General features: G+C 57.0%; 102 protein-coding genes, 3 tRNA genes and 1 pseudogene (1 of these 106 cut by a window edge). 40 read left to right on the top strand and 66 right to left on the bottom strand.

Annotated elements, in window-relative coordinates; translation table 11 throughout:
• The 12 genes from QZ869_RS17395 to QZ869_RS17450 form a co-directional block, all read right to left on the bottom strand.
• Positions 1-1,013: the 5' portion of an ABC transporter ATP-binding protein gene (locus QZ869_RS17395; RefSeq protein WP_296037805.1), read on the bottom strand. The gene continues 70 nt to the left of window position 1, outside the view; the window shows 1,013 of its 1,083 coding nt (coding positions 1-1,013); it begins with the start codon at positions 1,011-1,013; its stop codon lies beyond the left edge, outside the window.
• 5 nt (positions 1,014-1,018) lie between these two features.
• The gene (locus QZ869_RS17400) at positions 1,019-1,849 is read right to left on the bottom strand and encodes a carbohydrate ABC transporter permease (RefSeq protein WP_062426774.1); all 831 of its coding nucleotides are present in this window, start codon (positions 1,847-1,849) and stop codon (positions 1,019-1,021) included.
• Between the two features lie 3 nt (positions 1,850-1,852).
• Positions 1,853-2,755: a carbohydrate ABC transporter permease gene (locus QZ869_RS17405; RefSeq protein WP_296037871.1), complete on the bottom strand. Its 903-nt coding sequence runs from the start codon at positions 2,753-2,755 to the stop codon at positions 1,853-1,855.
• Between the two features lie 240 nt (positions 2,756-2,995).
• Positions 2,996-4,255 (bottom strand): sugar ABC transporter substrate-binding protein, encoded by a 1,260-nt coding sequence (locus QZ869_RS17410; protein WP_296106223.1) that lies wholly within the window; start codon positions 4,253-4,255, stop codon positions 2,996-2,998.
• 33 nt (positions 4,256-4,288) lie between these two features.
• Positions 4,289-5,464, bottom strand: a complete 1,176-nt coding sequence (locus tag QZ869_RS17415) for a PLP-dependent transferase (protein WP_296106225.1) — start codon at positions 5,462-5,464, stop codon at positions 4,289-4,291.
• Positions 5,461-6,153, bottom strand: coding sequence for a FadR/GntR family transcriptional regulator (locus QZ869_RS17420; RefSeq protein WP_296098618.1), 693 nt, complete (start codon positions 6,151-6,153; stop codon positions 5,461-5,463). Before QZ869_RS17420 ends, QZ869_RS17415 begins: the two co-directional genes overlap by 4 nt.
• Positions 6,154-6,472: 319 nt before the next feature.
• Positions 6,473-8,440 carry an EAL domain-containing protein gene (locus QZ869_RS17425; RefSeq protein WP_296106226.1) on the bottom strand — a complete coding sequence of 656 codons (1,968 nt, stop codon included), beginning with the start codon at positions 8,438-8,440 and terminating at the stop codon, positions 6,473-6,475.
• Positions 8,441-8,585: 145 nt separating this feature from the next.
• A complete protein-coding gene (gene xth, locus QZ869_RS17430) occupies positions 8,586-9,359 on the bottom strand; it encodes an exodeoxyribonuclease III (protein WP_296106228.1) in 774 nt (257 codons plus the stop codon).
• A 158-nt stretch (positions 9,360-9,517) separates the two neighbouring features.
• Positions 9,518-9,775, bottom strand: a complete 258-nt coding sequence (locus tag QZ869_RS17435) for a hypothetical protein (protein ID WP_296037789.1) — start codon at positions 9,773-9,775, stop codon at positions 9,518-9,520.
• 213 nt (positions 9,776-9,988) lie between these two features.
• Entirely contained in the window at positions 9,989-10,393 is a 405-nt protein-coding gene (locus QZ869_RS17440; protein ID WP_296106229.1) for a gamma-glutamylcyclotransferase family protein, read from the bottom strand.
• Positions 10,394-10,487: 94 nt separating this feature from the next.
• Positions 10,488-12,329 (bottom strand): ABC transporter ATP-binding protein, encoded by a 1,842-nt coding sequence (locus tag QZ869_RS17445; protein ID WP_296106583.1) that lies wholly within the window; start codon positions 12,327-12,329, stop codon positions 10,488-10,490.
• Between the two features lie 69 nt (positions 12,330-12,398).
• Complete coding sequence (locus QZ869_RS17450) at positions 12,399-13,595, bottom strand: aminotransferase class V-fold PLP-dependent enzyme (RefSeq protein ID WP_296106230.1); 1,197 nt, start codon at positions 13,593-13,595, stop codon at positions 12,399-12,401.
• 110 nt (positions 13,596-13,705) lie between these two features.
• On the opposite strand from QZ869_RS17450, the gene QZ869_RS17455 reads away from it, so the two are divergent.
• Complete coding sequence (locus QZ869_RS17455) at positions 13,706-14,524, top strand: IclR family transcriptional regulator (RefSeq protein WP_296106232.1); 819 nt, start codon at positions 13,706-13,708, stop codon at positions 14,522-14,524.
• Between the two features lie 15 nt (positions 14,525-14,539).
• On the opposite strand, the gene QZ869_RS17460 is transcribed toward QZ869_RS17455, so the two are convergent.
• The 5 genes from QZ869_RS17460 to QZ869_RS17480 all read right to left on the bottom strand — a co-directional run bounded on the left by QZ869_RS17460 (position 14,540) and on the right by QZ869_RS17480 (position 19,795).
• On the bottom strand, positions 14,540-15,037 hold the full coding sequence (locus QZ869_RS17460) for a RidA family protein (RefSeq protein ID WP_296106234.1): 498 nt from the start codon (positions 15,035-15,037) through the stop codon (positions 14,540-14,542).
• Between the two features lie 47 nt (positions 15,038-15,084).
• On the bottom strand, positions 15,085-16,287 hold the full coding sequence (locus tag QZ869_RS17465; RefSeq protein WP_296083969.1) for an amidohydrolase/deacetylase family metallohydrolase: 1,203 nt from the start codon (positions 16,285-16,287) through the stop codon (positions 15,085-15,087).
• A 1-nt stretch (position 16,288) separates the two neighbouring features.
• Positions 16,289-17,167 carry an ABC transporter permease gene (locus QZ869_RS17470; protein ID WP_296106236.1) on the bottom strand — a complete coding sequence of 293 codons (879 nt, stop codon included), beginning with the start codon at positions 17,165-17,167 and terminating at the stop codon, positions 16,289-16,291.
• A gap of 15 nt (positions 17,168-17,182) precedes the next feature.
• Positions 17,183-18,124, bottom strand: a complete 942-nt coding sequence (locus QZ869_RS17475) for an ABC transporter permease (RefSeq protein ID WP_296014110.1) — start codon at positions 18,122-18,124, stop codon at positions 17,183-17,185.
• Positions 18,125-18,265: 141 nt separating this feature from the next.
• Positions 18,266-19,795: an ABC transporter substrate-binding protein gene (locus QZ869_RS17480; protein WP_296106238.1), complete on the bottom strand. Its 1,530-nt coding sequence runs from the start codon at positions 19,793-19,795 to the stop codon at positions 18,266-18,268.
• 170 nt (positions 19,796-19,965) lie between these two features.
• Here QZ869_RS17480 and QZ869_RS17485 point away from each other — a divergent pair, with 170 nt between their 5' ends.
• A complete protein-coding gene (locus QZ869_RS17485; protein WP_296083974.1) occupies positions 19,966-20,583 on the top strand; it encodes a hypothetical protein in 618 nt (205 codons plus the stop codon).
• A 7-nt stretch (positions 20,584-20,590) separates the two neighbouring features.
• Here QZ869_RS17485 and QZ869_RS17490 read toward each other — a convergent pair whose 3' ends face one another.
• Positions 20,591-21,313, bottom strand: a complete 723-nt coding sequence (locus QZ869_RS17490) for a L,D-transpeptidase (RefSeq protein WP_296106239.1) — start codon at positions 21,311-21,313, stop codon at positions 20,591-20,593.
• 123 nt (positions 21,314-21,436) lie between these two features.
• Complete coding sequence (gene recQ / locus QZ869_RS17495; RefSeq protein ID WP_296106242.1) at positions 21,437-23,296, bottom strand: DNA helicase RecQ; 1,860 nt, start codon at positions 23,294-23,296, stop codon at positions 21,437-21,439.
• A gap of 189 nt (positions 23,297-23,485) precedes the next feature.
• Between recQ and QZ869_RS17500 the strand changes: the two genes are divergently transcribed.
• The 11 genes from QZ869_RS17500 (at position 23,486) to QZ869_RS17550 (ending at position 35,929) form a co-directional block, all read left to right on the top strand.
• A complete protein-coding gene (locus QZ869_RS17500; protein WP_296084028.1) occupies positions 23,486-24,550 on the top strand; it encodes a catalase family protein in 1,065 nt (354 codons plus the stop codon).
• 69 nt (positions 24,551-24,619) lie between these two features.
• Entirely contained in the window at positions 24,620-26,896 is a 2,277-nt protein-coding gene (locus QZ869_RS17505) for an FdhF/YdeP family oxidoreductase (RefSeq protein ID WP_296106245.1), read from the top strand.
• Between the two features lie 360 nt (positions 26,897-27,256).
• Positions 27,257-27,490, top strand: a complete 234-nt coding sequence (locus QZ869_RS17510; protein WP_296022180.1) for an acylphosphatase — start codon at positions 27,257-27,259, stop codon at positions 27,488-27,490.
• Between the two features lie 174 nt (positions 27,491-27,664).
• Positions 27,665-28,318, top strand: coding sequence for a Rieske (2Fe-2S) protein (locus QZ869_RS17515; protein WP_296106247.1), 654 nt, complete (start codon positions 27,665-27,667; stop codon positions 28,316-28,318).
• Positions 28,315-29,160 (top strand): aromatic ring-hydroxylating dioxygenase subunit alpha, encoded by an 846-nt coding sequence (locus QZ869_RS17520; protein WP_296106249.1) that lies wholly within the window; start codon positions 28,315-28,317, stop codon positions 29,158-29,160. Before QZ869_RS17515 ends, QZ869_RS17520 begins: the two co-directional genes overlap by 4 nt.
• Positions 29,157-29,831: a glutathione S-transferase family protein gene (locus tag QZ869_RS17525; RefSeq protein WP_296106250.1), complete on the top strand. Its 675-nt coding sequence runs from the start codon at positions 29,157-29,159 to the stop codon at positions 29,829-29,831. The genes QZ869_RS17520 and QZ869_RS17525 overlap by 4 nt, the downstream gene beginning before the upstream one ends.
• Before the next feature lie 5 nt (positions 29,832-29,836).
• Positions 29,837-31,216, top strand: coding sequence for an amidohydrolase (locus QZ869_RS17530; RefSeq protein ID WP_296106253.1), 1,380 nt, complete (start codon positions 29,837-29,839; stop codon positions 31,214-31,216).
• Between the two features lie 32 nt (positions 31,217-31,248).
• The gene (locus tag QZ869_RS17535; RefSeq protein ID WP_296106585.1) at positions 31,249-32,346 is read left to right on the top strand and encodes a BMP family ABC transporter substrate-binding protein; all 1,098 of its coding nucleotides are present in this window, start codon (positions 31,249-31,251) and stop codon (positions 32,344-32,346) included.
• Between the two features lie 6 nt (positions 32,347-32,352).
• A complete protein-coding gene (locus QZ869_RS17540; RefSeq protein ID WP_296106255.1) occupies positions 32,353-33,939 on the top strand; it encodes an ABC transporter ATP-binding protein in 1,587 nt (528 codons plus the stop codon).
• Entirely contained in the window at positions 33,936-35,021 is a 1,086-nt protein-coding gene (locus QZ869_RS17545) for an ABC transporter permease (RefSeq protein ID WP_296106257.1), read from the top strand. The genes QZ869_RS17540 and QZ869_RS17545 overlap by 4 nt, the downstream gene beginning before the upstream one ends.
• Complete coding sequence (locus tag QZ869_RS17550) at positions 35,018-35,929, top strand: ABC transporter permease (RefSeq protein WP_296022096.1); 912 nt, start codon at positions 35,018-35,020, stop codon at positions 35,927-35,929. Before QZ869_RS17545 ends, QZ869_RS17550 begins: the two co-directional genes overlap by 4 nt.
• 44 nt (positions 35,930-35,973) lie before the next feature.
• Here QZ869_RS17550 and QZ869_RS17555 read toward each other — a convergent pair whose 3' ends face one another.
• The 12 genes from QZ869_RS17555 to QZ869_RS17610 form a co-directional block, all read right to left on the bottom strand.
• Positions 35,974-37,206 carry a Xaa-Pro peptidase family protein gene (locus QZ869_RS17555; RefSeq protein ID WP_296106259.1) on the bottom strand — a complete coding sequence of 411 codons (1,233 nt, stop codon included), beginning with the start codon at positions 37,204-37,206 and terminating at the stop codon, positions 35,974-35,976.
• Between the two features lie 95 nt (positions 37,207-37,301).
• Positions 37,302-39,128, bottom strand: a complete 1,827-nt coding sequence (locus QZ869_RS17560) for an ABC transporter ATP-binding protein (protein WP_296098463.1) — start codon at positions 39,126-39,128, stop codon at positions 37,302-37,304.
• 3 nt (positions 39,129-39,131) lie between these two features.
• Positions 39,132-40,916 (bottom strand): gamma-glutamyltransferase family protein, encoded by a 1,785-nt coding sequence (locus QZ869_RS17565; protein ID WP_296106261.1) that lies wholly within the window; start codon positions 40,914-40,916, stop codon positions 39,132-39,134.
• A gap of 22 nt (positions 40,917-40,938) precedes the next feature.
• On the bottom strand, positions 40,939-41,811 hold the full coding sequence (locus QZ869_RS17570; protein WP_296106263.1) for an ABC transporter permease: 873 nt from the start codon (positions 41,809-41,811) through the stop codon (positions 40,939-40,941).
• Positions 41,808-42,755, bottom strand: coding sequence for an ABC transporter permease (locus tag QZ869_RS17575; protein WP_296022085.1), 948 nt, complete (start codon positions 42,753-42,755; stop codon positions 41,808-41,810). Before QZ869_RS17575 ends, QZ869_RS17570 begins: the two co-directional genes overlap by 4 nt.
• Positions 42,756-42,836: 81 nt before the next feature.
• A complete protein-coding gene (locus QZ869_RS17580) occupies positions 42,837-44,348 on the bottom strand; it encodes an ABC transporter substrate-binding protein (protein ID WP_296022084.1) in 1,512 nt (503 codons plus the stop codon).
• 64 nt (positions 44,349-44,412) lie between these two features.
• Positions 44,413-45,150, bottom strand: coding sequence for a FadR/GntR family transcriptional regulator (locus QZ869_RS17585; RefSeq protein ID WP_296098451.1), 738 nt, complete (start codon positions 45,148-45,150; stop codon positions 44,413-44,415).
• A 203-nt stretch (positions 45,151-45,353) separates the two neighbouring features.
• Positions 45,354-46,163 carry an inositol monophosphatase family protein gene (locus QZ869_RS17590; protein WP_296084006.1) on the bottom strand — a complete coding sequence of 270 codons (810 nt, stop codon included), beginning with the start codon at positions 46,161-46,163 and terminating at the stop codon, positions 45,354-45,356.
• Between the two features lie 30 nt (positions 46,164-46,193).
• Positions 46,194-47,255, bottom strand: coding sequence for an ABC transporter ATP-binding protein (locus QZ869_RS17595; RefSeq protein ID WP_296106265.1), 1,062 nt, complete (start codon positions 47,253-47,255; stop codon positions 46,194-46,196).
• A complete protein-coding gene (locus QZ869_RS17600; protein WP_296106266.1) occupies positions 47,252-49,483 on the bottom strand; it encodes an iron ABC transporter permease in 2,232 nt (743 codons plus the stop codon). The genes QZ869_RS17595 and QZ869_RS17600 overlap by 4 nt, the downstream gene beginning before the upstream one ends.
• Before the next feature lie 93 nt (positions 49,484-49,576).
• On the bottom strand, positions 49,577-50,602 hold the full coding sequence (locus tag QZ869_RS17605; RefSeq protein ID WP_296106269.1) for an ABC transporter substrate-binding protein: 1,026 nt from the start codon (positions 50,600-50,602) through the stop codon (positions 49,577-49,579).
• Positions 50,603-50,705: 103 nt separating this feature from the next.
• Positions 50,706-51,734: an ABC transporter substrate-binding protein gene (locus QZ869_RS17610; protein ID WP_296084014.1), complete on the bottom strand. Its 1,029-nt coding sequence runs from the start codon at positions 51,732-51,734 to the stop codon at positions 50,706-50,708.
• A 216-nt stretch (positions 51,735-51,950) separates the two neighbouring features.
• Between QZ869_RS17610 and QZ869_RS17615 the strand changes: the two genes are divergently transcribed.
• The 3 genes from QZ869_RS17615 to QZ869_RS17625 all read left to right on the top strand — a co-directional run bounded on the left by QZ869_RS17615 (position 51,951) and on the right by QZ869_RS17625 (position 56,955).
• Entirely contained in the window at positions 51,951-52,697 is a 747-nt protein-coding gene (locus QZ869_RS17615; protein WP_296084017.1) for a response regulator transcription factor, read from the top strand.
• Positions 52,694-54,802 carry an ATP-binding protein gene (locus QZ869_RS17620; protein WP_296106272.1) on the top strand — a complete coding sequence of 703 codons (2,109 nt, stop codon included), beginning with the start codon at positions 52,694-52,696 and terminating at the stop codon, positions 54,800-54,802. The genes QZ869_RS17615 and QZ869_RS17620 overlap by 4 nt, the downstream gene beginning before the upstream one ends.
• Before the next feature lie 152 nt (positions 54,803-54,954).
• Complete coding sequence (locus QZ869_RS17625; RefSeq protein ID WP_296106274.1) at positions 54,955-56,955, top strand: hypothetical protein; 2,001 nt, start codon at positions 54,955-54,957, stop codon at positions 56,953-56,955.
• A gap of 119 nt (positions 56,956-57,074) precedes the next feature.
• Here QZ869_RS17625 and QZ869_RS17630 read toward each other — a convergent pair whose 3' ends face one another.
• The 3 genes from QZ869_RS17630 to QZ869_RS17640 form a co-directional block, all read right to left on the bottom strand.
• A complete protein-coding gene (locus QZ869_RS17630) occupies positions 57,075-58,349 on the bottom strand; it encodes a diguanylate cyclase (RefSeq protein WP_296106276.1) in 1,275 nt (424 codons plus the stop codon).
• A gap of 159 nt (positions 58,350-58,508) precedes the next feature.
• Entirely contained in the window at positions 58,509-59,624 is a 1,116-nt protein-coding gene (locus QZ869_RS17635) for a GTP-binding protein (protein WP_296106278.1), read from the bottom strand.
• A 116-nt stretch (positions 59,625-59,740) separates the two neighbouring features.
• Entirely contained in the window at positions 59,741-60,775 is a 1,035-nt protein-coding gene (locus QZ869_RS17640) for a D-alanyl-D-alanine carboxypeptidase family protein (protein WP_296106588.1), read from the bottom strand.
• Between the two features lie 242 nt (positions 60,776-61,017).
• Here QZ869_RS17640 and QZ869_RS17645 point away from each other — a divergent pair, with 242 nt between their 5' ends.
• Complete coding sequence (locus QZ869_RS17645) at positions 61,018-62,181, top strand: M20 aminoacylase family protein (protein WP_296106280.1); 1,164 nt, start codon at positions 61,018-61,020, stop codon at positions 62,179-62,181.
• Positions 62,182-62,825: 644 nt separating this feature from the next.
• Here the strand turns inward: QZ869_RS17645 and QZ869_RS17650 are convergent.
• From QZ869_RS17650 to QZ869_RS17670, 5 genes are all read right to left on the bottom strand, one after another.
• Positions 62,826-64,451: a GMC family oxidoreductase gene (locus QZ869_RS17650; RefSeq protein ID WP_296106282.1), complete on the bottom strand. Its 1,626-nt coding sequence runs from the start codon at positions 64,449-64,451 to the stop codon at positions 62,826-62,828.
• A 456-nt stretch (positions 64,452-64,907) separates the two neighbouring features.
• Complete coding sequence (locus QZ869_RS17655; protein ID WP_296106284.1) at positions 64,908-65,654, bottom strand: potassium channel family protein; 747 nt, start codon at positions 65,652-65,654, stop codon at positions 64,908-64,910.
• 254 nt (positions 65,655-65,908) lie between these two features.
• Positions 65,909-67,117 carry an ABC transporter permease gene (locus QZ869_RS17660; protein WP_296022050.1) on the bottom strand — a complete coding sequence of 403 codons (1,209 nt, stop codon included), beginning with the start codon at positions 67,115-67,117 and terminating at the stop codon, positions 65,909-65,911.
• The gene (locus tag QZ869_RS17665) at positions 67,107-67,829 is read right to left on the bottom strand and encodes an ABC transporter ATP-binding protein (protein ID WP_296106285.1); all 723 of its coding nucleotides are present in this window, start codon (positions 67,827-67,829) and stop codon (positions 67,107-67,109) included. The genes QZ869_RS17660 and QZ869_RS17665 overlap by 11 nt, the downstream gene beginning before the upstream one ends.
• A gap of 14 nt (positions 67,830-67,843) precedes the next feature.
• The gene (locus QZ869_RS17670; protein ID WP_296106286.1) at positions 67,844-69,142 is read right to left on the bottom strand and encodes an efflux RND transporter periplasmic adaptor subunit; all 1,299 of its coding nucleotides are present in this window, start codon (positions 69,140-69,142) and stop codon (positions 67,844-67,846) included.
• Between the two features lie 263 nt (positions 69,143-69,405).
• Between QZ869_RS17670 and QZ869_RS17675 the strand changes: the two genes are divergently transcribed.
• Positions 69,406-69,482 (top strand) — tRNA-Pro (locus QZ869_RS17675).
• 234 nt (positions 69,483-69,716) lie between these two features.
• Here QZ869_RS17675 and QZ869_RS17680 read toward each other — a convergent pair.
• Entirely contained in the window at positions 69,717-69,860 is a 144-nt protein-coding gene (locus QZ869_RS17680) for a hypothetical protein (RefSeq protein WP_296036837.1), read from the bottom strand.
• Between the two features lie 323 nt (positions 69,861-70,183).
• Between QZ869_RS17680 and QZ869_RS17685 the strand changes: the two genes are divergently transcribed.
• The 5 genes and pseudogenes from QZ869_RS17685 (at position 70,184) to QZ869_RS17715 (ending at position 73,177) form a co-directional block, all read left to right on the top strand.
• Positions 70,184-70,489: an ETC complex I subunit gene (locus QZ869_RS17685; RefSeq protein ID WP_296022042.1), complete on the top strand. Its 306-nt coding sequence runs from the start codon at positions 70,184-70,186 to the stop codon at positions 70,487-70,489.
• Between the two features lie 31 nt (positions 70,490-70,520).
• Positions 70,521-70,597, top strand: a tRNA-Arg gene (locus tag QZ869_RS17690).
• Between the two features lie 225 nt (positions 70,598-70,822).
• Positions 70,823-71,559, top strand: a pseudogene (locus QZ869_RS21805) (bile acid:sodium symporter family protein); the annotation flags it as partial.
• A 125-nt stretch (positions 71,560-71,684) separates the two neighbouring features.
• Positions 71,685-72,167, top strand: coding sequence for a transcription elongation factor GreA (gene greA / locus QZ869_RS17710; protein WP_296106289.1), 483 nt, complete (start codon positions 71,685-71,687; stop codon positions 72,165-72,167).
• Positions 72,168-72,241: 74 nt separating this feature from the next.
• Entirely contained in the window at positions 72,242-73,177 is a 936-nt protein-coding gene (locus QZ869_RS17715) for an MYG1 family protein (protein WP_296106291.1), read from the top strand.
• A gap of 64 nt (positions 73,178-73,241) precedes the next feature.
• Here the strand turns inward: QZ869_RS17715 and sufA are convergent, their stop codons facing one another.
• The 8 genes from sufA to QZ869_RS17755 form a co-directional block, all read right to left on the bottom strand.
• Positions 73,242-73,631, bottom strand: a complete 390-nt coding sequence (gene sufA, locus QZ869_RS17720) for a Fe-S cluster assembly scaffold SufA (protein WP_296022032.1) — start codon at positions 73,629-73,631, stop codon at positions 73,242-73,244.
• A 110-nt stretch (positions 73,632-73,741) separates the two neighbouring features.
• Positions 73,742-74,149 (bottom strand): SUF system Fe-S cluster assembly protein, encoded by a 408-nt coding sequence (locus QZ869_RS17725; protein WP_296022030.1) that lies wholly within the window; start codon positions 74,147-74,149, stop codon positions 73,742-73,744.
• Positions 74,150-74,171: 22 nt separating this feature from the next.
• Positions 74,172-75,425 carry a cysteine desulfurase gene (locus tag QZ869_RS17730; protein ID WP_296022028.1) on the bottom strand — a complete coding sequence of 418 codons (1,254 nt, stop codon included), beginning with the start codon at positions 75,423-75,425 and terminating at the stop codon, positions 74,172-74,174.
• Positions 75,418-76,689 (bottom strand): Fe-S cluster assembly protein SufD, encoded by a 1,272-nt coding sequence (gene sufD, locus QZ869_RS17735; protein ID WP_296022025.1) that lies wholly within the window; start codon positions 76,687-76,689, stop codon positions 75,418-75,420. The genes QZ869_RS17730 and sufD overlap by 8 nt, the downstream gene beginning before the upstream one ends.
• A 24-nt stretch (positions 76,690-76,713) precedes the next feature.
• The gene (gene sufC, locus QZ869_RS17740; protein WP_062424300.1) at positions 76,714-77,469 is read right to left on the bottom strand and encodes a Fe-S cluster assembly ATPase SufC; all 756 of its coding nucleotides are present in this window, start codon (positions 77,467-77,469) and stop codon (positions 76,714-76,716) included.
• 11 nt (positions 77,470-77,480) lie between these two features.
• Positions 77,481-77,687, bottom strand: a complete 207-nt coding sequence (locus tag QZ869_RS17745; RefSeq protein ID WP_296022021.1) for a hypothetical protein — start codon at positions 77,685-77,687, stop codon at positions 77,481-77,483.
• Positions 77,688-77,701: 14 nt separating this feature from the next.
• Positions 77,702-79,171 (bottom strand): Fe-S cluster assembly protein SufB, encoded by a 1,470-nt coding sequence (gene sufB, locus QZ869_RS17750; protein ID WP_296022017.1) that lies wholly within the window; start codon positions 79,169-79,171, stop codon positions 77,702-77,704.
• Between the two features lie 201 nt (positions 79,172-79,372).
• Positions 79,373-80,542, bottom strand: a complete 1,170-nt coding sequence (locus tag QZ869_RS17755) for a cysteine desulfurase family protein (protein WP_296106293.1) — start codon at positions 80,540-80,542, stop codon at positions 79,373-79,375.
• A 210-nt stretch (positions 80,543-80,752) separates the two neighbouring features.
• Between QZ869_RS17755 and QZ869_RS17760 the strand changes: the two genes are divergently transcribed.
• Positions 80,753-81,430, top strand: coding sequence for an alpha/beta hydrolase (locus QZ869_RS17760; protein WP_062441481.1), 678 nt, complete (start codon positions 80,753-80,755; stop codon positions 81,428-81,430).
• 100 nt (positions 81,431-81,530) lie between these two features.
• Here QZ869_RS17760 and QZ869_RS17765 read toward each other — a convergent pair whose 3' ends face one another.
• Positions 81,531-82,076: a GNAT family N-acetyltransferase gene (locus tag QZ869_RS17765; protein WP_296085455.1), complete on the bottom strand. Its 546-nt coding sequence runs from the start codon at positions 82,074-82,076 to the stop codon at positions 81,531-81,533.
• 172 nt (positions 82,077-82,248) lie between these two features.
• Between QZ869_RS17765 and tyrS the strand changes: the two genes are divergently transcribed.
• Entirely contained in the window at positions 82,249-83,502 is a 1,254-nt protein-coding gene (gene tyrS, locus QZ869_RS17770) for a tyrosine--tRNA ligase (RefSeq protein WP_296106296.1), read from the top strand.
• An 83-nt stretch (positions 83,503-83,585) separates the two neighbouring features.
• On the opposite strand, the gene QZ869_RS17775 is transcribed toward tyrS, so the two are convergent.
• The 5 genes from QZ869_RS17775 to QZ869_RS17795 form a co-directional block, all read right to left on the bottom strand.
• A complete protein-coding gene (locus QZ869_RS17775) occupies positions 83,586-84,011 on the bottom strand; it encodes a lipocalin family protein (RefSeq protein ID WP_296106591.1) in 426 nt (141 codons plus the stop codon).
• A 193-nt stretch (positions 84,012-84,204) separates the two neighbouring features.
• Positions 84,205-84,648: a VOC family protein gene (locus QZ869_RS17780; protein ID WP_296106298.1), complete on the bottom strand. Its 444-nt coding sequence runs from the start codon at positions 84,646-84,648 to the stop codon at positions 84,205-84,207.
• 66 nt (positions 84,649-84,714) lie between these two features.
• Complete coding sequence (locus QZ869_RS17785; protein ID WP_296085459.1) at positions 84,715-85,299, bottom strand: hypothetical protein; 585 nt, start codon at positions 85,297-85,299, stop codon at positions 84,715-84,717.
• 89 nt (positions 85,300-85,388) lie between these two features.
• A tRNA-Glu gene (locus QZ869_RS17790) sits at positions 85,389-85,463 on the bottom strand.
• Between the two features lie 224 nt (positions 85,464-85,687).
• On the bottom strand, positions 85,688-85,981 hold the full coding sequence (locus tag QZ869_RS17795) for a DUF1127 domain-containing protein (RefSeq protein WP_296085462.1): 294 nt from the start codon (positions 85,979-85,981) through the stop codon (positions 85,688-85,690).
• Positions 85,982-86,075: 94 nt separating this feature from the next.
• On the opposite strand from QZ869_RS17795, the gene QZ869_RS17800 reads away from it, so the two are divergent.
• The 3 genes from QZ869_RS17800 (at position 86,076) to QZ869_RS17810 (ending at position 90,090) form a co-directional block, all read left to right on the top strand.
• The gene (locus QZ869_RS17800) at positions 86,076-87,488 is read left to right on the top strand and encodes a PLP-dependent aminotransferase family protein (protein WP_296106300.1); all 1,413 of its coding nucleotides are present in this window, start codon (positions 86,076-86,078) and stop codon (positions 87,486-87,488) included.
• Between the two features lie 114 nt (positions 87,489-87,602).
• Complete coding sequence (gene purL / locus QZ869_RS17805; protein ID WP_296098387.1) at positions 87,603-89,837, top strand: phosphoribosylformylglycinamidine synthase subunit PurL; 2,235 nt, start codon at positions 87,603-87,605, stop codon at positions 89,835-89,837.
• Positions 89,838-89,856: 19 nt separating this feature from the next.
• Entirely contained in the window at positions 89,857-90,090 is a 234-nt protein-coding gene (locus QZ869_RS17810) for a BolA family protein (RefSeq protein ID WP_003516012.1), read from the top strand.
• 70 nt (positions 90,091-90,160) lie between these two features.
• On the opposite strand, the gene QZ869_RS17815 is transcribed toward QZ869_RS17810, so the two are convergent.
• Positions 90,161-91,315 carry a hypothetical protein gene (locus QZ869_RS17815; RefSeq protein WP_296106302.1) on the bottom strand — a complete coding sequence of 385 codons (1,155 nt, stop codon included), beginning with the start codon at positions 91,313-91,315 and terminating at the stop codon, positions 90,161-90,163.
• Positions 91,316-91,468: 153 nt separating this feature from the next.
• On the opposite strand from QZ869_RS17815, the gene QZ869_RS17820 reads away from it, so the two are divergent.
• Entirely contained in the window at positions 91,469-91,732 is a 264-nt protein-coding gene (locus QZ869_RS17820) for a hypothetical protein (RefSeq protein WP_296021988.1), read from the top strand.
• Positions 91,733-91,746: 14 nt separating this feature from the next.
• Here QZ869_RS17820 and QZ869_RS17825 read toward each other — a convergent pair whose 3' ends face one another.
• Positions 91,747-92,463 carry a polysaccharide deacetylase family protein gene (locus tag QZ869_RS17825; RefSeq protein ID WP_296106304.1) on the bottom strand — a complete coding sequence of 239 codons (717 nt, stop codon included), beginning with the start codon at positions 92,461-92,463 and terminating at the stop codon, positions 91,747-91,749.
• A 187-nt stretch (positions 92,464-92,650) separates the two neighbouring features.
• On the opposite strand from QZ869_RS17825, the gene grxD reads away from it, so the two are divergent.
• Both grxD and QZ869_RS17835 read left to right on the top strand, forming a co-directional pair.
• Positions 92,651-92,986: a Grx4 family monothiol glutaredoxin gene (gene grxD, locus QZ869_RS17830; protein WP_296021984.1), complete on the top strand. Its 336-nt coding sequence runs from the start codon at positions 92,651-92,653 to the stop codon at positions 92,984-92,986.
• Positions 92,987-93,122: 136 nt separating this feature from the next.
• Positions 93,123-94,331 carry a multidrug effflux MFS transporter gene (locus QZ869_RS17835; RefSeq protein ID WP_296106593.1) on the top strand — a complete coding sequence of 403 codons (1,209 nt, stop codon included), beginning with the start codon at positions 93,123-93,125 and terminating at the stop codon, positions 94,329-94,331.
• Positions 94,332-94,403: 72 nt separating this feature from the next.
• Here the strand turns inward: QZ869_RS17835 and QZ869_RS17840 are convergent, their stop codons facing one another.
• The 5 genes from QZ869_RS17840 to QZ869_RS17860 form a co-directional block, all read right to left on the bottom strand.
• Positions 94,404-95,228: an inositol monophosphatase family protein gene (locus QZ869_RS17840; protein WP_296106306.1), complete on the bottom strand. Its 825-nt coding sequence runs from the start codon at positions 95,226-95,228 to the stop codon at positions 94,404-94,406.
• Between the two features lie 24 nt (positions 95,229-95,252).
• Positions 95,253-96,080, bottom strand: coding sequence for an inositol monophosphatase family protein (locus QZ869_RS17845; RefSeq protein WP_296106307.1), 828 nt, complete (start codon positions 96,078-96,080; stop codon positions 95,253-95,255).
• Positions 96,081-96,124: 44 nt separating this feature from the next.
• Positions 96,125-97,003 carry a tRNA 2-thiocytidine(32) synthetase TtcA gene (gene ttcA, locus QZ869_RS17850; RefSeq protein WP_296106596.1) on the bottom strand — a complete coding sequence of 293 codons (879 nt, stop codon included), beginning with the start codon at positions 97,001-97,003 and terminating at the stop codon, positions 96,125-96,127.
• A gap of 68 nt (positions 97,004-97,071) precedes the next feature.
• Positions 97,072-98,001, bottom strand: a complete 930-nt coding sequence (locus QZ869_RS17855) for a glutaminase (protein WP_296106310.1) — start codon at positions 97,999-98,001, stop codon at positions 97,072-97,074.
• A 59-nt stretch (positions 98,002-98,060) separates the two neighbouring features.
• On the bottom strand, positions 98,061-99,929 hold the full coding sequence (locus tag QZ869_RS17860) for a murein L,D-transpeptidase (RefSeq protein WP_296106598.1): 1,869 nt from the start codon (positions 99,927-99,929) through the stop codon (positions 98,061-98,063).
• Positions 99,930-100,366: 437 nt separating this feature from the next.
• Here QZ869_RS17860 and fumC point away from each other — a divergent pair, with 437 nt between their 5' ends.
• The gene (fumC, locus tag QZ869_RS17865; RefSeq protein ID WP_296041536.1) at positions 100,367-101,758 is read left to right on the top strand and encodes a class II fumarate hydratase; all 1,392 of its coding nucleotides are present in this window, start codon (positions 100,367-100,369) and stop codon (positions 101,756-101,758) included.
• Between the two features lie 262 nt (positions 101,759-102,020).
• On the top strand, positions 102,021-103,091 hold the full coding sequence (locus tag QZ869_RS17870) for a GGDEF domain-containing protein (protein WP_296021971.1): 1,071 nt from the start codon (positions 102,021-102,023) through the stop codon (positions 103,089-103,091).
• A gap of 19 nt (positions 103,092-103,110) precedes the next feature.
• On the opposite strand, the gene QZ869_RS17875 is transcribed toward QZ869_RS17870, so the two are convergent.
• The 3 genes from QZ869_RS17875 to QZ869_RS17885 all read right to left on the bottom strand — a co-directional run bounded on the left by QZ869_RS17875 (position 103,111) and on the right by QZ869_RS17885 (position 106,092).
• Positions 103,111-103,719, bottom strand: a complete 609-nt coding sequence (locus QZ869_RS17875) for a pyridoxamine 5'-phosphate oxidase family protein (protein ID WP_296021970.1) — start codon at positions 103,717-103,719, stop codon at positions 103,111-103,113.
• A gap of 139 nt (positions 103,720-103,858) precedes the next feature.
• Positions 103,859-105,676: a monovalent cation:proton antiporter-2 (CPA2) family protein gene (locus QZ869_RS17880; RefSeq protein ID WP_296021967.1), complete on the bottom strand. Its 1,818-nt coding sequence runs from the start codon at positions 105,674-105,676 to the stop codon at positions 103,859-103,861.
• 35 nt (positions 105,677-105,711) lie between these two features.
• Positions 105,712-106,092 carry a DUF971 domain-containing protein gene (locus QZ869_RS17885; protein WP_296106312.1) on the bottom strand — a complete coding sequence of 127 codons (381 nt, stop codon included), beginning with the start codon at positions 106,090-106,092 and terminating at the stop codon, positions 105,712-105,714.
• A gap of 577 nt (positions 106,093-106,669) precedes the next feature.
• Here QZ869_RS17885 and QZ869_RS17890 point away from each other — a divergent pair.
• Both QZ869_RS17890 and QZ869_RS17895 read left to right on the top strand, forming a co-directional pair.
• Positions 106,670-106,882 (top strand): hypothetical protein, encoded by a 213-nt coding sequence (locus QZ869_RS17890; RefSeq protein ID WP_296106313.1) that lies wholly within the window; start codon positions 106,670-106,672, stop codon positions 106,880-106,882.
• 177 nt (positions 106,883-107,059) lie between these two features.
• The gene (locus tag QZ869_RS17895; protein WP_296106315.1) at positions 107,060-108,049 is read left to right on the top strand and encodes a carbon-nitrogen hydrolase family protein; all 990 of its coding nucleotides are present in this window, start codon (positions 107,060-107,062) and stop codon (positions 108,047-108,049) included.
• An 88-nt stretch (positions 108,050-108,137) separates the two neighbouring features.
• Here QZ869_RS17895 and QZ869_RS21810 read toward each other — a convergent pair whose 3' ends face one another.
• Positions 108,138-108,452: a hypothetical protein gene (locus QZ869_RS21810; RefSeq protein ID WP_367115338.1), complete on the bottom strand. Its 315-nt coding sequence runs from the start codon at positions 108,450-108,452 to the stop codon at positions 108,138-108,140.
• 346 nt (positions 108,453-108,798) lie between these two features.
• Here QZ869_RS21810 and moaA point away from each other — a divergent pair, with 346 nt between their 5' ends.
• The 5 genes from moaA (at position 108,799) to mobB (ending at position 113,376) form a co-directional block, all read left to right on the top strand.
• Positions 108,799-109,848, top strand: coding sequence for a GTP 3',8-cyclase MoaA (gene moaA, locus QZ869_RS17905; RefSeq protein ID WP_296106317.1), 1,050 nt, complete (start codon positions 108,799-108,801; stop codon positions 109,846-109,848).
• 255 nt (positions 109,849-110,103) lie between these two features.
• On the top strand, positions 110,104-111,006 hold the full coding sequence (locus QZ869_RS17910; protein ID WP_296106319.1) for a DMT family transporter: 903 nt from the start codon (positions 110,104-110,106) through the stop codon (positions 111,004-111,006).
• Positions 111,003-112,229 (top strand): multidrug effflux MFS transporter, encoded by a 1,227-nt coding sequence (locus QZ869_RS17915; protein WP_296106322.1) that lies wholly within the window; start codon positions 111,003-111,005, stop codon positions 112,227-112,229. Before QZ869_RS17910 ends, QZ869_RS17915 begins: the two co-directional genes overlap by 4 nt.
• Positions 112,226-112,858 (top strand): molybdenum cofactor guanylyltransferase MobA, encoded by a 633-nt coding sequence (gene mobA / locus QZ869_RS17920; protein ID WP_296106324.1) that lies wholly within the window; start codon positions 112,226-112,228, stop codon positions 112,856-112,858. The genes QZ869_RS17915 and mobA overlap by 4 nt, the downstream gene beginning before the upstream one ends.
• On the top strand, positions 112,855-113,376 hold the full coding sequence (gene mobB, locus QZ869_RS17925) for a molybdopterin-guanine dinucleotide biosynthesis protein B (protein ID WP_296085485.1): 522 nt from the start codon (positions 112,855-112,857) through the stop codon (positions 113,374-113,376). Before mobA ends, mobB begins: the two co-directional genes overlap by 4 nt.
• An 88-nt stretch (positions 113,377-113,464) precedes the next feature.
• Here mobB and QZ869_RS17930 read toward each other — a convergent pair whose 3' ends face one another.
• Positions 113,465-115,018 (bottom strand): peptidoglycan DD-metalloendopeptidase family protein, encoded by a 1,554-nt coding sequence (locus QZ869_RS17930; protein WP_296106600.1) that lies wholly within the window; start codon positions 115,016-115,018, stop codon positions 113,465-113,467.
• Positions 115,019-115,343 lie beyond the last annotated feature (325 nt).

Consider the following 115,343-nt stretch of genomic DNA (forward strand, 5'->3'; position numbering starts at 1 on the left):
ACACTGATCGATGCACCAGGCTGCAAAAGGGCGCGGTCCGACGAGAAGAGCTTGAAGGGAAGCCCGTGAACCGTCAGGTGTAGAATGATCCCGAGACCTGTCGGCTCAACGAGGTCAACCTTGGCAACCACGCCACCCGTCTGCGGGGCGACGAGCACATGCTCGGGACGTATACCAAGGGTCATCGCCTCGCCATTCTTCAGCGGGATTGTCCGACCGAGTGGCAGCTCGCTACCATCCGGCAGCGCCATTGCGCTTCCATCTGGCTTCTGGACACAATGGCCCTGAAGAAAGTTCATACCCGGTGAACCGATGAATTCTGCAACGAAGAGATTGGCTGGACGATCATAGAGGTCGAGCGGCGCCCCGATCTGCTGCACATATCCGGCATTCATGGCTACGATGCGCGAAGCGAGCGTCATCGCCTCGATCTGATCATGGGTCACGTAGACAGAGGTCGCTCCAAGATCCGCGTGCATCCGCTTGATCTCGGCTCTCATCTGCTCGCGAAGCCGTGCGTCAAGGTTCGACAGGGGTTCGTCAAAGAGGAAGGCTTTTGGCTGGCGAACGATGGCACGGCCCATCGCCACGCGCTGACGCTGGCCACCCGAAAGCGCTTTAGGGCGTCGTGCGAGATAAGGGTCGAGACCGAGCTTGCCGGATGCCGCAGAAACCGCCGCAGCAATGGCATCCTTGGGCCTTTTCCTCAGTCGCAGGCTATAGCTCATATTGTCGGCGACACTCATATGCGGATAGAGCGCGTAGGATTGAAACACCATCGCGATGTCACGATCCTTGGGCTTGAGATCGTTGACCAGTTGGCCGTCAATGGAAAGCGTTCCCGAGGTGATCTCCTCCAGACCCGCAATCATGCGCAGCAACGTCGATTTCCCGCAGCCTGAGGGACCGACGAGCACGACGAACTCGCCATCTTCAATTTTCAGATCGACGCCGTGCAGGACAGGATGGTCGCCGTAGGACTTGGCGACGCGGTTAAGCTCTATGGAAGCCATGGAATTTATCCTTTCACTGCACCGGCCGTCAGGCCCTGCACGAGATATCTTTGAATCAGCAGGAAGAAGAGACAGGCCGGAATGAGCGCCAAAACGCCAGCGGCCATCATCTGCCCGAAATCGACGGAGAATTTCGAGACGAATGTCAGCAGCCCCACGGGGAAGGTCGCGCTCTGATTTCCAGAAATCAGCATCAGCGCAAAGAGCAACTCACTCCAGGCCGCTGTGAAGACGAAGCCGAGCGTTGCTGCGATCCCAGGCAGGGTCAGGGGCAGAATGATCTGGCGGAACGCGGTGAAGCGGCTGGCGCCATCAATCATGGCTGCCTCCTCGAGATCCTTCGGAATGCCATCGAAGAACGACTGCATGAGGAACGTCGCGAAAGGTACGTTGAACGCCGTGTAGACGATGACGAGGCCCGTTAGGCTGTTGGTCAGCCCCAAGGGCGATAGCATTTTGAAAATCGGTGCCACCAGCATGACCAACGGAAACATCTGGGTGATCAGCATCAGGGCGATGATCCAGTATTTCCCGCGAAACTGAAAGCGAGACAGCGCATAGCCGGAGAGCGATGAAAGCACCGTCACGGCAAAGGCGGTCGATCCGGCCACGATGACGCTGTTCTTGAAGAATGTCGGAAATGCACTGTTCTCGATTACGAAGCGATAGTGGTCGAAGGTCGCGCGCGACGGCCAAAGGCGCACGCCTTCGCTATAGAGCAAGTCGTTCGGGGTGACCGAGACTTTAAGCAGCCAGAAGAGAGGAAAGAGCGCAAAGGCTATGTAGACGAGGATCGCCAGACGGTGCGCGACGGTAAGAAAAATTCGGCCGGTCACGGATCAATCCTTCTCGATAAGGCGCTGGCGCATGATGACGATCAGCATGGAGTAAGCGAGCAGAAGGACCAGAAGAACCAGCGCGATTGCCGAGGCATAGCCAAAATCCAGCCGCTTGAAGGCCTGGGTGAATATGTAGCTTGCAACGATTTGCGTGCGGTCGGCTGGCCCACCATTGGTCATGACGATGATGAGGTCGGCAAAATTGGCGATCCAGACGGTACGAAGCAGAACGGTAATCGCGATCGTCGGCGCGAGAAAGGGCAAGGTGATTGACGTGAAGCGCTGAAGCGGGCTCGCGCCATCGATGGAGGCAGCTTCGTAAAGATCACGCGGAATGGCCTGCAAGGCAGCAAGCAAAGTGATGGCGAAAAACGGAATTCCCCACCAGACATTGGCGATGATCGGACCCCACATGGCCAGGTGCGGATCCGCCAGAATATTGTTCGGCGCAGAGAGCATTCCGAGCGATGTCATCCAGTACGGCAGCGGCCCAATCACCGGGTTGAACAACCATGCCCAATTCAGCCCAGCGAGAAAGGTAGGAACGGCCCAGGGAAGGAAGACCAGTGCCTGAGCAATGCCACGCCCGGCAAAAGGTTTGTCGAGCAGAAGGGCCAGAATGAGGCCAAAGAAGAATTGCAGGAATACCGAAGCGCCTGTCCACCAAAGCGTGTTCTGCAGCGCGCGGTAGAAAGCGGCATCCTGGGACAGGGTCTTGAAGTGCTCAAGCCCAACGAAGCCCCCGGAGAACGGCTTGAGCAATTGAACATCGCGGAATGCGTAAGAAAGCCCGAGCACCAATGGCACCATCATCACCGTGACGATAAGAACAAGGACTGGCGCGCTATAAAGCCAGGGTTCGGCTGCCGCAGCGAGTCTTCGCGACATGGGTTTGCGCGACATCGCAGGTGCGGCGCTTGAAAATGACGACATCAATTGCTCCTCAGCGTATTGATTTCTAGGCCGATGGCCATGCGCTGATCTCAGCTTTGAAACACGTCGCAAATGCCCACTCTGATTTTGCGACAAGCTTTTCAGATAAAACAATAGGTTATTACGCTATAGTTAATCTAGTTTATCACGAGACGATATATAGCTGACATGGGAAGCGGCGCGCCATTTAGCGGCGCACCGCCAGCCCTGTTACTTGGATTGCAGGAACTTCTGCTGAGCCTTCGTCATGTAGTCGGCCCACTGCTTGGCGAGGTCTTCAGGGGTAATATCACCAAGAAGAGCTTCCTGAGAGGTCTTGATCACGAGCGAATCCTTGAAGAAAGCAAACTCTTCGAGATAGGTCGGCATGGTTGTCGGCACCGCGTTCTTGTCGGCCAGTTCCTCGAACCAGCCCTTGAACTGCTCGCTGGCGTAAAAAGGGTCTTTCTCGGCGGAGGTATGAACCGGAAGAGCGCCGGTTTTCTTGTTCCACTCGATATTGCCTTCAGGTCCTTCTAGCGTCTCGATAAGCTTCCAGGAAAGATCCTTGTCCTTCGAAGAGGCCATCATCGACCAGCCGGCGAAACCGATCGTCGGGAAGGTCTTGCCATCCGGTCCCTTCGGCATGGTCATGACACCGAAATCTTCGCTTTTCATGCGCTGTGCGATGGCGATCAGAGCGTCCGGATCCTGATCGAGAAAAGCGCAGGTGCCGGAGTAGAAGCCAGCGACGATTTCGTTGAAGCCCCAGTTGACGCTATCCTTCGGTGCATAACCGTTCTTGTAGAGATCGACGAGATAGGTCAGACCCTTGACCCAGCCTGGGCTGTCAAATGTGGATTTTCCATCCTTGGTGAAGAACTCGTTGGAGCCCGCCATGGAGGCACCGAACATGACCCAGCCGTTTAGACCGCCCGGCCCACCGCGCAAGCAATAGCCATACTTGCCGGGAATGACCGAAATTTTCTTGGACGCGTCTGCGAACTCTTCCAAGGTCTTTGGTGGCTCCTTCACGCCGGCCTGTTCGAGCAGCTTCTTGTTGTAGAACATGGCGCGCAAGTAGAAGCCGTAGGGCAGCATGTAGGCGGTATCTTTGACATCGCGGCCAAGCTCCAGGGCTCGCGGTGTCAGACCGGGTGTATATTCCCACTTGGCCAGATAGGGCTCAAGGCTTTCGAGCATGCCATTGTTGGCATAGAGGGACAGCCAGGTGTCAGGCATTTCCATAACGTCGGGAACATCGCCTGCCGATACCATCGTAGCGAACTTCTGGAACGCTTCGTTCCAGGGAAGCGAAATGATGTCGACCTTAGTGCCAGGATTGGCAGCCTCGAATTTGCTGACGAGGCTCTTCAGCGTCTCGGTGCGCTCGGGGCTGGTGATGACCTCCACAAGTTTCAGGGTTGTGTCGGCAAGCGCCGTTCCTGCCATCATCGCCGTAAAGAATGCTGCTGCTACCAGTTTTTTCATGTCGTTCTCCCTTTTTGTTGTCGTCAAGATGCGTCAGGCTGCGGCAGACGCCGCTCTGATTGCTGGTTCAAGATCGTTCCAGAGAGCCTCGGTGCCCTCCAGACCCACATGCAGGCGTACGGAGCGCGCGCTGATGCCGAAAGTGTGCGCGGAATTCGGCTGCGCCTTCTGCTCAAGCACCACTTCGCCAGGGACGATCAGGCTTTCATGCCCGCCCCAGGAGACCCCCAATTTGAAAAGCTGAAGTTTGTCGGCGAAAGCCCGCACGTCCACCCCTTCACGGAAAATGAAGGAGAAGAGACCGGACGTGCCGTTCAGCCCAGGCGGAAGCCGGTTCGCGAGCCCCGGATGGCAAACGGTCTCCACAACATCGAGCGCCTGCAGGCGCGATGCAATCGCAAGCGCCGATTCCTGATGCGCCTTCATGCGGATGGGTAGCGTGCGAAGCCCTCGGATCAACAGCCACGCATCGAATGGAGACATCTTGCCGCCGAGATAGGGATAGGCCTCAGCCCGGATGCGGTCGATCATGGCCTTTGAACCGGCAACGACACCGGAAACCACATCGCTGTGACCGCCAAGATATTTGGAAGCGGAATGCACCACCATGTCGACGCCAAGCGCCAAGGGCTTCTGGAAAATCGGACTTGCCCAGGAGTTGTCGATCACGGAAATCGCACCATGGCGTTTGGCAATCGCAGCCAATGCACCGACATCGTGGGCCTCCATTACCCAGCTTGTTGGACTTTCCATGTAAAAGAGCTTGGCGCCCGGCATAGCCTTCTCGACAGCGGCCTCATCGCGACCATCGACATAGATCACCTCGACCTGCATTCGCTTCATCAAGGTGCCAAAAAGGCGAAACGCATCAGGATAGACGTGGCGTACCGCAACGATGCGATCGCCAGGAGAAACGAAAGACAGAACGGTGGAGGAAATCGCTGACATGCCACTGGCAAAGCCAAGCGCATCTTCAGCACCTTCGAGCTTTGCGAGCATCTCTTCAAACATGCGAACAGTCGGGTTCAGCCCGCGGGTGTAAACAGGACGGCTCTTTTCGCCGCGATAGGTTGCGACCATCTCATCGTAAGTTGAGAACGTGAAAAGAGATGTCTGGACCAGAGGTGGCACCACAGCTTCGAAAGCGTGAGTATCATCATGGGCAACGATCAGCGATGCAGCATCGAAAAAATCAGAGCCTTGGCTCATTTGGACATGTCCTTGATATCTTCCTCGACAATGGCGAGAATTTTCAGTGTTTCCTGCCGCGCTGCCACGGGGTCTGCGGCAACGATGGCGTTGAAGAGGGTACGGTGAAAGGGAAAGGAGCGGGATGCAAAGTCAGGCCTATCAAACGGCTTGGACCAGAAGCGCTCGAAACCTTCGCGCATCTGTTCGAGCAACTGCTTGAACAGCGAATTATGAGTGGCGTCATAGATGGAGAGGTGAAAGGCAAGATCCGCCTTGCCGGACGTTCCCTCGGCGAGATGAACACGCTCCATCTCCTCCAAGCGCAGACGCATGGTTTCGATGTCGTCGTCGGTGCGACGACGAGCCGCCGCCATCGACGCCTCGACCTCGATGCCGCGCCGCACTTCCAGCGTCATCAAAAGCGCATCGCGCAGGCTCTCTGCCTCGATGGAGATGGGCATATGCACAGTCGCGGTGGAGATCGGCTTTAAAAGATAATTGCCGCTTCCCTTGCGGGAGTCGATAATCCCAAGAGCTTGGAATTTGCGGATCACTTCACGAATGGTGGAGCGCCCGACGCCTAGCGCCGACATCAACTCACGCTCGGCAGGCAGACGGCTTCCCGGTTTCAGGTCAGCCCGCTCGACAAACTCAACAAGCGCGCCCTCGACCTGCCGCACCCGGTCCATGACCGGTAGAGGAGCCATCGCGTGCTTTTCGAGTGTCTGATCCATTTGCCCCCGCAATATCAGCCCATCAAAATTGGTCTGACATCTTACCGATTAACATAATCTTCATTTTGTGAGGGCGTCAAGCGTCGACAGTGCGAGTTTTTCGCCGCCTGCATTCTAAAGAAATCAGACTTCATGCTGCGCGGATTTGGGGAGGGCTTCTCACCGCCTATGCAACGGAATGCAGGTAGCTCAAATCCGCAGAGCTTTGCCTACCTCCCCTCAGAAGAGACTGTTACTTGCATGAGTCAACGATCCACAATTAGGCTCAGAACGGGTTCTCGCCGCGTCAGTGTCAGTTTCCTGAAATCTTCGAACTCGACTGATTGCGTTGCTCAATCATGGCCAGCACCTCGGGTCGCGGTATCGCTTTAGAGAAGTAATAGCCCTGCGCGAAAGCACATCCGAGGCTTTTCACCATATGGAGATCTTCTTTCGTTTCGACACCTTCGGCAACAACTTCGAAACCGAGCGCGTCTGAAAACTTTACCATCGCCTCGATCAGTGAACTGTTTGTAGAGCCAGCGCGCGTTCCCGTGACGAATGATCTGTCGATTTTCAGCCGGGTGATCTGCAATTGCTGCAGGGTCGCCAAGGAAGAGTATCCCGTCCCGAAGTCATCGATCGCCAACCTGACATTCTTCTCCGACAGAGAGTTTAGACGCAATTTGACATTTTCCTGATCGATGGTCGCGTCCTCGGTGATTTCCAGTTCGATCCTGCTCAGTGCAATCCCGTCAGCACTGAAGCACTCCGTGATCAGGGCCTCGACATCGTTGCGCGCAAGCTCTCGAGGAGAAATGTTGATAGCGATCATGACGTCGCTCTCGCCAAGCGCACAGAGGGTGGTTGCAACATCCTTGAATATATATTTTAAAAGTTCACCCGAGCGTCCAATCGATGAGGCAGCAGATACGATCTTGGGTGGCGAAATCCACCCCAGTCGAGGATGGTTCCAACGCAGCAAAGCCTCAAGGCTTTCAATCTGCTGCGTATCGCTGCGAACAATCGGCTGGTACCAAACCTCGAGGTTTTGCTGGGCAAGAGCTTCTATCAGACCGATTTCAATATCGCGGCGCCTTTCGATTTCATCGCGCAGATCGGCATCGAAAATCCTGAATTGATTGCGACCGTCTTCCTTGGCCGCATACAAGGCAATATCCGAGCACATTAAGGCATCGTCCAAGGCCGCGCCTGAGCCATAGTAAACACCGATGCTGACACCGAATGTCAGAGGCTCGATCCCCGGGTAAGGGCGAGAGACTGCGCTGATCAATGTCTTCGCCAGAAACCGGAAGCTGGAATCGGCACAGGGCTGCGTCAAGACAATGGCAAATTCATCACCACCAAGACGCGCTGCAAAACCGTGCTGGCCGATAACTTCCTCTATCCGTTTGGCGGCTTCGATGAGAACCCGGTCGCCAGCCTGATGCCCGAAAGCGTCGTTGATCGACTTGAACCCGTCGAGGTCCAGCATGAACATGACATTGTCTGCCTGAAGGGCAAAAATGGGCTCTGCTCGATCCGAAAAGCCGTGCCGGTTGAGCAGCCCGGTCAGTTTGTCGATCCCCATAAGTTCAGAGGCGGTTCGCGCCAGCATCAGGGCCTGATTTGTCGTCTTCTCCAACTGACCAGAAAGAGCAATCGCTTCATTTCTCTTCCTGCTGTCATTGCAGAACAGTCTCTCGTTCACTCTGGCCCCACGAATGAGAGCAAAAAGGTAAAGGCCGACAGTGATTGAGATCAGCAGTTTGTCGAGACCGCCCGACTGTTCAAGCCAATACGCGCTGGTGAGAAGTGGCGGCGTGATAAATGCGGTGGGCACATTGGCGAACGAGTATCCGTAGGTCACTGCCCCAGCAGTGATACCGCACACGATCAGCGCGTAGAACAATGTCTGAGGAGATGTGTACCAGTCGCAAAGCACTGGAACCCACGCCCACACAAGGCCCGATGCCAATGCGAGGACGATATGCAGGCGCAGATAGTTTTGGGTCGTTCTATTCGAGGCCTCGAGGTCAGCGGCGGAGCCTCCGCTTGGCATCGTCGGCAACGGAAACTTGCTGGCAACCAGTCTTGCAGCGTTCGCCACCGTTGACAGGAGAAACCAGATCGCGCCCGCTCTACCGTTGCCATAATAGGTAGCCACTACCAAGGCACAAAGTCCCAGCACGATGTTGATCGGTATCGATAGCGCAACCATCTTCCTTAGAGTGACCAGCTGATCTCTCTTCACGCTGGCATGGAAAGTTACCGAAGTCATGGAGCGGCAATATCCTAAAATGAGAATTGCCTAATGTTATTCACCACAACCTACGGAAGTGTAAACGTTCGAGAGTGTGAACGTTCATACAGCGAGCGTGGGATAGCCAGCGTCATCCACTCTGCCAGAACGGCTACTTAACGGACTAATCTTCCAACTCGATCCATACCGGTGCATGGTCGCTGCTGCGATCCCTTCCTCTCGCATGCTTGTCGACTTCGGCGGCGACAAGACGGCAAGCAGCTTCCGGGCTAAGAAGGAAGTGATCGATCCTGAGACCAGCATCTCGGCTAAAAGCGTTCCTGAAATAATCCCAGAATGTGAAGACGCGCTCGTCAGGATGCAGATATCTCAGAGCGTCCGTCCACCCTTGGTCAACGATCGCCTTTAAGGCGTTTCGCACCTCGATGCGAAAGAGCGCATCGTTCTTCCATCGCTCCGGTTTGTAGACATCGAGTTCAGTCGGCATGACGTTGTAATCGCCGACGAGGATCGAAGAGACGTTGAGCTTGAGAAGCTCTTCAGCGTAAGCCCGCAACCGTTTGAGCCATCTGAGCTTGTAATTGAATCTTGGACCGGGATAGGGATTGCCGTTAGGAGCATAGAGACAGCCGATCAACATCCCATCGACGATCGCTTCGATGTAGCGGCTTTGATCGTCCTTGCTATCGCCTGGCAACGTCCGTCTCGTGAGATGCGGCTGCTGGCCTTTGGCCAGGATTGCTACACCATTCCAGGATTTCTGCCCCAGCCAAACGGCACCATAGCAGGCCGCCTCTATCGCCTTGATCGGAAACTTGTTCTGCGGGGCTTTCAACTCTTGAAGACAGACAATGTCCGGCGACGCCTCATCAAGCCAATGGATAAGGTTCGCCAGCCGCCCGTTCACACCATTGACGTTGTAGGTCGCAATTTTCAAGTTTTGACCTCGTCCATACCGTGCAACGCCGTACGAGCCTTTAGCACCGGCGGCGCAGAAAGACCGAGCGTCAGACGCTCGGCCTTGTCATTTCAAATTTTGCGATCCACCGCATATTCGGGCGCTCTACACAGGCTCATTTAATGAGAGCCCGCACCTCAACTGCGGTCCGTATCGCCATTTTGAAATGTCTGGCGTGCATTGTTCTGAGGCGGCTCGAAGTCGTCAACGGGGGACGGCACGGGTTCAACAGGATCGTGCTCAACACCCTCTGCAGCGGGCCAGTCATTGGATGGCTCGTGGACCTGCTCCTCGTCGACTGTCCCAGTCGACGTTGGCGGCGATACGCCACCGCCATGATCTGCCGACCATGTCTGCGTGTCGTTTTTGTTGTTCTGATTGGATTTGTCGTTCATCACCAAACTCCCAAGTTGCGAAAGCTAACCCGGTAGAACGAGAGTTGTTCCGCGCAAAAGGTTCTGCTCTGCTAACTCGCTCAAGATGCAGGTTGCCATGGCCTGCCGGCACAATCGTTGATCATTCTCTGATCTGTTGCTGCGCGTCGGATCTTCCTAAAGGCTACGCCGGAAGCTCGCCGCTCATCGTTTGAGCCGCAAGCCCGTGTGCCTTTATCTCTCCCACGGGGGAACGAAGCGGCGATCTTGGTAATCCGCGAGGTATCCCGAATGAATCGGGTTCAGCCAGTTATCACCCTTGAAGAAACCGATGGCGGACACGACCATCCCGCCATCGACCGGCGTGACGTCAAGAGCTGACCGAAAGCTTCTTTCCGTGCCAACGTTTTCCAAGGCGTCGAGTACACCAAGCCTCTCGTTATCGATCTCGAACAATTCGCCGCGAACGCGAAGCCCCTGCCCGGGTCGATCCAGCATCATCGGGCCGAAAAAATCGGCAGCAATGTAAAGTGGATAGGGCTTTAGCGTTTGCACATCGCCACTGTAGCGAGCGCCGGACAGACCCTTATCGTGGAGAGCAAAGCCTCGTTTTAATGTCCCATAAATAAATACGTTCAATGCGAACTCCTACAATGCCGCAGGTACGAACGCAGCATTTGGAGAAGTCGTTCCGGTTGGATTGCGCACAACCAAAGGCGTTGAGCGATCAATGTCAATTCTCAGCTACGAGATGACCCTTCGAGACTTCACGAAACCGCGCAGGCATAACCTTGTACTCTACCGGGCGTATGGGGCTCTTCAGTTCCTCGACGACAGCCGCGCCCTTCACCCGGCGACGCTCCGGGTCGGGAACCGGCACCGCAGCCATGAGGCGCTTCGTATAGGAATGCTGCGGGTTACCGAAAACGGCAGCGCGCGGCCCGATCTCGACAATCTCGCCGAGATACATGACCGCTACCCGATGACTAACGCGCTCTACAACAGCCATGTCGTGGGAGATGAACAGGAACGACAATCCGAGGCTTTGCTGAAGGTCAAGCATTAGATTGATGACCTGCGCTTTGACCGATACATCCAGCGCCGACACGCTTTCATCGGCCACGATGACCTTCGGCTTCAGGGCCAATGCGCGTGCGATACATACGCGCTGCCTCTGCCCGCCGGAAAACTCGTGCGGGTAGCGTCCCGCCATGTCCGGTGTGAGGCCGACCTTTGTCAGCATGTCCGCGACGACGACCTTCGCCTCTTTCGCATTTCCCATCTTGTGCTCAAGGAACGGCTCGGCAATTGCCGCACCGACGGTCATGCGCGGATTGAGCGAGGCAAACGGATCCTGGAAAATCATCTGGACGGATTTTCGCATCTCGCGCATCTCTCTTTTGTCCAGCGCCAGTACATCGCGCCCCTCTACGATTACAGAGCCACTATCCGGCTCGATCAGGCGCATAATTGCGCGTCCTGTCGTCGACTTGCCGCATCCGGATTCGCCCACGAGGGAGAGCGTTTCACCCGCCTGAAGATCGAAGGATACATTCTCTACCGCGTGTACGCGTCCGGTCAACGAACCGAAAAGGCCGGAATGAATGTCGAAGCGCTTGGTGAGATTGCGAACTTCCAACACGGGACGACCTTCAACAACGGTGTCCTTCACCTCGACAGGCACATCCGACTTACCTGTCCCTACATCCACCACCGGAAAGCGTAGAGGTTTCTGGTGTGCTTGCATGGAGCCTAAAACCGGGACGGCAGACAGAAGAGCGCGGGTGTAGGGATGCTGTCCGCGGTGGAAGATATCTGCCGTCGCGCCAGTCTCAACCTGCTCCCCACGGAACATGACCACAGTGCGGTCCGCGATTTCGGCAACGACTCCCATGTCGTGGGTAATGAAGAGAACGGATGTCCCCTCCTCCTCCTGCAACATCTTGATGAGATCAAGGATCTGGCCCTGAATGGTAACGTCGAGTGCAGTGGTTGGTTCGTCGGCGATCAAGAGAGCGGGTTTGGTTGCCAGTGCCATGGCAATCATCACGCGCTGGCGCATGCCGCCGGAAAAGCGGTGGGGATATTCGTCGAAGCGAGACGCCGCAGACGGGATGCGCACCTTCTCCAGAATACGGATGGTCTCGGCACGCGCATCCGCCTTGCTCATCGGCAAGTGCGAAAGCAACGCCTCGGAGATCTGATCACCGATGGTGAGCAACGGATTGAGGCTCGTCATCGGTTCCTGAAAGATCATCGCAACATCGTTGCCGCGCACCTTGCGCATCTCTTGCTCCGAAAGAGCAAGAAGATCGCGCCCGCCGAGCAAGACCTTACCCTCTATCCTGCTCATATCCGGCTGCAACAGTCGCATGATGGAGAGCGATGTGACCGACTTGCCGGAGCCGCTTTCACCGACGATGGCAACCGTCTCACCGGGCATCACCGTAAAGGAAATGTCACGCACTACCGGTTTCCAGGCGCCATCGACAAGGAAGGAGGTTCTGAGCTTTTCCACCGCCAGAACCGGGCCGGTCGCCGGCTCGGTTGTGGTCTTGTTCAGGGTGCTGGACATCATCATCGTCATTCCTCATCAGACTTCGTGGAAGCGGCAGGGCGTTACCCCCCTCGCCGATCGAAAGGCTCAGTCGGGCCAGCGCAAGGCGCCATCGAAACGATGGCGGCTCAAGTCCTCGAACGGCGTGGCGATCACCTCGTTCGAAGCGCGTGCAGTATCCAGTTCCTCAGCAAGCCGGGCTGCGACAATGCGTTCCTGGCCGGGGTGGAGATTGCAGGGGTCCAGGTAGAAGTAATGATGTTCGACCTCATGGTCGCGCACGATGATCGGTGTCGGGCCACTGCGAAGACGTGCGGCAAGATCCCACGCGGTGATATGGGCTTCCTGCGGCGAGACGATCACGCGCATACGATCGAGAGGATTGTTGGTCGGGTCCGGCTCGATCAAGGCGGTGATGCCGGGGCGGTTGGCAAGCGTTTGCTTCCAGAGGTTCAGATAGCCGGTCTCCCGGTCCCGAATGCCGGCGTGGTCCCGCTTTTCCCAAGCCTCCAAAGCCGCCATGACGCCGAAGATGCTTTCCTTGCCAACCTTCATGCCCCGACCGATCCCCATATTCTGAAGGAAGGCGTTGCGCACGAGTTCTTTCTTGCCAGCCACGATGCCGGAGGTCGGGCCACCAAGGAACTTGTGGCCGGAATAGAGCGCGATATCGGCGCCCTGTTCAAGGAATATCCGCAGGTCGTATTCGGATGCGGCATCAACAATGACCGGCACGCCCTTGGCATGCGCGATCTCGACGAATTCCTTGAGATTGAGCAAGCCGTAATCCACCACATGATGCGACACGACATAAACGGCAGCCGCTGTCCGATCGGTGATGGCATTTTCCATGTGATAGCGATGCGTGGAGGTCGCCTGGCCGATCATCACCACCTTGCCGCCTGCAAGCCGGATCGACTGATCGACCGGCGCGCCATAGCTGACGACATGCCCCATCTGCACCAGAACCTCGCTCTTCGGTGACGAGGTGTCCGGCAGTTTTTCGATCGCCAGAAGGTCAGGACCAGTGATTGTGGCAGCCACCGCAAGGCTGATGCCGGCGGAGCAGGACGCCGTAACGAAACCAGCTTCGCCGCCCGTCAAACGCGCAATGATGGTGCTTGCCTTGCGTTGAAGGTCGTTGATCTCCACGAATTGCGGTAGGATCGCCGTCATGGCCTCGATCGCTTCCGGAACCACAATGGACGCACCGAGGCTCGTCATCGTGCCTGAAACATTGATGACGGGGCGAAGTCCCATCTTCGTGCGGATATCGTCTGACATTCTCTTTCTCCAGTCTGTCGGCCTGTCTGGCCGTGATTTCTATTGCCCCGTGAGAGCCTATGCCATAATAACGCAATAGGTTCTTTGATCCGCGGGAGCGTGAATTGGATATGACGTCTTCATCTGCTGAAGCCTCCGAGCTTTCCTCGTCCGAGGACGTCGGAAAGGTGCGCCGCTCGCGCGTCAGCGGCATCGACCGCGCCATTCAGGTCATCGACTATCTGTATGAAACCGGCGCCCCGGCGGGTGCCTACGCCATCGCCAAGGCAGTGAAGGCGCCGCTTTCCACGATTTATGCCATCATTGATGACCTCGTGGACAAGAACATGCTTGCTCGTAGCGACGACGGCAGCATCTGGCTTGGCGCCCGCCTCTATCATTACGGCCTCGCCTATGCGCGCTCGCTGGATTTCATGAGTGTCGCCATGCATGAGATGCACGATCTCTGCCGAGCTGCCGGTGAAACGGTCCAGGTGTGTGGGCGCGACGACGAGCATATGCTGGTCCTCGCCATGGCCGATGGCCCAAGCCATTTCCAGGTGGCGTCGCGCGTTGGAACGCGCGTGCCGCTGAACTGGACGGCCTCTGGGCGCCTTCTGGTGGGCCACATGCCGGAAGAGCAACGCATCGACCTCTTCAAGCGTGGCGCGCGCATATCGCCGACCGGACGCGCCACAATCGATGCCAAGAGCCTTTCGGACGCGGCGCGCAAGGCCTTTGAAGAACGCCTGTCGATCCAGGCGGGCGAATCCGATTACTCGGTTGCCTGCATCGCCTCCCCGATCGTCGACAATCGCGGAGACTGCGTTGCGACGATTTCCATCGTTCTCCCCGAACAGAAAATCGTGGCCGACAAGACCGGCTATGCAGACCGGGTCAAGGCGTCGGCCGCACGGATCGAACAGTTGATGGGATGGCGCAACCACTAATCGTCTCCTTGCCGGTCAATCCTGCAACGCGATGATCGCTTCGATCTCGACGGTGATGTTTCCTGGAAGCGAACCAAAGCCGACGGCAGAGCGGGCATGGCGTCCCGCTTCGCCGAAGACGGCATTGAACAGGTCAGAGCAGCCGTTGATGACCTGCGGATGATCCTTGAAGTCGGGTGAGGCATTGACCATGCCAAGAAGCTTCACCACCCGTTTGACGCGGGAAAGATCGCCCAGCGCCTCGTTCATCACCGCCAGTAGATTGATGCCCGTCAACCTCGCATCCTCATAGGCCTGCTCGACCGAGACATCCACGCCAACCTTGCCGGTATGCATGAAACCATTTGCTTCTCGTGGCCCTTGCCCGGACAGATAAAGCATGTTGCCTTCAACGACATGGGTCACAAAGTTTGCGATGGGCGGCGGTGCGGGCGGCAGGTCTATGCCGAGCGCGGAAAGCCGATCGTGCGGCGTCTGCGCCTTGGCTTCGATCTTGATCGGGGACTGTGTCACGCGAACTCCTGTCATCTTTTCATTCATTCCAGCGGCAATCCGCCATCCTATCGGTACGAGTAGCCGTGGCTGTGCCGCACAAGCTTGCGCGCGCGGGGTATGTAACGGCTAGCAGCAACGGCCTCTCCGCCGATGACCGCGTAGCGTGGCTCGAAGAGCTGCTTCAGCACCGAGACATCGCCATTGGAGTCGGTTGCTTCCAGATCGGAATCGACGAGATCGAAAATGGTGAAATCGGCGCGCGCGCCAACGGAAAGCCGGTTCTGCATATCGAGCTTGATGACCTCAGCCGGCGCATGGGTCACGGCGTTCACCACCTTGTCGAAGGGCATGCCGACCGAAAGCAGCTTGGACATGGTGGTGGCCAGATCCCAGACCGGGAAGTTCATCGAGTGGCCGTGCAGGTCGGTCGAGATCGAGTGCGGCAGAAGCCCGCGCGCAATCGCCGCTTCCGCCACCTTGAAGGAGAATGATGCTCCCCCATGGCCTATATCGAGCCTCACACCTTCGGATGCGCAACGCTCCGCCAGATTGAACAAATCCTCGTCCTCCATGATCGAGGAGCCGGATTTGCCGTTGAAGCAGTGGGTTACGACATCGCCGGGGCCCAAGATTTCCAGCACCTCATCATAGAGTGCTGGTGGCTCGCCGACATGAACCATCATCGGCACCTTGAGGATCTTAGCGATCTTCTTGCCAAGCTTGACCGGTGTCACACCCCATGATCCGGTGATCACATGGCTGGCGCGAACCTTGATGCCGACAATATGCTCGCTATTTTCGGCGTAGCATTCGAGAATGCGATCGAGGTCGATATCCCTGATATCGCGCAGTTCTGCCACACGGTTGCAGGCCACAAGCCCGATCGAACCGAGATTGAGGAACGCCTTAATGCGTTCTCTCGACGGCTCGATGATGTACTCCCTGAAACCATGGAAATTGGCTTCACCTGCCGAACCGGCATCCACCAACGTCGTCACGCCGCGCTCAGCACCACACTCGGAAGGTCGGATCGAGATATCGGTTCCGCCGTGCCAGATGTGAACATGAAGATCGACCCAACCTGGCGAAATCCAAGCACCTTTGCCGTCGATCACGGTCGCATCGTCAGACGCAAGCGCCGGTCCAATAGCGGCAATCTTGCCCTCGCCGTTCACCAGAATATCGGTGGCGACATCTTTATCACCTGCGCCAAAAGCCATGGGCTTGACGTTCTTGATCAGCAGCGGCTTTGCGTGTTGACCGGTCATATTACAAATCCCTTCGTAGTCTTGGATCGAGCATGTCCCGCAACCCGTCGCCGACCATTTGCAGCGACAGAACGGAAAGAATGATGGCAAAGCCGGGGAAGTAGGTCATCCAGTCGGCTTGTCCGATATATTGGCGGCCCGCGGCAATCATCGTGCCCCAGGTCGGAATTTCCGGGCTGACACCCAGCCCGAGGAAAGACAGACCCGCTTCCGCCAGCATGGCGCTGGCAAACAGGAACGAGGCCTGCACCAGGATCGGCGACAACAGATTGCGCAGCACATGGCGCGTCATGATGTGAAAGGTGGAGATGCCCAGCGCCTGAGCGGCCTCGACATAAGGAAGCTCCCTGATGACGAGCGTAGAGGCGCGCACGATACGGGCAAGACGCGGCGAATAGACAATCGACAAGGCAATGATGACGGTGGTGAGCGATGGCCCCAATGCTGCGACAAGCGCAATGGCAAGAAGAATGTCCGGGAAAGCCATCATCGCATCGATCAGGCGTGCAATCGGTGTGTCCAACCGCTTGAAGAAGCCGGCGAGCAGACCAAGCGTCACACCGATGATCGCGGACAAAGAAACAACGGACGCGCCCACAAGCAGCGACAATCGGCCTGCATAAATGGTGCGCGAGAAGACGTCGCGGCCAAACTCATCCGTGCCGAACCAGAAGGTTTCGCTGGGCGGCTTCAGACGATTGACGATGGAAAGCTTGGAAGGCGAGTAAGGCGCAATCCAGGGCGCGAGTGCGGCCAGAACAACGAAGATAACAAGCACGAACAGGCCGAAGGCAACCGTCTTGCGTTTCAGAAAGCGTTTCAGAAACTTCGTGCCTTCGCTTGCTGCAGGCGTTGGAGTGGTCGTGGCAATATCCGTCATCGGTTCCCGCCCCCTTTAGTAGCGCACACGCGGATCGATCAGCAGGTAGAGCATGTCGATCGCGAAATTGATGAGGACATAAAGCGCTGCAATGACGAGAAGCGCGCCCTGAATGACGGGATAGTCGCGCCTCAGAACTGCCGAGACAACGAGGCTACCCACACCCGGAAGACCGAAGACGGTCTCCGTTACGACGGCGCCCGAAATCAGCACCGCCGCCGTCAAACCGATGACGGTGAGGATAGGGATGAGTGCGTTCTTCAGCGCATGCTTCATGACGACGCGGCGTTCGACGACACCCTTCGCCCGCGCGGTTCGAATATAATCGTCACCCAGAACATCGAGCATCGACGCTCGGGTGAAACGCAGGATCAAAGCCGAAGACACTAGTCCAAGCGCGAAAGCCGGCAGCGTCAAATGATACATGCGGTCAATGAAGCTCGAGCCCGGGCCGCCGTAGCCGGAAACCGGAAAGAGGTTCAGCCGCACGGCAAAGAACTGCATGAGAATGAGGCCAAGCCAAAAGCTTGGGATGCTGGCCGCCAGCATCGCAACCGTCGTTGCGGCCTGATCGATGAAAGAGCCCCGGCGATAGGCGGCATAAATGCCGATCGGCAAGGCAATGACACTGGCAATCAGCAGCGAAAACAGCGTGAGAAAGAAAGTCGGCTCAGCGCGATCGAACAATGCCGCGGTTACAGGCATGTTGAGGAAGATCGACTGACCAAGATCGCCCTTCAGCATTTGGCCCAGGTAGTAGAAATATTGCACCGCCAGCGACTGATCGAGCCCTAGCCGGGTTCTCAAGTCCGCGATGTCTTGCGCAGACGCATCCGGTCCAAGCATGACGGCTGCGGGATCGCCCGGTGTGACGCGCACAATGATGAAGACGATCGTGACGACGAGAAACATCACGACGATCATTCCGATGAGGCGCTGGAGGATATATCGGATCATGGGCTTCGTTTTCCCTTGTCGCAGGGTAAAGGAGTCTGCTTGGACACGCTGTGATGAAATGCGCTTCGGTATCGCGCCAGCTCTCTACGCGTTCCACAGAACACGAGGCGATCACTGACGCGATGCCGATCAGTCGAACGACTACTTCTTGATGGAAGTGTTCCAGAAGTAAGGCCAAGGTGCCGCTTCAATACCTTCGATCTTCTTGGACTTGGCGGCGACCGCATTGAAGTCGCCGATTTTCATGTAGGGAATTTCCTCATACATAGCTTTCTGCACATCGGCCCAAAGAGCGATACGCTTCTGCGGGTCGGATTCCGCCGAGAAAGCCTCAACCGTCTGCTTGCGCAGAGGCGTGTCCCACCAGCCGGGCGATGTCGGAGCAAGAGAACCAATCAAAGCGGGTTCGGGAAGGAATGGGCTATGGGTAATGTAGATATCCCAAAGCGCCTTGTCAGCACGGCGCTGGGTCAGCGTTGCCCAGTCCACCACCTGCATGTCCACCTTGAAGCCTGCAAGCTTGAGATACTCGGCTGCGACCTGCGCCATCTTGTAGTGGAACTCATACTGGCGGCTGGTGAGAATGCGGATCGGCTTTTCGCCGTCGTAACCGGCAGCCTTGGCGGCTGTGGCAGCGCCTTCCGGATCGGCAATATTGTAGTTGCCCTCAACACCCGCATCCGTATTCCAGATAAAGTTCTTCGGGTAGATATCGCCGTCAAGCGCGTAGAAGTCCGTGCTGCCGAAGGCTGCAGCCAGCATATCTTCCATGCTGAGTGCCTGGCGGATCGCCTTGCGCATGGCAACATCCTTCGCCAAGCCTTCGGCCGTGTTGAAGACGAAGACAGGATAGCCGAAGGGCTTCAGTACCAAGGGTTCAGTGGCGGAGGAGGATTTGATTTTGTCGAAGGACTCCACCGGAATGGAATCGATATAGTCATATTGCCCGGAGACCGCTGCCTCGACGCGAGTATTGGCGTCCGGTACCGGAACGAAGCGGATCTCATCGAGATATTGATGCCGCGCGCCGCCATAACCATTGCCTTCGCCGTCGCGTGACTTGTAGCCATCGAAGCGAATGAGCTGGATATATTGATCCGCCTTGCGCTCTTTCAGCATGTAAGGGCCAGTACCGATGAACTCCTTCATAGGCTCTTCCTGCTTTTCAGCTGGAAGAATAATGGCGGCCGAATTGTTGAAGGCGAGAAGCGAAACGAGTGGCGCGTAAGGCTGCTTCAATGTGATCGTCACGGTCGAGGGATCAGTCGCTTCGATCTTGTCAATGAACGATGCAGCCTGCTTGCCGCGAGAGGCAACCTTAACCCAACGATTGAGAGAGGCAACGACATCGTCCGACGCCATATCGGAACCGTCGTGGAACTTGATGCCGGAGCGCAGCTTGATCGTGTAGGTTTTACCGTCCGCGCTGATTTCAGGAAGGCTTTCCGCCAGAAGCGGTGCTGTCTTCCACTCCTTGTCGAAGGTGTAGAGCGTTTCGAAGATATGCTGCGTGACGATGCCGACGAGATCGGCGGTGGAGGCCATGGGGTCAAGTGTTGGCGGCTCACCAATCGTTGCGACATTGATCACCCCGCCGCGATCCTGCGCGAAGAGAACCGATGGGCTAACGATTAACGCGGTGGCGAGAAGAAATGCGAGCTTCAGTTTCATGTCATACTCCCAGCTTCATTGTTCCGTTATTATGTTATATAAGCTTTTATAAGAGAATAACCGAAAGGGAGAGGCTGTCAATCTGCTTGTTGCTGCTGAGAAACCAGAAAGCTGATAAAGAGCGGACGCACATGTTGACCACGGCGAGCGCCGGCCCCATCTAAGCCCCCATGTCGAAGAAGAAATCCACCTGCGTACCGCACCTGAGAGAGTCGTGGACGCTGCAGCCCGCAGCAACGCTAGGGTCGTCGGTTCGCGCCAAGGGTATCTTGATGGAGTTGCGGGCCAAATTGCCTTTGGCGGTTCGCAAGGATTTGGATATTGCAGGCGTGGTTCTGTCACTGTCGGTGCCGGAAGACGACGAAAACGACTTTAAGGCAGCAAGCGCCAAAATCTCCAAACTGCTGGAAACAATGGACAGCCTGCCCGTTTTACCGCGCGAGATCGAAGATATCCTTACAATCTCCACGACAGAGCGTCGTCGGTGGCTCGAGGATGGTCGCTTACCAAGCGGCGGGATTAGAACAGTGAGACTGCGTGGCCGGGCGAAACGGATCACCTTTCACGTCTTCGAACCGAAGGTTGTCGAAGAACTTCTCAACAGCGGCGTCATCGACGAATGGCGAGAACACGATATTGCCGCGAAGGCGGAGAACAGGAGGCGTGCGGCGCATCAAGCCAAGCTGACGCGCTCGCTCAAAAAGGCGAAGTTGGCTCGCCCTGCGAAACGTAACTCAGCCGAACTCTCCGGGTGGGAAGAGTTCGACCGCGACGGCCTCCTCAGATAACGCAAAGTTACGCTGAGACGCGGGCGACAAGCGGCACCTGATGGACGACGATACGGGCGTGGTAGGGTACGCGCTGGTATAGATCGATCACGTCCTGATTGACCAGTCGAACACAACCGGATGACGTCGCTTTGCCGATCGACTGCCATTCTGGCGAACCGTGGAGGCGGTAAAGCGTGTCCTTGCCATCCTTGAAGATGTAAAGCGCGCGCGCACCAAGCGGGTTCTTGATGCCGGGATCCATGCCTCCATTTTCGACCGAGAATCGTGCCAGTTTGGGCTGGCGAGCAACCATTTCGGCCGGAACCTTCCAGCGTGGCCACGCCTGGCGCCAATGAACGATCCCCTCACCTTCCCAGGCAAAACCGTCACGGCCGAGGCCCACACCATAGCGCATAGCCGTGCCGCCGGGTTCGACCACATAGAGGAAGCGGTTTGGCGTATCGACGACCACGGTACCGGGCTTTTCGCCTGTCGGATCCAACACACGCTGACGGTAATATTTTGGATCGATCTGCTGGTAAGGGATCGCGGGAAGCATGTGCCCGCCATCCTCCAACGCCGCATAGCGCTGCTGCAACTCCGCCTCATCTGGCGGTACGATGGGCCGCCGAGCTGCTTGCGGCACCACGGCCGGCGTAGAGTTGGTTTGGCAGCCTGCGAGAGCGGCTGTTGCGGAAAGCGCTCCAAAGATGAAGCCGCGACGGGATACGCGCTGAAGAAGTGTCATGTGGGAGATCCATAGAAATTGCGCCTCCTTCTTGCCGATGGAACACCATGTGGCAAGCGGTGGAGGATCACATCCATGGCATCACACTCATATAGAACAAACGCTGCGCCAAAAGTGTCACGGTCATCGTGAGTGAGCTTGGATCACCTCAAGAAATGCCTCGCCGAAGCGCTCTAGCTTGGAAGGCCCGACGCCGGAAATATCCAGCATCTCGTCCTCGTCCGACGGCCGTTCCGTCGCAAGTGCAACCAGTGTCGTATCAGGGAAGACGACATAGGGTGGAACCCCCAGCTCCTTGGAGATTTCCATGCGCACCGCTCGCAATGCCTGGAAGAGTTCGAGATCGGCGCCTTCCAATCCAGACTTTGCGTTTGCAGAACTCGCCGAAGATGACCGAGCCGCTTTGCCGGTCGTCGGTCGGTCCTTGCGAAAGCGGACCTGGCGTTCCTTCTTGAAGACGGCGCGAGAGTCGGGCTCAAGCTTCAAAGCGCCGTACGCGGTATGATCAACGCTGATCAGCCCCGCCGCCAGCAGCTGGCGGTAGACCGATTGCCAGGTCTTTGCCGGAAGATCCTTGCCAGCGCCGAAGACTGGCATATCGACGTGACCGAAGCGGATCGTCTTGTCATTCTCATTGCCAAGCAGAACATCGACGAGGTGACCGGTACCGAAGCGTTCCCCCGTGCGATAGATCGCCGCCATCGCCTTGATCGCGGCTTCCGTCCCGTCCCAGGTTTCAACTGGTTTCAGGCATGTATCGCAATTGCCGCAACTGCCGCCGTGAGATTCGCCGAAATGCTTGAGGATCGCCTGCCTGCGGCAGCCGGCCGTTTCGCAAATGCCGAGCAGCGCATTGAGTTTGGCGCGCTCGACGCGCTTGATCTCTGGGCTTGAATTGCCCTCGTCGATCATTCGACCGCGCTGGATGACATCGGCCATGCCATAGGCCATCCAGACGTCGGACGGTAGTCCGTCGCGCCCAGCGCGCCCCGTCTCTTGGTAGTAGGCCTCCACCGATCCCGGCAGATCAAGATGCGCCACATAGCGCACATTCGGCTTGTCGATGCCCATGCCGAACGCGACCGTCGCCACGAGGCAAAGGTCTTCTTCTTTCAGGAACGCGTCCTGATGGCGGTCGCGCATCTCTCGCTCCATGCCTGCATGGTAGGCAAGTGCTCTTATGCCCTGCGTGTTCAGCCACTCCGCCGTTTCCTCCACCTTGGCGCGGGAGAGACAGTAGACGATACCGCTCGATCCTTTATGGCGCGAGAGAAAGCGCAGCAATTGCTGTTTCGGCTGGTCACGCTCGACAATTTCATAGGCGATGTTGGGGCGATCGAAGGAGGTGCTGAAAACCGCAGCATCTTGAAGCTGCAACCGTTCTATAATGTCATCGCGGGTATGAGGATCGGCCGTCGCCGTCAGCGCCATGCGTGGAACGCCAGGATACTCTTTTGCGAGGCGACCAAGCTCACGATATTCAGGCCTGAAATCATGGCCCCACTGCGAAACGCAATGTGCTTCGTCAATCGCAAAAAGCGCTATTTGCGTGCGACCTATGAATTCCTTGAAACCCGGCGTTACGATGCGCTCGGGTGTAACGTACAGAAGATCGAGTTCCCGGTTGTTCACCGCATTGCGCACGTCCATGAACTCTTCGCGCGAAAGGGACGAATTGAGAGCCGCGGCACGAACCCCGAGTTGCTTCAGCGCTTCTACCTGGTCGCGCATCAGTGCGATCAGGGGCGACACCACAATGCCCAGCCCCTCCCTGCACAGCGCCGGAACCTGGAAGCATAGCGATTTGCCCGCACCTGTCGGAAACAGGACCACAGCGTCACCGCCTGCCATGACTTGATCGACGACCTCGTGCTGGCGCCCACGAAAAGACGCGTAGCCATAGACGCGTTTCAGTAGCGAGAGTGGTGCTTCGCGGGCTTCATCGACAAAAAGGCGGCTGGTCGGACTCTGAGATGGCGGCATGGAATCGCTCATTACGCTAAAATCACTCTATGCCATAGGTCAGAAATTTTCGCGATCAAAAGCCTGAGGCCATTCCAGAACGATACCTGCGAAAAGAAATCCATATCGATTGAGACTGCCAGAATGGCGGGAACCTTCACTCAGCCCCCGGCGTTCCTCATTTTTACGAGGAGCGCTATTTTGACACCCATGCCAATCCGCTATCGCGCAGATCTGGAAAGCATTCGAGACGATGAGGCGGAAACCGTTTCCGGACTGATTGACCAGTTCGATGTCATCCTTGAGAAAACCGCCGAAGACTACGGCCACGCGGTGAGGTCCGTACACGCCAAATCGCACGGAATCATCGAAGCCGAGATGACGATCAGGCCGGACTTGCCGCCGGAGCTAGGACAAGGTCTTTTTGCGACAGCCGGCACGCACAAGGTTTATATGCGCCTGTCCACCAATGCGGGAGATATTCTTCCAGACGCAGTATCCCTTCCTCGCGGACTGGCAATAAAGGTCCTGGATGTGCAGGGGCCGCGCTTACCTGATGCCGAGGGTTCTACCCAAGATTTTGTGATGGTGAATGGGCCTGTCTTCCAAGCGCCCGACTCAAAGAAGTTTCTCTCCAGTCTGAAACTTTTGGCCAAGACAACTGACAGGATGGAGGGCACCAAAGTTGTTATGTCCAGTGTCCTTCAAACCGTCAACAAGGGCCTTGAGGCTGTGGGTGTTTCCAGCCCCACTGTCCAGTCGCTTGGTGGCGCACCGAACCTTGATCCGCTTGGCGAAACCTATTTCAGCGTTACGCCCTTCCGCTACGGCGATTATGTCGCCAAATTCCGCCTTAAGCCGGTCTCAGCGGACCTGACCAAAAGAACCGGAACCGAAATCGACGCAAGCGTTCGTGAGGATGCCATTCGAGAAACGGTGCAAGCGGAAATGCAGAACACCCACGCGACTTGGGAGTTTCAGGTCCAGCTCTGTCGCGACATCGAAAAGCAGCCGGTCGAAGATCCAACTGTCGAGTGGAAGGAGGACGAAGCGCCTTTCTTCACGGTTGCGACCATCACCGCGCTCCCACAGGACAGCTGGAGCGATGGCAACGTCAAAAAGGTCGACGAGGAGATGCGCTTCAGCATATGGACGGGTCTTGCGGATCACCAACCACTTGGCAACATCAACCGCGCTCGTAAACAAACGTACCGCCACTCCGCGGAATTTCGCGCGAAGTTCAATGGCTGCCCGTTTCACGAGCCAGCACGATAAGCGGGTCAACTAGCCTCCATAAGGTGCTCTTCACAGAGCGCCTTTCTGTCGCATGATTGGAAGAACGCCATGACCGATACGATCCCAAATCCCGAGTCTGAAGGTCCCTCCGGTGGTTGGGGATCAGTCAAGTCGATTGCGCGCATCCTGGGCGACGACAAACCATCCCCAATGGTGCTTGAAGAACTGGCCCGGCAAAACAAGCCGGGTGGCGTCATGTGCGTATCCTGCGCCTGGCCGAAACCGGTCAATTATCACCCATTCGAGTTTTGCGAAAACGGTGCAAAGGCAACAATATCGGATTTGACCAGTGCCCGCTGCACACCAGACTTCTGGACCGATCACACGGTCAACAACCTTCGAGAATGGAAAGACTATGACCTTGAGCAGACTGGGCGACTGACGCATCCATTGCGTTACGACAGCACAAGCGACCGTTATGTGGAGGTGTCCTGGGAGGAAGCATTCAATGACATTGGTCAGACTTTGAAATCGCTTCCGCATGAAAGCGTCGTTTTCTACTCCTCCGGACATGCGGGACTTGAGGCATCTTACCTGTACGCCCTCCTTGCCAGGACGTATGGAAACAACAACCTGCCTCAAAGCTCGAATATGTGCCATGAAACGACGTCCGTCGGCCTGAATAAGGTCATCGGTTCGCCCGTCGGCACGATTGTCTGGGATGACCTCGACAAAGCCGACGCTTTTTTCTTCTTCGGCCAAAACCCTGGATCCAATAGTCCGCGCTTCCTTCATCCGCTACAGGAAGCAAAGAAGCGGGGCGCCAAGATTGTGACGTTCAATCCCGTCGTCGAACAGGGGCTTGTTTCCTTCGTCAACCCGCAAAGCCCGGTGGACATGCTGACGGGTCACGAAACGCAGATTTCGGACGAATATCTTCAGGTCAGAGCGGGAGGAGATATTGCCGCGATCCTGGGTCTCTGCAAAGTCGTTGTCGAAGCGGATGACGCAGCTCTCCGCGATGGAACTCCACGCATCCTCGATATCACATTCATCGAGGAGCATACCGTCGGACTGAAAAGCTTTATCGATCTCGTTCGAGACACGCCATGGTCGGCAATCGAGCGGGAGAGCGGACTGAAAGAGGTAGCCTTGCGCGGCGCGGGTGAACTTTACATCGCTGCCGAACGCGTGATCGGCGTCTACGGAATGGGCTTGACCCAGCACTCCCAAGGCGCTCTGAACATCGCGATGATCGTGAACCTGCTTCTGTTGCGGGGAAATATTGGTAGAGAGGGCGCAGGATGCTGCCCGGTCCGCGGCCACTCCAACGTCCAGGGACAACGTACAGTCGGAATAGCAGAGAAAACCAAGCTTATTCCGATGGACAAGCTGAAAACCCTGTTCGACTTCGATCCGCCAACCGAAGACGGCACGACGATCGTGGATGCGGTCAAAGGCATGATGGCTGGGAAGATCAAAGCGACCATTTCACTTGGGGGAAATCTGGTTCGCGCAGTCCCGGACCAGAAAGCGATGGAAGCGGCATGGGCAAGCCAGGATTTGACGGTCGTCGTGTCCACCAAGCTCAATCGCAGTCATCTGTTCCCCGGCGGGAAAGCCTATATTCTGCCGTGCCTCTCACGTCTTGAGCGCGACGAGCAGGCCTCTGGTGCGCAGTCTGTGACCACCGAAGACAGCTTCTCGCATATCTCCGGCTCAGTTGGCAAAAGAACGCCCGCCTCGAAACATCTAAAAAGCGAACTGGCCATCGTGACAGGGATTGCAAAGGCGGCGGTCGCCCCCAATCCGAAACTCAAATGGGATGAATGGACGGGCGACTACGGCCTCGTCCGGGATCTCATCGAAGCGACCTACCCAGAAGAGTTCCGCGCCTACAATGAACGCATGTTCGAGCCAGGAGGCTTCTATCGCGGCAACGCAGCACATAACCGCATCTGGAAAACCGAAGAGAAAAAGGCGGTCTTTACAACACCAAAGCAGTTGAATGCATTGGCCTTCGATGATGCCGATGGTCGCTATCGGCTCATCACCATGCGGTCGAACGACCAGTTCAACACAACGATCTACGGCTATTCGGATCGCTTCCGCGGTATCGAAGGTACCCGAGACGTGCTCTTGATGTGTCGGGAGGACATACAGTCAGCCGGGCTGTCCGAGGGGCAAGTTGTCACCCTTGTCAGCGACTTTGACGACGGCGTGGACCGTGAACTTGCAGGGCTTAAGGTCAGGGAACACAATCTTCCGAAAGGAACGATTGGTGCCTATTATCCTGAAGCTAACGTTCTTGTTGCTATCGATCACCATGATGAGCTTTCCAAAACGCCTGCGTCGAAGGCCGTGCCAGTGCGCATAAGAATTTGAGACTTCTTGCGCTCGCAGGCTCCGAATAACGCAAGACCGCATAGGGACAGGCGGTCTTCGCCAAGCGCTACTCCAATTGCCCGCAGGCAAAAACCGGTCGGCTTCCACACGCTACATGATTGCATAGTCTAGCAAGGGGTAGGGTGACCGGCGTGTGTCGAACCAGTCCAGAATGTCATACATAGCACAAGATAAGAGCGAGCAACTTCGCACTTGCGCGCAGGCGCCGATCTTGGGAGAACAGCCCTCACTGCCCGTTCGAATGCATCACGGACCAACTTGATCATGGCTACATCTCATCATGAGTTCCCTGCCCCGGAAAATCTGGGGGACGCAGGCTCAGCCATTCGCAGTGAGCGGATGATAATTCTTGGCAGTCTGGACACGGCGAGCTTTCTGCCCTGGATTAACCGCCACGCCGCTAAGCTGGGCCTGAGACAGACAATCCATCATGCTGATCAGACGCGCATTGATCTTATCCTTACCGGGCCGCTCGAACTGATCGACGCCATGGAAATGGGATGCTCTCTGGGTCCTATCAGCGTCTGGGTAGACGATATTCAGCGCGTGGAAGCTGTAAATGAAAGCGTCTGAACAGCCGTTGATGGAAAAGTGTATCGCTGCTGCAAAATAGCGTTTGCGTAAATATCAGTCATAGTTGCGCGTGCGAAAATTTTATGCAAACGTATCGACGATGTCGTACGATCCTGTGCGCTGTCGCCACCTATACTCTGGGGCTAAGCCTCTAAAATCACTCGGAAGTTTGAAATGCCTCAGGATATCTCCCCGGCCTGGACGCCCGTCGCGCTATCGACGGATTTGCCGGAGGCATCCGTCATTCCTGCACGTATCGCCACAGCTGCATTGGCCCTTTGGCGATCGCAGGGCGGTACGGTTTCAGCGGTTGCCGATCGCTGCCCACATCGCGGAATGCGGCTTTCCCATGGCTTCGTTCGCGGCGAGGCGCTGTCGTGCATTTATCATGGTTGGCGCTACGGCAAGACCGGTCAATGCCTTGCCATCCCCGCGCACCCCAGCCTAGCGCCGCCCGACGCCATTCGTGTCGCGACATATCAAACGAGCGAACGCGACGGAGTGATCTGGGTGTCGGCCAGCGACGAGCGCAGTGACGTGCCCGCACATGACGGCATGACGGGGCTGCGCAGCATAGCACTTTCCGCAAAGCCGCAGACACTCGCCGCATGCATTGGCAGCATTTCGGTAGGCGACGCTATCGAGTGGGCGGTCGATGGAACAAAGGCTCGCCTGTTGCTGGCGCCATCTGGTGAAGACGGTACGATCCTCGTTCATCTGCTGATCGAGAGCGGCGCCACGCTGGTTCAGAAAGTTGCCGCATCACATGCTTTGGAGGCAATCCGTCGCCATGCCGAGGCCCTCGAACACCAGGGAGAGACCGCATGAGCCATTCCGCGATGATCGATCAATGGTATCCCGTCGGCCTGATCAGCAGGCTTCAGCCTGAGGGGCAGGAAACCCTGTTAATGGGGGAGGCAATCCGCGTCTGCTACACCGCCGACGGCAAGGCGTCGGTCATGACCGCTGACGGGCGCGCTCTTCCTGTGACGGAGCGGTACGGGCATGTCTGGTCCTCTCTCGGCACACCCGAAAAACCACTTTTCGACATTCCCGAGGCAGAACAGCCTGGCCGTCGACTGGTCGATGTCGGCGTCGTGCGCGTGCGCTGTTCGCCATTGCGCGCTGTCGAGAATTTCCTTGATATCGCGCATTTCCCTTTCGTTCACACCGACGTTCTGGGTTCGGAGCCTCATACGGAGGTGGAGAATTACAAGGTAGAAATCCGAGAGGATGCTGACGAAGTCTGGGCAACGCAGGTGAAATTCTACCAGCCGCAGGCGGCAAAATCAGCCAGTGGTGGCATCACGACGGAATACATGTACCGGGTGCCGGCGCCAACGTGCTCGGTGCTCTACAAGACCTGCCCACCGAAGCCTGGTGAATGGGACGTGATCACGCTGTTCGTTCAACCTTTGACGGAGGAGCTCTGTGACGTGTGGCCGTGGATGGCGCTCTATGACGATGAGACGCCGATGACCGATCTCATCCATTTCCAGCAAATGATCTTTCTGCAAGACCGCTCGATTCTAGAAAACCAGATTCCACGCCGCCTACCTCTCGATCCCGGCATGGAAATCCCCACCCGCGCCGATCTTACCTCCGTCGCTTACCGCCGCTGGCTGAAGCGCCACGACTTCACCTATGGCGCACAGCTGGTAGCCCAATGATCCTTTACGACTATATTCTCTCGCCGAGTTGCTACAAAGCGCGCCTAATGGCCGCACTCACTGGCATCAAGCTGACGCTTCGTGCGGTCGATTTTCATCCGGGTGCAGAACATCGCAGTCCTGAATTGCTGGCACTGAACCCGGCAGGCTCGATTCCGATCCTCGTGGACGGCGACCTCGTTCTAACCGAATCCTGCGCCATCCTCGTCTACATCGCAGGCAAGTCGGCACCCGCATGGCTCGGCAGCAGCGAGCCCACGATAGCTGCCCGCATCCAGCAATGGCTTTCCTTCTCCGCTCGCCTCACCGCAAGTCTCGGCGGAGCGCGCTTGCAGGAAATGCTGCATCGTCCGGGCGATATAGATGCCTTTCGTTCAAGCGGCGTCATCGCACTCAGGGAGCTGGAAGCGGCCCTCTTCGAGCAACGGCTGAAGGGCGAGGCATTTGTGGTCGGCAACTCACCCACGATCGCCGATATCGCCTGTTTCCCTTATGTGGCACTCGCCCCCGATGGCGGCGTATCTCTCGATGCCTATCCCTCCATGCGCCTGTGGATGCGCGCCATCAGATCATTAGACGGCTTCATCGAGATGCCCGGCATCCATCGCCTGCACGAGTTGAAACCTGATCCGCATGAGATGCCAGCGGTGAGCGAAACGGCAGAGGCGTGACGAGCATGGCTGGGCATTTGCTGAAAAATTGCGCTGCGGTGATTGTCAACGACGGCAATGGCATGACCGTTCGCCGCAATGTCGATCTCTTGACCGAAGGTCCGGCGATCAAGGCCATCGGCGAGAACCTTGCGCACGGTGTCCTTCTTGAAGACACCGAGATCACCGATGCCACTGGATGGTTCGTCTATCCTGGCCTAGTCAACACGCACCACCACTTCTTTCAGTGCTTCGTGCGAAATCGTGCCGAACTCGACTGGACGAAACTCTCGGTCATCGAATGGCTTGATCGAATCTACCCGATCTTCGCGCGGCTGACCGAGGACTGCTTCTATCATTCGTCGGTTACAGCCATGGCCGAGATGATCAAGCATGGCTGCACGACGGCTTTCGATCACCAGTACAATTTCCCGCGCCATGCCGGCAAAAGGCTGATCGACCGGCAATTCGACGCGGCTGATCTGTTCGGAATGCGCTTCCACGCCGGTCGCGGAGGCAATTCGCTACCGAAATCCGAAGGCTCCACCATTCCCGATGAGATGCGGGAGACGACGGACGAATTCATCGCCGACTGCGCCCGGTTAATCGACACATATCACGACGCCGCACCCTTCAGCATGCGCCAAGTCGTGGTTGCACCCTGCCAACCGGTCAACGGCTACCGCGAAACTTTCGTGGAATCGGTTCGCCTTGCGCGGGACAAAGGCGTGAGACTGCACACCCATGTCGGTGAAGGCGAGAGCGAAGTGATCCGAGCACGCCACGGCCTCCGCACGGTCGATTATCTGCACGAGATGGGGTTTGCCGGACCGGACACCTTCTACGCTCATTGCTGGGAACTGAGCCATGACGAATTACGCACCATGGCAGCATCCGGCACAGGCGTCGCCCATTGCCCTGAGCCCGTGTACCTCGTCGGCGCGGAGGTCACCGACATTCCGGCTATGAGCGCGTTGGGAGTACCTGTTGGCCTCGGCTGCGATGGCGCTGCCTCGAACGACAATTCCAACCTCATGCACTGCATCCATTCCGCCTATATGTTGCAATGCCTCGCCGCTTCGACGCGCGCTCACCCTGTGCCGGCACCGGCCGATTTCCTTGGCTATGCGACGACAGGCGGCGCTCAGCTCCTCGGTCGCACCGACATCGGTCGTCTTGCGCCCGGCATGGCCGCCGATCTTTTCGCCATCGACACCCGCCGCATGGATTATGTCGGCACCCGCCACGATCCTCTGAGCCTGATTGCCAAGGTCGGCATCGGCATGCCGACGGACATGACCATGATCAATGGACGTATCGTTTGGGCAAAAGGCGAGTTTCCCGGACTGGACGAGGGAAAACTCTTTGCCGACGCAGAAGCGGCGTTGGCGACAATCGATTTTTGAAACGACACAATCAACAAGGGGAACCCACCATGATCAACTCGCTTAACCGCCGCACGCTCCTAAAAGGCGTCGCACTTTCAGGTCTTGCCAGCGCGATCGGCGCGCGCGCCACATTTGCGGCAGACAAGCCGCTCGGCATTGCGCTCGTCGTTCCTTCGCCAATCGGCGATGTGGGTTGGGGCCATGCATTGGCCGCCGGCCTCGAGCCGATCAAGGCGGCCTACGGAGACAAGGTGAAGGTGACTGTTCTGGAGAATATCGCCGAAGGCCCCGATGCAGACCGCATCATGAACAAGACCGTAGCCGACGGAAACAAGTTCCTGATCGCTGGCTCCTTCGGCTATCAGAACGGCGCACTACAAATCGCTCGCCGCAATAAGGACGTAACCGTCCTGCATGCATCCGGCTTCCAGGTCGCGCCAAACTTCTCGCCCTTCGCGGCGAAATATTTCCAGGGCACATATCTGATGGGAATGGCAGCTGCCGCACTGACGAAGTCAGGCAAGCTCGGTTCAGTTTCGGCTTTCGCCATTCCGGAACTTATCACTTCCATCAACGCCTTCACCCTCGGCGCACAAGCGGTCAAGCCCGATATCGAGGTTTCCGTAGTCTGGGTGAACTCCTGGTTCGACCCTGCAAAGGAACAGGAAGCGGCCAAGGCGCTGATCTCGCAAGGTTGCGATGTGATCTTCTCTAACGCACAGGATACGCCTTCCGTGATCTCGGCCTGCGAGGAGGCCGGTGTCTACGCGTTTAATCTTAACTCGTCGATGAAGAGCTACGCGCCGAAGACCTATCTCGGCTGCGTCGCGACCGATTGGTCGCCCTTCTTCAAGGCATCCGTCGATGCTCATCTTGCCGGAAAGTTCAAAGGTGCCAATGCCTTCCTCGGCATGGCTGATAAAGTCGTCGAAGTCGTCGACTGGAATGCCAACGTACCTGCAGACATGGTGACGAAGATCAAGGCAACTGAAGCGAAGATTGCAGATGGAAGCTTCTCGCCCTTCACTGGCCCGATCACGAAGGCCGACGGCAAAGAAGGTGTGGCAGCTGGCAAGACGCTGACAGATGCGGAGATCGTTGCCATGGACTGGCACGTCAAGGGCGTCAAGACGCCGCTGCCGAAGTAATCGGACATGCCTGAAATCGCCCTCACCGCGTCGGGCCCTGGCGATCAAGCGAAAGCTCCACTGCTGTCGCTGCGCGGCCTGTCTAAAAGCTACGGCCAGATCCGCGCCAATCAGGCGGTCGATCTGGACGTGGCGGAGCATTCGATCCACGCCATTCTCGGCGAAAACGGCGCTGGCAAATCCACGCTGATGAAGCTGATATATGGTGTGGAAACGCCGGACGAGGGCACAGTAACATGGCGCGGCGAGCCGATCCGGCTCGCCTCACCCGCCGAGGCTCGCCGCCAGGGCATCGGCATGGTCTTCCAGCATTTCTCACTATTCGAGACGCTGACGGTTGTCGAAAACATCTCACTCGTCGTCCCCGGAAGGAAGAGCGACCTCATCGCGCGGGTGCGGTCACTCGGACGTGATTTCGGCCTCGATGTCGATCCGCTTGCCCATGTGCATGCGCTTTCGGTCGGCGAGCGGCAGCGTGTGGAGATCATCCGTTGCCTGATGACGGACCCGAAGCTCATTATCCTTGACGAGCCAACGTCGGTGCTGCCGCCGCAAGCGGTCGAAAAACTTTTCGATACACTGAAGCGTCTGCGCGAGCGCGGCGTCTCCATCCTCTTTATTTCTCATAAGCTTGAGGAAATCCGCGCCATCTGCGACCGCGCCACCATTCTGCGCGGCGGCAAAGTCACCGGCCATGTCGACCCGCGCGAGCATGACGCGCATGATCTCGCCCGCATGATGATCGGTCGTGACATGCCGGAAATCAAAACCGCGACCGTCGCCGAAACCGGCGAGAAGCGTCTCGAGTTGATCGGTCTCGACCATACGCCTGTCGACCCGTTCGCTGTGCCGTTGAAGCGTGTGACCCTCGAAGTAAAATCGGGAGAAATCGTCGGCATCGCAGGGATTTCCGGCAATGGTCAGGCAGAACTATCTGCCATCATTTCCGGAGAAACCCGGCTTGGGCGCGAGGCAAAAGATCGCATCTTCATGATGGGAGTGGATGTCGGACGTCTTGATTCCGCGGCCCGCCGCACACTAGGCTTCGCCTTCGTGCCGGAAGATCGCCTCGGCCGCGGTGCCGTGCCGGAACTGTCGCTTACCCTCAACGCGCTTCTGACCGCTCATCCACTCGGCTTGCTCAAGTCCGGTCTTATAGATCAGGCTGGCGCAAAAGCCTTCGCCGAGGCCTGCATTCGCGATTTTGATGTGCGCACACCGGGGCCCGAGGCGGAGGCCGGCGCGCTATCCGGCGGCAACCTGCAAAAGTTCATCGTCGGCCGCGAGATCATGCTCGGACCAAGACTCCTCTTCGTCGCTCAACCCACCTGGGGTGTCGATATCGGCGCCGCCATGGCTATCCGCCAAAAGCTGATTGCCTTGCGTAATGCCGGCATGGCGATCCTGGTCATTTCCGAGGAAATCGAAGAACTTTTCGAAATCTGCGACCGTATTCAGGTGTTGAATGCCGGAACGCTCAGCCCCTCGCTCACCACCTCCGAGACCCGGGTCGAAGATGTAGGACGCTATATGATCGGCGCAGATACCGTTGCATCCACCGAAATCTCCTCTGCCGGAAAGCTGTCCGCATGAAGGCCTTCCCTCACCTTATGCGCCGAGAGCGTGCGTCTTTGACCGCGACGATCATTGCGCCACTCGTAGCGCTTGCCATCGCGACACTGATCAATCTTGCGCTTTACGCCGCCATGGGCAAAAGTCCTGCAGCCGTCTTCTACGCCATGCTGCTTGAGCCATTCCTGTCATGGGCCTCCTTTTCCGAGGTGCTTTTGAAAATGGGGCCGCTGCTACTGATCGCACAGGGACTTGCCATCGGCTTTCGCGCCAAGGTGTTCAATATCGGCGCCGAGGGGCAATTCATCCTCGGGGCGATCTTCGCATCGGCCATTCCAATCTATTATCCGGAAGCGACCGGAGGCTGGATCTGGCCCGCCATGTTGCTTTCCGGTGCCATAGGCGGCGCGCTCTGGGCCGCGATCACAGCCTTTTGGCGTGTGCGACTGAACGCCAACGAAATCCTCGTCTCCTTGATGCTGAGCCTCGTTGCGGCGCAGGTGCTCAACTATCTCCTGCTTGGTCCATGGAAAGACCCTAACGGCTTCAACTTCCCGCAATCGGTGATGTTTCAGTATGACGCCATGGTCCCGATCCTGATCGAGGGTACACGCGTCAACTGGTCCTTCCCGCTCACGATCGTTCTGTCGCTCGCGGCATACATCTTCATGCAGAAAAGCTTTCTGGGCTACAAGTTGCAAGTGGGCGGCCTTGCTCCCCGTGCAGCAGAGTATGCCGGTTTCAGCCAGGGCCGCGCCATCTGGCTTTCGCTTCTGATCGGCGGCTTTGCTGCTGGTCTCGCGGGCGCGGCGGAAGTGGCCGGGCCAATCGGGCAATTGCAGCGGTCGATTTCCACCGGCTACGGCTATGCCGCCATCATTGTTGCGTATCTCGGCGGATTGCATCCTATCGGCATTATTCTGTCGTCGCTGGTAATGGCAGTAATCTACATCGGTGGTGACAATGCCATGGTTTCGGCTGAACTGCCGATTGCGGCGGTGAGAGTGTTTCAAGGCAGCCTGCTGGTCACCTATCTCATCGCAGTCGCCTTCGTGCGCTACCGCCTGGAATGGCCAAAACCCGCAGATCGGAGGCCGGTATGAACGCCATAGACTTCATCCTCTCCGGCATGCTGGCAGCAGCGACACCCTTCCTGCTCGCAGCATTGGGCGAGTTGGTCGTCGAACGCGCCGGCGTCCTTAATCTCGGAGTGGAAGGACTGATGGCACTCGGTGCGGTCATCGCCTTTATCGTCGTCTATCATGGTGGCGGTCATGTGCTGGCCTTCCTCGCAGCCGGCTTTATCAGTGTCCTCCTCTCCCTCGTCTTCGCGCTTGTTGCGCTCGGTTTTCGCGCCAATCAAGTCGCAACCGGCCTTGCCATCGGTATTCTGGGCCAGGGCCTCTCGGCTCTCTTCGGCAAGACCTACGAGAGCTTGACCGTCAGGGGGCTGCCGAAAATTGCCATTCCTGGCCTCTCCGATCTTCCCGGCATCGGCGGTCTTTTCGTGCAGGATATCGTGGTCTGGCTCTCGCTTCTCCTAACGCTCGCCATCTGGGCTGGCTTCACCTTCAGCAAGACGGGGCTTGTCATTCGGGCTGTCGGTGAAAACCCCAAGGCTGCACACGCGATTGGCTATTCTGTCATCGGCGTGCGTGTAGCAGCTATCGCGTTCGGCGGCTTGCTGGCTGGCTTTGCCGGCGCCTATGCCTCCGTCGTCTACACGCCGCTTTGGGCCGATGGCATGATTGCCGGACGTGGCTGGATCGCAATCGCACTTGTCGTCTTCGGCACTTGGTTGACAGGCCGCATCTTTCTCGGCGCATGTCTGTTTGGTGCCGTCTCGCTGATGAGCCTTGCCGCCCAGGCAACAGGCGTGGAACTGCCCTCGCAGCTCCTCTCCAGCCTGCCCTACCTTGTCACCATCATCGTACTTGGCATCATCTCGGCCAACAGGCGGCTGTTGAAACTTAATGGCGTCGCCTCTCTCGGAGAGCCCTTCGAGCGATAAGACAGATAGACAATAGGATGCGTCTGACCGAATTCCGGTCAGATTCAAACCTTCGCAAGATCAAGAAGATGTCGTGGCAAGCTGTTCATGCATTGCGTGCCGTTGGGCGTCACCAGAAACTGGTCCTCGATCATCAGTGCCCCGAAGTTCTGCCCATAGAAAGGCGCTTCAAGCGCAACGACCATATCAGCCTCGATGATTTCCAGGCTGCCTGCCGAGAAGAACGGCCATTCCTCAATGCCGACGCCGCCGCCAACCGAGTGGCCGAAGTGTCCGCGGTAATACTCCCCGAACCCATCGCGCCGCATGGACTGGAGCATGGCATCATGCACCGCGCCGAACGTGTTGCCGGGCCTGATCTGTTCCAGCCCTGCATGAAAGGCAGTCTCAAGCGCCTGGAAAATATCTTGCGCCATAGACGGTGCCGGACCGTAGGTCATCGTGCGCGCACCATCGGATGAGTAACCATCAACCAGCGTGCCGACATCGGCCTTGATCAGCGCTCCGGGCGTGACTTTAGCCGCACCGTCGGAAAGGTCTGCTCCAACGGAGATATAATCCCAATGGCCACTTAGCGAAAAACCGCCCGCCTTGGCAGATTCCTGCGCACCCGCTTTCCAGGCAGCAGACAGAGTGGGCACGGAGGCGTTTAGAGAAACAGCCTCCATCATGCGCTTCAACCCAGCTTCTGCCGCAATCGCGGCCCGCGTCAGTCTTTCAATTTCTCTTGTTGTTTTGACGACACGCAACCGTCGCAGCACCAAGGAACCATCGACCCAGTGAACGGCAGGAATGGAGCGTTTCAACGCCTCGAAATCCGCCGCGGGCATGAACTCGAGATCGATGCCGATCTTCGCATTTGTGAGGCCGTGGTCCCTCAAGAGGTCTGAGAGGAGATTGAAGCACGTCGCACGGTCAAAAGTCTCAGGTCGCTTTCCCGCTATACCAGCCCGTCTATATGCCTCGTCGATATCGCAGATCGCCTTGACGCCTGACATATCAACCACGTCGATCCAGATGCGATGCGTGCGGATTTCGATCTCTGGCGCCCTCTGCCTAACCATCGGAGCCGCATGGTCGCTGACGATGGCTGCAAGCGGTCGCTGAGCATTTTCCGGCACGAGTGCAATGGCGGCACCGGCCCTGCCCCACATGGTGACAACGCCTGCGGGAGCACCGATCGCATACTGGAATGCCTCCGGCTGGAACAGAACCAAGGCATCGAGATCGGCCTCTCGCATGAGCCGCTCGGCACGCTTCCTGTCCAAATCGCTCACGGTTCGTCTCCCACGCAAAGCCCCGCATCGGACTTACCCGAGGCTGAGGAAAATCACCAGCCGGAATCCCTTTTGCGAGCCAGGCCAGCTATGGCTCAAGCCAAGACCAGATGTCCGGGCGACACTTCGCGATATTCACGCGGCGGCGGCACATATCCGACAGGACGAACCGGGCTCTTGAGTTCATCGGTACCGGCGCCACGCCTGATACCGCGACGAGCCGGATCGGGTACAGGCACGGCGGCCATCAGCTTCTTGGTATATGGATGCTGCGGATTGGCGAAAATGTCGGAGCGCGGTCCGATTTCGACGATCTCGCCGAGATACATCACAGCAACCCGGTGGCTGACGCGCTCGACCACCGCCATGTCATGACTGATGAAGAGGAAGGCAATCTTAAACTGCTCCTGCAAATCCATCAACAGATTGCAAACTTGCGCCTTGATGGACACATCGAGAGCCGAAACGCTTTCGTCGGCAACGATTACTTTTGGATTGAGTGCCAGTGCGCGTGCAATGGCAACGCGCTGGCGTTGACCACCTGAAAATTCATGCGGGTAGCGCTCCATCATTGCCGGCGACAATCCCACTCTCTCCAGCAATTCCGCAGCTTTACGGCGTGCCTCGGACGGCGAGGCAATGCGATGCTTTATCATCGGCTCCGCCACAGCAGAACCGACGCTCATGCGTGGATTAAGGCTGGAGAATGGGTCTTGAAAGATCATTTGCACGCTTCTGCGAAGCGATCGAAGTCCGGTTGGATCTAGACTTAGGACGTCATAACCGTCGAGCGAAACCTTGCCCGCCTCGGGCTCTACCAGCCGGGTGATGGAACGCCCCGTGGTGGACTTGCCGCAGCCGGACTCACCCACCAGCGACAGGGTCTCGCCCTGAAACAGATCGAAGCTGATGTTCTCCACTGCATGAACCGCGCCCGTCACCCGACCGAACAGGCCTGAGCGAATTTGAAAACGGGTCACCAGGTTTTTCACGGAGAGAACTGGCGTCAGGCCACCGTCTACGGTGTCCGCTACCTCGACGCTCTCGCCCACCTCTCCCGTTTGCATATCGACCTTGGGAAAGCGCAAGGGGCGGCCATGCCCGTCCATAGAGCCAAGTTTTGGCACTGCCGCTAGAAGCGCACGTGTGTAAGGATGTTTGCCCCGATGAAAGATATCCGCTGTATCACCGGTTTCGACCTGGTCGCCACGGAACATCACAATGGTACGGTCTGCAATTTCGGCGACGACACCCATATCGTGAGTGATGAAGAGGACCGCCATGCCGTCTTCTTCCTGCAAGGTCTTGATCAGGTCGAGAATCTGCCCCTGGATGGTAACGTCCAATGCGGTCGTCGGTTCGTCCGCGATCAGAAGCTTCGGCTTTGAAGCCAGCGCCATCGCGATCATGACGCGCTGACGCATGCCGCCGGAAAACTGATGCGGATACTCATCGAAACGATTGGCCGCATTTGGGATGCGCACCTTTTCCAGAAGCCTGACGGTTTCGGCCCTGGCCTCCGCTTTGCTCATCGCCTTGTGTCGGATCAATACCTCAGAGATTTGACGCCCCACCGTGAAGACGGGATTGAGCGACGTCATCGGCTCCTGAAAGATCATAGCGACATCGTTGCCGCGCACATGGCGCATCTCTTTTTCGGAGAGCGACAAAATCGATTTGCCGCTCAGTTCGACCTCGCCTTTGATCCGGCTGACCAAAGGATCAAGGAGCCGCATCAGCGAAAGCGACGTGACACTTTTGCCCGAACCGCTTTCTCCGACAATGGCGACCGTTTCTCCGGCCTTCACCTCAAAAGAGAGACCGCGAACCACGGTCTTCCATTCGTCATCGACCTTGAAAGAAGTCGTCAGGTTTTTGACACGCAGAACTGTTTCGTTGGAGGTTTGCCGTTTGGTCGTCATGGCTCATCTCCCCACAGCATAGGCCTGCATCAGGCGCGGTGTTGCTGCTGCACGAAGCAGCCCATCCTGATCGCGTCGTGCTGCCGTCAGACGACCGACGGTCCAAGGCTCGGCAGGCGTCACGTCATGGCCGCGGCTGCGCAATTCGCGCAGCGCGTCTTCGCCGACGCTGGTCTCGATCATCACGTTGCCCGGCTGGCGAGTGCGCGGATAGAAAGACCCCGGGAAGTGCGATGTGTGGAAGAGCGGCAGATCGATCGCTTCCTGCAGGTTCAAACCGAAATGGGCGTAACGAAGGAAGAAGGAAAGCTGCCACTGGTCCTGCTGGTCGCCACCGGGCGTTCCGAATGCGAGCGTCGGGCGGCCCTCGAAGAGTGCAAGCGACGGCGTCAACGTCGTGCGGGGGCGCTTGCCGGGGGCCAGTGATGTTGGAAGACCCGGCTTCAGCCAGAACATCTGCGCGCGGGAATTCAGGCAGAAACCGAGGCCTGGCACGATAGGCGAGCTTTGCAGCCAGCCGCCGGACGGGGTAACCGAGACCATGTTGCCCTCACGGTCGATGACATCGATATGAACCGTATCACCACGCTTTTCTGTCAGATGCGACATGGTCGGTTCATAGACCGCACCGATCCCCTGCATGGAGTTGAGCATCGAAAGCGTCAGATCGCGCTGGTTCTCAAATCCCGGCACGAGTCCGGGACGCAAATCCATCGATGCCTTGTCCGAAATGAGCTTTCGGCGCTCATCATTGTAAGCGTCCGACAGCAAGGTCTGCACCGGCACCTGCGCGAATTCCGGGTCTCCGTAGTAAACCTCACGGTCGGCATAAGCGAGTTTCATCGCCTCAACGACGGTGTGGACGAAATCCGGACCAGTCGGATCCATCTTGCCAATATCGAAACCCTTCAACAGCGCCAGCGATTGCAACAGCACCGGGCCCTGCCCCCAAGGGCCGGTCTTGGCAATCGTCCAGCCGTGGTAGTCATAGGTCGTCGGCGCATCGATGGTTGCCTGATAGCCTGCCATGTCATCAGCAGTCAAAACGCCCCCGTGTCTCGATCCGCTCGCATCCATCACCTCGGCGTCAGCCAGGTAATCACCAATCTTCTCGGCAACAAAGCCACGATAGAAGGCATCGCGCGCCGCCTCGATACCGGCTTCGCGGTCACCTTTGGCTTCCGACTCCTTGACGATCCGCTTCCAGGTTTCGGCAAGCACTGGGTTCTTGAAGCTCGAGAGCGGCTGCGGCACGGCGCCTCCAGGCACCCATGTCTCATAAGACGTCGGCCATTCAGTTTGGAAGAAATGCGCCAGACCTGCAATTGAGGCAGAGACACGCGGCAGAAGCGGATGGCCGTTTTCCAGATAGTGGATGGCAGGCTCAAGCACCTCGCGAACACTCATCGTGCCGTAATCGCGCAGCATCAGCATCCAGCCGTCAAAGGCTCCGGGAATGACGGTTGCCAGCAGGCCATCGCCAGGGATGATATCGATGCCCTCGCCCTTGTAGTGCTCAATGGTTGCACCGGCGGGAGCCGGGCCCTGCGCGCAGATGACCTCGACCTTGTCCTTTTTCTTCGAATAGATCACGGCAGGCATATCGCCACCTGGACCGTTCAGATGCGGCTCGAGAACCTGAAGCACGAAGCCCGTGGCAACAGCTGCATCGAAGGCGTTACCGCCTTTTTCGAGAATGCTCATACCGACCGAGGAGGCGATCCAGTGAGTCGAGGTCACGACACCGAACGTACCGAGGATTTCAGGGCGGGTTGTAAATGCGGTCATGGGAAAATGTCCTTCGGTAATATCATTGTTCACGTGGATCGAGCGCGTCCCGCAGGCCATCGCCTAGCAGATTGAAACCGATCACCACGAGAAAGATGGCAGCACCCGGCCACATGGCCATCCAGGGCGCCTGAGAGAGGTAGTTTTTCGCGACATTGAGCATCGAGCCCCAGCTTGCAGCGGGCGCCTGCTGGCCAAGTCCGAGAAAAGAAAGGCTGGCCTCGGCGATGATCGCGGTGGCCACCGTCAATGTTGCCTGGACGATGATGGGCGGAACGATGTTCGGCAAGATGTAGCGCAGCATGATATCGTGGTGACCAAGCCCGATAGAGCGAGCACCTTCGATGTAGTCCTCCGTCTTGACCGCCAGCACCTGCGCGCGCGTCAGCCGGATGAAGATCGGCATGGCAGAAAGACCGATGGCAATCATAGCATTGGTGAGGCTTGGGCCGAGGAACGCAGCAAGCGCGATCGCCATTATTAGAAACGGCATGGCGAGAAAGGCTTCGGTGATGCGCGAGATGATCTGATCCAGCCATCCGCCGAAATAGCCGGAGATGAGACCAAGCGGCACACCCGTGATCACCGCTATGAAAACGGAGATGACGCCTGCCATCAACGATGCCTGCGCGCCCCAGATCATGCGTGAAAGTATGTCGCGACCGATATCGTCTGTGCCAAGCCAGTGCGCCGCGGACGGTGCCTTGCGGATGGCGCTCCAGCTCGTGGCATAGGGATCGGCGATCGGCAGAAGCGGTGCAAGAAGCGCCACAAGTCCGAAGAACACGATAATCATAAGGCCGGCGATGGCGCTTTTATTGCGCTTCATCTTCTTCCAGGCGCGACTTTGAGAGCGCTGGGCGACAGGTGAAATAGTTTGAACGGTCGCGCTCATATCGCAGCCCTCATGCGTGGATTGAGGAGAACCGTGACAACGTCTGCCAGAAGGTTCATCAGGATGAAGCCGATAGCGGTACATAGAACCACGCCCTGCACGACCGCATAGTCACGGGTGAAGACGGCATCAACGATGAGCTTTCCAAAGCCCGGAATGGTGAAAATCTGCTCGGTCAGAACCGCCCCCGCAAGCAACTCACCGAATAGTAGCGCCGACAATGTGATGATGGGCAGGAGCGCATTTCTGAAGGAATGGCTAAGTACGACCTGCCAGCTGGACAGGCCCTTAGCTCTGGCGGTGCGGATATAGTCCGATTTCATCACCGAAAGCATTGCCGAACGCGTGTGGCGCATCAGCGTCGCAGCCAGGGCGTTGCCGAGAACGAAGGACGGCATGATCATTGTTTGGAGAGATCGCACCGGATCGACAAAGATCGATTCATATCCCGATGCCGGGAGCCACCCCAGTTGAACCGAGACCAGAAGAATGAGCATGATGCCGAGCCAGAAATTCGGAATGGAAAGACCCGAGAGCGCGACGATGTTCGACACGTAATCGATCCAGCTATTCTGCTTGACCGCGGCGAGAATGCCGATCGGAACGCCGATAACCAAAGCGAAAAACATGGACATGACCGCAAGCTGAATCGTCACTGGGAGCTTCTGCCCGATGAGCTCGAGAACCGGCTGATTGGTCCTGAGCGATACGCCGAAATCGCCTTGGACGACCGAGCCGAGCCAATAGAAATACTGGTATACGACCGGGTCGTTCATCCGATACCGCTCCCGCAGCAGTTCGATGACCGCAGGATCACGCTCTTCCCCCGCCATCGCCAGAATGGGATCCCCTGGCAAAAGCTTCTGCAGCGAAAAGACAAAAATCGAAATGATCAACAGTGTCGGTATCGCAACCAACAACCGCTTGCCGATATAAATATGCATGGTGGAAATCCCTGAAAGCCTGGACGCCAGGAGACGGAACAGGCGCCGCGTTTCGGCGCCTGAACCTATGTTATCAAGGTCTTAAGAGCCTTTCTTCACGCCGGTCAGACGGATCATACCGTCCGTCGATGGCGTAAAGCCCGTCACCGCTTTCGACGTGGCATAGAGATAGGCCTGATGGCCGAGATAAATGATCGGAAGATCGTCATTGAGGATCTTGGTCGCAGCATCATACTTCTGCTTGCGCACTGCGTTGTCGGTGGAAGCACGGGCTTCGTCTAGCAACTTGTCCACCTCAGGATTGCAATATTTGGTATCGTTGATACCGCCCTTGCAGGTAATGAACTGATGGATATTGCCATCGGGATCAGACCGGCCCGACCAGTCAGAGCGCGACAGGACGTAGTTGCCCGCAGTCTGCTCCGACAGGAGCGTCGCGAACTCCGTTGCCTTCAGCTTCACGTCGAAGCCTGCTTCCGCCGCCATGGCCTGGATGACCTGCATCATCTGCGTCTGTGTGGTGTTGTTGGCGTGCTGCAGTTCGATTTCGTAGCGCTCGAAGCCGGCTTCCTTCATCAAGGCCTTGGCCTTCTCGACATCGCGCGCCGGTACTGGAACATCCTTATTGTACCAGGGGCTCGTCGGCGGCCACGGCTGATTACCGGCCATCGCGGTGCCTTCGAAGACGACTTGGTTGATTGCCTCACGATCGATAGCTAGCGAAAACGCCTGGCGTAGACGCTTGTCTTTTCCGAAAGGGTTGTCGGCACGCTGACCGTTGGCAATGTTGGCATAGAGCGCCAGATAGCCGGGGCCTACGACCTCGCCATATGTGAGCTTCGGATCTTCCTTAACGGAAGCGGCGTCGGAAGCAGAAATGCGCTCCGCCATATCGAGATCGCCCGCGCGCAAGTTTGCCAGACGCACGGTGGTGTCCGGAATGGGCAGGAACGTCACCTTGTCTAGAAAGATGTTGTCCTTGTTCCAGTAGTCAGCAAACTTCTCCAGCACGATCCGGTCCTGCTGGATCCGTTCGGCGAACTTGAATGGACCGGCGCAGACCGGCTTCGAACCGAAGTTGGCACCAAGCTCCTTGCCCGCCTTCGGAGAAATCATCATGCCCGCGCGATCAGAGAGCTGGGCGAGTAGGCTGGCATCCGGCTTCTTCAGCGTGAACTTGATTTGGTATTCACCTGTCGCCTCGACCTTGGCAACGGAAGCCAACTCGCTCTTGCGGCGCGATTCCGGCATCGTCATGTTGCGCTCGATTGTATAGACGGCAGCGTCTGCATTGAACGGCGTGCCGTCATGGAAGAGTACGCCTTCACGCAGATCCATCGTCAGAGTGCTGCCATTGTCGCCCCAAGCCCATTTCGTTGCGAGCTGAGGCACCACGGCGAGGTTATTGTCGAGATCCACCAGCTTGTCGCACATGCTGGTGTACACGAGGCGCCCCACGAAGGTTCGTGACTGGGCGGGATCGAGTACATCGGCATCGTCCTGCAAACCGATGCGTATTTCAGCGGCAATGGCAGAAGATGATATCAGTGCCGCTGCCAGCAGAGCACTCGAAAGTTTTGCAATTTGTCTCATGTCGTTCTTCCTCTGATCGGTTTGAGGCAGCCGGTTTTCCGGTTCTTGCCATGTTCGTCGTTTTTCAGGTCTCTCCCTTTGCCCCATGATCGAGATGATCCATCGATGTTTGGCGGATCAGACGTTCTTGGAGCGTCAGAAGGTGATTTCGCATAGCCTCGCCCGCTTTAGCCGGATCGCACGCCGCAATCGCATCGATGATTTCGGCGTGCTGGTCGCGCGATTCCTTGAGTGTGTCGTCAACGCGCCGCGCCCGTTCCCGGACGGCCTGCCAGGACGGGTCCTGACGGACTCGGTTCACAACGTCGAAAAGCGAAAGAAACAATTGGTTGCCGGCGCTCTGAGCGATCAGACGATGAAGCGAGCCGTCCCAGAGCTCACGCCAGTCTGCGTCGGTGCGTTCATAAATCTTCGCGCATGTTTCTCGCATTCGGAGAATGTCCGAGGGCTTGGCCCGCATGGCAGCGAGCTGCGCCAGTTGCGGTTCAATGCGAAGCCGAACCTCCATGATCTCCATGAAGTCGGTGCCAGGTACCAGGCTTGCTGCATGGTCACCCCAACTATCGGGCTTTTGGCCAAGAAAGGTTCCCGCTCCTTGGCGACGCCAGATCAAGCCCTCAGCTTCAAGCACCTCCAAAGCGCGCCGGATTTCTCTGCGACCGGCACCAAGTCGCTCGCTGAGCGTGCGTTCCGTCGGCAATTTTCCATCGCGTCCGAAAGCACTTACGGCAATCAGTTCGCGTAAACGCTCAAGCGCGAAATTGGCATTTTCGGGTCCGACGATGCTGGATTTTTCGTTCATTGGTTCGTACCAATTCAATATTGGTTCAATGAATGACGAACACGTCCTTTCGTCAAGCCTAAATTTTATCCAAGCAGAAAATTTATGCAGGACAACAGCAGCGAAGAGGGTGATTGCGCCTAGAAGACATGGAAAAAGCAGCGGCTATGTTGCTGGCCGCTGCGTATAAAGAACGTCAGGTTGATCGCCGAACTAAGGCACTATCAAGCTGCCAAAGCTGTTCGATGAACTTCCATAAGCTCATGATAACATGATGTATTTCCGGCAAGAACCGGTTGACCTTCGAAGAGCTTCTCACCTTCCAGTGAAAAGGGCATGAACTGCCCACCAGCCTCTTTCACCAGGCAAAAACCCGCCATGCAGTCCCAGGCGCGCATATGAGGCTCGTAATAGCCCACCAGGCGACCTGCCGCCACATAGGCCAGCATCAACGCACCAGATCCATTACGGATGAAGTTGCCGCCGCGGGCCATGACGTCGCAGATAATCCGACCGACTCGCTCCGGGGTGACGTAGTTGTTGCAGCCGATCCCGGTCAGAGCATTCTGTATGGTTCTGGAGGGATCTAGCGTCAAAGGCACGCCGTTCAAGCTTGCACCCCGCCCTTCAGAAGATGCGTAGGTTTCGTCTGCGCATGGAACGCGGATGACACCGATGACCGGCTGACCGTTACGAACCACGGCGATAGACACGCACCAGCTCGGCATGCCGTTAACGAAAGGAGCGGTGCCATCGATCGGGTCCACGACCCAAGTGTAGCCAGACACGCCATCGTCGTAGCCGTGCTCCTCACCTAGGAAACCGTCGCCGGAGAAGGCTGCCGCAACGCGCTCCCGCAGCATGGTTTCGACGTTGCGATCTGCGATCGAGACGACGTCCTGGAGGTCTCTTTTCGTCTCTATCACAAGGCTGTCGCGCTTATTGAAATAGTCGAGCGCCATCGCCCCGGCCTCGACCGCCAGTTCTTTTGCAAGCGCAAAGCGCTGTTCGAGGTCGTCATTCCGTTCTGTCATTTCCGATATCCTTGGTTCAATCCGCAAGTGTCACGCGTCAATGAGCGCTATGCCACGGTTTTTAAAACTCAGTGTGACGTCGCTGGCTTCATTCACAGTCTGGTTCATGTCGTGATCGACGATAAAAAGTGTGCCCACTTCCGTTTCGACTTCATATTCGACGTGGCCGCCAAGATAGGCCGTATGCAGGACACGCCCCGGCATCCCGCCCTCACCCGGAGCGCCGATCCGGATCGATCCTGGACGAACGGCAAGTTTCGCAGCGCCTGATCGCGGCTCTCTACTTTTGATTCGGTGCTCGCTCTGACCAATGCGAACGACCGCGTCATCGCCTGTCTGCGAGACGACTTCGCAGGGTACGACATTCGCCTCGCCCATAAAGTCTGCAATGAAAGACGATGCCGGGGCTTCGTAAAGTTCGCGCGGAGCACCGGACTGAGCAACAGCGCCATCCTTCATGACGATGATGCGATCCGACACAGCCAATGCCTCGTCCTGGTCGTGTGTCACGTAGACCGCGGTGAAGCCGATACGTTGCTGCAATTCGCGAATGTCGGTGCGCACGCGCCGGCGAAGTCGGGCATCGAGGTTCGACAAAGGTTCATCGAGAAGAAGCACCTGCGGTTCCAGAACAAGAGCGCGCGCGACCGCAACACGCTGCTGCTGGCCACCGGAGAGTTCAGCCGGGAGACGGTGACCCATGCCGGAAAGCCCGACAAGCCTCAACCCTTCTTCCGCTTTGTCCAGCGCCTCGGCCTTTTTCAACCCTGAAGACTGAAGACCGTAGGCCACGTTGTCGAGTGCACTCATATGGGGGAACAGCGCGTAGGACTGGAACACCATAGACACATCACGCTCATTGGCGGGCAGCATGGTGACGTCTTTGCCGCCGATCAGGATGCGACCGGAGTTCGGATGTTCCAGCCCAGCCAGCATTCGAAGCGTCGTTGTCTTGCCGCAACCGGATGGGCCGAGAAGTGTGACAAGTGTGCCCGGCTCGATCGTGAGCGATAGATCCGGTATGGCAGTAAATGCGCCGAAGGTCTTGCGAACATTCTGGAAAACGACTGAACCGGGTTTAACGGTAATCATGCGGCTTTCTCCTGAGGATTGGATATGGATGGAGTTTGCGAGACGCCGGCAACGCGATTTTCCCGGCGCAGACGTCGTTCTCCTACTGCGAGCTGGAACCCGGCAATAACGGCGATCATGACGACGATGAGCATGGAGGAATAGGCAATCGCCACCCCATATTCACCATTCTCGACAAGCCCGACGATATAAGATGTCGCCATATTGTACTGGGCGCTAACGAGGAAGATCACGGCGCTGATGGATGTGATGGCGCGCACGAAGGAGTAGACAAGTGCCGCTCGAATGGCCGGACGAAGCAGCGGCAGAACCACCAGCCTGCTCGTGCGGAAGCTGTTGGCCCGTAGTGTCAGCGAGGCTTCATCAAGGCTCTTGTCCAACTGGCTCATGGCCGCGATGCCGCCACGCACGCCAACCGGCATATTGCGGAATACGAAACACATGATCAAGATGATGGCCGAGCCCGTCATCTCCAAAGGTGGCAGGTTGAACGCCATGATGTAGCTGACGCCGATAACCGTACCGGGAATGGCAAAGCTCATCATCAGCGCAAATTCGAAGAGATTGCGGCTGGCAAATTTCTGCCTGACGATGATGTAGGCGGTCAATAGACCGACGGCGGCGGTAAGCGGTGCTGCGATCAGAGCAATTTCAAGTGTCGTCCAGAAAGAGTTCCATGCAACGCCGGTCCAGGCAATGGAGCCGTTGCTGATACTGACGGAGAAGGCGCGGACGTAATGTTCGATCGTTAGCGTATTATCCAGGCCCCAGGTCTTCACGAAGCCACCGATCAGGATCATGCCGTACACGACCACAGTGAAGATCATCCACGGCACCACGAGGGCGTGAACGGCGATCGACATCGATTTCGGCAATGCGATATGCGCCCCGCTATCGCCCTTACCCGTGACCGTGGCAAAGTTCTTGCCCGCCAGCCAAAAACGCTGAGCCAGGAAAGCGGAGAGTGTGAAGCAGAGGAGAACAATGGCAAGCACCGCTGCCCTTGAGGGATCGTTCTGCGAGCCGACGACGGCGAAAAATATCTCGGTCGAAAGAACGCCGTGGCTCCCGCCCAGCACCAGTGGGTTACCGAAGTCGGCCATGCTTTCGATGAAGCCTATGAGAAAGGCGTTCGCGAGACCGGGCTTCATTAGTGGCAGCGAAACGCGCCAGAAGGTGCGCCAACGGTCGGCGCGCAATGTCTGGGATGCCTCTTCCATGGATGGGCTAACCCCTTCCACCACGCCTATGAGAACGAGAAAGGAAATGGGCGTGAAGGACAGAACCTGGGCGATCCATATGCCTGTCAGGCCATAGAGCCAGCGACCGGGCTCGACACCGAAAACGCTGGACATGAATTCCGTCACGACACCGGCGCGGCCAAAAAGCAGCGTGAGCGCAAGGCCGATCACAAAGGGCGGCGTGATAATCGGCAGCACCGTGAGCAGCCGCAGGCCCTTTTTGAAGGGAAAGCGCGTTCTCGTTGCGACCAACGCAAAGGCAAGTCCGAGGATTGTCGAGCCTGCGGCCGTCATGAGCGCCAGAAACAGTGTGCGCCACGCAACGCCACATCGTCCGGCACCAATGGCGCAATCAAGACTCCAGATGCCAGGATCCTGCATGTTGCGAATGAAGCCATCTGGATTGAAAGAGCCATCGAAATCCTGCAGCGCGCCTACCATCATGCTGCCGATAGGATAAAAGACGAAAACCCCGACCAGGAAGATTAGTAAGGAGATACACGAAACGATAAAGGCATCGCCCTTCATGAAGCCGCGTTCGGCAAGTCCGAACGAGATGAAGAGAACGAAGACGAAGGCCATGGTCACTGCGCCGGCGCCCATGGATGGCTGACCATCAGACAAAGGACCGAAAATACCTTCGCTCGCCTGCCATGCCCATCCTGAGAACCCGATGGCAAGTCCTTGGAGCACGAGTAAGCCAAGGCCCAGACTGCCCGCCGTTACCAGGATGCCTGCCCGCTTGTCGGCATTTGACATCGTCCGAGCCACGGCTCCCATGAGGAAAAACACGAGGATACCGAACAGCCAGACCCGGCCTTCCGAAACCATCTGGAGAATGCCCGGAGCGACTGTTTTCGACAGCGGAAATTCCGCAAGCCAGCCGAGGCCAAAAAAGCCGCTGTCGATACGGTACCAGGGAACGAGCACCAGCGCGGCCAGTCCCAAGGCCAGAACAAAGTCCAGCCGGCGATTGCCATGGGTCATGGTCAACCTCACAAATTTGAGTGCGTCAGAAAAGGGCTGCCTCTATCTCCGGCATTACGGCGCGCGGAGATAGAGGCAGCGGGGAGCCATTGATCAGTTGGCGACTGCGCCGACATCCTTGTCCCAGCGTTCGAGCAACTGCTTGCGCTTTGCAGGATCGCCATATGTCTTGAAGTCATAGTTGATCAGCTTGATATCCTCAAAGCGCGGCGCTTCCTTCGGAATCTCGGCATTCTTGTTGGATGGAAGCTGGAAGGACTTGGCGTCTTTCATGCGCGACTGAACGTCGGGTTGTAGCGCCCAGTCGTACCAGATCTTGGCGTTCTCCATATTACGCGCACCCTTGACGATCGACATGGAGCCGATCTCATAGCCTGTTCCCTCGCAAGGAGCGATCGACTTTACCGGAAAACCTTCCGCCGTCATCGCCACTGCATCGTGCATGAAGACGATGCCGAGTGCCGTTTCGCCGCGCGCTGCGGCCTTCACCGGGGCAGATCCAGACTTGGTGTACTGAGAGATATTCGCATTCAGCTTCTTCAGGTAATCGAAGGCCTGATCTTCGCCCATGATCTGTACCAGCGAAGCAAGCGCCGTATAGGCCGTTCCCGATGAGTTCGGGTTGGCGATCTGAATTTCGCCCTTCAGTTCAGGCGCCAGAAGATCCGCCCAGCACTTGGGCTCCTTGTAACCCTTCTTCTTGAAGATGTCGGTGTTGTAGCCCCATCCGAGAGCGCCGGCATAAACCCCAACGGTCTTGTAGCCGGCGCTTTCCGCCTGGTTCTTCGCCCAATCCTGCAACTGGTCAAGCATCTTCGATTTATACTCGAGCGTCAGGTTTTCGGACGCTGCCTGAAGATGGGGATCGCCGGTACCGGCCCACCAGACATCGGTTTTCGGATTGCGGGCTTCGGCGCGGATTTTCGCGTAGGCCTCGCCGGACGACATGCGCACCATATTCACCTTGATGTCATGGCTCTTTTCGAAGTCGTTCTTCATCTGCTCGCAGATCACCACATCCGCAGCGCAGATGACGTTGAGATCGCCGGCGGCATGGGCAGGAACGCCCATAAGGGTGGTTCCTGCCAGAAGCAGGCTGGAAATGAGTGTCAGTCGCATGTTTTCCTCCATAATTTGCGTCTGAATTCTGATCTCGGGGCAAAGCTTCGCCATTCGGCATCCGGTCGGCTGCCGATCTTTTTTCAATTCGAAGCTTGCTTAGTTACTGGCTGGGCGGATGAACTTCCGTGTCAAATCTCAGAAGGAGCCTGCCCCTTTCCTCCGGTGTGCCAAACGTCGCAAAGTCATAATCGACCATTTTCATGATCGAGAGGTCAGGGGCACCAGACGGCAAGGCAGCCTTCGCATTGGAAGGAACCTGGTTTTGCCCCGCAGCCGCCCCCGTCGCCTGACCCGCCGGGCTCAGTGCAAAATCCACAAAGCGCCGCGCCTCATCCCTGTTTTTTGTCCCGCGAACGATACTGACCGCACCGATCTCGTACCCCGTTCCTTCACACGGGGCGACGATGACCAGCGGGGCTCCTGCCTCCTTCTGCGTTACCGCATCATGCATGAAAGATATGCCGATCAGGGCCTCCCCGCGGGCGGCAGCCTTCACAGGTGCGGAACCGGCTTTCGTATATTCCGCAACATTGCGATCAAGCGCCTTCATGTAAAGAAAGGCGTCGTCTTCGCCAAAAAGCTGGACCAATGTTGCGAGCGTAGTGAAGGCAGTACCCGAATAATTCGGATTGCCGGTCATGATCTTTCCGCGGTAGGCATCGCTGATCAGGTCTTTCCAGCATGTCGGGGCTGGTAGCCCCTCTGTCTCAAGAAGGTTTCTATTGTAGGCAAAGCCGAGTGCGCCAGCATAGATACCGGCCGCCTGCCCGCCCGACATGGAAAAGAAGTTCTGCGCCCAGGGAAGAAGCTCCGCTTCATGGGGAGACAGATAGGCCTCCAGTAGATTTTCGGAAGCCGCCTGCAGATGCGTATCTCCCGTACCGCCCCACCAGACATCAATTGTCGGCGCGTCCTTCTCTCTCCTGATCTGGTCTAGAACTTCGCCCGTGCTCTTGCGCACCATGATCGTCTGTACGCCAGTTCTCAACTCGTAGGCACGCTGCATAGCCGCGCACCACGCCTCGTCCGCCGCGCAGAGAACGCTCAGCTTTTCGCCATCCTGCGCAATGGCGGCGCCACAGACCCATAAGGTCAGCCCGGCACTGAATGCAGCAAGCAGTCTCTTCACGACAATCCTCCCTGGAACCTCCCCGTTCCAATCTTGTGCGTCAGGATGCCAGAAGCCAGCGCTTGTGCAATCTGAGAATGGTTACCGATTTTTCAATGCGTTGGGCGAAAGGGCGGAGATGATTACGAATATTACAAATGTAACAACGCTGATCATCATCCACCTTTTGAATATTCCTTCACTCTTGCCTATGATCGCTGGTGGGAGGACTACACCGTGCAAAACCAGAGGATCAAGATACTGATCGTCGAGGACGATCCGGATATGGCGGAGCTTATTTCTGATCTCGTTGAGGCCGAAGGCTGGTCTCCGCTTGTCGTTCACTCCGCGGAAGAGGCTACCGCAACACTTGGCCGGGAACAGATGCATCTGGTTCTCCTGGACCACAACTTACCCGGCATATCTGGTAGGACTTTTGCCCAACGCATTCGAAATGTATTGGGATTGAATGTCGGAATTGTCATGGTCACCGCTGCGGGAAGCGCCACCGAACGCGTGCTCGGTTTGGAAACGGCGGCCGATGACTACGTGGTCAAGCCATTCGAGCCTATCGAGTTGACGGCGCGCATCAAAGCGGTTCTTCGTCGTGTTGCGCCATCTCTAAAGGTGGAAAAGGAGCCGGAGCGCGAACATGAGCCTCACTCGCTGCGACTTGGAGATTGGGCGGTGGATCTGTCGGCACGCCGGGCAATGTGCTTGGCCGATCGCAGCAAGACGCTGACCAGCGCGGAGTTCGCGCTCCTGGAAATTCTTGCGGAAACACCGAACCGCCCCGTCAGCCGGTCGCAAATCCTCGATCGCCTGGGAGCAGAGAGCGACCGCTTCATCGATCGCAATGTCGATGTGCTGGTTCTGCGTCTGCGCCGGAAGATCGAGCGTAACCCAGACCTGCCTCAGCACATCCAGACCCGCAGGGGCAAGGGATATGTTTTACATACCGAAAATGCCGGGCAATCATTGTGATCAACCGGCCTTTCCTTCGGTCCATCGCTTTCCGTCTGCCTTTCGCCATCATCTTCATCTGTTCATCGGTCTTTATACTATCGGCAGTGGCTATCTACGGCCTGCAAAAAGCCAAGACGGAAATGGCGGCCTACAGTTCGCAGGCATTTTCCAGCCTCGCGCGCGCCTCTTTGATCTCGCGTCGGGTAGCAGATCTGGTGTCCAGCGCGCCGTTATTGATGAACGCAACGTCTCCCTATCGCGTTTCGAGCGAGAGCCGCGCCGTCGTGGTGCAGGTCGACAGCCTGCTGCAAACGATTGCGCAGTACAGGCAGGCAGAAAGCCAGGTCGCGCTTCCAAACGATGATATCGTCAGCCTGCTGCAAACCATTCGCCAGCAGACCCTCTCACTCGCCGCGGACGCAGACGCCGCCCAGCAACACAAGGCCGAGGCCGCCGCAACATTAGGAAAAATCAGCGCTGAGCAGACCGTAAAAGACGACGCGCTTCGTCGTCGGCTTAACGCCCTCGCCCAGGCTGCCGCCAATTCTGCCAGTCTGTTCCAGTTGGGCGAACTTCAGCGGCGCTTCACGGCCGAGACGGGATACGGCGCAGAAGACGCGACGAGATCGGGAGATCTGAGCAACAAAGCGCTCACACTTTACAGGAGCGTTTTCGATGCCCAGACCAAGTATCTGCTGGAAATGTTTGCCATCCAGTCGTCGGCATCAAAACTTCATGCCGTATCCCGCGGCCTGTCCCACGCCACTGAAACGCAAAGCCAAGCCGTTGCACGCCGATTGACCGATGGCCTCGCCTCGGCATCTGCGGCACTAACCCGGCTGATTGTCATGGTCGCCATTGCCTTCGTGATTCTCGTCATTCTTTCGACTTTGTCGATCCGTTCCGTCATGCGGGTGTCAAACGGCATCACCGCGCTATCAGGAGGCATGAATTCCCTGGCCAAAGGCGAGCAGGAGGTCACGCTCCCAGCCTATCGCGGATCGGAAACAGAGCTCATCCGCCTATCGGACGCCTTCCATGCTTTCAAGGACAGCGTCGACCGCGTGTCTCGCCTTCGCCGCACAGCGGAAGCTGCGGCGCGGACGATCCGCTCCACTTTCCGGACGATGAATGAGGGCATCGCCCTTTTCGATGTTTCGGGCCAGCCGATCACCATGAATAGACGCGTCATCGAGCTTGTCGGCAGACGTGGCGGATCGTCGCGCAAGCTCCCGTTGCGCAACTTCATAGAAACGATCCCTGAAATCGACCCGGCCCTTTTGCCGTGTGACGGAGACCCCGGCAAGCTTGCCACGCGACTTACCCTGCGCCACCGAACCCAGGATCAGCAGGTCACAGAAATAGCGCTTTCCCGTCAGCCGGATGGCGGCATCGTTGTTCTCGCGCGGGATGTCACGTCGCTTGACCGGCAGGAGGCGGAGGCTGCAAAAGTCCAGCGCCTGGACGGTATCATGCGCATGACCCATCAGTTGAGCCACGAAGTCGGCAATATGATCGGCATCATTACAGGAAGCCTCGGGCTTCTGGAACGCGAGACGGGCTTCAGCGAGCGCCAACAGCGCAACATCAATCGCATTCGAAAAGCGGCGGATCGAGGTCGGGCACTTGCCAGCAGTATGCTTTCCATTGGCAGCCAGCACCCCATCCACCCAGCCTGCGCGGACATCGGAGCTCTGCTGAAAGGGATGGTGGATGTTCTGGAAATCGCCGTAGGTCCGCGCAATCAGATCAGCCTCGACATCGAAGATGGTCTACCGAAACTCGCATTGGATGCGGCGCTTTTCGAACAGTCGATTTTGAACCTCTGCCTGAATTCAGCTGCCGCCATGCCAGACGGCGGATCCATCTCCATTTCTGCAAGAATGCGCGACGATCTTCTAGACGTCTCCGTCCAAGACGATGGACAGGGAATGGATCAGGATGCCGTGGACAGGGCTTTCGAACCTTACTTCACGACCCGTTCTCAGCAGGGAGGAACGGGCCTAGGCCTTGCCATGGTCTATGGCTTCATGCGCCAGAGCGGCGGCGATGCAAGTATCGCCTCAAAACCAGGCGACGGCGTACGAGTGTCGCTGACATTTCCTGTTCCCGATCGGGTTTGAGACATGTGACCTGGGAGCCGGACAAGAATTGCCGATTGGATGTTGAAAAACAACGCCAAAAGTCACGGCAAGCTAGCTATGCTGGCTTGCGCGGCAACCTTGGCGTGCCTAAAACGTGCCTGATCGAATTTTTCCATGAGAGGACAGGCATCTTGGAGCAGGCAGACACCAAAACCGGCAAGCGTCGAAACAAGGCTCTATGGGCAGCAGCGGCAGTGATTGCCATTGTTGCAGCAGGCGCGGTAGGCGGTAAGGCGTTCTATAAAGCAAAAGTCAATGAACTCATCGCTCAAAGTGGAGCCACAGCGGCTTCGGTCGATGTCGATTTTCAGGGGCGAGTCCATATTCGTGATCTGACCTTGCCGATCCAGGAAGACGAAACGTTGCGCATCGCAGCAATTGATGGACGCCCGAAGCTGCCATTCTTTGATGGCGCGTTGGAACTCAGCAATATTTCTTTCGATATCGCCAAAACAAAGGTCGTTGTTCCAAGCGCTCGCATCGATAATGGAGAAATCAAATCTTCCGGCCAACAGGTCGAAGGTGCGAAAACGCTGTCCCAGCGCCTTGAACGCCTTTCGGCCCGCAGCGTTTCCATGCCGGAATTGACACTTACCCAGCCGGCAATGGCCGGTGGCGAGCAAAAGATCGTTTATTCTAACACAACGTTTTCGGACATCGTCGATGGCCGGATAGCGCGATATTCGATCGAGAAGACCAATATGGATTTCTCGATGAAATCACCTGACGCAGATGGGGCGGGTCAAGCCACGCAAATGAAGATGTCGACCGGTGAGATCAAAGGTCAAGATGTCGATGTCCCCTATATCGCAAGGCTCTATACCGAACGGGCCGGTCCCGATGACAAGCAGGCAAAGCAGGTCTATGGCCCAATGTCGGCCGTAAACGTATCGATTTTCGATCAAAAGGCACGGATAAGCTACGACGAGCTTAGCAGCACTGGATTCAGCGCAAAGATGCCGACCGAGCCACTTGTGGAAACGTTGGCATCATTGACGGAGGTGAAAGATCCAAGCGCGCTTGAACCGGCGGAACGCAAAGCTTTCTTCTCCAAAGCCCTCTCGATTTTCGACATGATGGGCACGAGCGACATTCGGATGAAAGGCCTGAAAGCTCACGATGTCGATAAAGCATCGGGCTCTGAGGGCAAAGATTCCGATTTCGTCATAGAAAACATGGATATGAAAATCGACGGCTATAAGATCGATTTCGGTATCAATGGTTTGTCGGTACTCAATGGTGGCGATAAAGTCGTGGTCGGTGAGATCGCGATCAATGACTTCGATTGGAGTTCCACTGCCGAAGGGATTCGCGAGTTCGCTGGATTGGGCGACCAAGAAATAGCAACCTTCGAATACAAGCGACTGATGCCGGCATTCGGCCGCATGCGGTTCGGCGGTTTGGATTTCGATACATCTGCACCCGAATCCTCCGAGGACGCAGAGGCGGGCGCTCCTGAGCGGATCAAGTTCACGCTCGGAAAATTCGAGTCGGTGATGTTAAAGCCCATCAACGGCATACCGACCGACGTCGAAACCACGCTGGAAGACCTTACCATCCCCTTCGCTGAAAATTCTGAGGAGTTCGCCATGGCGCGCTCCCTCGGCTTGAAGTCATTCACCTCCTCCTATGCTCTTTCCACCTTCTGGGACGAGCCGAAAAATGATCTTGTCATTCGAAAGATGTACTTCAGCGGCAAGGACATGGGCAGCATCGAGATGTCTGGCCTGTTGAGCGGCGTTACCAGACAATTTTTCTCGTTGGACGCAACCAACGCTCAAGCTGCGCTTCTGGGTTTGACGGCCCGTGAACTGAAGCTGACGGTTAAGGATGAAGGCGGCATGGACCTGATGATGAAGGCCTACGCTCTTGAAAATAACGTCAGTGAGGCGGAGGCGCGCGCCACACTGTCACTTGGAACGACCGTCATACTGCAGCAGGTTGCAGAGGAGCGGCCAAAGCTCAAGAGCGTCGTTGATGCGCTCGCAGCCTTCGTCTCCAAACCGGGAACACTCACCGTCACTGCCAAATCGAACGCACCCAACGGTCTGGGCGTATTCGATCTGATGGCCGCATCCCAGGACCCGATGCTTCTGCTTGACAAGGTCGATATCCAGGCAGCGGCGCAGTAAGCCACTGGTATTACGTTAGATGGAGCGCGCATCAAGAGCGCGCTCCATCGTCCTTCTTCTAAAATTTGTTCGATAACCGGGGTGCGGCGGCTCTGAGAACCAGACTTGGTTGCCGCGCTTCAGGCACAACTTGCAAGCAACCATCGGTCCTTTCCGGCCGCTTTCGCCTGATAAAGCAACCCATCCGCACCGGCCACAAGCTCATCGAGCGGCGTTTTCGTATCGGTCCAAACGCCGCCGATGGTGGCGCGAACCTCGACCATGGACCCGCCTATATCAACCGGCGCGCGCATGCTCTCCACGACCCTGGCGGCAATCTGCTCGGCAATACCGAGATCACCGGCGAGCACGATCACGAATTCATCGCCACCCGTGCGACAGACGAGGTCTTCGGACCGAACATTCAGCTCGAGGCGTCTAGCGGTTTCCAGCAGCACCTTGTCGCCTGCCGAGTGACCATGAACGTCGTTGACGATCTTGAAGCCATCCAGGTCCATCAGCAGAACCGACAATTCCCCCCCAAAAGAGAGCAGCGGATAATGCATTGTCAAACCGCGTCTGTTGAGCAGACCTGTAAGAGCATCCGTCTCCGAGCGACGCTCAAATTCCTTCAGGCGCAGATGCTCATCGGTAAAGTCGATGGCCACGCCCACGATACGGCGCGGCGTGCCGTCGGGATTGCGTAAAAGACGGCGGTCGCAACGTATCCAGCGCTCACCCGAGACGGTATTGAGACGATATTCGGCGCAGGAGTGGTCCACCTCACCGGTCAGAAGAGGCGTCAGATCGGCAGAGGCCATGTCGCTTGGGTTGACCCTGGCGAGGTAGCGCTCGAGATCGAGCCGTGCGGCTTGAGGCCCCTCTATGAACTGGGCCAGGCGATCTGACGTTTCGAAGTGACCTCTTGCCACATCCATATGCCAAAAGCCGCCGCGCACCGCCTCCATAGCAAGCTCAAGCTGTGCCGCCTTTTCCGCCAGTTGACGTTCGCTCTCCTTCTGGGTGGAGATATCCTGAACCTGCGACAGCAACTGCACGACATTTCCGGTGGAGTCCCGCATTGCCGTCAGATGGATCACCACATAGACGACGGCTCCGTCTTTTTTGACGTAGCGCTTCTCGATGGAATAGCCATCGCGGGTTCCGGCGATGACCGAATTGAACAGTGTCTTGTCACGGTCGATATCGTCTGGATGGGCGAAATCTGAAAATGACATACACTGAAGCGTATCGAGAGGTATGCCGACGAGTCGGGAATAGGCCGTGTTGGCTCGACGGATGCGACCATCAACATCATGAAATACAATGCCGACCGGAGCATGTTCGAAAGCGAAATCGAAGAGCGCCAAGCGAGCTTGTGCATTTTCTCTCAGCCACTGCTCCCCTTTGTGCAAAATTCTCTCCTCGAACCAAATGAAGTGCCTATTTATTAGTAGGCGCGAATGTATTTGATTCAAGCACAAGAAATCATGGTCGAGTCTCGTCGCCGTCTTGACCGGACGACGAAACGACGGGCTGCGCCGACAATATTGGCGGCAACGTCCTGGCTGGCATTAAAATGTCAGGCCCGGCACAGCCAATGGATTGTCTGTCATTGCCTGACGATCCGGCCTGTCGATCGTCGCCGTTCCGGTAAACGCCGCGAAGAGATCTTTCACGAAATCCTCGCTCAAATCCTTTGTGATCAGCACCATGCGCGTGCGGCGATCCTCCGGATCGGGCCAGCCGGGCAAACGCTGCGGCGGATGAAAGATAGACTGCACGCCATGCAAAACAAGCGGCCTTTCCGTATTGTCTGAAAGCGCCACGATCGCCTTCATACGCAGAAGCTTTTCCCCATGGGCGGAGCGCAGCAAATCCACGAACATCTCTATGGCCATCGGATCGATGGGGCGATCGTGCAGAATTGAGAAAGATCGGATCGATGCATTGTGCCGGTTTACATCGTGATGGTGATGTCCGTGATGATGCTCGTGACCATGATGGTGCTCGTGATCGGTAGCCTCCTGCCCCAGCCAGCGCTCCACATCCGCAGTCTTACGAGTGGCATCGTAAAGACCGTTATCCAGTAACGCGGTCGCGCTCCACATCTCCTGATCCCCATCCTCGATATCGGCTCGCGGATTGAGTCCCTTCAGCCTTTCGGTAAGCAGCGCGACTGCGTCTGGAGCGGCGAGCTTGCGCTTCGTCAACACCAGCCGATCGGCAACCGCCACCTGCTTGATGGCTTCTTCATGGTGATCGAGCGTCAACGCGCCGTGGACGGCGTCCACGACGGTGATCACGCCATTCAGCATGAAATTCTGCGCGATGACCGGATTTCCCATGATCGATTGCATCACTGGCGCGGGGTCGGCAAGCCCGGTGGTCTCGATGACGACACGTTTGACCGGCTTCAGGCGCCCGGTTTGAATGCCGTCCATCAATTCGGCAAGTGTATTTACCAGTTCACCGCGAACCGTACAGCAAAGGCAGCCTTCGGCCAGCTCGATGATACCATCGCCCGAACGCTCCACCAGCAGATGGTCGATGCTGACATCGCCGAACTCGTTGATAATGATGGCCGCATCAGCCATTTCAGGATCTTTGAGAAGCCGGTTCAACAGCGTTGACTTGCCCGCGCCGAGGAAGCCAGTGAGAATGGAAACCGGTATGCGTTCGAATGCCATGAGGCACCTTTTCGTTATAATATTACAACTCTGCCCGATGTATCACAGTGTCAGCCAAGAAAGAAAGCCTACGATCGTCGTTCGGTGGCGCGGGCCGTTGTGAGCTCGTTAGACGCTTAAAATGCAGGGCGCGGTATCGGCACCGGCACATTTGCCATTTCCTTGCCACCATTACCTTTGGGCTCGGCTGCTACGACCGGCTCGGTGCCCGGAATAAGGCCCGCAAAGGAATAGACAGGCGGACGTGTCATCTCGCGAACATAGGGCGACTTGATGATCATGCGCCCTGCCTCGTCGCGGCTTTCGCTGCGTACCTTTGCGGCTTTCGGATTGCAGATATCCTTGCTGATATCGTTCACCGCAACCGTATCGCCATATGGTGCGAGAGAGGCAAGCGATACCCCCTGCCCCGCAGGCGAAGTCAAGCCGAGCTGCAGCAATTCGGCAGATTCATCGGTCCGCCCGGCGAGGCTGTCGGAACCAAGAACCACGGAAATGACCTGCCGTCCGTCGCGCTTGGCAGAGGAAACCTGATTGAACCCGGAAGCGCAGATAAAGCCGGTTTTCATGCCGTCCGCCCCATCGAAACGGCCGACCAGCATGTTGTAGTTGGCGTAATTCTTCTTACCCGTGGTCACACCTTCCAGAGAGAAGTAACCGGAATATTCTGGAAACTCCCGCTTGATGACGAGCGCCAGAAGGGCGAGATCGCGCGCCGTGGTATATTGCCCGGCACCTGGAAGACCATTCGGATTGATGTAATGCGTAGACGACATGCCGAGGCGCGCAGCTTGCGCATTCATCTGAGCGACGAAATTTCCTTCGGTGCCACCGATAGTTTCGGCAATCGCCACAGCGACATCATTGGCCGACTTGATCAGCAATAGCTTCAGCGCGCTATCGAGAGTAAGCTTCGAACCGGGCTTGAAATACATCTTGCTGGCAGGTTGATCGGACGCATGCTTGCTGAAGACGACGGGCGTATCGGGGCTGAGCTTGCCGGATTTCATCCCACTGAACGCGATATAGGCCGTCATCAGCTTGGTCAGCGAAGCCGGATACCATTTGCGAAAAGCTTCCTGATGCGCGATCACCCTGCCGGTTTTGACATCCACCACCATCTTTGGATTGGCATGAGCCAGCGATGTCATCGCCAATATGCTGGCAGCCACAGCGGCAACTGTTTTTGAAAGTCGTCCGGCGGCGCGGCGTGTTCTGCGATCGTCTTGCAAGGCGTATCCTCAAATTCCCGTCTTCTTGGCGGGATTGGCAATATTCACCATATATGGCCTAGCAATGGCAAACTCCATTGATTGCGTCAATTATGCGGCGCAATATCAAGACAGAACCAGTACGATTCACGCATGCCGATTTGGAAGTCAGGACCGAGAGAATGCCGATTTTGAATAGAGCCGCCGAGTTACAGCAAGAAGCGACGCAGTGGCGGCGTCACCTTCATCAGAACCCGGAAATTCTCTATGACGTGCATGAGACCGCCCGCTTCATTACCGAGCAGTTGACCGCCTTCGGCGTGGATGAAGTCGTCAATGGAATCGGCCGCACAGGCGTGGTCGGCGTCATCCATGGCCGTAGCAAGACGGGCCGAACCGTCGCTCTGCGCTCCGATATGGATGCGCTTCCGATACTTGAGGAAAGCGGCAAGCCCTGGGCATCGACCACGCCCGGAAATATGCACGCCTGCGGCCATGACGGGCATATGGCCATGCTGCTTGGCGCTGCGAAATATCTTTGCGAAACCCGCAATTTCGATGGCTCCGTCGTGGTGATCTTCCAGCCTGCGGAAGAAGGGGGTGCCGGCGCGCTTGCTATGGTGGAAGACGGGCTGATGGACCGCTTCGGCGTGGACGAAGTCTATGGAATGCACAATATGCCGGGTATTCCGCTAGGCCAGTTCGCCATCCGCAAAGGTGGCATCATGGCCGCACCGGACAAGTTCACTATCATCGTCAAGGGGCAAGGCGGCCATGCTGCTCAGCCACATCGCACCGCCGACCCTATCGCCATTGGCGCACAGATCGTTACCAATCTGCAGTTGATCGCGTCTCGCAATGTCGATCCGGTACGCTCGGTTGTCGTATCGGTGACGCGCTTCCAGGCAGGGACCAGCCACAACATCATTCCCAACGAGGCGATGATCGCCGGCACGGTGCGCACTCTCGATGAGGGGGTCCGCGACATGGCTGAAGCGCGAATTCGCCAGATCGCCGAGGGTATTGCTCTCGCCAACGGCGCCCAAGCGCAAGCCGAGTATCACCGTTATTGCCCCGTGACGTTCAATCATCCGGCAGAAACGGACTACGCCGCTCAGATCGCCCGCGATGTCGTTGGGGCAACCAACGTCGATGCGGATGTCGATCCATCCATGGCGGGGGAAGATTTCTCCTATATGCTGAATGAGCGCCCCGGCGCTTTCATTTTTATCGGCAACGGCGATACAGCCGGTCTTCATAACCCAAGCTACGACTTCAATGACGAAGCAATCGCCTACGGCATTTCCTATTGGGTAAAACTCGCGGAGCAACGCTTGCAGGGCTGAGACAGCAAATTTCTGGGCACAGCGACTGCATGCCGCTAGAACGCGGTTGATCCTTAAAGCGCGGTGGGCTAAAAGCGCCACTGTGTGTCCACGTAGCTCAGCAGGATAGAGCACAGGATTCCTAGAGAAATTGGGGGTCGCGACCGGAAACGACGCGATCGATCTGCTCAAAGTCGGGGAACGCTTCGCTGTGCTTTCAGCATGCCAATCCCGAGCCAAGCTTCGGAGAAATCCGTTGAAGGTGTAGAGACTGGATGGGCAGCACCTAAAGGCTTCAAAGCCCATGGTGAAGGGACAGTCCAGACCACGAACGCTCCCACCCAAAAAGGCGGGACGGCGGCGAAAGCCGAAGTGGTATGAATCCTGGGGTCGGAGGTTCGAATCCTCTCGTGGACACCAATTTTTCTATGAAATCAAGAACTTAATGCATTGCCGCGTCGGTGACGCGTGGAATTGTCAATGTTACCATTCTATCGATCATCCTAACTGTCACCGCTCATCTGGGATGCGCGTATCGCGCCGAAAGCTCCGTCCAGATACCGAAACTTAAGTCGCCAATATCAATGCGACTTCCGAGGCGTCTCGGATTTTGAAAAGGTGCGACCCGGCAAGGAGTGACAGCGTCGAGCCCGACTGTGGGCAGTCTAGTGGCCACTCTTCCGTTCCATGCGCATCATAGCCGCTGCTTTTTCCGCAATCATCACCACCGGTGAGGCGGTGTTGCCGGAGACGATCCGCGGCATGATCGAAGCATCGACAATGCGCAGCCCCTGAACACCTTTTACACGTAGCGCTGGATCGACCACGGCGTCAGCGTCCACTCCCATACGGCAGGTACCGACGGGGTGAAATATGGTGGTGGCGATATCGCCTGTCTTTTTCAAGAGCTCATCATCGTCCTGGAATTGAGTGCCGGGAAGGAGTTCATTTGGCTCATAGGGCCGCAGGGCATCGGTCGCCATTACTTGCCGGGCCTGACGGATTGCCGCGATAGCAACCGAACGATCGTGGTCTGTCGACAGATAATTCGGCCTGATCTCGGGTTGCCGGTCAGGATCGGTCGAGGTGATGTGGCATGTCCCGACACTGCTCGGCCGCAACTGGCAGACCGACACGGTAATGGCCGGGAAAGAATGCAAAGGATCGCCAAGCTTTTCGGTGGACAGAGGTTGCACATGGTACTCAATGTCCGGACGGTTCGCGCCCGGAGTGGACCGCGTAAACATGCCGAACTGGCTCGGCGCCATCGACATTGGCCCCGAGCGCATCAGCGCATATTCCGCTGCGATCTTGATCTTGCCTCGCCAGGAGTTGGCGAGCTGGTTGAGCGTAACGGTGTTCTTCACCTTGAAGACGGTGCGAATTTGCAGATGATCCTGTAGGTTCTCGCCCACAGCCGGTCTTGCCAGGTTGACCTCGATTCCGAGCGAACGAAGACGCTCCGGATCGCCGATACCGGAAAGCTCCAAAAGCTTCGGTGAGTTGATGGCGCCGGCTGCCAGGATCACCTCGCTGCTGGCTTTTACATGGAAAAAACCTGCGGATGCGCGATACTCAACACCTGTGACGCGGTTTCCATCCATGGTCAGTCGCTCCACCAGCGCATGCTTGATCACACGAAGATTGGGGCGCTTGAGTGCAGGACGCAAGAAGCCGCGTGCCGTGTTCCAGCGCACGCCTTTGTGTTGGTTCACATCGAAGAAACCTGACCCCTCATTGTCACCATCATTGAAATCTGGGCGTGGCTTGATGCCCAGTTCACCTGCGCCCGCCTGCACTGCCTCGAGTATTGTCCATTTCAGCCGCTGGCGATTGACCTTCCATGGACCACCGGTCGAGTGCATCTCACCTTGCGGACCATGATAATCCTCTGATCGCTTGAAATAAGGTAGAACGTCTGACCATCCCCAGCCCTCATTGCCGAGCTCACGCCAGCCGTCATAATCGGCTGCCTGTCCGCGCATGTAGATCATGCCATTGACCGACGTGCAGCCACCCAGCACCTTGCCGCGTGGGTAAGCAAGGCTGCGCCCATTGAGGCCCGCTTCGGGTGCTGTGCGCATCATCCAGTCGGTCCGCGGATTGCCAATGCAATAGAGATAGCCAACGGGGATCTGCACCCAATGATAGCGGTCGGAGCCCCCTGCTTCCAGCAGCAGGACACGCACAGATGGATCTTCGCTCAGGCGGGCAGCCAGCACGCAGCCTGCCGTTCCGGCACCGACGATCACGTAATCATACTGGCCATCCAGGCTTATCGTTCCCGCCATTGTTCATGTCCTTTCTGGTGCCGGTGATCGCGATGAAGTCCCACGAACCATCTCACCCTAATTTTTCGATGCGTTCCAGAGGTGCGCATCTGCCTGCTGAGATCTCGCGCATCGAGCCATCTCGCCGCACTTAAAGACAGCGCAACAGAACTAGACCTCACGATTGAATGCTTTTTGCCGGTCCAATGATATAGTCGAGTAAAATACAATCCGCTTACGCCATCAAAGCTCGGCCAATCGGCAGCTTGCGTCCGTGGCGGCTGCTGACGTTCCTCCCCCAAAAAAATCAGGCCATTTTGGCCTGGAGTTTTCCGCGTACGATCCCTGAGAGTAAGAACAGTAGATTCGATGAAAGCATCAAAGTTTTCGCTGCGCATTCATCCGGTCCAACAGCATAGACAGCGTTTTATCGATCACTTTTACCAGAAACCCCAGTGCGCTGAGAAAGCGCTTTAATCAGTCGTTATCGTTGGGAATGTTCAGCAAGTGTCCACACGCCTTGCAGTGGACGGCGTCCACCTCGTGGCGCTGAAGCCCACAAGCCTCGCAGGGATAGAGCACTTTGTACGGACGGACGATAGATTGGGCCAACCTGACAAACAGTGAAATGCCGACGATCATGGTTACGACAGATGTAAGTTTGCCCAACGGACCAGGAAGCGTTATGTCCCCGAACCCTGTCGTGGTCATGGTCGCGACAGTGAAGTAAAGAGCGTCGATAAACCCGACAAGGCCGCTCTGGTGATAGAAAAACGTCGTGTACACGAACCCCGTCACCATAAACAGGAACACCAGAAAGTTGAGGGATGCCCGCACCACATCCCTGTAGGAATGGCAGCCCAACCGTTTCAAAATGACAGCGAAGAGCGGACTCTCACCTATGGCCCAGAGGCGCATCGCTCTGAGGAAGGCGAAGTTGAAAAGAGCGTTGGGAAAAAGAAGCGTTCCAAGAATGACAAGATCGATCCAGGTCATCGGTCTTTTGAGAATGGCGCGCAGCGAACCAGCAGCAAAGATCCGCGCCAGCAATTCGGCAAAAATCCAAACCGCGATCATGTAGTCGATGATCAGATAGGAAGGTCCGCTTCGCAAGAACGGTCCGAAGATGAAAAACGAAATGATCGTCACATCGATCACGGCGAGCGCCGCTTGCCAGCGAAGCGCCCACCTATCGCCTCCGCGCTCGACGCGGCGCAACTTCATCTGCAAAATCTCTAAACGAGACGGCATGGATCTTCTGGTTCTTGTTGGTGAGGCCATTTCTCACGGATAAGCGCGGGATGTCATCGGGTCAACGGCAAGAGCGACGGCAGAATGTAAGAGGCTCCGGATTCTGGCCAATGAGATGACCAAGCGAATGGAGCGAAATCGCCGCTCAAACCTATCGTCGAACTTGTTCGCGCCTCGGCAAAAGCAAGCTGATCTCAATATTGTCGGTGGGGGCAGCTGACCGACGGCTACTCGTGGCGCAGAGCTTCGATCGGGCTAAGGCTTGCGGCGCGTCGCGCAGGGAAATAGCCGAACACCACGCCGATGGCGGCCGAAAAAGCAAACGCGATGGCAATGATCGTCGGGCTCGTGACGAAAGGGACCCCGAGGAAGCTCACAACCGAATAGGCCAGTGCAAGGCCTGTCAAAATTCCCGCAATGCCACCGAAGGCCGAGAGCATGACGGCCTCGACGAGGAACTGCGTCAGCACCTGTTTTTCCAAGGCGCCGATAGCAAGCCGTATGCCGATTTCGCGTGTTCGTTCAGTCACCGAAACCAGCATGATGTTCATGATACCGATGCCGCCGACCAGAAGACTGACGGCGGCAACAGCACCGAGCAAGCCCGTCAGCAGCGTCGTGGTTCCGGTCATCGCGGACGCGATCTGAGCCATGTCATTGACGGTGAAATCGTCCTGGCGGCCAAGTCCGATGCGCCGGCGCTCACGCAACAGGTTTTCCAGGTCGGATTGCACCTTGGCCGTCGACACCCCATCCTGCGCCGAGACCATGATGGAAGAAATGGTCGTCGTGCCACCGATGCGGCGCTGATGGATTTTCAGCGGCATGATCACGGTGTCATCCTGGTCATCGCCAAGCCCGGACTGCCCTTTGCGCCCCAAAACCGCGATGACCGGGCAGGAGATATTACTGACGCGGATCGTCTGACCCACGGGATCGGATGAACCGAACAGTTCCTGGCGAACAGTTTCACCAATGATGCAGCCGATCTGCCCACCGCGATCTTCAGCAGGCAGAAACTCGCGGCCAAGCGCTATCGTCCAGTCCTGGGCAATCAGATAGTCGTTGGTGGTTCCCACGACACTTGTCTGATGATTTTTTCCGCCATAGATGACCGTTGCCGCGGATGACCTGTTCAAAGGCGCGACGGCCCTCACACCGCTGATCTGTTCACGGATGGCCTGCACATCGCTATCTGTAAAACGTTTCGCATCGACACTGGCGCGACCCGGGCCGAATTGTCCGGGCCTGAGGAAGAGCATGTTGGTGCCGAGTCGCGACAGCTCCGACTTAACCTGCGCCGTTGTGCCGTTACCGATTGTGACCATGGCGATGACTGCTGCGACACCGATAACAACACCAAGCACGGTGAGAAAAGACCGAAGCATGTTGCGGCTGATGGCGCGCATGGCGAGCCTGACGGTTTCAAAGAACATCCGCGTCCTCCCTCATCGGCTCGGCGGCGCTGTCTGAATCCAGATGGCCATCGACGAAACGCAGCAGACGTTTGGCGTGCGCGGCGATGTCCTCTTCGTGGGTCACCATTACGACGGTAATGCCGCGATCGCGATTAAGCGAAGTAATCAGCTCCATGATCTCGATACTGGTTTTCGTGTCGAGATTGCCCGTCGGCTCGTCTGCAAGAAGCAGTGCCGGCTTGGTAACGATGGCGCGCGCGATCGCCACACGCTGCTGCTGGCCGCCGGAAAGCTCCTGAGTGGTGTGGTGCTCACGTCCCTTAAGCCCCACCTGCGCTAAGGCCTCCATGGCAAGTACGCGCCGCTCCCCGGCTTTCATACCGCGATAGATCAGGGGGAGTTCGACATTCTCGACAGCCGAGGTGCGTGACAGCAGGTTGAAGCCTTGAAACACAAAGCCCAGCATATGGCGGCGAAGCAGCGTCAAATGCTCATTGTCAAAGCCGCTGGTCGGCACACCCTGAAACAGATATTCCCCTGCGGTTGGAGTATCCAGGCAGCCGATAATGTTCATCGACGTGGATTTTCCGGAGCCGGACGGACCCATTATGGCGACGAATTCGTGTTCCTTGATTGACAGGCTGACGCCGTCCAGCGCCCGGATGGCCGCTTCGCCTTTGCCATATTGTTTCACCACATCGCGGAATTCGATCAGAGGCGGCGCGCTCATGCTTTCACTCCGGCCTAGCTGCTGCGTTGGGTTGCGTCGGTGATCACTTGGTCGCCGGGCTTCAACTCTTCCGAAGTCACGGCGGTGAACTGGCCATCGGTAGAGCCAGCCTGGACAGAGACGCTCACTGGCGTGCCGTTGCGCAATACCCACACCTGACGCTTGCCCGCTGCAGCCTGCTCGGCGCTGCCTCCGCGCGATCTGTTCATACGCGGAGGCCGGAACAAGCCCATGAGCCCGCCACCTCGCGACGCATTCTCGCGGGGCGGTGTGTAGCGCAAGGCAGCGTTGGGTACCAGCAGCGCATCCTTCACATGCTCGACCACGATATTTGCGGTCGCCGTCATGCCAGGGCGCAGCAACAGCTCTGCATTATCGACGGTGAGGATACCCTTGTAGGTCACGACATTGGATACGGTTTCCGAAGCAAAACGAACGGTTTCGATTTTTGCTGGGAAACGGCGCTCAGGATAGGCATCCACATTGAAGGTCGCCTCCTGACCAGCCTCGACTTTGCCGACATCCGCTTCATCGATCGAAACCTGAAGCTCCATGCGGCGCAAATCTCCTGCAATAGTGAACAGCACAGGCGCGTTCAAAGACGATGCCACGGTCGCCCCGGGATCGACATCACGCGTGAGGATGACGCCATCGATAGGGGAAACGATCTTTGCCTTGCTGAGATTGACCTCCGCAAGCCGCAAATCCGCCTCGGATGAAAGCACGCTCGCCTCATTGACTTCCAACGTTGCTGCCGCAGCATCGCGGTTGAACTGCGCGGCATCGAGATCCTGCTGGCTGGACACACGGCTTTGCACCAGCGAGCGCAAGCGTTCGAGCGATGTATTAGCCGAACCGAGATCTGCCCTCGCCTTCGCAACGCTGGCTCTTGCTGAGGCGAGCTTGGCGCGCGCGCTTTGCACATCGGCTTCGAGTTTGTTGGTATCGAGTTCGGCCAGCACGTCTCCAGCCTTGACGGAACTGTTGAAGGTCACATTGACCTTGCGAATAGTACCGGAGAGTTCGCTCGATATATCCACCTGGTCGGTGGGCTGAACCGAACCGGTCGAGGTGACAATGACGGAAAGATCGCCCCGCTTCGCCTCCTGCGTCGTGTAGCTATAGGCCACCCGCGTACCCGCAAAGGCAAAATAGTAGGTCGCTGCGCCTGCGATCATCAGCAGCGCAAGAACGATATAGAGCGAACGTCTCGATTTCTTCTTGCCCGTTTTCGAAGACGTCAGGATGTCGCGAAGGTCCGGCTTCGCGTTCTGGCTGTTCGTATTGTCGCTACTGGCATCCAACTCGTTCATTCCCATTACATGAGCGATTGCAGAAGTCTCAAGGCTTGATAGGTGGCTATCGAAGGCCGCTACCGCAACTGCTAAAATACGTCTGCCGGATCGCTTGGCACAGCCAGAAGGATGGGTGAAGTGAAAACTTCGTAATCTGACCCGGCTTCCGACAGCGCTTTAAGGAAGTGACCGCCCGGCGATCGAGAAAAAACAAACGAAAAGGTGATTTTAGCTGTTGCAGGGTCTGCGGTAACCGTGTATCTCCCCGCTCACGACATCGGCGGAGTGTAGCGCAGTCTGGTAGCGCATCTGGTTTGGGACCAGAGGGTCGGGAGTTCGAATCTCTCCACTCCGACCATTCGACAAATCAATGATTTGTCTGAGTTTTATTGATTGCCTACGATTTATTTTTTGTGAGAGCAGAACGGACTTCGATATTCGGAATTTCGCGGCTTGCTGAAGTGTCAATTCCAGAAAGCCGCTCATCACGCATCGAATCGCGATCTCAAGCCTTGAGCGAGTCAGGCACCGCTTATTGTTGGGAGACCAAGATCGATTTGCCCTTAGCTCAGCAAATTCAGCATGTCAGGCGTCATACTCCAAATTGAGAGTGCATCCAGATCAAGACGCAAAGCGCTACGCCGCCTATGACGACCGCCAAAACCTTGCCTTGACCGGGAGGACGGGGTTTTTTCGACGGCTGCGGCTTGCGGAACTTGATGACGTTATCGCTCATGATCGGTGTCTCCTCTTGGTCGCCGCGATACAATCTGCTTCGCGTGTCTCATTCAAGCGTGCCATTGGCTTTTTTCTGTTGTCGAAGCCTGCGATCTTTCGGTGGGGTGCCATGCTTCTATCGTCCTTGAACCCATGCACCGCTCTTTCAGAAAATCGATTACGATTTTAAGACCGATGCTGTAGCATCTACCAACCTACCGGCTTGACTTCGCGCATGAGTCGGTCCAAGTGAAATTCCGATGCCGACCGTAATACAATGGTTACGGAAGGCCGCGTAGAAAGAGCGTCATCTCGCTTGAGCGCACGACTGGAGCAGTTGAAATGTCTGCAAAAATTTATCGTCCGGCAAAGACCGCCATGCAGTCCGGAAAAGCCAAGACGAATATCTGGGTGCTGGAATTCGACGCCGAGGTTCCGCGCAAGATTGACCCGATCATGGGCTACACGTCCTCCTCGGACATGAAGCAGCAGGTCAAGCTCAACTTCGAGACGCAGGAACAGGCAGAAGCCTACGCGCAGCGCAAGGGCATCGAGTACCGCGTGATCCAGCCAAAGGAAGCAGAGCGGCAGACGGTTTCCTACACGGACAATTTCCGCTACACCCGCACGCAGCCTTGGACGCACTAACCGTTTCCGGCGCCTTCACGGCGTCGTAAGTGGCCCCTTAGCTCAACTGGATAGAGCAACTGCCTTCTAAGCAGTAGGTCGCAGGTTCGAGTCCTGCAGGGGTCGCCATACACTTTACAAGTAATTGATTTCTCAATGTGAATTTCACACGATCCCTCACCAGAAAACAGGTGGGGATAGAGATCTTCGGATAACGTTTTCTTCTCGTTGGATCCCACCCCGCCTATCCTAAAAGCAGCATCAACGCTGACGCCGCGCGATCCATGCATCGATCATCTACGCGGCCCCTTGTTAATCGTCGCCTCCATCCGCGGCACGTGTGCCTCAATCAATTGGATCGTCACGCTTTTGTCGGTCATCATGTTGGGAACGGGAGCGACCATCTCGCTGGATGATTTTCTTGAGGTCGTGCAACGGCCTTTCGATGTGACGTTCGGCTTGGCGGGCTGGTTTTTGATCATGCCGCTTCTCGCAGTTTCGTCGATAAAACTCATCCCGACGCCCCGGAAAGTTGTCGCGAGCGTTATACTTGTTGTTGCCGCCCCAGCGGCACGTTCTCGAATGTCATGACCTACCTCTCAAAAGATGATGTTGCCCTTTCGGTCGTCTGCCCATCGGTAACGACACCTGCGGCCCCGATCATCACGCCTCCCCTGGTCTGGGTTTGCCAGCTAGCACTAGCCTGTCCATGGCTGGGCGAAGTTCATGGGCATCATCAAGCGGTCGTCATACGACTGGCGTTCGGTGCGCTTCTCTAGAAATTGCTTCCATCCTTTATCAGAGTAGCCGTTCCGGTGCTGCCGCTGTGGTAGGCGGGTCCAAAGCCTCGATTGTCCAGTGAGGCATCATGATTTCCGGGATGGTAATCCTGCATAAGGGTCTTGGCGTTCCAATTGATTTGTTTGCCGCAAAGACAGTCGGGCTGACGCTTGCTAAACGCAAAGCGATCACAATCGAAGTCGGCATGAAAAATTTGCGGCTCGACGCTGCGCTGGACAACACGTATTTCTCGCCACCGGCAGACGTCCTGAGCGCGATTTTTCAGTGCCGGGCACAACATCGGCGCATGACTGGCGAACTGGTTTGCCACACGGGAAAGCTGAGCACGAGATTGCGAAAGTCGACCTCCCTCTCAAACTTGCTAAATCGCCTCTCGCTCTCCATATGAATGAGATGCGAATTGGGGAGTAGGACCGTGAGCGTTGCCTTTGTAAAAGAAGAAAGTGCAGAGACTGCAGCGGAAACCCAACTGCCGGATCGCCCCATCTCCCAACATCCCAATCTCGTCACTGAGGAAGGTCTCAAGCGCCTCGAAGAACAGATGAAAGCTGCCCGTGCGGCACACGAGATTGCCAATGCGGTAGAGGATGTGAATGAACGCAGGCGCCAGATTGCGCCGCACCTCCGAGATATCCGCTATCTTGCGGAGCGGCTGCGCACCGCCCAGTTAATGCCCGCCCCAGAAACGACCGAGATTGTTTCTTTTGGAAGTACCGTCACCTTCACTCGTGAAGATGGTCGCGTCCAAACCTATCGTGTCGTCGGCGAGGACGAGGCAGATCCGAAGGCGGGATCCATTTCCTACGTTTCACCCGTTGCCCGTGCACTAAATGGCAAGGCTGTTGGTGATATTGCCACGGTGGGCGGACAAGAACTGGAAATAACCGCCATTCACTAGGCCACCAGTTGCAGGAGGTTGAAATAACGGGTAACTGCCCTGTTACTTGACTTTCAGCAAAAGGTTTACTGCGCATGGCGTTGGAATTCCTCGTCACTCATTCCGGCGGCTTCCATGCCGATGAACTGCTTTCCAGCGTCATCCTCACCCGCCTTTATCCAGGGGCGCAAATCGTTCGGAGCCGCGCGCCGGAATGGATCACGCCTTCAAAAGACCGGATCATCTATGATGTCGGCGGCGCTTATGATGCAGAGGCGCAGATCTTCGATCACCATCAGCGCGGTGCGCCGCTGCGTGAGAACGGCCAGCCCTATAGCTCATTCGGCCTTGTGTGGAAGCACTACGGTCGCGACTATCTCACCGCGCTTGGCATTCCTGCAGCCGACATCGAAGACGTCCACGCGTCTTTCGACAAAAGCTTCGTGCTACCGATCGACCTCACAGATAATGGGGCGCTGAGTCCTGCCATTGCCGGAGAACTCGCGGGCCTTACCCTGCCGTCATTGCTAGAAACGCTGAAGCCTTCGTTCGACAACCGTGAACCAGGCGCCGATGACGCAGCATTTCATGGCGCGCTTACGATTGCTCGCGCGTTTGTTGAAGCCGGGATCGAGAAGAAAGCGGCAAAACTCAGAGCAGAAACGCTTGTTCTAAAAGCCATAGAACAGACCGGCGAAGGCCGCATTCTGGAATTGCCGATCGGAATGCCCTTCCGCCCGGCCATCGTAAAAGCCGGTGCAGACCACCTACTTTTCGTCGTTCACCCGCGTGATAAGGACTGGTGCGTAACAGGCATCCGCCGTGCTGAAGAAGGCTTCGAACTTCGCGCCGATCTTCCAGTTTCCTGGGCGGGTTTGACCAATGGCGATCTGGAGCGGGCAAGTGGTGTCGAAGGCGCAACCTTCTGCCACAATGGTCGCTTCATTGCAGCGGCAAAGACGCGAGAAGCCGCGATGATGATGGCGAAAATCGCCACGAAGGAAGCCCTGTTAGAGCGGCAGTCTGCCTGAATGCTGCTGGAAAACGAACAGAGGCGGCGCTTGAGGACAATTACCGCAATGCCACGGGCACCTATCAGACGCTTGCCTCGGCCTCGCGCTGTTTAGCGAGCGCTGCAAGATCTGCCGCCTTCAGTTCGACGGATTCGCCGCAGCCACACGCAGATGTCTGGTTCGGATTGTTGAAGGTGAAGCCGGAGCGCATCTTGGTGACTTCGAAATCCATCTGCGTGCCCAGCAGATACAGCACAGCGGAAGGCTGCACCCAGACCTTTGCACCGTCGTGCTCGATCAGATCATCCTTGGCATCAGGCTCCGTGACCAGATCGATGGTATATTCCATCCCGGCGCAGCCGCCTTTTTTGATGCCGACGCGCACGCCCTTGGCGTCCGCACCGGAATTATCGACGATCGCCTTGACGCGAGAGGCCGCAGCCTCCGTCATTGTCATCACTGCAAAGCCCATGGGCTCCTCACTCCTTCGACAGTCGGGTTCAAGGCCCGATGTTTATGGACTCAAATCTAGTCCTGCGTGGCGATGGTATCAAGACGTGCCCGCTGTCTAATCGACCGCGATCAGTACCAGCCAACCGCAACCTGCGCTTCTTCCGACATGCGATCCGGGGTCCATGGCGGATCAAAGGTCATTTCCACCGTGACGCCGGATACGCCCTCGACAGCGCCGACCGCGTTTTCCACCCAACCCGGCATTTCACCAGCGACCGGGCAGCCAGGTGCTGTCAGCGTCATGACGATCTTGACCATACGGTCGTCTTCGATGTCGATCTTGTAGACGAGACCCAATTCGAAGATATCGGCCGGAATTTCAGGGTCGTAGACAGTCTTCAGCGCTGCGATCACATCGTCACTGAGGCGCGCCAGCTCATCCGGAGAAAGACTGGAGGTTTTAGCGGGGGCAGGTCCAGCCTCTTGCGCTGGCGATTGTGCCAGATCCTGTGGCTGTTCAGTCGTGTCGGTGCTCATGGTCCTGATCCTCTATCCGATCTCAGGCGAAGAATTTGCGGGCATAATCAAGCGCTTCGGCCAGCGCATCCACTTCCGCGCGGGTATTGTAAAGCCCGAATGATGCCCGGCATGTGGAGGTCACGCCGAAGCGTTTCAAGAGCGGCATGGCGCAATGTGTACCGGCACGCACGGCAACACCTCGCCGGTCGATGACCATCGAGACGTCATGGGCATGGATGCCTTCGAGCTCGAAGGAGAAGATGCCGCCCTTGCCCGGTGCATTTCCAATGATGCGGAGCGAATTGATGTCCCGCAGCCGCCCTGCCGCATAGGCGGCAAGATCCGCTTCATGCGCGGCAATTGCCGCACGCCCGAGATTGTCCATATAGTCCAGTGCATAACCCAGTCCGATTGCCTGAACGATCGGCGGCGTCCCGGCTTCGAAACGATGCGGCGGCTCATTGTAGGTGATCTCGTCTTCGGAGACATCGAGGATCATTTCCCCGCCACCCTGGAAGGGACGCATCTCTTTCAAGCGGTCGGCCTTGCCATATAGAACGCCGATGCCTGACGGGCCATAGAGCTTGTGCCCGGTCATGACATACCAGTCGCAATCGATATCGCGTACATCGACCGGCATGTGAACGGCGCCCTGGCTGCCATCGATCAGCACCGGAATACCGCGCTCATGCGCGATACGGCAAATTTCCTTGACCGGCACGATGGTACCGAGCGCATTCGACATATGGGTAATGGCAACGAGTTTAGTGCGCTCCGTCAGACTTTTTTCGAAAGCCTCGATATGAAACGCGCCCTCGTCATCCACCGGCACCCAGACGAGCTTGGCGCCTTGGCGCTCGCGAATAAAATGCCAAGGCACGATATTGGAATGGTGCTCCATGATCGATAGGACAATCTCATCGCCCTCGCCGACCTTCGGCATTCCATAGCCATAGGCAACCGTGTTGATCGCCTCGGTGGAGGATTTGGTGAAGACGATCTCGTCCACCGAGCCGGCATTCAAAAAGCGCCGCACCTTTTCGCGCGATGCTTCATAGGCATCCGTTGCCGCATTGGAGAGAAAATGCAGGCCGCGATGCACATTGGCGTACTCGTTGGAATAGGCATGCGACACCGCATCAATGACCACCTGCGGCTTCTGCGCGGACGCGCCATTGTCCAGATAGACAAGCGGCTTGCCATGGACCTCGCGCGACAGGATTGGAAAATCCTTGCGCACGGCCTGGACATCGTAGGGGCCCGCTTTAACGGCGCGTTCGCTAAAATCAGGCATGAGCGTCCAACCAGCTGGAAATGATACCTTCCAGCGCCTCTACCAGATTGTCATCTTCCAGTTCTTCCACAATCTCCGCAACGAACGCGTTTACCAGCATCGCGCGCCCCTTCGCCCGCGGCACACCACGTGCCATGAGGTAATAGAGGTGCTTGGCGTCGATATCGGCAACCGTCGCGCCGTGGCCGCACTGAACGTCGTCTGCGAAGATTTCAAGTTCCGGCTTTGCCGAAAACTCGCCGTCGTCGGACATCAGAAGCGTGTTGCAGGCCATCTTGGCGTCGGTCTTCTGAGCATCGGGTGCAACCCGGATCATGCCCTGGAAGATGCCCTTCGCACGATCGAAGACGACATTGCGGAAGATTTCCGTTGACGTCGTGTTCGGCACGTTGTGGCCAAGAACCATCGTCACGTCGGTATGGGTTTCACCGCCCAGCAGATTGACGCCTCGAACGGACAGATCCGTGCCTTCGCCCTCGACATGGATGCGCAGTTCCTGGCGCACCAGTTTGCCGCCGGCATTGATGATGAAGAGACGAAGATTTGCCTCGGCACCGAGCTTAATGCGCAACTGCGCCAGATGCGTATCGGCTGCACCTTGCTGCTGCAGCAGGATATAGGTCGCTTCCGCGCCGTCCTGTACCTCAAGATCGGTGACATGCGTGACGAGAGCCGCTTCCGCCGAAACAGATAGATGACGCTCAATGATCGTTGCCTTGGAGCCCTTGCCGAAGCGAACCGGCGACCGGCTATGAACCTGCCCGGCGCCGTGGATCACCTGAAGCTCAAGCGGCTGCTCGATGTCGGCTTCATCCGGAACGGTAACGGAATAGCCGTCACGTACGAAGCTGCCATTCAGGCGACCGATCATGTCGTCCTTGTCAGCGGCCACGAGTGCGGCGGCAGCCGTGCCATCCAGCAGGCTTTCTGCATAGCTTTCGACTTCGAAACCAGCAATGTCGGCGTCTACAGACTTACCGTGGAGCAGATAGATCGCTTGCGAACCAGCAACCGCAGGATCACGCTTCTCGATCAGCGGCGCGGAGGCATCCTCAGGAATGCTGCGCAGCAGGCTCTTCATATCGGTATAGTGCCAGGCCTCGATGCGGCGGGTCGGCAGACCGGCAGTCTTGAGATCGTCGAACAGCACGTCGCGCGCAGCAACCACGTCTCCATTGCCGGGAAGCTCGCTGAACTTGGCCGTGAAGGCTTCAACCAGTGCGGTCTCCGCAGGTGTCAGCCGGTTTGTCGTTTGAATATTCATGGACATGGTCTCCTGGCCCGTTAATCAGGCCGCTTCACCAATGATGTCGGCGTAACCATTGTTTTCCAGTTCCAGCGCCAGTGCCTTGTCGCCCGAACGGATGATCTTGCCCTTGTAGAGAACATGGACGCTGTCTGGAACGATGTAATCGAGCAGGCGCTGGTAGTGGGTGATGACCACGGTGGCGCGATCAGGCGACTTCAGCGCGTTGACACCGTCAGCAACGATCTTCAGAGCATCGATGTCGAGACCGGAGTCCGTTTCATCCAGCACGCAGAGCTTCGGCTCAAGCAGCGCCATCTGCAGGATCTCGGCACGCTTCTTCTCACCGCCGGAGAAGCCGACATTGAGCGGACGCTTCAGCATGTCCATGTCGATCTTCAAGTCGCCAGCCGCTTCCTTCACCTTCTTGATGAAGTCAGGCGTTGTAAGTTCAGCTTCGCCGCGTGCTTTGCGCTGCTCATTCATCGCAACCTTCAGGAACTGCATGGTCGCAACGCCTGGAATTTCGACCGGATACTGGAAGGCGAGGAAGATACCCTTGGCAGCGCGCTCGGCAGCGTCCAGCTCCAGAATGCTCTCGCCATTATAGAGAATGTCGCCAGAGGTCACTTCATAGTCTTCGCGGCCCGAAAGAATGTAGGACAGCGTGGACTTGCCGGAGCCGTTAGGACCCATGATGGCCGCGACTTCGCCAGCGGCAACCTTCAGGTTCAAACCCTTAATGATCTCGGTTTCGGTATCGGCGATCTTTGCGTGCAGGTCGATGATTTCAAGCATGTTGTTATCTCTCAATCTAGTTTTCTCTTGCGCGAAGAGAAACGGTCAAATGGTTGAAGCGCGTCGGAGAGCCAAAAGATGGCAATCATCCCGGTCGCGCTTGCGATTAAAATTGGCTTGGCGAACTCACGGCCCGCCATCAGCCCACCAACTTCAATGAACACCCCGACCATTGAAACGAAAATGCAAAACACCATCAAGCGTGAGCTTTTCGTCAAGCGGGGCACCTTCATTATCCGACGCTACCTTCCAGCGAGATGCCGATCAGCTTCTGCGCTTCGACGGCAAATTCCATCGGCAGTTGCTGGATAACGTCCCTGACGAAGCCGTTGACGATCAGAGCGATCGCGGCTTCTTCCGGAATGCCACGCTGCAAGCAGTAGAACAGCTGATCCTCGGAAATCTTGGATGTGGTTGCTTCATGCTCGAAATGCGCAGAGGCATTCTTTGCTTCGATGTAAGGCACGGTATGCGCCCCGCACTTGTCGCCAATCAGAAGGCTGTCGCACTGCGTGAAATTGCGCGCATTGGTCGCCTTGCGATGGGCCGAGACCTGACCACGATAGACGTTTTCAGAAAAGCCTGCCGCGATACCCTTGGCGATGATGCGGCTTGACGTGTTCTTGCCGAGATGAATCATCTTGGTGCCGGAATCGACCTGCTGGTAACCGTTGGAGACAGCAATCGAGTAGAACTCGCCACGGCTGTCGTCGCCACGCAGAATGCAGGACGGGTACTTCCAGGTAATCGCCGAGCCGGTTTCGACCTGCGTCCAGGAAATCTTCGAGCGATGACCGCGGCAATCGCCACGCTTTGTCACGAAGTTGTAGATACCGCCTTTGCCTTCCTTATCGCCCGGATACCAGTTCTGGACGGTGGAATACTTGATCTCTGCATCATCGAGTGCAACCAGTTCGACGACAGCTGCATGAAGCTGGTTCTCGTCGCGCTGCGGTGCTGTGCAGCCTTCCAGATAGGAAACGTAAGCGCCTTCTTCCGCGATGATCAGCGTGCGCTCGAACTGGCCCGTGTTCTTCTCATTGATGCGGAAATAGGTTGAAAGCTCCATTGGGCAGCGCACGCCCTTCGGAATGAACACAAAGGACCCGTCGGTAAACACCGCGGAGTTCAGCGTCGCATAGAAGTTATCGGTCGTCGGAACGACGGAACCGAGATACTTCTTCACCAGCTCCGGATGCTCGCGCACGGCTTCCGAGATCGACATGAAGATCACGCCCGCCTTCTTCAATTCTTCCTTGAAGGTGGTGACGACAGAGACCGAGTCGAACACGGCATCAACCGCCACGCGACGGTTTTCCACGCCGGCCAGGATTTCCTGTTCCTTCAGCGGAATGCCGAGCTTTTCATAAACCTTCAAGAGCTCAGGATCGACCTCGTCAAGCGACTTGGGACCAGGCGTGCTCTTCGGCGCGGCATAGTAGTAGAGATCGTTGAAGTCGATCTTCGGATAATTGACGCGCGCCCAGGTAGGCTCTTCCATCGTCAGCCAGCGCTGATAGGCATCAAGACGCCATTGAAGCAGCCATTCCGGCTCCTGCTTCTTGGCGGAGATGAAACGGATCACCTCTTCCGACAGGCCTTTCGGCGCCTTGTCGACTTCGATCTCGGTTTCGAAACCATATTTGTACTGGTCCACATCGATCTGGCGAACCTGATCGATCGTTTCCTGAACCGCTGCCATTGTCGTTCTCCAATCTCGCCGGATACAAGGTCCGGTGGCTTGTCAACGTATCAAGACGGAAACCCCGCCTTCATGCGCGTTTCACATAAATGCAAGGGCCTTTCGAGGCCAGCGCTTTCATGCGTTTATTTAAGAGCGGGTTGGCGTTTTTCCCACCGCACCGCAAGCGAAATTTTGACATTTCGCAGTTTATTCCAGCCCTCAGGCTGCCTGACCGGACAGCTTGCGCCGCCCTGCAATCTTGCCGAAGGCCTCAACGGCCTTCTCAATGTCGTCTTCCGTCGTAGCATGCCCCAGCGAGATGCGCAGGGCACCAAGTTTTGGATCCTGCCCCATCGCAGTCAGCACGTGACTCTCCCCGACCTTGCCAGAAGAGCACGCAGAGCCAGCTGATAGAGCGATGCCCTCGATATCGAAAGCGATCTGCCCCGTTTCCGACTTCAACCCGGGAAGCGTGAAGAAGGTGGTGTTGCCAACCCGCGTCACATCGGCACCGTGAATGATCACATCCGAAGCGTTGGCGCGCATTCCATCTTCAAGCCGCGCCCGCAACGTCGCCAAGCGTGCGCTTTCTGTTTCCTGCATCACCGCTGCCTCCTTGGCGGCAACGCCAAAGCCGATAATGGAAAGCGTATTCTCCGTGCCCGAACGATGACCCTTTTCCTGCCCACCACCATGGATGAGTGGCAGCGGCATCATCACTTCACCACGGGAAATCAACGCGCCCGCGCCTTTCGGGCCGCCGATCTTGTGCGACGAAACGATCAGGAAATCCGCATCCAGCGCATCGATGTCGACAGCGATCCGCCCGACAGCCTGAACGGCATCAACGGCCAGTAATCCACCAGCGGCATGAACCAGTTGCGCCGTTTCCTTCACAGGCTGGACGATACCGGTTTCGTTGTTCACTAGCATCAGCGCCACCATGGGAAGGCCCGATGCTCGATCATGCTGGGACAGCAGATGTCCGAGCGCCTCGATATCGAGCATCCCGTGCGCGGTCACCGGAACTTCGGTCATGGCGGACTTGTCGAACCGCCCGCCTTCTCGAATGGCAGGGTGTTCGATTGCCGAGACATAGAGATGACTTACCGTCAGGGGCGCACGGCCCATCTTGAAGCGCGGCGACAGCACGAGGTTGGCAGCTTCGGTCGCGCCACTGGTAAAGACGACGTGCGAGGCTTGCCCACCGACCAGAGCGGCGACATCGCGGCGCGCGGCTTCGACTGCGGCGCGAACCCCACGGCCTTCCTTATGGACGGAGGATGGGTTGCCGGAAAGATCGAAAGCAGAGACAAGCGCATCACGGACGGTTGGCAGCAAAGGTGCTGTCGCATTCCAGTCCAGATATGTACGCTCCGCTGTGCCCATGGCGCAAATCGTGCCTTTATCCCGATCATTCGCGCGTTAGAGCGCATTTTCCTTGAAATTTCCGTCACCCTTGCCTTATGACACCACCAACAGCGCCACGGAACACAAGTTTCGAACAGTTCTAAACTAGGTTTTAGAAAAGCTGACCATCTACGTCAAGTCTTCTTGCCGGTGAAAGCGTCAGAAACATAAGAACCGACCGGAGTATCTATGCCCGAAGTCATTTTTAACGGCCCCGCAGGTCGTCTCGAAGGCCGCTACCAGCCCTCCAAGGAAAAAAGCGCCCCGATTGCCATCATTCTTCATCCGCATCCGCAGTTCGGCGGCACGATGAACAATCAGATCGTCTACCAGCTCTTCTACATGTTCCAGAAGCGCGGCTTCACGACGCTGCGCTTCAACTTCCGCTCCATCGGCCGTAGCCAGGGCGAATTCGACCACGGTGCGGGCGAGCTGTCGGACGCTGCGTCTGCACTCGACTGGGTGCAGAGCCTGCATCCTGATTCCAAGAGCTGTTGGGTGGCTGGTTACTCTTTCGGTTCCTGGATTGGCATGCAGCTTCTGATGCGCCGTCCGGAAATCGAAGGCTTCATGTCGATTGCGCCGCAGCCGAACACCTACGACTTCTCCTTCCTTGCCCCCTGCCCGTCTTCTGGCCTGATCATCAACGGCGATGCGGACAAGGTTGCACCTGAAAAGGACGTCAACGGCCTGGTCGAAAAGCTGAAAACCCAGAAGGGTATTCTCATCACCCACCGCACCGTGCCTGGTGCCAACCACTTCTTCAGTGGCAAGGTGGACGAGTTGATGAGCGAATGCGGCGACTATCTCGACCGCCGCCTGAACGGCGAACTGGTGCCGGAGCCAGCGGCCAAGCGCATTCGCTGAAGATCGACAAGACATTCAAAGCCGCCGGTCACTCCGGCGGCTTTTTTCATTATGGCAATGTGCCATTTTAATGTGTCACTGTGACCCGGCTCAGTTCACATCAACTTGACCGTACTGCGATTTGATCGTGCATGACGGCAGTATATTCAAATGTCGGACACACAAGCCCCTCAATGGTCATGGGTTGGCACAAGCGCATCCCGATCTTGGTCAGGACGTTCTGCGAGGCAATGTTGTTCGGGTGGGTAAAAGCAATGAACTTGTTGGCGATTTTCCGGTCGAAGAACCAGTCTCTAAACGCCATTCCAATTTCCGTCGCATAGCCCTTCCCCCAGTCGGTTTGACACAGCGAGTAGCCTAGTTCGAAATCGGGCCTCTCTCCCCCAAAGAAGGAAAAACCGGCCCTCCCGAGAAAACGATCGTCGTCACGCGAAAGAAGCTTGTACTTCGTGGTGCCATAACGGTGGTGATCCTCGACCCAGCGCGACAGCCGTTCTTCGCACTTCTCCAGGCTCCAGGGTGCCGATCCCGTCAGATACCGTGTCGTTTCGATTGTAGAGTGCAGTTTATGGACAAGGGCAACGTCGCCAGGCGCCCACATAGCGACTTTCAGCCTCTCGGTCTCGAATATGACTTCCTCGTACATTCTTCTGCCTTCCCTTTTCCTCACCGCTCTCTCCCGCCGTCCGCGTGAAACGCAGCACAACCAAGCCAACATTCATGGCCGAAACGGGTGTAATTTTCAAAAAACAATGATAAAGCCGCTGCCATTCACTGAAATGCAGTGAAGTTAACGACAATCCAGAAAGTAAAAGGTTATGTCCAGGTTCAAGTCCGATTTCCTCCGCACGCTCGATGAGCGCGGCTTCATTCACCAGATCTCCGATGAGGCAGGTCTCGACGAACTGTTCGCCAAGGAAACCGTGACTGCCTATATCGGCTATGATCCGACCGCGCCAAGCCTTCACGCGGGCAGCCTTATCCAGATCATGATGCTGCACTGGATGCAGAAGACCGGACATCAACCGATTTCGCTGATGGGCGGGGGCACCGGCATGGTCGGCGACCCGTCGTTCAAGGACGAAGCGCGTCAATTGATGACCGTTGACACGATCGAGAGCAATATCGCTTCGATCAAGCGCGTGTTTTCGAACTACCTCGACTATGATCGCGCCGAAAAGCCAGCACTGATGATCAACAATGCCGACTGGTTGCGCGAGATAAACTATCTCGAGTTCCTGCGCGACGTGGGCCGCCATTTCTCCGTCAACCGCATGTTGTCCTTCGAAAGCGTGAAAACACGCCTCGACCGCGAGCAGTCGCTGTCGTTCCTCGAGTTCAATTACATGATCCTTCAGGCCTACGACTTCGTGGAACTGAACAAGCGCACTGGCTGCCGTTTGCAGATGGGTGGTTCGGATCAGTGGGGCAATATCATCAACGGGATCGATCTCGGCCACCGCATGGGAACGCCGCAGCTTTACGCATTGACCTCGCCGCTTCTGACGACCTCATCAGGTGCAAAGATGGGCAAGTCGGCCAACGGCGCGGTCTGGCTCAATCCAGATATGCTGTCGGCCTATGATTTCTGGCAGTACTGGCGCAACACCGAAGATGCGGATGTTTCCCGCTTCCTTAAGCTCTACACCACGCTGCCGATGGACGAGATCGCTCGGCTTTCAGCGCTCGGCGGATCGGAGATCAATGAGGTCAAAAAGATCTTGGCGACCGAGATCACCGCAATGCTTCATGGTCGGGAAAACGCAGAACAGGCTGCCGAAACCGCTCGCAAGACTTTCGAAGAAGGCGCCCTTTCCGATAATTTGCCGTCCATCGAAGTGCCAAAGACAGACCTGGAAGCGGGCATCGGTCTTCTCTCGCTGATCGTGCGTGCCGGTCTTGCCGCGTCGAACGGCGAAGCCCGTCGTCACGTTCAGGGTGGTGCGGTGCGCATCAACGACGAGAGCGTTTCGGATGAGCGCAAACTTATCGGCTCGGGCGAAGTGACGGCAGATGGCGTCATCAAGCTTTCGCTTGGCAAGAAGAAGCACATTCTGGTGCGACCAGCCTAATCCACTACCAAAGTCTGAGGGCCGCGGAAGCGGCCCTCACATCAATCTGATCAAGCACTTGAACGCGACCCAAGATCGCGACGTCAAAACTCAGGGAATTCGAGCTTCGAGGTATCGTAGCCGAGTTCCTTTGCCTTCCTGACCATCACAGCCAGCTTGGCTTTGGACGGAACGGAGCGAGAATAAATCCACAGATTCTCCATGTCCGGCGTTGCACTGATGAACCACGTCTTGTCCGGTGAATTGTAGAGCACCCAGTAATTGAAGGTGATAAAGAGCGGATAGCGAACCCGCATCTTCGCCATGGTCGTTTTTGCGTCCGTTATCGTGCCAATTCCCTCGATCGTCTTGAGCTTTCCGGTCGGCGATCCTTCGCGGCATCCATCCTCAATCACCACCTGGCCGGGCGAAGAGCCGGGCTTGTAGGTCGAATAGCCAGCCACGCAGCCATCCGTCAGCCACATGGGCGTTCTGCCAATTTCGAGCCACTTCCCGCGATAATGCGACATGTCCGTCTGCGCAACCGCTGGCGCTTTCCCCATCTCTGCCTGCGCTGGGGAAAAGACGCTGGTGCCCAATGCGCACGAGACGAGGCCTGCGCTGGCCCATCGAAGCAATGTGTTCATGCTGGTTCTCCGCCAAAGTTTCGCCGGAAACGCTCGGCTTGCCAAAGCGGTTGCATCAACAAGATGGTGAAGAGGATCAGGAGGTCACGGAGCGTCCATCAGGATATTCCGCCGGTCCCTTCACCTCCAGCAAATTGTCGAAAGGATCGCGGATATAAAAGGAATGCCCCATGCCACGGGCGCCGCCATGCATCGCCTCACGCTCGATGGTCACCCCATGATGCTCCAGATGTGCTCGCAAGGCATCATGCTCGAACGGTCCCGTCGCTATGCAGACATGGTCGACATTTCGTCCACCGGCCACCGGTGGCGCAGCCTTTTGGCCGCCTGGGTGAGTGATATCCCACAAAACGATCAGCGACGCGCCGCACCAAACCTGCTCCATGCCAAGTGCCGGGTAGGAGTAACCCGGTCGGCAGCCCAAAACATCATGGTAAAAGGCGAGCGCTTTTTCCATATCGTCTACCAGCAGCACGACGTGGTCGATCCCCACGAGCGAAAACGGCACATGCGATGTCACGAAAGATCCTCCCAAACTGACGGCAACAACCATCACGCAATTGCGGGCGGGGTCAACCGCAAAACCTCACGGAGAACCGGCAACGCCGAGTCGCACCATCAGATCGTCCACAGAGGTCTCGCAACCTACCTCCAGCTTTTGCAGAGACAGGCGTGATACCTCCTCATTGATAAAGCGGTTGAAAGCGAGGGCACGCTGAGCGAACTTGTCGATCAGAAATCTCTTATCAGGATCACGCGCCTCGTAATCACTTTCTACCTTGATGCGACGCCCCAGCACACCTTCGGCAGCCACGAGCCAAGTTGCGCTAATATTCTGCGTGTCCAGCTGCGCAACCAGTTCCGGCAAGAGTGCGGAACCTTCCAGCACCAGACGTTCTCTTCCCTCGATCAGCGGCAGAACCAGCGGTGTCCACATGGATCGATAATGAGTAAGTACCGACTGCATCATCTCATCCAGCGACAGATCGCGGTAATGTTCGACGACATGCGGCGGCAGTTGCTCGGGCGGATCGCGCCAAGGCCTTCCGGGATGCTTGGCGAGACTATCGGTCGATATGCAGCGACAATTGAGGCACTCCGCAACGGCAGCGGCCAGTGTCGATTTTCCCGCATGGGATGGTCCGCCGATGAGAAACAAGCGATTAGTCATTGGCTCCCTCGTACTATTTCTGCAGGCGGCAGAAACTGTGAAGAGTAGACGCTGTCAAAGGCATTTTTAGGGGAGGATACGAAGCCAAGTGGCACGCCCTAGGGGAGTCGAACCCCTCTTTTCAGAATGAAAATCTGACGTCCTAACCGATAGACGAAGGGCGCGTGCGCTTGGTTTGTGGCGCCCTTATAGTCAGAGGTTTTCGATACCGCAAGCGGTAAAATGCGCGATTTGACAAAAAAATGACATCACGCCCGCAAAGCCCTGAAAAACAAGGATTGGCTATTCAAAACAAAAGCTTGTTCGATTGCAAAAAAGCCCGCGGCACCGGTTGGGACGGGTGCTGCGGGCTTCTCATCTCGATGGATTACCGTCGAGACGTGGGTGCTCAAAGCGAGCGTGTCCAGCGCGATAGAATAGCCTTGCTTGTTTCTTCATAGGCCTCTGCGCGAGAGAGGCCGATATCTGCAAGTTGTTCGGTAGAAAGATCGTAAAGGCTAAGGCGGCTCTGGCGTTTGGCGTGCCAATACGTCACGCGCCGCAACATGCGTGCCAGAAAGCCTGATGCCTCCTCCGGCGCAAAAGGCCTTGCGGGCGTCATCCGGTCACGGACGGACATTACCCGATGTGAATCACCACTGCTCTGATCCGTCGAAGCCAGATATTCTTCCATCTTGCGCATGATTGTACCCTATTTTGAATTCAGCGCTTGCGATCAATCTCGAGACAATCAATACAATTGACATCGACAGGGATACAATTCATATATTGTCACCATGACAAATTGGCTTCCGAACATCACCGAAGGCTCAGGCCCAATCTATGTGCGTCTCGCAGATCACATCGAGACCGCGATTGCAGAGGGCGTGCTTGCACCAGGTACGAAGTTGCCGCCGCAACGTAATCTCGCCTTCGATCTTGGCGTGACGATCGGCACGATCAGCCGTGCCTACTCTCTCATCCATGAACGTGGCCTCGTCAGCGGCGAGGTCGGGCGCGGGACCTATGTGAATGATCGTAAACCCGTAGAAGCGATATCCAGGGCAATGGAAAGTCCGTTCGGCGGAACACGGGTATCGATGGCTGCCCCTGGCCAGATCTCGTTCAACGGCACCGCTGCACCGGACAACGGCCAACAAGGCATTATCGCCGCCCATGTGACTGAGATCGTCAAGGACAAGCCTTCGGAGATCATGGACTACACACGCACCTTTCCGTCATTCTGGACGGAAGCGGGTGCCAGATGGCTTGCTCATCAAGGCTGGTCTCCCAAGCCTGAAAATGTCGTCACGACACTTGGCGCCCATGCGGGCGTAATGAGCATCATCACCGCAATGACAGCTCCTGGGGACCGGATTGTTTTCGAACCGGTGACCTATTCGCAGATCAGCCGTGCGGCATCCCTTTCCGGCCGCCGTATCTCGATTGTGGACATCGATGCCGACGGCATCATCCCGGATGAGTTCGAACGCATCTGCGCACAGCAACACCCAAAGATCGTCTTCTTGATGCCTGCGGGCCAAAACCCGACCTGTTCGACACTCCCCCTTGAACGCCGCAAGGCAATCGTCGAGATCGCCCACCGCCACAATGTCTGGATTGTCGAAGACAATCTCTACGGCGCGATGACAGGCAACGAATTGCCTTTGATCGCCGAGCTTGCGCCTGACAGAACGTTCCTGGTGAACGGTCTTTCCAAATCGGTCAGCGCCGGCTTGCGCGGCGGCTGGGTCGCCTGCCCGCCAGCCTTCGTCACGCGCATTCGGGTGGCGCACAAGATGCTTACCGGTGGCATTCCCTTCCTGATGGCGGAGCTTTCCGCGAGGTTGGTGATCAGCGGCGATGCGGATTCCATCCGCAAGGCATGCATCAGTGAAATCGAGACGCGACGAGGTATCGTCAGCGAAACTTTGAAGGGCGTTGATTTCAGTAGCGCGCCGGGAATTGCGTTCGTCTGGGTGAAGCTTCCCGAACCCTGGCTTTCAGGTACGTTTCGGAATGCCGCGATGAACGAGAATGTTCTCATTGACGATGAAGATGAGTTCAAACCCGCCAGAACCGATCGAATATTTCATCGAGTGCGCATCAGCTTTTCGCTACCCAAGACCCATGACGAGCTGAAACGTGGGCTCAGTGTCTTGAGAAGGCTCCTCGACAATGGGTCCGCGGGCTACGACAGCATCGAGTAGAGGCGCGCAAGACGCTGAATTGAAGGCCCGCAAGGGCATTTTCCTATCGCAAGAGAGCATGTCTTAGGGTAAAGAACCGGAAATTCCCGTACCGGCTCGAACCCCGTGAGACCTATGACACTTCCAAATCATATTCAGATCACCCCGGAACTCGTTGCATCCCACGGGCTGAAGCCCGATGAATATCAGCGCATTCTCGACCTGATCGGACGCGAGCCGAGCTTTACCGAACTGGGCATCTTCTCGGCCATGTGGAACGAGCACTGCTCCTACAAGTCCTCGAAGAAGTGGCTAAAGACGCTGCCGACCAAGGGGCCGCGCGTCATCCAGGGACCGGGCGAAAACGCTGGCGTCGTCGACATCGACGATGGCGACTGCGTCGTCTTCAAGATGGAGAGCCACAACCACCCCTCCTATATCGAGCCCTATCAGGGTGCGGCAACCGGCGTCGGCGGCATTCTGCGTGACGTCTTCACCATGGGTGCGCGCCCGATCGCCGCGATGAACGCGCTGCGTTTCGGCGCTCCCGACCACCCGAAGACCCGCCACCTGGTGGCAGGCGTCGTCGCCGGTGTCGGCGGCTATGGTAACTCCTTCGGCGTGCCGACCGTGGGCGGCGAAGTCGAGTTCGATCCGCGTTACAACGGCAACATCCTCGTCAATGCCTTCGCCGCAGGCCTTGCAAAGTCCGACGCGATCTTTCTGTCGGAAGCCAAAGGCGTCGGCCTGCCGGTCGTCTATCTCGGGGCAAAGACCGGCCGCGACGGCGTCGGTGGTGCGACCATGGCCTCCGCGGAATTTGACGAATCCATCGAAGAGAAGCGTCCCACCGTTCAGGTCGGCGACCCCTTCACCGAAAAGTGCCTGCTGGAAGCCTGCCTGGAACTGATGAAGACGGGTGCAGTTATCGCCATTCAGGACATGGGCGCTGCCGGTCTCACCTGTTCGGCGGTCGAAATGGGTGCCAAGGGCGATCTCGGCATCGAGTTGAACCTCGATCAGGTTCCGGTTCGTGAAGAGCGCATGACGGCCTACGAAATGATGCTGTCCGAAAGCCAGGAGCGTATGCTCATGGTTCTCGAGCCCTCCAAGGAAGAGGTCGCCAAGGCGATCTTCGTCAAGTGGGGTCTGGATTTCGCCATCGTCGGCAAGACGACCGACGATCTGCGCTTCCGCGTTCTGCACAATGGCGAGGAAGTCGCCAATCTGCCGATCAAGGAACTGGGCGATCAGGCACCGGAATATGACCGTCCTTGGACACCGGCAAAGGTCTCCGCGCCGCTTTCCGAAAACGACATTCCGGAAACCGATATTGCAGATGCGCTCATCAAGCTTGTCGGCTCTGCCAACAATTCATCACGCCGCTGGGTTTACGAACAATATGACACGCTGATCCAGGGCAACTCGCTGCAGCTGCCGGGCGGCGACGCGGGCGTTGTGCGCGTCGAGGGCCATGAGACGAAGGCGCTTGCCTTCTCATCAGACGTCACTCCGCGCTACGTGGAAGCCGACGCCTTCGAAGGCGGCAAGCAGGCTGTGGCCGAATGCTGGCGCAACATCACCGCCACCGGCGCACTGCCACTGGCGGCAACCGACAACCTGAACTTCGGCAATCCCGAAAAGCCGGAGATCATGAGCCAGCTCGTCCATGCCATCAAGGGTATCGGCGAAGCCTGCAAGGTGCTCGAATTCCCGATCGTATCAGGCAACGTCTCGCTCTATAACGAGACCAATGGCCAAGCCATCCTGCCGACCCCGACCATCGGCGGCGTCGGCCTTCTGAAGGACTGGTCGAAAATGGCACGTATTCGCTTTGCTGCAGCTGACGAGGTCATCCTGCTCGCCGGCGCGCCTGAGGGACTTGGTACCCACATTGCCCAGTCGGTTTACATGCGCGACATTCATGGCCGCATCGACGGCCCTGCCCCGCATGTCGATCTGGACAACGAAAAGAAGACCGGCGACTTTGTTCGCACCGTCATCACAGAAGGCCTGACGAGCGCGGTTCACGATTGCTCCTCCGGTGGCCTTGCTCTAGCGATTGCCGAAATGGCGATGGCATCGGACATCGGCGCGACCATCGAAACGGTATCCGGCAACAATCCGATCCTGGCCTTCTACGGCGAAGATCAGGGACGTTACGTACTGACCGTCAAGCAGTCCGATCTCGAAGCTGTTAAGGCGCAAGCCGCTTCCGCGGGCGTTTCGCTCGCTGTTATCGGTAAAACCGGCGGCTCTTCGGTAAAGCTGGGTAAGGCGCGCGGGGTCGAGATTAAAGAATTGCGCAACGCCCATGAATCATGGTTCCCTCAGTTCATGGACGGCGAGACACTCGTCGCAGCAGAATAAGAATTGAGGAGTAGACACCATGCCCATGAAGCCCGGCGATATTGAAGACATGATTAAAGCTGGAATTCCCGGAGCAAAGGTCACCATCCGCGATCTGGCCGGGGATGGCGATCACTATGCCGCTGAAGTCGTGGCCGATGCCTTCAAGGGCAAGACCCGCGTTCAGCAGCACCAGATGGTCTATGACGCATTAAAGGGCAATATGGGTGGCGTGCTGCATGCATTGGCGCTGCAGACTTCCGCCCCCGAATAAACTGCTTTCGCTCAGCAAAAAGGCCTGCGTGATCCCCATCACGCAGGCCTTTTTCTTTATTGCTCTCGGTTCACCGAAATGTCAGGGGCGGCTCGTCGGACTTCAGGCCCACAAATGACGCCGCTGGTAGCGGACCTGCCGTCAGCAGCGTGAAATCGAAGCCGGACTTACGGTCCGATCCCAGCACGTATTGACGATGCATGCGCAAGAAATTGAACTTGTTCTTACGGTAGCGCTCATCCGACAGCGAGTGTTTGAACTTGATACGCACGATCTTGGGCTGTGCGGCATCCGCATGCCCGGTCAGATGCGCCGTGTTGCATTTATAGAGGTGGATCGGGTCCGAAAGGCACTGGATATCAAACCATACGATCCGTGCATCGCGTGCGAGTGTGCCGATGCTCTGGCGCAACCGATCCGCTTTTGAAATGAACGCGCATTGAAGTGCTGCACCGCCCAAGGTGACGAAAGAGATATTGCGTCCATCAAAGGCGCCCGGCTTCAACTCCAGCACACGGCCAGCCACCGCAAGCGCCAGGCTTGCCCCCATGCTGTGGGATACGAAAAGCACTTCGTCCGACGGTGTTTCGAGAGCGAGCAGGATTTTGCGCGCCTTGTCCTCGATCCAGGCACGCGCAACCGGCTCGTCGCGGCCCACCATCAATGCAAAGCGCCAGTCGGCAAAGAGATGCAAGGTATGGAACCGGGCAGAAAACGGGATAACCAGCTTGTAGAAGAACAGCCACGCCGCCGGCACACTCAAAAGACAGAGAAACGGTGGAACATTCAGCAGCAGCGGCGACACGGCAATCAACGTCGAAAAGACGAGACCCGTGAAGATCAGAAGATAGGGGAAGAGGAAGAAGAGGCCGAACCGCCAGGCGTGACGAAAATACCTGAAGGCCGCACCGCTGGTGATGATCTCTGCGCCCGCCTTGAACCCAAGCGCAATCTGTTTCCAGATGGGAGGCGCTCTCAGATCTGAAATGATACTGTTGTGATCATGCACATAGATGGTGCTCTTCGTTTCGTGACCGTTGGAGATCGAGACCACCTCCATTCGGCTACCGGTTTCAACTTCTTGAACCGGGCCGACGGCATAATCGAGACCAAAAGTCTTGCCGGATTGAGCAGCACTGCGCTCATAGCGCCGGTGATGGGCCGCCGCATCCAGGGGATCGAAGCCGGGGAAGTAGAAAACGAGACGTGAAGAGACAGACGCCATAAAACGAGCCAAGGGTTCAAAACCTGAAGGTTGCGAAGAGCCCAAAAGGATCGCTTGATACAATGGGTGTCGCCCATATAGTAAAGACCGTGGCTTAATTATGTTTTATATCATAAGCGAGCTGGTGGATTTTGTTGCGGAGCGGAGAAGATCTTGTCGAAAATCGTTGATCAGATCATCGGAAATGTGGTGAAGGGTGCCATGTCGGAAATCCTGTCCAAGACAGGTGTACGCAAAACGCGACGCGCGCGGGGCAAGGCAAAATCTGGCACATCCCTCGGGGGTGGCATCCTTGGCGGGATTTTGGAGGCGGCACTCGGCGAGAAGCCCGCACGAAAGACAAGACGAGCGCCTGCGAAGAAACAAGTCAGCAAACGCCGGACAGCCGCCGCTCGCAGCAAGCAAAGGGCGCGGTAAGCCTATAGTCCTCGTTACGTCTGCTGGTGCTTCATCAGTTCAGACACTGTGACGAATTGAAAGCCACGCGAACGCAAACCGTCGATGATCTTGGGTAGACCCTGGCGCGACGCTTCGCGGCTTCGATACATGACATGCAGCAGAATGATCGAGCCGCTCTTCGCGTTCTGTAACACATACTCCGCGATCGCATCGGGGTCCTCGGCGATATCCGGATAGGATTCCGGCTCTACATCCCAGGTGATCGACGTGCGCCCGGTTTGCGACAAATACCACGGCAAGGTGAAAAGCTTCTTTCCGTAAGGCGGGCGGAAGTAGATTTCTCCCTGATATCCCGCGGCGCGAATGGCACGATCCGTTGTCTCGATTTCGTCGCGCACCTTGGCGAGGCCCATCAGGCTCATGTTGGAGTGCGAGAAGGAGTGATTGGCGACTTGGTGTCCACGACGGACGATGTCGGCTGCGAGCGCTGGCGTTTCCTCCATCTCTTTACCTGTGAGAAAAAAGGTCGCCTTGACGTTCTTCTCATCCAAGAGGTTCAACACATCGCGCGTATAACGGAGCGTGGGACCATCATCGAGCGTCAAAGCCACAAGCGGCTCGCTTGTCTCCACGCGTGGAACGATCGTTCCGAAGAGTTGATAGCCACGCGCCTTGCTTAGCTGGAATAACCCGAAAACCGAGAGCACCACCACCAGCGCTGCGATAATCCACACACCAAATTTTCGCATGTCTTGTCCCGGCTTTGGTTGAATGGAGCATCAGCGCACCACATTTTCAGGGCAGCACCATGACTGCTTGTTTCAATTCCGAACGCTCGCCGTTTTTTCGCCTTTGCGACTGGAAATAACGACATTCCATGTTATTTAAGAGCGAACGAAGCAGCGGCCTTGACCCGCATGTGAAAGGAATTCAGCCATGAGCGGCATTCACGACATGATCGACAACGAAGTGAAGAGCAACGATATCGTTCTTTTCATGAAGGGTACGCCCCAGTTTCCGCAGTGCGGTTTCTCCGGACAGGTGGTCCAGATTATGGATTACCTTGGCGTTGATTATAAGGGTGTCAACGTTCTGGCTGATGCTGAAATTCGACAGGGCATCAAGGACTATTCCAACTGGCCGACGATCCCGCAGCTTTACGTCAAGGGCGAGTTCATTGGCGGTTGCGACATCGTAAGAGAAATGTTCCAATCCGGCGAACTTCAAAGCCACCTTCAAGAACAGGGTATCAGCGTCCGCGGCGCGGCCTGATTTCGGCCGGTTCATCCGGCCCACCCTGATTGTCAGAAAACTATGCCAGGCGTTGCGTCATGCAACGCCTTTGCCGTTCTTTTGAGGCAATCCAGTGACAAATCCTCCACAAACGACCGCTTCGCCCGCAGGCACTATGGGGCGCACGGAATTCATTGGCCTAGCCGCCATGCTGATGGCGCTCAATGCTCTTGCCATCGACATCATGCTCCCGGGCCTCCAGGAGATCGGCGCTTCACTCGGCGTCGATAATGAGAACCATCGCCAGTATGTCGTCTCGGCCTACCTGCTCGGCTTCGGCATCGCCCAGCTTTTTTACGGCCCGCTGGCGGATCGCTTTGGTCGCCGCAAACCGATGCTGTTCGGCCTTGGTATTTATATCGCGTCATCTATCGCAGTGATCTTTGTGCCGAGTTTTGCCGGCCTCCTGGCGCTGCGTTTCATCCAGGGTATCGGTTCAGCCGCAACACGCGTCATCACCGTCTCTATCGTTCGCGACATTTATGGCGGGCGTCAGATGGCCGAAGTCATGTCGCTGATCATGATGGTGTTCATGGTGGTGCCGGTCATTGCACCGGGGACAGGCCAGATCGTCCTGTTCTTCGGAGACTGGCACCTGATATTTGGTTTCATGGCAGCAATCGCGGCCATCGTAACGATCTGGATGTACACGCGTCTTCCCGAAACACTGCGTCCGGAAGACATGCGCCCCCTGACGGTTTCATCCGTACTGGCGGGCTTCAAGATCGTCCTGACCAATCGGGTGGCGCTCTGTTACACCATCGCCAGCATGATCATCTTCGGCGCGCTGTTCGGTTTCATCAATTCCGCCGAACAGGTCTATAAGGGCATCTACGATCTCGGTGCATGGTTTGCCGCAGCCTTTGCCGCGGTCGCACTGTTCATGTCGCTGTCGTCCTTCCTGAACTCGAAATTGGTTGGGCGCTACGGCATGCGCAAGCTGTCGCATGGTTCGTTGCTCGGCTTCATCACCATCAACTTCATCTGGTTGATGATGATGGTCTTCGGGCCCCATCCATTGCCCTTCGCGCTGTTTATCGTGATGTTCGGTCTGTCTATGTTCCAGTTCGGCCTGATCGGTTCGAACTTCAACTCGCTCGCCATGGAGCCACTTGGCCATGTGGCGGGAACGGCGTCTTCCGTCATCGGCTTTTTGGGAACGGTAGGCGGCTCGCTGATTGGTGCAAGCATCGGGCAGGCTTTCAATGGTACCGCACTACCCATGGTCAGCGGCTTCTTCATCGTCTCCGTAATAGGCTTGGTCTTCGTGCTGATCGGTGAAAAAGGCAAGCTGTTCCAGGCTCACAACAAACCAACGCACTGAGTTGAATATTCAACGAAAAAGGGCGCGGTTGTCACAACAACCGCGCCCATCTTCGTGCAACGTGTCAGCAGATCACACCGTAAAAATCCGCTCGCGCAGAACTGTCCACGTCTCTTTATCCGGGGCCAGCAGCAAGCCGCCACTCACATGGTTTGGCAGATAAGGAGAACCGTCGAAGCGGGCAGCGTAAGCACCCGCTTCCTGCGAAATCAGTGTGCCAGCCAGATGATCCCAAGGCATCAGCTTGTTGTACATCAGGAAGTGCATGTGGCCGCCGCAGAAGATGCGGTATTCGTGCGCTGCGCAGCGATAACTGGTGAAGAGCCGGACATCGGCGAGATTGTTTAAGATGCGACGGCGCGTTTCGACGTCGAAGTATCCTGTATTGGCAATACCGACCATCTGCGACAGTTCCGGCGAAGGAACCACCTGCAACTGGGTCTGGGAGCCATCCGCACTGCAAAGCCAGGCTCCAGAGCCTTTTTCCGCTATCACCCAGTCATTGCCCATCGGATCGAAGATGATACCCGCAACCGTCTCACCCTTCGAGACGACGCTCAGCATCACACCGAACAGCGGCAATCCGGCAGCGAAGTTATAGGTTCCGTCGATGGGGTCGACGACCACGGCAAGGTCAGCGTCGCCGAGTTTGTCCAGCAGCGATGGATCTGCCGCAACCGCTTCCTCGCCGACGAAAAGAGCATCGGGCATGAACTCGGCAACACGGGCGCGGATCAAACGCTCCGCCGCCTCGTCGGCCTCCGTGACCAGATCGATCGCTTCGGTTTTTACCCGCACGTCACCCTCTCCGAGATTGCGAAATCGCGACAGGATTTCCACCGCTGCGGCTTCCTGAAGGGCATTGGCCAGCGAGGCGATGTCGAGTTCCACGGACATGGACGGTTCCTTTACATATTCAGATCAAAGACCGAGAATTTCTCGGCGCAGCATCTTCCAGCTTTCCCTGTCGGGTGCAGAGAGGATGCCGCCCTCGGTATCTCCCGGACGATAGGGCGTGCCATCGAGCTTTGCCGTGTGGCCGCCTGCTTCCTGATGGGTTAGCACGCCTGCCAGATGGTCCCAAGGCATAAGCTTCTCATGACCGATGAAATGCAGCTTGCCGGCTGCCACCAACCAGTATTCGTGCGCCGAGCAATTCAACGACAGCGCCATTTTCGTCTTCGCCATGTTGGCCGCGATCATCGGCCGGCGGTCCGGATGGCTGTGCCCCCAAGAAAAAATACCGACCATATCCGTAAGACCGACCGCCTCGGCGACTCGCATTTTCGCTTCGCTGCCGTTTTCGCGCATCAGCACGGCGCCGGCGCCTTTGACCGAGACTATGCTATCGCCCATCACCGGATCATGAATGATGCCAGCGACCGTTTCACCTTTGACGGTCACAGCAAGAAGCGTTCCGAAGGCTGGAAAGCCAGACGCAAAGTTGAACGTACCGTCGACCGGGTCGATCACGAAGGCAAGCGGCGCATCACGCAGAGCGGGGATGACGGAACGATCCGCATCATAGGCTTCTTCCCCAACAATATGAGCAGAGGGAAATCGCTGCAACAAAGCTGCAGTGATGCGCTGTTCAGCAAGGATATCGGCTTCCGTAACCAAATCTACAGCCGACGTCTTCTCGGAAATGGCAGAAGCGCTGAGATTGCGAAAGCGTGGCATGATTTCACTCGCGCCAGCATCGGCGACAGTCGCGACGAGGAAATCAACATCTGAATCGGAAAGGGTCATCGAAGGCAATCTGAAAAGGTGAGGAATGTGCCTCACCTACCTCTCTAGGATGACGGATCGGTGACAGTTAGACCGGAAAAGTCAAAGAGTTTCGTATCAAGCAAATGCGAAGGATTGACGTGGGCGAGAGCGCGCAACATCACGTCCTTGCGGCCCGGCATGCGGCGCTCGATATCGGCCAGCATGTCCTTCATGGCATTTCGCTGCAAACCGTCCTGAGAGCCGCAGAGGTCGCAGGGTATGATGGGAAACTCCATCGCAGCGGCAAACTTCGCCAGATCGTCCTCGGCGCAATAGGCGAGCGGGCGCAGCACCATCAAGTCACCCTCATCATTCATCAGCTTCGCCGGCATGCCGGCAAGCCGGCCACCATGGAAGAAATTCATGAAGAAGGTTTCCAGAATGTCTTCGCGGTGGTGACCGAGCAGCAGCGCGTCGCAGCCCTCTTCCCGTGCGATGCGGTAAAGATTGCCACGACGAAGACGCGAACAGAGGGAGCAGTAGGTGGCTCCTTCCGGGACCTTCTCTTTCACGATCGAATAGGTATCGCGATATTCGATGCGATGCGGCATCCCGATCTTCGTCAGATAGTCGGGCAGGATATGTTTTGGGAAGTTCGGCTGCCCTTGGTCGAGATTGCAGGCGATCAACTCAACCGGCAAAAGACCGCGCCACTTGAGATCGAGCAGGAGCGCGAGAAGACCATAGCTGTCCTTGCCGCCGGAAAGACCAACCAGCCAGCGCTTTTGCCCGTTCAACATGCCGAAATCATCGAAAGCCTGTCGCACGTTTCGCAACAACCGCTTGCGCAGCTTGTTAAAGGAGACCGAACGCGGCGCATCGGCAAAGAGCGGATGGGCACCACCAGCCTCTTCGACCTCGCCGGCTTCCTGAATGTCATCGATATTGGCGGCAATGGTCATGGTCATCTCGCTGTCCTATCCGCATTGAAGCGGCTAGGGACAGGGAATGCCCTCATATAGGCGCAAGATCAAGCCCCGAATACCGACCAGCCCATGCGGTTCGCCAGCATTTCGAGCGCATCCGAGCCAAGCGCGGAGTTGCCCACCTTGTTGAGACCCGGCGACCAGACGGCTATTGAAGCCTTGCCGGGCGCCATTGCCAGAATACCGCCGCCGACGCCGCTCTTGCCGGGAAGACCGACGTGGTAAGCAAAGTCGCCCGATCCATCATAATGGCCGCAAGTGAGCATAAGGGCATTGATACGACGCGCCCTGCGATCAGAAACCACCGAATGCCCCGTCAGTGGATTGCGTCCGCGATTGGCCAGGAAGAGCCCTGCCCGCGCCAACTGCACGCAGTTCATCGAGAGCGCGCACTGGTGAAAGTAAACGCCGAGCGTATGGTCCACCGGATGATGGATATTGCCAAAACTGCGCATGAAGTTTGCGAGCGCAAAGTTGCGAAAACCGGTTGCCTGCTCGGATTTGGCGACGGTGTTATCGATCGAGATCGTATCGTCATTGGCGAGATAGCGAACGAAGCGCAGGAGTTCACCAATAGCTTCTCGCGGCTGATGTCCAGCAAGTACCATGTCGGTGACCACGATTGCGCCTGCATTGACGAACGGGTTGCGGGGAATGCCGTGTTCATGTTCCAGCTGAACGATAGAATTGAACGATGAGCCGGAAGGCTCTCGGCCAACGCGCTTCCAGACGGACTCACCGGCCTTGCCGAGTGCAAGAGTCAGCATGAAGACTTTGGAGATACTCTGGATCGAGAAAGGCACGACGGCGTCGCCTGCAACGAAGGTCTCGCCTTCGACTGTGGTGACGGCAATGCCGAACTGCTTCGGATCAACCTTGGCAAGTTCGGGAATATAATCCGCGACCTTCCCCTCACCGAGATGGTTTTTCATCTCGTCATAGATGGAATCGATGACCGTCTGAATATTCTGCATACCCTGCCCCGATACAGAAAAAGCGCCCGTGGGGCGCTTTTGCTAGATGTGTGACCGCCTTAGATGGAGGTTGAACGTGCCTTTGTGGTGATGGCGAACGCCTTCATCACGTAGCTGTCACGATCGTAAACGTCGTCGAAATACTGCACCTTGCCATCCTTGTCGGGCCATGCGGTAAAATAGGCGACATAGACCGGAATTTTGACAGGCACCGACACGGCACGGTTTTCGCCACCAGCAATCTGCTTGCTGACGTTGTCGATCGTCGTGCCGAGAACCGCTGCCGCCATGCGACGTGGGTCAACAAGGCGGATACAGCCATGGCTCAGAGCGCGCATATCGCGATTGAAGAAGCTCTTCGATGGCGTGTCATGCATGTAGATGGCATGGCTATTGGGGAAGAGGATCTTGAGATCGCCCAGCGCATTGTCGCTGCTGGGTGGCTGACGAACCGAGATTGCCTTGGTCGAGCCATACCAGTTGACGCTTGACGATGACACGGCACGGCCATTGACCGTAACTTCATAACCAAGACGATCGAGATAGGACGGATCGTTGCGAAGTTTCGGCAGCATTTCGTTGACGATGATCGACTGTGGAACGCCCCAATAGGGGTTGAATTCTACAGTCTGGATTTCATCCTGGAAGAAGTAAGTTTGGTTGGTCTTTGACCCGATGACCACCTTCATACCGAACTGCTCTTTGCCCTGATCATGGTAGTAAGCCATGAAGGCGGGCTGGTTGATGAGCACATAGCGGTCACCAAGATCGGCAGGCAGCCAGCGGACCTGCTCCATCGCCACTTGAAGCTTGGCGATCTTGGCCTCGTTGCTGTCGCCGGTCATCGCCCTAACAGTTGCGCGGCCGATCACACCGTCGGCCTTAAGACCGTTTTCACTCTGGAATGCCTTGACCAGCTCCACCAGTTCCGGCGTGTATTGTGTGGACTGCTGCGAGGCGGAAAGTGCGGCAGCATGCTCGCTCTTCAACGCCTCGGAAGAGCGATGCTGAATGGCTTTCACCACATTCGCCACTTCGGGATTATCCTCGCCAGGTTTCAGAACCAGATCGGCAGGAACGGCGATCTTGCCCTCACCAGACTTGTCTTCATCAAGAAGCTTTACCAGCTCAGCCTTCAGGGCTTTGTATTCCGGGTTGGACGGTTCGCGAGACCGCAAATAGGCCGTCACGTCCGGGCTCAAAGCAGCAAGCTTCAAAACCGGCGCCAGATTGACGGCCTTGCGCTTAAAATCATGGTAGCCGGACAGCTTGTTCGGATCGACCCTGCCCCTTGTGGTGTCCTGAACATAGCCGAGAACCTTCGCCGAAAGTGCCAGCTCGAACTGCATCATCGAACGGTTGACTGGCTTTGTTTCGGTTTCGGCAACGCTAACCGTCTGCACGGCTGCCTGTGGCTCGTCGCCGATGCTGGCGGTCACGTCGGAAGATGGCGCGGAGATGCCGTAATCCGCTGGATCCAGACCACTTTCGCCTACGGTTTCAAAGAAAGCGAGCACGGCAGAAGCCCGCTCGTTGATATCCCCATTGGACACCCAGATCGGCTTCGCGCCGCCTGCATAATAGGCCTCCAAGGCCTTTGCGATTTCCGGTGTCGCCGACAGCTTTACGCCTGCGTAATCAGGTCCGAATTTGGAGGTGTCGACCGCAAGCGTGCCGTCGGCCTTATACGTGTAATAGCGCGGACCGGAGATACGCGGTGCAGGCTCAGGATCCATATCGCGCCCGGCGGGCGCGCTTTGCTGCGCGACGCCAGGAAGACCGCGGTCCTGACGTTCGCGCTCCACTTTACCAGGTCCGCCGCGAAGCAGATCCATGAGAGTGATTGCGCTGGCGGGAGCGGGAATGCCCGCAGAGACGGAAACACCGAGAGCCAGTATGAACGCCGCCGATTTTTTTCCTGAAGTGATCTGCAATTTGTTCCTCATTGCGTCCAGCGCCCGCATCCATCGAAGCGCGAATAAACCATTGTCTGTCTAGCGGATTGAGCTTCGCTTGGAAAGAAAACGCGCAAAGTCCGATCTCGTGCCAGAATCGTTCTGCCGTTCGTCAAAAAAATCTCCGGCAATCTCCTTAATTTTTGGCAGGAATAGTTAAATTTCTCTTTAATTTCGCAGCATTGCAGCAAGATGTTTTTTCGTGAGGCATGGGGTCTCAATGGTGAGAGTGACCGCTTCAAAAACGTCACCCAAAAGTCACGCCGATCGACTTTCGAATCTGCGACGAAATCTGACGCCCCGCTGCGACTGAGGCTTTCCACGCTTGCGGGATAGCTCTATATGTCTGCGCGCGCAGGGCGAGCGGAGATAGCGTCCTGCTGAAGGAACACAATGGAGAGGCAGGACCGATGACAGCCACACGCACCGAAACCGATACATTTGGGCCGATCGAAGTCGCCAGCGATCGCTATTGGGGCGCGCAGGCCCAGCGGTCGCTCGGCAATTTCAAGATCGGCTGGGAAAAGCAGCCCACATCCGTCATCCGTGCCCTTGGCATCGTCAAACAGGCCGCAGCGCGCGCCAACATGGCGCTGGGCGGTCTGGATGCGAAGCTCGGCGACACTATCATCAACGCCGCTCAGGAAGTCATCGATGGCAAGCTGAACGAGCACTTCCCGCTCGTCGTCTGGCAGACGGGCTCGGGCACGCAGTCCAATATGAATGCCAATGAGGTGATCTCCAACCGCGCAATCGAGATGCTCGGCGGCGTGATGGGTTCCAAGAAGCCCGTTCATCCCAACGATCATGTCAACATGAGCCAGTCGTCCAACGATACCTATCCGACGGCCATGCACATCGCATGCGCCGAACAAATCGTCCATCATCTCCTGCCCGGACTGAAGCATCTTCATGCTGCTCTCGACAAGAAGGCGAAGGATTTCGCCCACATCATCAAGATCGGGCGCACCCACACACAGGACGCGACGCCGTTGACGCTTGGTCAGGAGTTTTCCGGCTACGCAGCGCAGGTCGCCTCGTCGATCAAGCGCATCGAATTGACGCTGCCGGGCCTTTGCGAACTCGCCCAGGGTGGCACCGCCGTCGGCACCGGGCTGAACGCACCCATCGGCTTCGCGGAGAAAGTTGCCGAGGAAATTGCGGCCATTACAGGCCTGCCCTTCGTCACCGCACCGAACAAGTTCGAGGCACTCGCCGCGCATGATGCAATGGTCTTCTCGCACGGCGCGATCGCCGCTGCGGCTGCGGCACTCTTCAAGATCGCCAACGATATCCGCTTCCTTGGTTCCGGCCCGCGCGCAGGTCTTGGCGAACTGTCGCTGCCGGAGAACGAACCGGGTTCATCGATTATGCCGGGCAAGGTCAACCCCACCCAGTCCGAAGCGCTGACGCAGGTTTGTGCTCACGTCTTCGGAAACCAGGCTGCCATTACCTTTGCTGGATCGCAGGGCCATTTCGAGCTCAACGTCTATAATCCGATGATGGCCTACAACTTCCTGCAGTCCGTTCAGCTCCTGGGCGATGCAGCGGTGTCTTTCACCGACAATTGCGTTGTGGGCATCGAAGCGCGCGAAGACAACATTCGCAAGGGCGTGGAAAACTCGCTGATGCTGGTCACAGCACTCAACACCAAACTCGGCTACGACGCGTGCGCCAAGATCGCCAAGACTGCTCACAAGAACGGCACGACGTTGCGTGAAGAGGCTGTCGGCGGTGGATATCTTACGAACGAGGAGTTCGATCAGTATGTTCGTCCCGAGAACATGATCGGCCCCAAATAACGACTATGGTCAGACAACGGGCATGTCCCGTTGTCTGACCTACTCGTGCTGTCTACTGCCCAACGAAATGCCTGTTTACAGACAATAATTTTCGTAGATAAAATCTTGGTGAGCTTATAAAGCAATACTATGTTCTCCAGCGACTCCCGCAAGAGGCTGAACTTGAGAACGGGCCGGCCTGTCAATGCAGCATCAACGGTAAGTTTGGGAGAACTGTCGTTGAGGATGCGCCGGTTACAACAAGATTACATGGGGACGCCTGATGAGTACGGGATCGACACTGACCATGCCCGGCGCTGATGTTGCCAGTCAGATTCTTCTTGCCATGCGCAACATGGGCGTTGCACCAATTCCGCGTAACTACAACCTTTTCTACGAGGCGTTTATCGGCTCAAACCCTGCGCTTTCGAAAGAACTGCTTCGATTTGGCAGTACGGTAACTCAGGAAGAGCTGGATGAACTTGGTGCTCGCTTTTTCAACCAAGGCCACAGCAGGATTATCGAGAACGTCCACGAGAGGCTTCATCTAGAACTGGAAGCTTTGCTGACGGTCCTGAAACAGGAACAATCGAGCCTGGAAAAATATAACCGTGTTCTGGACGAAACCCGTGAACGCATCTCGGTAAAAAGCGCGACGAGCACCTCTATCGTCAGCGCAGCGATATCCATTCTTGCAGAAGCCACGGGCAACAAGATTTCCCAAGGAGAGACACGTTCCAAGGACTTGAATCGGCATGCTGAAGAGATGCAGCAGGTCCGTCTCGAACTGGACGAATACAAGCGCATCGCCAATACAGATTCTCTGACCCGCCTCTCCAATCGCAGAGCCTTCGATGAGAAGCTTGCGGGTGTGTATGATACGAGCATCGGTCTTCACCTTTCCTCCCTTGTGCTGCTGGACGTGGACAACTTCAAGCGCATCAACGACACCTATGGTCATCCCGTCGGCGATAAAATCCTCGCAAGCGTCGCCTCCGTCATTCGCAAGTCCGTTCGAAGCGAACTCTTCGTTGCACGCACAGGCGGCGAGGAATTTGCGATCATAGCTGAGAAGATGAATGCCGATGAAGTCAGGGAAATGTGCGAGCGTATCCGAGTGGCGCTTGAAAAAACCCCGTTCAGAAACTCGAAGACTGGTATCGATTACGGTCAGATCACTATTTCAATCGGCTATGCAATAGCAACACAGGCCCAAAACCCGGTCGATCTTTACACGAATTCCGATGTTGCGCTTTATAATGCGAAAAGCAGCGGCCGCAACCGCACGATCCTGTTCGAAGAAGGCATGCAGAAGAATTACACCGGTAAAGGCTGGCTGATCTACCGGACCTGATCTGCGTGATCCGGACGTCCTACCACATTGTTTTTGCAGCCCTTTCCGGCCATTCCTTATCGTAGCTGTCCTGATCGAAATCCGTCTTGGCTGCCTTGAGCAATGCACCTGGCGTCGGAAGCGACGCCGGATCGATGAAGTTTTGCGGATGCCAGAGCTCTGAACGGATCAGGGCGCGGGCGCATTGAAAGTAGACTTCATTGATCGTCACCACCGTAACGGTGCGTGGATGTTTTCCATCCATCGTAAAGCTTTCGAGGAGAGCGGGCTCTGCCGAGACAACGGCGCTTCCATTGATGCGCATGGTCGTGGTGGAACCAGGCACGAGGAACATCAGCGCAACTCTCGGGTCACGTACGATATTCATCAGCGAATCCACTCGATTATTGCCCCGCCAGTCCGGAAGTAGAACGGTCTTGTCATCCTGAACCCGAACGACGCCACCCTTGTCTCCACGTGGGGAGCAGTCCATTCCCTCCGGTCCAACCGTCGCAAGCGCCAAAAACGGCGCTGCTTCGATCATCTGGCGATATTCGGGGGTGAGATGCGACGTCACCTTGATCAAAGATGCCTCGGAACAGCCGTCATAGATGGCCTTCAGTTCCTCGACCGAGCGAATAACTCCCATTTTTTCTTACTCCTTTTCAGAGCGCTCTGCGATCTCTCGCGGCGCTCCCCATCCTGCTGTGTTCGATAGCATGTCGGCGTCTGAACTGCGGCAAACTTTCGCGACGACCATGTTAAGCAACGCCATTTTTCGACTGAAGTCAGCCATTTTGCTCTGCTTCTTCGCGCGCTTCACGTTCAGCGCGCTCACGCGCCGTCCTTGCCGCTACGAGATCGGCAGGTGACGCATTGCCGCGCACGAGCGAGCGACCCGCGTAAATGCCGCCGACAACTTCCATGGCGAAACGCTCCGCGTCGACATCGCGAAACTCTTCGACCAGACTTTCCGCAATCTCCTGCCTCTCGCCGACGGAGGCCAAAACCTTCTCACTGAAATCGAGTGCCGATTCGTAGGTCTCGCGGATTTGATAATCGACGCCTGCTTTGACGAGGTCGATGGCATGACCGCGATCGAAAGCGCGCGCCAGCACCGGCACCAGCGGAAACTCATGCTTGACGATCTCCGCGATACGAACCGCCGCCTCTTTGTCATCGACGCAGATCAAAACGGCACGCGCCGTCGCTGCTCCTGCTGCATGGAGGATTTCCGAGCGCGCACCATCGCCATAATAGACTTTGAAACCAAAATCAGCCGCATCGCGGACGAAGTCCGCATCCTTGTCGATCAACGACAACATGTAGCCACGTGCCAAAAGCGGCTGGCTGACGATCTGGCCAAACCGGCCGAAGCCGATGATGAGAATACTGCCTTCGACATTTTCAGGAAGCTCAAGGCCGTCCGTATTGGGCTTTGCAGCCGGCATGACACGATCGTGGACGATCACCATCAACGGCGTCAGTATCATCGAAATGATGATCATCGCAGTTAGCACCGCGTTTGCTTCTGCGTTCAGAATACCGGCTGTCGCTGCGGCGGAATAAAGAACGAACGCAAATTCACCGCCCTGCGCCATCAGCGCTGCACGCTCGATGGCTTCACGCCGGCAGGTGCCCACAACCCTCGCGACGCTGTAAATCAACAGAGCTTTGACGAGCATGTACGCGAAGACGCCAACGACAACGATCTTCCAGTTCGTCGCAATGACCGAAAGATCGATCGCCATGCCCACACCGAGAAAGAACAGGCCAAGCAGAATGCCACGGAATGGCTCGATATCGGCTTCCAACTGGTGACGGAAAGCCGATTCCGAGAGAAGAACGCCAGCAAGAAACGCTCCCATCGCCATGGAAAGCCCGCTGACCTGCATGAGAAGCGCTGATCCAAGCACGACGAGCAGCGCCGCAGCCGTCATTACCTCACGCGCACCGGAAGCGGCCAATAGACGAAAAAGAGGATTGAGCAGATAGCGTCCGGCGAAAACCAGAGCAACGGTCGCAGCTAGCGCGATGCCGAAAGACAGGAGCCGCTCACTCATCGCGACTTCTTCGCCGCCTGAGCCCAGAAACGTCACGAGAACCAATAGCGGCACGATTGCCAGATCCTCGAAGAGCAAAATGGCGATGATCCGTTGCCCCTTCAGCGTGGAAAGGCTGCCGCGCTCCTGCAGCATCTGCATGACGATGGCCGTCGATGTGAGTACAAATCCAGTTCCCGCTACAAAGGAGAAAATGACCGGATATCCGAAAACCACGCCGATCATCGTCAGACCGCCGATACAGATTATGACCTGAAGGGCGCCTAGACCAAAAATGTCTTTTCGCATGGACCACAGCCTTGATGGCTGCATCTCGAGACCGATGATGAAGAGGAACATGACCACGCCGAGTTCGGCGATATGTATGATGGCCTGCGGATCGGAAAATGCGCCTAGTCCGAAAGGACCGATAACGAGGCCCGCTGCGAGATACCCAAGAACCGAGCCGAGACCGATGCGCTTGAAAATGGGGGCCGCCACCACACCGGCGGCGAGCAGGACGACCACTTGGGCCAGATCATTCGCATTTCCCTCGACGGCCAAGTGTCACCTCTAAGTTGAAATCATATGCAACTTCCCTAACGGAACCGCGGCTCCCTGCTCAAGCCCTTTTCCGCCAGTTCCTGTTCGTAAGCCTGGAACAGTGCGTCTCCTTTTTCGCCCAACTCCTGGAGATAGCGCCAGGTAAAAATGCCGCTGTCATGCCCGTCATCGAATGCGATGCGCACGGCATAGTTGCCCGTAGCGACCACGTTGCGGATCGCGACATCGCGCTTGCCCGGCACCGTGACTTTCTGCCGGGGACCATGTCCCTGAACTTCCGCCGAAGGGGATAGAACGCGCAGCATCTCGGCGGGGAGCGTGTTAGAGACACCATTATCGAACACCACAGTCAGGTGTTTGCGATCTTTGGAAACCCGCAATTCGGTGGGCCATGCTTGATTGTCGCTGCTGCTCATGATTTCTGATCGTTCTATCGAGGTGTGAAGATTTGACGCCCGGCACGTTAACCGACCGTTGGTTCGTCATAGCAGCCTGTGGCAACAATGGCTATCGCGCGAGGCCATCGGTTTGAAGTGCAGGTCCACGCGATCTTGCTTGCAGGCCTATAGTTCGAGAAGATTGCAAAACCTACTCACACTCCTGCTCACAATGTGCCACAATTTTTTACGGCCATGGTGGGGCCAAGATAGGCATTGGAATGGAACTGCTGCTGTTACAAGCGCTGCCCTTGGACGGGACAACGTGGACCAAGCAAATGGACCTACTCCCCGGAGCGACCCATGCTCCAACGCTATATGACTTTGGAGACAATATCGGATCATGGGCAGAAAACGCACTGTCGCTCACAACGGCCAAACGGCTCGTCGTTGTTGGTTGCTCAGTCGTTGGATCATGTGCACTTTAGGTTACCGCTTTGGCGCCTGAGCGGGTCCGAGCCCTTATCCTCATAGGAACCAAGGCGTGGCGAAGGCGAGACCTTGCCTATCATTCTTCCGTTCTCAAGATGCTGAACGAGGAAGGGCTGGAATTCGCATGGCAGAAATCCTGGAGTCCTTTGCTTTCCCGCGTAGCTTCGCCGGAGACGATCGAGAGGACACTGCACCAGGGATTGAGATCAGCCAGAAGCAAGCTATCATGGCTCGAAATGGTCTTGTGTATGTAGCACCCGAGTGCGGGCATTATGTGCCGATCGAGCAGCCGGAAGTGCTCAACTCCATTTTCTGCCGGACCCTTGAGACAGCTTGACGAATCGAGGGTCACTGGACATCTTGATCTCGGCGTGGCCTGCGCCCAACCTCTCAGACCTTCCCCAGCATGGTCTTCAACCGAGGCAGAGGGACTTTCGTCTCGGGTCGCTCATCTTGGTCCGATCGTGCCGGATGGTTGCTGGGGAACCCTGTCCGGGACGTGAAAGGCTAGATCATGACCCAGAATGGAAATCTCAAACGCCGCGTGCGTGCCCGTGCCGCCAAAACCGGCGAATCCTACACTGCCGCACTTCATAATATCCGCCAGCAGCCAGACCGTTCCGCACTCCGGTCGTTGCGGTTGGCTGTGGCTCAAACGTCTCTCTTTGACGATCCTCGCGATGTTTCGGTACTTCGCGCCAGTGGAGCGGAAATGCGTCGCCTCATGCGTGATGCCCATCAAGCAAGGTCTCGCCTGCTCCATTTTCCGGAGGGCACTACCTGCTGGCCCGGCAAGCGCATCATGTCCGAAACGGGGCCGCGCTCCATCGGGCCTTCCGATTGGACACGCTTCCAATGGGACGTGCTGCGCGAGGAACTGGAGGAAACCAGGAGACTGGCCGGCGCACTCAAGCTTTGGATCGTGTTCGGGTCTGTTCATCGCCTGACTTCGCCGCACCGACCACACAACAGCCTATATGTCCTTTCCGATCGTGGAGAGTTGGTGACGCGCTATGACGAGCGCCTTCTCTCGAACACGAAAATCTCCTTCATGTATTCACCCGGCAGGAACCCCGTGACGTTTGAGGTCGATGGCGTGCGCATCGGGTGCGCGCTGGGCATGGAGGTGCACTACCCGGAAATCTTCGTTGAGTACGAAACGCTTGGGGTCGACTGTGTCCTGTTCTCCACCGCAGGAGGAGCACCGTCGGGAGCTCCCGCCTTCGCGGCAGAGGCGCTCGGCCATGCTGCGAGCAACAGCTACTGGATCAGCTTCTCTACGCTCGCGCCTCAGAGTCCCGGGGCTCCCTCCGGTATCGCTTCGCCGGACGGGCAATGGGCGGTTCAATGCCCCATGGATGGTCAACCTGCCATTGCGGTCGCGGAAATCCAGACGAACCCTGAAGGTCTTGCGCGGTCATGGCGGAGACAGGTTCGCAACAATCTCTACGGGCCGCACCAGATTGAAGGTGATCTAAGGAGCGATGAGCGAAGCTTGTTTTGATTTAACCTGAGATCGGGGCCGGTCACCGGCCCCGCAATCCAAGCCGCAGCACTATCGAGGCCAGAAGGTTTTTTTTGAGGTACTTCCATCACCTCAGTAGCGCCCAATCTTTGTAGGCTTGATTGACTGCAAAGAGCGACGCCAACCTAATTTTGGGTAGCGTCGATTGCTCGAAAAGCTCGGCGTAGCGACGCCGATCGCTGGGAGTAGTGATGACGATGTCGCGGATCATGTTCCATTTGACGCTATCGCGGCCGCCTTCCAGCGCGCCCTGCCGATCAGCCTCGAAGAGAGACCGGCGAACATACCGCGTAAGGCTAACCAGCGTCGAAACCTCGAGAACGGTCAGGCCGGTCGCACGCGCGAAGCGCTGCGGCGTGAGCTTGGGGTAGTTGCCACCCATGACCCATTGATCTCCCAGGATGGCTTTATCATGAAGATAACGAAACTAATCAAACGGACGTTGCATCCAGTCCGTATTTGGAAGATGATAATACTGATTGAGATGGAACGCGGGAAGACCACATTGACGCGAGATCGCATCTGCAAGCGTGGATTTTCCGCTGTTTGAAGGACCAAGGATACAAATGCGGTCGCCAAGCTATGAAAGCTGCATTGGAGGTCTCTAATGTGAATGAAATGCTTTGCCCTGATCGATAGCGATGGATTGTGACACAAGAATAGCCACTCGAAACGCAAATACGGAGTTTCGACTTGACGTTAGCCAGTCGCATCCCCAGACTCTGGACATGAACAGCGTCACCGGTTTTCCCACAACGGCAAGTCCGCTCTCTGAAGTCAGGGCTCCCATGATCGACCCCTTCGGCCGGGCCGTAACGTACCTGCGTGTTTCGGTCACGGACCGGTGTGATTTCCGCTGTACCTATTGCATGTCGGAGCACATGACCTTCCTGCCGAAGAAGGATCTGCTGACGCTCGAAGAACTCGACCGGCTCTGTTCCGCCTTCATCGCCAAGGGCGTGCGCAAGCTGCGCCTGACAGGCGGTGAACCCCTAGTGCGCAAGAACATCATGCATCTCATCCGCAATCTCGGTCGCCATCTTGAAACCGGCCGACTGGAAGAGCTGACGCTGACCAGCAATGGCTCGCAACTTGGTGCCCATGCCGCCGAGCTTTATGATTGCGGCGTGCGCCGGATCAACGTGTCGCTGGATACGCTCGATGCGGAGAAGTTCCGACAGATCACCCGTTGGGGTGATCTCTCCAAGGTGATGGCCGGCATTGACGCGGCTCTCGCGTCAGGCATCAAGATCAAGCTCAATGCAGTGGCGCTGAAAGACTTCAACGAGCACGAAATTCCCGAACTCATGCGTTTTGCCCACGCGCGTGGCATGGATCTCACGGTCATTGAAACCATGCCGATGGGCGAGATCGAAGAAGACCGCACGGATCGTTACCTGCCGCTTTCGCAAGTTCGCGCATCGCTCGAAGAACGGTTCACACTTACCGATATTCCTTACAAGACCGGCGGCCCAGCCCGTTATGTCGAGGTCAGGGAAACCGGTGGACGTCTTGGCTTCATCACGCCGATGACACACAATTTCTGCGAGAGCTGCAATCGAGTGCGCATTACCTGCACCGGCACACTCTATATGTGCCTTGGCCAAGACGATGCGGCGGATCTGAGAGCGCCGCTACGCGCCTCAGATGGCGACGTGCTTTTGTCACAGGCAATCGACGACGCCATTCTCCGTAAACCCAAGGGCCACGACTTCATCATCGACCGGGATCGCAAGCGTCCCGCTGTCGCTCGCCACATGAGCGTTACCGGCGGCTGATGTCTCCACTCTAGCGTCGGGCCCAGAATCGGAACCGATCTTGGCACAGCATGACGCGAGGAGCCGCCGAAGAACGATGATCCTTCGTGCGTCCAAGAGCGCAAAATGAAGTGCTCGCTTATTATTTGATACCCTTACATTAAATGGATTGAATTCGACCGCCCGCCATGTCACGACTCTGAAACTGGAGGAGTGAACGGACTCGCGCTGCTGCTGCGGAAGAAAGCATCGCAACGTCGTTCTTGGGATCACATCATGGCATTGACGGACAATACGCGCGGAGCGCTGCTCATGGCTCTGGCGATGGCAAGCTTCACGATCAACGACGCTTTCACCAAGTCCGTCACGCCCTACATCAATACCGGACAGATCCTCTTCGTTCGTGGCGTGATGACCTGCGTGCTAGTATACGTAATCGCGCGCCACATGGGGGCGCTGCGCCCTCTGAAAACCATGCTACGGCCCATCATTCTGCTGCGTTGTCTTTGCGAGGTTGCGGCCTCCATTCTTTATCTCAAGGCACTCAGCTTGATGGAGTTTGCCAATGTGGCGGCTATCATGCAGTCGCTTCCTCTCGCTGTGACGCTTGGTGCAGCGCTTTTCTTGAAAGAGCCTGTGGGCTGGCGGCGCTGGACCGCCATCCTCGTCGGCTTCCTTGGTGTTCTGGTTATTCTGAGGCCTGGTCCAGAGGGCTTCACCTCGGGCGCACTGCTTGTGGTGGCTGCGATGTTCGTGACCGCCGGACGCGACCTTTTGACCCGGCGCATGTATACCGATGTTCCATCCATGGCCGTGACGATGACGACGACTGTCGTGAACACGTTATTTGGGGCCGCACTGATCATGCCCTTCGGTGGATGGCAGCCGATGAACGCCTACGTCTGGTCGCACCTTATCGCAGCCGCTTTTCTGGTCGTCATCGGTTATCAGGCGGTGATTACTGCAATGCGCAGCGGCGATATCTCGTTCGTTGCACCTTTCCGTTACACCAGCATGATCTGGGCCTTCTCCATCGGTCTTTTCTTCTTCGGTGAGCATCTGGACGTCTGGACGCTGTCCGGCACAGCCATCATCGTCGCCTCCGGGCTCTACACATTTTACCGTGAAAGCAGGCGTCACCGTGAGCCGATCGCCAAGCAGGCTGTGGGTATCGAATGAACAAGGCGCGCTTCCTCGATCGTTCGACCCCACCGCATGTGATCACGCTCGTCCTCGTGGCGGGTGTCGCAGCGCTCAGCATGAATGTCTTCCTGCCGTCGCTTGCGGCAATGTCGAACTATTTCGGCACCGACTACACCGTGATGCAATTCGCCGTCTCAGGCTATCTTGCCGCAACGGCAGTGCTCCAGCTTGTGATCGGACCGCTTTCCGATCTCTTCGGGCGCAGGCCCGTGATGCTCGTCAGTATCCTGCTGATGATTGTTGCCACACTCATCTGTACCTTTGCGCCGAATATCACCGTCTTCATGATCGGCCGCGTTCTGCAGGCGGCGATCGCGTCGGGCTTCGTGCTGGCGAGGGCCATCGTCCGCGACATGGTACCGGCCGAGCAGGCCGCCTCGATGATCGGTTATGTCACAATGGGAATGTCGGTGGTTCCGATGGTCGGGCCCACCGTCGGCGGCTTTCTCAATGATCTCGCTGGCTGGCAAGCAAGCTTCGCCTTTGTCGGCCTCTCCGCCGTTGCGGTTCTGCTGCTCGTCTTTTTCGACATGGGCGAAACCAACCGGCAGAAGTCAGCAAGTTTCGCAGCGCAGTTCAAAGCATGGCCGCAACTTCTTCGCTCCACTCGTTTCTGGGGTTATGCGCTAACCTGCACGCTCTCCTCCGGCCTGTTCTTCTCGTTCCTCGGTGGCGCACCTTTTGTCGGCAGCGTGCTCTACGGGCTGACGCCTGCGGTGCTGGGCATGCAGTTCTTCTTCATGGCGACAGGATACATGCTGGGCAACTTCGTCTCCGGCCGCTATGCCAGCCGAATCGGTATCCCAGTGATGATGCTGACCGGCAATGTGATAGCGCTTGGCGGCATCGCCATCGCATATCTTCTGCTTCATCTTGAGCTCGACAGTCACTATGAGTTCTTCATTCCGCTGGCCCTGATCGGCGTCGGTAACGGCGTGACACTGCCCAGCGCCAATGCAGGCATGGTGAGTGTCCAACCTCATCTGGCAGGCTCCGCCTCCGGGCTTGGCGGAGCGCTGACAATTGGTGGTGGAGCAATGCTGTCGGTTATCGCCTCTTCCCTCCTATCGGAAGAAGCCGGTACGACACATCTCCTCCTCGTCATGCTGGTGAATGGCGTGCTTGCCGTTGCGACGAGCGCTTATGCGGGCAGACAGGAACGTCGCCACACACAGCATATTCCGAGAGGTGAGGCATGACGAGCACGGTGCGCGCTTTCCCCGGCCTCATACTGGCGGGCGGTCTCTCCCGGCGTATGGGCTCCAACAAGGCTCTCTGCCCCCTAGGCGAACAACAACTTCTGCACCACGTCATCGACAAGTTTGCGCCGCAGGTTTCGACACTGGCGCTTAACGCCGTCGGCGAATGGGGAAAAGGCTTTGACCTGCCTCTCGTGCCCGACACAAAGATCGGTCACGCAGGCCCCCTCGCCGGTATTCTCGCTGGCTTGGAGCATTTTAGAGATCACCCTTCCAGCGCAAGCCACATCTTGACGGTGCCTTCAGATAGCCCGTTTTTTCCAGATGATCTTGCTTCGAAGCTCTTGGATCATTTACCTGACGAGAACTCCATTGTCATCGCGGCCTCCAAAGGACAGGTCCATCCGGTCTTTGCTCTCTGGCCCCTTGCTCTTGTGGAGGATCTGGAACAATGGCTCGCAAACGACAATAACCGGCGCATCCGAAGCTTCCTGGCGCGCCACCCCACGATAGGCGTTTCTTTCCCGCCAGTCGAAAGCGCCACGAGTTCCATCGATCCGTTCTTCAACGTCAATACGCCCGAAGAACTGGCGCAGGCTGAGACTTTCCTTCGGAGCCTGTCTGCATGACGCGTCAAAAAGTATTCGGTATTTCCGGTTGGAAGAACTCTGGTAAGACAGGGCTCGCCGTTCGCATCGTCTCTGAGCTGACTGCGCGCGGCTACCGGGTCTCCACTATCAAACACGCACACCATGATTTCGATATCGACAAGGTGGGCGCGGATAGCTGGCGGCATCGGCAGGCTGGCGCACATGAGGTGACGATCGTTTCCGGCACCCGATTTGCCATCATGCATGAGCTTCGCGGCGCGCCTGAACCTTCCTTCGAAGAAATTCTGTCCCGGATTGCACCCTGCGATCTGGTTTTGATCGAAGGGTACAAATACGAGCCCGTACCCAAAATCGAGGCCCGCCGAACAGACGCGGCAAAAACAGAACCGCTGGCGCCGCACGATCCGCATATCATTGCAATCGCTGCCGACCACTTGATCCCGCAGAGCACACTTCCGGTCTTCGACCTCGATGACACTGTCCGGATCGCCGACTTCATCGAGGCAACCGTCGGACTTGAGCGTCCATCGACATGAAGAAACCGGCGAAATAAAAACCTGACCGAAATGAAAAAGCCGGGCCTCACGACCCGGCTTTTCCTGTTACCTTGATACGCACATTACACTATTCAAGGAAAGAGGACGGGTTCACCGGCGTTGCATCCTTGCGGACTTCGAAGTGAACCTGTGGACGCTTGGCGCTGCCAGTCATGCCCGACGTCGCGATGGTCTGGCCACGCTGGACCTTCTGGCCGCGCTGAACGTCGAGGTTTGCGGCGTTGCCGTACACCGTCACCTTGCCGTCGTCGTGACGAACCAGAACCGTGTTGCCGAGCTGCTTCAGTCCGTTGCCGGCATAGATGACTACACCGTTTTCGGCAGCCTTGATCGGCGTACCTTCAGGCACGGAAATGTTGATGCCGTCATTACGATTGCCATCGACATTTTCGCCGAAGCCGGAGATGACGGCACCGCGAACCGGCCAGCGGTACTTGCCAATGCCTGTAGACTCCGGTGCAATCGAAGCGACGTCGGACTTCTTCTCGACATCGCTGACACTTGCTTCGGCAGCCGGCGCCTTTGGCGCTTCCGTCTTGGCAACTGGCGTTTCGACAGCCTTTGCAGCCGCTGCAGGCGCAGTTTCATGTGGTTTGACCGAAGCAGTCTTGATGCCGTCAGTTCCGGCAGATGGAATGGTCAGTGTCTGGCCAATTCGGATATTGCCGTCCGCCATGTTGTTGGCAGCCTTCAGATCGGCAACGGAGACGCCGTTTTCGCGGGCAATCTTGGCAATGCTGTCGCCCGGCTTGACCTTATAGCCACCGGTTGGCGGCAGTCCCTTGCCGCCTGGAGGTGTCAGCTTGCCGCTTTCAGCCGAAGCCTTGTCGCGCGCCGCCGTCTGCGCCGGCAGAACCGCAACATTCTGCTCAGGACCACGAGCCGGAGCCGGTGCGTTGTTCTTGCTCAGATCAATGTTGTCGGACGCAGCGCGCGCAGCGTTGCGTGGCTGACCGAAGCGTGGAATGACAATCGACTGACCGGGACGTGCGGCCGATGCCGTCTTAAGACCGTTTGCGTCGAGTAGCGCCTTTTCCGGAACGCCATAGCGTCTGGAAAGCGTGGCGATGGTTTCACCCGAGTTGAGCGTGACGGAAGATGCTCCCTCGGTATGCCAGCCGTTGCTATCGCGCTTGACGGTTCCTGTTGAAAGCGTGTCGGCGCCATTATTGGCCGGTACGCGTGCCGATGCCATGGATGGCGCACGGTTTGCGGTTGCAGACGGCAATGGCTGCGCCATGGCTTCGGTTCTCGTAGCCGGATCACGGCCTGCTGCTGAAGATGGGGCTGAAAGCTCAGCGCGCTGAACCGGCGCGGCGGACGATGCTGCGCGGGCCACCGATGGCTGAACCGAACCGTAACCGCCATTGGCAGCCGGATAGGGCTGGTTTGTGGCTGCGTTCTGGCTCCCATAACCGCCCTGCGGTGCGGTTGCATAACCGCCGCCATTCATATCCCCCTGTGGAACGGGGGCTTGGCCATAGGCACCGGCACCGTTTCGCTGGGGAATGGACGCGGTCGTCATCTGGTCCGTATTGTTGCTGGAAAAGAGTCCGGAGAAGCGTGTCGCATCCGAGCTGCAACCCGTTGCGACGCTTGCCAGCAATGCCGCTGCGAACATCTTTGCGATTGATTTTCCGATTTTAGGCGAATGACTCATACGCATGACTCGATCTACACTGACGCAAACGCCGCATCGGAATCGATCCGGCTCAACAAACTCTGCAAGGCCCCTCTTCCGAAACGGAAAAACCATGCGTCGATGGAGATGATTAAAGCGCGTTAGTGTTACCACGCCGTTAAAACGTTAAGCACTTCGCATATTTTTTGACACTTCGATAACCATGACGGAATGGGCGCATCAAAAACACGGCCTTGCTTCCGCCAATGATACCGGTAACGACAAGGCGGGTTCCTCCACCCATCGCCAGTTGACGACGGGCCAT

The organism is uncultured Agrobacterium sp. (assembly GCF_913777885.1).
Classification (GTDB): Bacteria; Pseudomonadota; Alphaproteobacteria; order Rhizobiales; family Rhizobiaceae; genus Agrobacterium.

Coding starts and splice junctions, on each gene's coding strand:
- QZ869_RS17405 (WP_296037871.1), bottom strand. CDS start 2,755: ATGTCGCGCAAACCCATGTCGCGAAGACTCGCTGCGGCAGCCGAACCC.
- QZ869_RS17410 (WP_296106223.1), bottom strand. CDS start 4,255: ATGAAAAAACTGGTAGCAGCAGCATTCTTTACGGCGATGATGGCAGGA.
- QZ869_RS17415 (WP_296106225.1), bottom strand. CDS start 5,464: ATGAGCCAAGGCTCTGATTTTTTCGATGCTGCATCGCTGATCGTTGCC.
- QZ869_RS17420 (WP_296098618.1), bottom strand. CDS start 6,153: ATGGCTCCTCTACCGGTCATGGACCGGGTGCGGCAGGTCGAGGGCGCG.
- QZ869_RS17425 (WP_296106226.1), bottom strand. CDS start 8,440: ATGACTTCGGTAACTTTCCATGCCAGCGTGAAGAGAGATCAGCTGGTC.
- QZ869_RS17435 (WP_296037789.1), bottom strand. CDS start 9,775: ATGAACGACAAATCCAATCAGAACAACAAAAACGACACGCAGACATGG.
- QZ869_RS17445 (WP_296106583.1), bottom strand. CDS start 12,329: ATGTCCAGCACCCTGAACAAGACCACAACCGAGCCGGCGACCGGCCCG.
- QZ869_RS17450 (WP_296106230.1), bottom strand. CDS start 13,595: ATGTCAGACGATATCCGCACGAAGATGGGACTTCGCCCCGTCATCAAT.
- QZ869_RS17455 (WP_296106232.1), top strand. CDS start 13,706: ATGACGTCTTCATCTGCTGAAGCCTCCGAGCTTTCCTCGTCCGAGGAC.
- QZ869_RS17465 (WP_296083969.1), bottom strand. CDS start 16,287: ATGACCGGTCAACACGCAAAGCCGCTGCTGATCAAGAACGTCAAGCCC.
- QZ869_RS17470 (WP_296106236.1), bottom strand. CDS start 17,167: ATGACGGATATTGCCACGACCACTCCAACGCCTGCAGCAAGCGAAGGC.
- QZ869_RS17475 (WP_296014110.1), bottom strand. CDS start 18,124: ATGATCCGATATATCCTCCAGCGCCTCATCGGAATGATCGTCGTGATG.
- QZ869_RS17480 (WP_296106238.1), bottom strand. CDS start 19,795: ATGAAACTGAAGCTCGCATTTCTTCTCGCCACCGCGTTAATCGTTAGC.
- QZ869_RS17485 (WP_296083974.1), top strand. CDS start 19,966: ATGTCGAAGAAGAAATCCACCTGCGTACCGCACCTGAGAGAGTCGTGG.
- QZ869_RS17490 (WP_296106239.1), bottom strand. CDS start 21,313: ATGACACTTCTTCAGCGCGTATCCCGTCGCGGCTTCATCTTTGGAGCG.
- recQ (WP_296106242.1), bottom strand. CDS start 23,296: ATGCCGCCATCTCAGAGTCCGACCAGCCGCCTTTTTGTCGATGAAGCC.
- QZ869_RS17500 (WP_296084028.1), top strand. CDS start 23,486: ATGCCAATCCGCTATCGCGCAGATCTGGAAAGCATTCGAGACGATGAG.
- QZ869_RS17505 (WP_296106245.1), top strand. CDS start 24,620: ATGACCGATACGATCCCAAATCCCGAGTCTGAAGGTCCCTCCGGTGGT.
- QZ869_RS17510 (WP_296022180.1), top strand. CDS start 27,257: ATGATAATTCTTGGCAGTCTGGACACGGCGAGCTTTCTGCCCTGGATT.
- QZ869_RS17515 (WP_296106247.1), top strand. CDS start 27,665: ATGCCTCAGGATATCTCCCCGGCCTGGACGCCCGTCGCGCTATCGACG.
- QZ869_RS17520 (WP_296106249.1), top strand. CDS start 28,315: ATGAGCCATTCCGCGATGATCGATCAATGGTATCCCGTCGGCCTGATC.
- QZ869_RS17525 (WP_296106250.1), top strand. CDS start 29,157: ATGATCCTTTACGACTATATTCTCTCGCCGAGTTGCTACAAAGCGCGC.
- QZ869_RS17530 (WP_296106253.1), top strand. CDS start 29,837: ATGGCTGGGCATTTGCTGAAAAATTGCGCTGCGGTGATTGTCAACGAC.
- QZ869_RS17540 (WP_296106255.1), top strand. CDS start 32,353: ATGCCTGAAATCGCCCTCACCGCGTCGGGCCCTGGCGATCAAGCGAAA.
- QZ869_RS17545 (WP_296106257.1), top strand. CDS start 33,936: ATGAAGGCCTTCCCTCACCTTATGCGCCGAGAGCGTGCGTCTTTGACC.
- QZ869_RS17550 (WP_296022096.1), top strand. CDS start 35,018: ATGAACGCCATAGACTTCATCCTCTCCGGCATGCTGGCAGCAGCGACA.
- QZ869_RS17560 (WP_296098463.1), bottom strand. CDS start 39,128: ATGACGACCAAACGGCAAACCTCCAACGAAACAGTTCTGCGTGTCAAA.
- QZ869_RS17565 (WP_296106261.1), bottom strand. CDS start 40,916: ATGACCGCATTTACAACCCGCCCTGAAATCCTCGGTACGTTCGGTGTC.
- QZ869_RS17570 (WP_296106263.1), bottom strand. CDS start 41,811: ATGAGCGCGACCGTTCAAACTATTTCACCTGTCGCCCAGCGCTCTCAA.
- QZ869_RS17575 (WP_296022085.1), bottom strand. CDS start 42,755: ATGCATATTTATATCGGCAAGCGGTTGTTGGTTGCGATACCGACACTG.
- QZ869_RS17580 (WP_296022084.1), bottom strand. CDS start 44,348: ATGAGACAAATTGCAAAACTTTCGAGTGCTCTGCTGGCAGCGGCACTG.
- QZ869_RS17585 (WP_296098451.1), bottom strand. CDS start 45,150: ATGAACGAAAAATCCAGCATCGTCGGACCCGAAAATGCCAATTTCGCG.
- QZ869_RS17590 (WP_296084006.1), bottom strand. CDS start 46,163: ATGACAGAACGGAATGACGACCTCGAACAGCGCTTTGCGCTTGCAAAA.
- QZ869_RS17595 (WP_296106265.1), bottom strand. CDS start 47,255: ATGATTACCGTTAAACCCGGTTCAGTCGTTTTCCAGAATGTTCGCAAG.
- QZ869_RS17600 (WP_296106266.1), bottom strand. CDS start 49,483: ATGACCCATGGCAATCGCCGGCTGGACTTTGTTCTGGCCTTGGGACTG.
- QZ869_RS17605 (WP_296106269.1), bottom strand. CDS start 50,602: ATGCGACTGACACTCATTTCCAGCCTGCTTCTGGCAGGAACCACCCTT.
- QZ869_RS17635 (WP_296106278.1), bottom strand. CDS start 59,624: ATGGCATTCGAACGCATACCGGTTTCCATTCTCACTGGCTTCCTCGGC.
- QZ869_RS17640 (WP_296106588.1), bottom strand. CDS start 60,775: ATGACATCGCTGGCTCATGCCAATCCAAAGATGGTGGTGGATGTCAAA.
- QZ869_RS17645 (WP_296106280.1), top strand. CDS start 61,018: ATGCCGATTTTGAATAGAGCCGCCGAGTTACAGCAAGAAGCGACGCAG.
- QZ869_RS17650 (WP_296106282.1), bottom strand. CDS start 64,451: ATGGCGGGAACGATAAGCCTGGATGGCCAGTATGATTACGTGATCGTC.
- QZ869_RS17655 (WP_296106284.1), bottom strand. CDS start 65,654: ATGAAGTTGCGCCGCGTCGAGCGCGGAGGCGATAGGTGGGCGCTTCGC.
- QZ869_RS17660 (WP_296022050.1), bottom strand. CDS start 67,117: ATGTTCTTTGAAACCGTCAGGCTCGCCATGCGCGCCATCAGCCGCAAC.
- QZ869_RS17665 (WP_296106285.1), bottom strand. CDS start 67,829: ATGAGCGCGCCGCCTCTGATCGAATTCCGCGATGTGGTGAAACAATAT.
- QZ869_RS17670 (WP_296106286.1), bottom strand. CDS start 69,142: ATGAACGAGTTGGATGCCAGTAGCGACAATACGAACAGCCAGAACGCG.
- QZ869_RS17680 (WP_296036837.1), bottom strand. CDS start 69,860: ATGAGCGATAACGTCATCAAGTTCCGCAAGCCGCAGCCGTCGAAAAAA.
- QZ869_RS17685 (WP_296022042.1), top strand. CDS start 70,184: ATGTCTGCAAAAATTTATCGTCCGGCAAAGACCGCCATGCAGTCCGGA.
- QZ869_RS17715 (WP_296106291.1), top strand. CDS start 72,242: ATGGCGTTGGAATTCCTCGTCACTCATTCCGGCGGCTTCCATGCCGAT.
- sufA (WP_296022032.1), bottom strand. CDS start 73,631: ATGGGCTTTGCAGTGATGACAATGACGGAGGCTGCGGCCTCTCGCGTC.
- QZ869_RS17725 (WP_296022030.1), bottom strand. CDS start 74,149: ATGAGCACCGACACGACTGAACAGCCACAGGATCTGGCACAATCGCCA.
- QZ869_RS17730 (WP_296022028.1), bottom strand. CDS start 75,425: ATGCCTGATTTTAGCGAACGCGCCGTTAAAGCGGGCCCCTACGATGTC.
- sufD (WP_296022025.1), bottom strand. CDS start 76,689: ATGAATATTCAAACGACAAACCGGCTGACACCTGCGGAGACCGCACTG.
- sufC (WP_062424300.1), bottom strand. CDS start 77,469: ATGCTTGAAATCATCGACCTGCACGCAAAGATCGCCGATACCGAAACC.
- sufB (WP_296022017.1), bottom strand. CDS start 79,171: ATGGCAGCGGTTCAGGAAACGATCGATCAGGTTCGCCAGATCGATGTG.
- QZ869_RS17755 (WP_296106293.1), bottom strand. CDS start 80,542: ATGGGCACAGCGGAGCGTACATATCTGGACTGGAATGCGACAGCACCT.
- QZ869_RS17760 (WP_062441481.1), top strand. CDS start 80,753: ATGCCCGAAGTCATTTTTAACGGCCCCGCAGGTCGTCTCGAAGGCCGC.
- QZ869_RS17765 (WP_296085455.1), bottom strand. CDS start 82,076: ATGTACGAGGAAGTCATATTCGAGACCGAGAGGCTGAAAGTCGCTATG.
- tyrS (WP_296106296.1), top strand. CDS start 82,249: ATGTCCAGGTTCAAGTCCGATTTCCTCCGCACGCTCGATGAGCGCGGC.
- QZ869_RS17775 (WP_296106591.1), bottom strand. CDS start 84,011: ATGTCGCATTATCGCGGGAAGTGGCTCGAAATTGGCAGAACGCCCATG.
- QZ869_RS17785 (WP_296085459.1), bottom strand. CDS start 85,299: ATGACTAATCGCTTGTTTCTCATCGGCGGACCATCCCATGCGGGAAAA.
- QZ869_RS17795 (WP_296085462.1), bottom strand. CDS start 85,981: ATGCGCAAGATGGAAGAATATCTGGCTTCGACGGATCAGAGCAGTGGT.
- QZ869_RS17800 (WP_296106300.1), top strand. CDS start 86,076: ATGACAAATTGGCTTCCGAACATCACCGAAGGCTCAGGCCCAATCTAT.
- purL (WP_296098387.1), top strand. CDS start 87,603: ATGACACTTCCAAATCATATTCAGATCACCCCGGAACTCGTTGCATCC.
- QZ869_RS17810 (WP_003516012.1), top strand. CDS start 89,857: ATGCCCATGAAGCCCGGCGATATTGAAGACATGATTAAAGCTGGAATT.
- QZ869_RS17815 (WP_296106302.1), bottom strand. CDS start 91,315: ATGGCGTCTGTCTCTTCACGTCTCGTTTTCTACTTCCCCGGCTTCGAT.
- QZ869_RS17825 (WP_296106304.1), bottom strand. CDS start 92,463: ATGCGAAAATTTGGTGTGTGGATTATCGCAGCGCTGGTGGTGGTGCTC.
- grxD (WP_296021984.1), top strand. CDS start 92,651: ATGAGCGGCATTCACGACATGATCGACAACGAAGTGAAGAGCAACGAT.
- QZ869_RS17835 (WP_296106593.1), top strand. CDS start 93,123: ATGGGGCGCACGGAATTCATTGGCCTAGCCGCCATGCTGATGGCGCTC.
- QZ869_RS17840 (WP_296106306.1), bottom strand. CDS start 95,228: ATGTCCGTGGAACTCGACATCGCCTCGCTGGCCAATGCCCTTCAGGAA.
- QZ869_RS17845 (WP_296106307.1), bottom strand. CDS start 96,080: ATGACCCTTTCCGATTCAGATGTTGATTTCCTCGTCGCGACTGTCGCC.
- ttcA (WP_296106596.1), bottom strand. CDS start 97,003: ATGACCATTGCCGCCAATATCGATGACATTCAGGAAGCCGGCGAGGTC.
- QZ869_RS17855 (WP_296106310.1), bottom strand. CDS start 98,001: ATGCAGAATATTCAGACGGTCATCGATTCCATCTATGACGAGATGAAA.
- fumC (WP_296041536.1), top strand. CDS start 100,367: ATGACAGCCACACGCACCGAAACCGATACATTTGGGCCGATCGAAGTC.
- QZ869_RS17870 (WP_296021971.1), top strand. CDS start 102,021: ATGAGTACGGGATCGACACTGACCATGCCCGGCGCTGATGTTGCCAGT.
- QZ869_RS17875 (WP_296021970.1), bottom strand. CDS start 103,719: ATGGGAGTTATTCGCTCGGTCGAGGAACTGAAGGCCATCTATGACGGC.
- QZ869_RS17885 (WP_296106312.1), bottom strand. CDS start 106,092: ATGAGCAGCAGCGACAATCAAGCATGGCCCACCGAATTGCGGGTTTCC.
- QZ869_RS17890 (WP_296106313.1), top strand. CDS start 106,670: ATGGCAGAAATCCTGGAGTCCTTTGCTTTCCCGCGTAGCTTCGCCGGA.
- QZ869_RS17895 (WP_296106315.1), top strand. CDS start 107,060: ATGACCCAGAATGGAAATCTCAAACGCCGCGTGCGTGCCCGTGCCGCC.
- QZ869_RS21810 (WP_367115338.1), bottom strand. CDS start 108,452: ATGGGTGGCAACTACCCCAAGCTCACGCCGCAGCGCTTCGCGCGTGCG.
- moaA (WP_296106317.1), top strand. CDS start 108,799: ATGAACAGCGTCACCGGTTTTCCCACAACGGCAAGTCCGCTCTCTGAA.
- QZ869_RS17910 (WP_296106319.1), top strand. CDS start 110,104: ATGGCATTGACGGACAATACGCGCGGAGCGCTGCTCATGGCTCTGGCG.
- QZ869_RS17915 (WP_296106322.1), top strand. CDS start 111,003: ATGAACAAGGCGCGCTTCCTCGATCGTTCGACCCCACCGCATGTGATC.
- mobA (WP_296106324.1), top strand. CDS start 112,226: ATGACGAGCACGGTGCGCGCTTTCCCCGGCCTCATACTGGCGGGCGGT.
- mobB (WP_296085485.1), top strand. CDS start 112,855: ATGACGCGTCAAAAAGTATTCGGTATTTCCGGTTGGAAGAACTCTGGT.
- QZ869_RS17930 (WP_296106600.1), bottom strand. CDS start 115,018: ATGTTCGCAGCGGCATTGCTGGCAAGCGTCGCAACGGGTTGCAGCTCG.